General features: G+C 55.7%; 92 protein-coding genes, 3 pseudogenes and 1 other annotated feature. Of the genes and pseudogenes, 35 read left to right on the top strand and 60 right to left on the bottom strand.

Annotation, left to right across the window (positions count from 1 at the left end; genetic code table 11):
• Window positions 1-132 precede the first annotated feature (132 nt).
• Window positions 133-1,497, top strand: coding sequence for an efflux transporter outer membrane subunit (locus ACMWKA_RS19520; RefSeq protein WP_038418274.1), 1,365 nt, complete (start codon window positions 133-135; stop codon window positions 1,495-1,497).
• Between the two features lie 101 nt (window positions 1,498-1,598).
• Here the strand turns inward: ACMWKA_RS19520 and ACMWKA_RS19515 are convergent, their stop codons facing one another.
• Complete coding sequence (locus ACMWKA_RS19515; RefSeq protein WP_414760522.1) at window positions 1,599-2,549, bottom strand: LacI family DNA-binding transcriptional regulator; 951 nt, start codon at window positions 2,547-2,549, stop codon at window positions 1,599-1,601.
• A 293-nt stretch (window positions 2,550-2,842) separates the two neighbouring features.
• Here ACMWKA_RS19515 and ACMWKA_RS19510 point away from each other — a divergent pair, with 293 nt between their 5' ends.
• From ACMWKA_RS19510 to ACMWKA_RS19485, 6 genes are all read left to right on the top strand, one after another.
• Window positions 2,843-3,157, top strand: a complete 315-nt coding sequence (locus ACMWKA_RS19510; RefSeq protein ID WP_013094822.1) for a PTS sugar transporter subunit IIB — start codon at window positions 2,843-2,845, stop codon at window positions 3,155-3,157.
• Window positions 3,158-3,168: 11 nt separating this feature from the next.
• Window positions 3,169-4,494, top strand: coding sequence for a PTS cellobiose transporter subunit IIC (locus ACMWKA_RS19505; protein WP_013094821.1), 1,326 nt, complete (start codon window positions 3,169-3,171; stop codon window positions 4,492-4,494).
• 17 nt (window positions 4,495-4,511) lie between these two features.
• Entirely contained in the window at window positions 4,512-5,885 is a 1,374-nt protein-coding gene (locus ACMWKA_RS19500; protein ID WP_013094820.1) for a glycoside hydrolase family 1 protein, read from the top strand.
• Window positions 5,886-5,896: 11 nt separating this feature from the next.
• On the top strand, window positions 5,897-6,199 hold the full coding sequence (locus ACMWKA_RS19495; RefSeq protein WP_008500136.1) for a PTS lactose/cellobiose transporter subunit IIA: 303 nt from the start codon (window positions 5,897-5,899) through the stop codon (window positions 6,197-6,199).
• A 134-nt stretch (window positions 6,200-6,333) separates the two neighbouring features.
• A complete protein-coding gene (locus tag ACMWKA_RS19490; RefSeq protein WP_013094819.1) occupies window positions 6,334-7,713 on the top strand; it encodes a carbohydrate porin in 1,380 nt (459 codons plus the stop codon).
• A gap of 134 nt (window positions 7,714-7,847) precedes the next feature.
• Window positions 7,848-8,753, top strand: coding sequence for an EamA family transporter (locus tag ACMWKA_RS19485; protein WP_023620617.1), 906 nt, complete (start codon window positions 7,848-7,850; stop codon window positions 8,751-8,753).
• A gap of 48 nt (window positions 8,754-8,801) precedes the next feature.
• Here ACMWKA_RS19485 and nepI read toward each other — a convergent pair whose 3' ends face one another.
• The 3 genes from nepI to ACMWKA_RS19470 all read right to left on the bottom strand — a co-directional run bounded on the left by nepI (window position 8,802) and on the right by ACMWKA_RS19470 (window position 11,133).
• Entirely contained in the window at window positions 8,802-9,992 is a 1,191-nt protein-coding gene (gene nepI, locus ACMWKA_RS19480) for a purine ribonucleoside efflux pump NepI (RefSeq protein WP_023620618.1), read from the bottom strand.
• Window positions 9,993-10,056: 64 nt separating this feature from the next.
• A complete protein-coding gene (locus ACMWKA_RS19475) occupies window positions 10,057-10,584 on the bottom strand; it encodes an SRPBCC domain-containing protein (RefSeq protein WP_414760521.1) in 528 nt (175 codons plus the stop codon).
• A gap of 96 nt (window positions 10,585-10,680) precedes the next feature.
• Window positions 10,681-11,133 (bottom strand): DUF1198 domain-containing protein, encoded by a 453-nt coding sequence (locus ACMWKA_RS19470; RefSeq protein ID WP_014830062.1) that lies wholly within the window; start codon window positions 11,131-11,133, stop codon window positions 10,681-10,683.
• A 99-nt stretch (window positions 11,134-11,232) separates the two neighbouring features.
• Here ACMWKA_RS19470 and ACMWKA_RS19465 point away from each other — a divergent pair, with 99 nt between their 5' ends.
• Window positions 11,233-12,135 (top strand): LysR family transcriptional regulator, encoded by a 903-nt coding sequence (locus ACMWKA_RS19465; RefSeq protein ID WP_047352071.1) that lies wholly within the window; start codon window positions 11,233-11,235, stop codon window positions 12,133-12,135.
• Here ACMWKA_RS19465 and ACMWKA_RS19460 read toward each other — a convergent pair.
• The 10 genes from ACMWKA_RS19460 to ACMWKA_RS19415 form a co-directional block, all read right to left on the bottom strand.
• Window positions 12,123-13,127 (bottom strand): alpha/beta fold hydrolase, encoded by a 1,005-nt coding sequence (locus ACMWKA_RS19460; RefSeq protein WP_038418263.1) that lies wholly within the window; start codon window positions 13,125-13,127, stop codon window positions 12,123-12,125. The genes ACMWKA_RS19465 and ACMWKA_RS19460 overlap by 13 nt on opposite strands.
• A gap of 160 nt (window positions 13,128-13,287) precedes the next feature.
• Window positions 13,288-14,679: a hexose-6-phosphate:phosphate antiporter gene (gene uhpT, locus ACMWKA_RS19455; RefSeq protein WP_129328259.1), complete on the bottom strand. Its 1,392-nt coding sequence runs from the start codon at window positions 14,677-14,679 to the stop codon at window positions 13,288-13,290.
• Between the two features lie 140 nt (window positions 14,680-14,819).
• Window positions 14,820-16,139 (bottom strand): MFS transporter, encoded by a 1,320-nt coding sequence (locus ACMWKA_RS19450; RefSeq protein WP_013094811.1) that lies wholly within the window; start codon window positions 16,137-16,139, stop codon window positions 14,820-14,822.
• A complete protein-coding gene (gene uhpB / locus ACMWKA_RS19445) occupies window positions 16,132-17,637 on the bottom strand; it encodes a signal transduction histidine-protein kinase/phosphatase UhpB (protein ID WP_045901856.1) in 1,506 nt (501 codons plus the stop codon). The genes ACMWKA_RS19450 and uhpB overlap by 8 nt, the downstream gene beginning before the upstream one ends.
• Window positions 17,634-18,227 (bottom strand): transcriptional regulator UhpA, encoded by a 594-nt coding sequence (gene uhpA, locus ACMWKA_RS19440; RefSeq protein WP_414760520.1) that lies wholly within the window; start codon window positions 18,225-18,227, stop codon window positions 17,634-17,636. The genes uhpB and uhpA overlap by 4 nt, the downstream gene beginning before the upstream one ends.
• A gap of 82 nt (window positions 18,228-18,309) precedes the next feature.
• Window positions 18,310-18,597, bottom strand: a complete 288-nt coding sequence (gene ilvN, locus ACMWKA_RS19435; protein WP_001171659.1) for an acetolactate synthase small subunit — start codon at window positions 18,595-18,597, stop codon at window positions 18,310-18,312.
• A gap of 3 nt (window positions 18,598-18,600) precedes the next feature.
• On the bottom strand, window positions 18,601-20,289 hold the full coding sequence (gene ilvB, locus ACMWKA_RS19430; protein ID WP_023620622.1) for an acetolactate synthase large subunit: 1,689 nt from the start codon (window positions 20,287-20,289) through the stop codon (window positions 18,601-18,603).
• A 163-nt stretch (window positions 20,290-20,452) separates the two neighbouring features.
• On the bottom strand, window positions 20,453-20,551 hold the full coding sequence (gene ivbL, locus ACMWKA_RS19425) for an ilvB operon leader peptide IvbL (protein WP_071830013.1): 99 nt from the start codon (window positions 20,549-20,551) through the stop codon (window positions 20,453-20,455).
• 146 nt (window positions 20,552-20,697) lie between these two features.
• The gene (locus tag ACMWKA_RS19420; RefSeq protein WP_028027984.1) at window positions 20,698-21,114 is read right to left on the bottom strand and encodes a helix-turn-helix domain-containing protein; all 417 of its coding nucleotides are present in this window, start codon (window positions 21,112-21,114) and stop codon (window positions 20,698-20,700) included.
• Window positions 21,114-21,428: a type II toxin-antitoxin system HigB family toxin gene (locus tag ACMWKA_RS19415; protein ID WP_020684666.1), complete on the bottom strand. Its 315-nt coding sequence runs from the start codon at window positions 21,426-21,428 to the stop codon at window positions 21,114-21,116. The genes ACMWKA_RS19420 and ACMWKA_RS19415 overlap by 1 nt, the downstream gene beginning before the upstream one ends.
• Window positions 21,429-21,916: 488 nt before the next feature.
• On the opposite strand from ACMWKA_RS19415, the gene tisB reads away from it, so the two are divergent.
• The 4 genes from tisB to emrD all read left to right on the top strand — a co-directional run bounded on the left by tisB (window position 21,917) and on the right by emrD (window position 24,773).
• Window positions 21,917-22,006, top strand: a complete 90-nt coding sequence (gene tisB / locus ACMWKA_RS19410) for a type I toxin-antitoxin system toxin TisB (RefSeq protein ID WP_020684667.1) — start codon at window positions 21,917-21,919, stop codon at window positions 22,004-22,006.
• 64 nt (window positions 22,007-22,070) lie between these two features.
• Window positions 22,071-22,517, top strand: a complete 447-nt coding sequence (locus ACMWKA_RS19405) for a GNAT family N-acetyltransferase (protein ID WP_013094803.1) — start codon at window positions 22,071-22,073, stop codon at window positions 22,515-22,517.
• 62 nt (window positions 22,518-22,579) lie between these two features.
• Complete coding sequence (locus ACMWKA_RS19400; RefSeq protein WP_029881854.1) at window positions 22,580-23,413, top strand: EamA family transporter; 834 nt, start codon at window positions 22,580-22,582, stop codon at window positions 23,411-23,413.
• A gap of 175 nt (window positions 23,414-23,588) precedes the next feature.
• Window positions 23,589-24,773, top strand: a complete 1,185-nt coding sequence (gene emrD, locus ACMWKA_RS19395; protein ID WP_248725578.1) for a multidrug efflux MFS transporter EmrD — start codon at window positions 23,589-23,591, stop codon at window positions 24,771-24,773.
• On the opposite strand, the gene ACMWKA_RS19390 is transcribed toward emrD, so the two are convergent.
• Both ACMWKA_RS19390 and dsdC read right to left on the bottom strand, forming a co-directional pair.
• Entirely contained in the window at window positions 24,676-25,764 is a 1,089-nt protein-coding gene (locus ACMWKA_RS19390; RefSeq protein ID WP_032618344.1) for a glycoside hydrolase family 5 protein, read from the bottom strand. The two genes, emrD and ACMWKA_RS19390, sit on opposite strands and share 98 nt — an antisense overlap.
• Before the next feature lie 84 nt (window positions 25,765-25,848).
• Window positions 25,849-26,775: a DNA-binding transcriptional regulator DsdC gene (gene dsdC / locus ACMWKA_RS19385; protein ID WP_248725617.1), complete on the bottom strand. Its 927-nt coding sequence runs from the start codon at window positions 26,773-26,775 to the stop codon at window positions 25,849-25,851.
• 294 nt (window positions 26,776-27,069) lie between these two features.
• Between dsdC and ACMWKA_RS19380 the strand changes: the two are divergent.
• Both ACMWKA_RS19380 and dsdA read left to right on the top strand, forming a co-directional pair.
• Window positions 27,070-27,297, top strand: a pseudogene (locus ACMWKA_RS19380) (DsdX permease); the annotation flags it as partial.
• A 17-nt stretch (window positions 27,298-27,314) separates the two neighbouring features.
• Entirely contained in the window at window positions 27,315-28,601 is a 1,287-nt protein-coding gene (gene dsdA / locus ACMWKA_RS19375; RefSeq protein WP_038418249.1) for a D-serine ammonia-lyase, read from the top strand.
• A 32-nt stretch (window positions 28,602-28,633) separates the two neighbouring features.
• Here the strand turns inward: dsdA and ACMWKA_RS19370 are convergent, their stop codons facing one another.
• The 4 genes from ACMWKA_RS19370 to ACMWKA_RS19355 all read right to left on the bottom strand — a co-directional run bounded on the left by ACMWKA_RS19370 (window position 28,634) and on the right by ACMWKA_RS19355 (window position 32,352).
• Window positions 28,634-28,981 carry a DUF202 domain-containing protein gene (locus ACMWKA_RS19370; protein WP_248725577.1) on the bottom strand — a complete coding sequence of 116 codons (348 nt, stop codon included), beginning with the start codon at window positions 28,979-28,981 and terminating at the stop codon, window positions 28,634-28,636.
• Window positions 28,971-29,318, bottom strand: coding sequence for a YidH family protein (locus ACMWKA_RS19365; RefSeq protein WP_013094795.1), 348 nt, complete (start codon window positions 29,316-29,318; stop codon window positions 28,971-28,973). The genes ACMWKA_RS19370 and ACMWKA_RS19365 overlap by 11 nt, the downstream gene beginning before the upstream one ends.
• Before the next feature lie 92 nt (window positions 29,319-29,410).
• Window positions 29,411-30,733, bottom strand: coding sequence for a 6-phospho-alpha-glucosidase (locus tag ACMWKA_RS19360; protein ID WP_013094794.1), 1,323 nt, complete (start codon window positions 30,731-30,733; stop codon window positions 29,411-29,413).
• Entirely contained in the window at window positions 30,730-32,352 is a 1,623-nt protein-coding gene (locus ACMWKA_RS19355; RefSeq protein ID WP_013094793.1) for an alpha-glucoside-specific PTS transporter subunit IIBC, read from the bottom strand. The genes ACMWKA_RS19360 and ACMWKA_RS19355 overlap by 4 nt, the downstream gene beginning before the upstream one ends.
• A gap of 222 nt (window positions 32,353-32,574) precedes the next feature.
• Here ACMWKA_RS19355 and ACMWKA_RS19350 point away from each other — a divergent pair, with 222 nt between their 5' ends.
• The gene (locus ACMWKA_RS19350) at window positions 32,575-33,321 is read left to right on the top strand and encodes a GntR family transcriptional regulator (RefSeq protein WP_013094792.1); all 747 of its coding nucleotides are present in this window, start codon (window positions 32,575-32,577) and stop codon (window positions 33,319-33,321) included.
• Here the strand turns inward: ACMWKA_RS19350 and ACMWKA_RS19345 are convergent.
• The 3 genes from ACMWKA_RS19345 to ibpA form a co-directional block, all read right to left on the bottom strand.
• Window positions 33,289-34,950: a putative transporter gene (locus ACMWKA_RS19345; protein ID WP_013094791.1), complete on the bottom strand. Its 1,662-nt coding sequence runs from the start codon at window positions 34,948-34,950 to the stop codon at window positions 33,289-33,291. The two genes, ACMWKA_RS19350 and ACMWKA_RS19345, sit on opposite strands and share 33 nt — an antisense overlap.
• 165 nt (window positions 34,951-35,115) lie before the next feature.
• Window positions 35,116-35,544, bottom strand: coding sequence for a small heat shock chaperone IbpB (ibpB, locus tag ACMWKA_RS19340; protein WP_058678970.1), 429 nt, complete (start codon window positions 35,542-35,544; stop codon window positions 35,116-35,118).
• A 136-nt stretch (window positions 35,545-35,680) separates the two neighbouring features.
• Window positions 35,681-36,091, bottom strand: a complete 411-nt coding sequence (gene ibpA / locus ACMWKA_RS19335; protein ID WP_006177605.1) for a small heat shock chaperone IbpA — start codon at window positions 36,089-36,091, stop codon at window positions 35,681-35,683.
• Window positions 36,085-36,157: a sequence feature (ROSE (Repression Of Heat Shock gene Expression) occurs in the 5'-region of heat shock genes and acts as an RNA thermometer to modulate expression.), on the bottom strand. Its footprint overlaps the gene before it by 7 nt.
• A 249-nt stretch (window positions 36,158-36,406) precedes the next feature.
• Between ibpA and ACMWKA_RS19330 the strand changes: the two genes are divergently transcribed.
• Window positions 36,407-36,739 carry a YceK/YidQ family lipoprotein gene (locus ACMWKA_RS19330; RefSeq protein ID WP_020685435.1) on the top strand — a complete coding sequence of 111 codons (333 nt, stop codon included), beginning with the start codon at window positions 36,407-36,409 and terminating at the stop codon, window positions 36,737-36,739.
• Here ACMWKA_RS19330 and ACMWKA_RS19325 read toward each other — a convergent pair.
• The 8 genes from ACMWKA_RS19325 to ACMWKA_RS19290 form a co-directional block, all read right to left on the bottom strand.
• Entirely contained in the window at window positions 36,736-37,965 is a 1,230-nt protein-coding gene (locus tag ACMWKA_RS19325; RefSeq protein ID WP_262815530.1) for a DUF3748 domain-containing protein, read from the bottom strand. The genes ACMWKA_RS19330 and ACMWKA_RS19325 overlap by 4 nt on opposite strands.
• A 50-nt stretch (window positions 37,966-38,015) precedes the next feature.
• Window positions 38,016-39,353, bottom strand: coding sequence for an MFS transporter (locus ACMWKA_RS19320; RefSeq protein ID WP_161496901.1), 1,338 nt, complete (start codon window positions 39,351-39,353; stop codon window positions 38,016-38,018).
• A gap of 116 nt (window positions 39,354-39,469) precedes the next feature.
• Window positions 39,470-40,618 (bottom strand): galactonate dehydratase, encoded by a 1,149-nt coding sequence (dgoD, locus tag ACMWKA_RS19315; protein ID WP_414760519.1) that lies wholly within the window; start codon window positions 40,616-40,618, stop codon window positions 39,470-39,472.
• Window positions 40,615-41,232, bottom strand: coding sequence for a 2-dehydro-3-deoxy-6-phosphogalactonate aldolase (locus tag ACMWKA_RS19310; protein ID WP_058682147.1), 618 nt, complete (start codon window positions 41,230-41,232; stop codon window positions 40,615-40,617). The genes dgoD and ACMWKA_RS19310 overlap by 4 nt, the downstream gene beginning before the upstream one ends.
• Window positions 41,216-42,094 carry a 2-dehydro-3-deoxygalactonokinase gene (locus tag ACMWKA_RS19305; protein WP_368267713.1) on the bottom strand — a complete coding sequence of 293 codons (879 nt, stop codon included), beginning with the start codon at window positions 42,092-42,094 and terminating at the stop codon, window positions 41,216-41,218. Before ACMWKA_RS19305 ends, ACMWKA_RS19310 begins: the two co-directional genes overlap by 17 nt.
• Entirely contained in the window at window positions 42,091-42,780 is a 690-nt protein-coding gene (dgoR, locus tag ACMWKA_RS19300; RefSeq protein WP_003861109.1) for a D-galactonate utilization transcriptional regulator DgoR, read from the bottom strand. The genes ACMWKA_RS19305 and dgoR overlap by 4 nt, the downstream gene beginning before the upstream one ends.
• A gap of 226 nt (window positions 42,781-43,006) precedes the next feature.
• On the bottom strand, window positions 43,007-43,819 hold the full coding sequence (gene yidA, locus ACMWKA_RS19295; protein ID WP_020685441.1) for a sugar-phosphatase: 813 nt from the start codon (window positions 43,817-43,819) through the stop codon (window positions 43,007-43,009).
• Between the two features lie 114 nt (window positions 43,820-43,933).
• Window positions 43,934-44,959, bottom strand: coding sequence for a zinc-dependent alcohol dehydrogenase family protein (locus ACMWKA_RS19290; protein WP_013094782.1), 1,026 nt, complete (start codon window positions 44,957-44,959; stop codon window positions 43,934-43,936).
• A gap of 110 nt (window positions 44,960-45,069) precedes the next feature.
• Here ACMWKA_RS19290 and ACMWKA_RS19285 point away from each other — a divergent pair, with 110 nt between their 5' ends.
• Window positions 45,070-46,005 (top strand): LysR family transcriptional regulator, encoded by a 936-nt coding sequence (locus ACMWKA_RS19285; RefSeq protein WP_040021119.1) that lies wholly within the window; start codon window positions 45,070-45,072, stop codon window positions 46,003-46,005.
• A 33-nt stretch (window positions 46,006-46,038) separates the two neighbouring features.
• Here the strand turns inward: ACMWKA_RS19285 and gyrB are convergent, their stop codons facing one another.
• The 4 genes from gyrB to dnaA are packed head-to-tail and all read right to left on the bottom strand — an operon-like array spanning window position 46,039 to window position 52,054.
• Window positions 46,039-48,450, bottom strand: coding sequence for a DNA topoisomerase (ATP-hydrolyzing) subunit B (gene gyrB, locus ACMWKA_RS19280; protein WP_013094780.1), 2,412 nt, complete (start codon window positions 48,448-48,450; stop codon window positions 46,039-46,041).
• 28 nt (window positions 48,451-48,478) lie between these two features.
• Window positions 48,479-49,552, bottom strand: a complete 1,074-nt coding sequence (gene recF, locus ACMWKA_RS19275) for a DNA replication/repair protein RecF (protein WP_013094779.1) — start codon at window positions 49,550-49,552, stop codon at window positions 48,479-48,481.
• Window positions 49,552-50,652 carry a DNA polymerase III subunit beta gene (gene dnaN, locus ACMWKA_RS19270; RefSeq protein ID WP_008500170.1) on the bottom strand — a complete coding sequence of 367 codons (1,101 nt, stop codon included), beginning with the start codon at window positions 50,650-50,652 and terminating at the stop codon, window positions 49,552-49,554. Before dnaN ends, recF begins: the two co-directional genes overlap by 1 nt.
• Before the next feature lie 4 nt (window positions 50,653-50,656).
• Complete coding sequence (gene dnaA, locus ACMWKA_RS19265) at window positions 50,657-52,054, bottom strand: chromosomal replication initiator protein DnaA (RefSeq protein ID WP_014830027.1); 1,398 nt, start codon at window positions 52,052-52,054, stop codon at window positions 50,657-50,659.
• Window positions 52,055-52,691: 637 nt separating this feature from the next.
• Here dnaA and rpmH point away from each other — a divergent pair.
• The 9 genes and pseudogenes from rpmH to ACMWKA_RS19220 all read left to right on the top strand — a co-directional run bounded on the left by rpmH (window position 52,692) and on the right by ACMWKA_RS19220 (window position 58,415).
• A complete protein-coding gene (gene rpmH / locus ACMWKA_RS19260) occupies window positions 52,692-52,832 on the top strand; it encodes a 50S ribosomal protein L34 (protein ID WP_000831330.1) in 141 nt (46 codons plus the stop codon).
• Window positions 52,833-52,848: 16 nt separating this feature from the next.
• A complete protein-coding gene (gene rnpA, locus ACMWKA_RS19255; protein WP_028028049.1) occupies window positions 52,849-53,208 on the top strand; it encodes a ribonuclease P protein component in 360 nt (119 codons plus the stop codon).
• On the top strand, window positions 53,172-53,429 hold the full coding sequence (yidD, locus tag ACMWKA_RS19250; RefSeq protein WP_001307474.1) for a membrane protein insertion efficiency factor YidD: 258 nt from the start codon (window positions 53,172-53,174) through the stop codon (window positions 53,427-53,429). Before rnpA ends, yidD begins: the two co-directional genes overlap by 37 nt.
• Before the next feature lie 2 nt (window positions 53,430-53,431).
• Complete coding sequence (yidC, locus tag ACMWKA_RS19245) at window positions 53,432-55,072, top strand: membrane protein insertase YidC (RefSeq protein ID WP_020685445.1); 1,641 nt, start codon at window positions 53,432-53,434, stop codon at window positions 55,070-55,072.
• 72 nt (window positions 55,073-55,144) lie between these two features.
• A complete protein-coding gene (gene mnmE / locus ACMWKA_RS19240) occupies window positions 55,145-56,509 on the top strand; it encodes a tRNA uridine-5-carboxymethylaminomethyl(34) synthesis GTPase MnmE (protein WP_020685446.1) in 1,365 nt (454 codons plus the stop codon).
• Between the two features lie 98 nt (window positions 56,510-56,607).
• Window positions 56,608-56,775, top strand: a pseudogene (locus ACMWKA_RS19235) (multidrug transporter subunit MdtL); the annotation flags it as partial.
• A gap of 60 nt (window positions 56,776-56,835) precedes the next feature.
• Window positions 56,836-56,916 (top strand): annotated as a pseudogene (locus ACMWKA_RS19230) (hypothetical protein); the annotation flags it as partial.
• A gap of 149 nt (window positions 56,917-57,065) precedes the next feature.
• Entirely contained in the window at window positions 57,066-57,812 is a 747-nt protein-coding gene (locus tag ACMWKA_RS19225; RefSeq protein WP_013099416.1) for a 4'-phosphopantetheinyl transferase family protein, read from the top strand.
• A gap of 36 nt (window positions 57,813-57,848) precedes the next feature.
• Window positions 57,849-58,415: an NADPH-dependent FMN reductase gene (locus ACMWKA_RS19220; RefSeq protein ID WP_013099415.1), complete on the top strand. Its 567-nt coding sequence runs from the start codon at window positions 57,849-57,851 to the stop codon at window positions 58,413-58,415.
• A gap of 61 nt (window positions 58,416-58,476) precedes the next feature.
• On the opposite strand, the gene adeP is transcribed toward ACMWKA_RS19220, so the two are convergent.
• Window positions 58,477-59,814, bottom strand: coding sequence for an adenine permease AdeP (adeP, locus tag ACMWKA_RS19215; protein ID WP_023621401.1), 1,338 nt, complete (start codon window positions 59,812-59,814; stop codon window positions 58,477-58,479).
• A 165-nt stretch (window positions 59,815-59,979) separates the two neighbouring features.
• On the opposite strand from adeP, the gene yieH reads away from it, so the two are divergent.
• The gene (yieH, locus tag ACMWKA_RS19210; RefSeq protein WP_414760518.1) at window positions 59,980-60,645 is read left to right on the top strand and encodes a 6-phosphogluconate phosphatase; all 666 of its coding nucleotides are present in this window, start codon (window positions 59,980-59,982) and stop codon (window positions 60,643-60,645) included.
• Window positions 60,646-60,695: 50 nt separating this feature from the next.
• Here yieH and phoU read toward each other — a convergent pair whose 3' ends face one another.
• From phoU to asnC, 20 genes are all read right to left on the bottom strand, one after another.
• Window positions 60,696-61,421 carry a phosphate signaling complex protein PhoU gene (phoU, locus tag ACMWKA_RS19205; protein WP_008500182.1) on the bottom strand — a complete coding sequence of 242 codons (726 nt, stop codon included), beginning with the start codon at window positions 61,419-61,421 and terminating at the stop codon, window positions 60,696-60,698.
• Between the two features lie 14 nt (window positions 61,422-61,435).
• Window positions 61,436-62,209 carry a phosphate ABC transporter ATP-binding protein PstB gene (pstB, locus tag ACMWKA_RS19200; RefSeq protein WP_008500183.1) on the bottom strand — a complete coding sequence of 258 codons (774 nt, stop codon included), beginning with the start codon at window positions 62,207-62,209 and terminating at the stop codon, window positions 61,436-61,438.
• A gap of 47 nt (window positions 62,210-62,256) precedes the next feature.
• The gene (gene pstA / locus ACMWKA_RS19195) at window positions 62,257-63,147 is read right to left on the bottom strand and encodes a phosphate ABC transporter permease PstA (protein WP_020690249.1); all 891 of its coding nucleotides are present in this window, start codon (window positions 63,145-63,147) and stop codon (window positions 62,257-62,259) included.
• Entirely contained in the window at window positions 63,147-64,106 is a 960-nt protein-coding gene (pstC, locus tag ACMWKA_RS19190) for a phosphate ABC transporter permease PstC (protein WP_013099411.1), read from the bottom strand. The genes pstA and pstC overlap by 1 nt, the downstream gene beginning before the upstream one ends.
• A 127-nt stretch (window positions 64,107-64,233) precedes the next feature.
• The gene (gene pstS / locus ACMWKA_RS19185; RefSeq protein ID WP_013099410.1) at window positions 64,234-65,274 is read right to left on the bottom strand and encodes a phosphate ABC transporter substrate-binding protein PstS; all 1,041 of its coding nucleotides are present in this window, start codon (window positions 65,272-65,274) and stop codon (window positions 64,234-64,236) included.
• Window positions 65,275-65,596: 322 nt separating this feature from the next.
• Window positions 65,597-67,426, bottom strand: a complete 1,830-nt coding sequence (gene glmS, locus ACMWKA_RS19180; protein ID WP_020690250.1) for a glutamine--fructose-6-phosphate transaminase (isomerizing) — start codon at window positions 67,424-67,426, stop codon at window positions 65,597-65,599.
• Window positions 67,427-67,663: 237 nt separating this feature from the next.
• On the bottom strand, window positions 67,664-69,034 hold the full coding sequence (gene glmU / locus ACMWKA_RS19175) for a bifunctional UDP-N-acetylglucosamine diphosphorylase/glucosamine-1-phosphate N-acetyltransferase GlmU (protein WP_045293067.1): 1,371 nt from the start codon (window positions 69,032-69,034) through the stop codon (window positions 67,664-67,666).
• Window positions 69,035-69,171: 137 nt separating this feature from the next.
• A complete protein-coding gene (locus tag ACMWKA_RS19170) occupies window positions 69,172-69,591 on the bottom strand; it encodes a F0F1 ATP synthase subunit epsilon (RefSeq protein WP_006177560.1) in 420 nt (139 codons plus the stop codon).
• Window positions 69,592-69,611: 20 nt separating this feature from the next.
• Complete coding sequence (atpD, locus tag ACMWKA_RS19165; protein WP_003862362.1) at window positions 69,612-70,994, bottom strand: F0F1 ATP synthase subunit beta; 1,383 nt, start codon at window positions 70,992-70,994, stop codon at window positions 69,612-69,614.
• A gap of 31 nt (window positions 70,995-71,025) precedes the next feature.
• Window positions 71,026-71,889 (bottom strand): F0F1 ATP synthase subunit gamma, encoded by an 864-nt coding sequence (gene atpG, locus ACMWKA_RS19160; protein WP_003862364.1) that lies wholly within the window; start codon window positions 71,887-71,889, stop codon window positions 71,026-71,028.
• A gap of 51 nt (window positions 71,890-71,940) precedes the next feature.
• Window positions 71,941-73,482, bottom strand: coding sequence for a F0F1 ATP synthase subunit alpha (gene atpA / locus ACMWKA_RS19155; protein WP_003862367.1), 1,542 nt, complete (start codon window positions 73,480-73,482; stop codon window positions 71,941-71,943).
• Between the two features lie 12 nt (window positions 73,483-73,494).
• Window positions 73,495-74,028: a F0F1 ATP synthase subunit delta gene (atpH, locus tag ACMWKA_RS19150; RefSeq protein WP_013099407.1), complete on the bottom strand. Its 534-nt coding sequence runs from the start codon at window positions 74,026-74,028 to the stop codon at window positions 73,495-73,497.
• Between the two features lie 14 nt (window positions 74,029-74,042).
• On the bottom strand, window positions 74,043-74,513 hold the full coding sequence (gene atpF / locus ACMWKA_RS19145; protein WP_013099406.1) for a F0F1 ATP synthase subunit B: 471 nt from the start codon (window positions 74,511-74,513) through the stop codon (window positions 74,043-74,045).
• A 48-nt stretch (window positions 74,514-74,561) separates the two neighbouring features.
• Window positions 74,562-74,801, bottom strand: a complete 240-nt coding sequence (gene atpE / locus ACMWKA_RS19140; RefSeq protein WP_000429386.1) for a F0F1 ATP synthase subunit C — start codon at window positions 74,799-74,801, stop codon at window positions 74,562-74,564.
• A 49-nt stretch (window positions 74,802-74,850) separates the two neighbouring features.
• On the bottom strand, window positions 74,851-75,666 hold the full coding sequence (gene atpB, locus ACMWKA_RS19135) for a F0F1 ATP synthase subunit A (RefSeq protein ID WP_013099405.1): 816 nt from the start codon (window positions 75,664-75,666) through the stop codon (window positions 74,851-74,853).
• 8 nt (window positions 75,667-75,674) lie between these two features.
• Entirely contained in the window at window positions 75,675-76,055 is a 381-nt protein-coding gene (gene atpI / locus ACMWKA_RS19130) for a F0F1 ATP synthase subunit I (protein WP_414760517.1), read from the bottom strand.
• A 616-nt stretch (window positions 76,056-76,671) separates the two neighbouring features.
• On the bottom strand, window positions 76,672-77,295 hold the full coding sequence (rsmG, locus tag ACMWKA_RS19125; protein WP_013099403.1) for a 16S rRNA (guanine(527)-N(7))-methyltransferase RsmG: 624 nt from the start codon (window positions 77,293-77,295) through the stop codon (window positions 76,672-76,674).
• A 107-nt stretch (window positions 77,296-77,402) separates the two neighbouring features.
• Window positions 77,403-79,292, bottom strand: a complete 1,890-nt coding sequence (gene mnmG / locus ACMWKA_RS19120) for a tRNA uridine-5-carboxymethylaminomethyl(34) synthesis enzyme MnmG (protein ID WP_008500196.1) — start codon at window positions 79,290-79,292, stop codon at window positions 77,403-77,405.
• Window positions 79,293-79,666: 374 nt separating this feature from the next.
• Window positions 79,667-80,116 (bottom strand): FMN-binding protein MioC, encoded by a 450-nt coding sequence (mioC, locus tag ACMWKA_RS19115; RefSeq protein ID WP_013099402.1) that lies wholly within the window; start codon window positions 80,114-80,116, stop codon window positions 79,667-79,669.
• 90 nt (window positions 80,117-80,206) lie between these two features.
• Window positions 80,207-80,665: a transcriptional regulator AsnC gene (asnC, locus tag ACMWKA_RS19110; protein WP_008500198.1), complete on the bottom strand. Its 459-nt coding sequence runs from the start codon at window positions 80,663-80,665 to the stop codon at window positions 80,207-80,209.
• Window positions 80,666-80,816: 151 nt separating this feature from the next.
• Here asnC and asnA point away from each other — a divergent pair, with 151 nt between their 5' ends.
• Window positions 80,817-81,809 (top strand): aspartate--ammonia ligase, encoded by a 993-nt coding sequence (gene asnA / locus ACMWKA_RS19105; RefSeq protein ID WP_129253029.1) that lies wholly within the window; start codon window positions 80,817-80,819, stop codon window positions 81,807-81,809.
• Here asnA and viaA read toward each other — a convergent pair whose 3' ends face one another.
• Together viaA and ravA are read right to left on the bottom strand one after the other, a co-directional pair.
• Window positions 81,810-83,261: an ATPase RavA stimulator ViaA gene (gene viaA, locus ACMWKA_RS19100; RefSeq protein ID WP_013099400.1), complete on the bottom strand. Its 1,452-nt coding sequence runs from the start codon at window positions 83,259-83,261 to the stop codon at window positions 81,810-81,812.
• Window positions 83,255-84,751, bottom strand: coding sequence for an ATPase RavA (gene ravA / locus ACMWKA_RS19095; RefSeq protein WP_414760516.1), 1,497 nt, complete (start codon window positions 84,749-84,751; stop codon window positions 83,255-83,257). Before ravA ends, viaA begins: the two co-directional genes overlap by 7 nt.
• A 223-nt stretch (window positions 84,752-84,974) precedes the next feature.
• Between ravA and kup the strand changes: the two genes are divergently transcribed.
• From kup to rbsR, 7 genes are all read left to right on the top strand, one after another.
• Window positions 84,975-86,843: a low affinity potassium transporter Kup gene (kup, locus tag ACMWKA_RS19090; RefSeq protein WP_013099398.1), complete on the top strand. Its 1,869-nt coding sequence runs from the start codon at window positions 84,975-84,977 to the stop codon at window positions 86,841-86,843.
• Between the two features lie 194 nt (window positions 86,844-87,037).
• On the top strand, window positions 87,038-87,457 hold the full coding sequence (rbsD, locus tag ACMWKA_RS19085) for a D-ribose pyranase (protein WP_058679268.1): 420 nt from the start codon (window positions 87,038-87,040) through the stop codon (window positions 87,455-87,457).
• 7 nt (window positions 87,458-87,464) lie between these two features.
• The gene (gene rbsA / locus ACMWKA_RS19080; protein WP_248032076.1) at window positions 87,465-88,970 is read left to right on the top strand and encodes a ribose ABC transporter ATP-binding protein RbsA; all 1,506 of its coding nucleotides are present in this window, start codon (window positions 87,465-87,467) and stop codon (window positions 88,968-88,970) included.
• 4 nt (window positions 88,971-88,974) lie between these two features.
• Entirely contained in the window at window positions 88,975-89,940 is a 966-nt protein-coding gene (gene rbsC / locus ACMWKA_RS19075) for a ribose ABC transporter permease (RefSeq protein ID WP_029883505.1), read from the top strand.
• Window positions 89,941-89,967: 27 nt separating this feature from the next.
• Window positions 89,968-90,858, top strand: coding sequence for a ribose ABC transporter substrate-binding protein RbsB (rbsB, locus tag ACMWKA_RS19070; RefSeq protein ID WP_013099394.1), 891 nt, complete (start codon window positions 89,968-89,970; stop codon window positions 90,856-90,858).
• A 107-nt stretch (window positions 90,859-90,965) separates the two neighbouring features.
• The gene (gene rbsK, locus ACMWKA_RS19065) at window positions 90,966-91,895 is read left to right on the top strand and encodes a ribokinase (RefSeq protein ID WP_038982504.1); all 930 of its coding nucleotides are present in this window, start codon (window positions 90,966-90,968) and stop codon (window positions 91,893-91,895) included.
• A 3-nt stretch (window positions 91,896-91,898) separates the two neighbouring features.
• Window positions 91,899-92,891 carry a ribose operon transcriptional repressor RbsR gene (gene rbsR, locus ACMWKA_RS19060; protein WP_013099392.1) on the top strand — a complete coding sequence of 331 codons (993 nt, stop codon included), beginning with the start codon at window positions 91,899-91,901 and terminating at the stop codon, window positions 92,889-92,891.
• Here the strand turns inward: rbsR and mdtD are convergent.
• Together mdtD and ACMWKA_RS19050 are read right to left on the bottom strand one after the other, a co-directional pair.
• Window positions 92,857-94,290, bottom strand: coding sequence for a multidrug transporter subunit MdtD (gene mdtD / locus ACMWKA_RS19055; RefSeq protein ID WP_020690262.1), 1,434 nt, complete (start codon window positions 94,288-94,290; stop codon window positions 92,857-92,859). The genes rbsR and mdtD overlap by 35 nt on opposite strands.
• Window positions 94,287-94,994, bottom strand: coding sequence for a FadR/GntR family transcriptional regulator (locus tag ACMWKA_RS19050; protein ID WP_013099390.1), 708 nt, complete (start codon window positions 94,992-94,994; stop codon window positions 94,287-94,289). Before ACMWKA_RS19050 ends, mdtD begins: the two co-directional genes overlap by 4 nt.
• Window positions 94,995-95,302 lie beyond the last annotated feature (308 nt).

Raw genomic sequence — 95,302 nt, 5'->3', positions numbered from 1 at the left:
GCACTGGGGTATCGTTCGCCACGGGAATATCTGCGGCGACGAACCAGTCATGGGTTAAGTGATAAAAAGTGTATGGAAATATAGGGGCCAATCCAGTCTGTTCTCCGGTAAACACAGCAACCGGAGGTCATAATGTTTCGTTTATCTGTTTTCGTGTTAGCGCTGATGAGCGCGGGCTGCGTCTCTTTAGATCCCACGTATCAGCGCCCGGCTGCGCCCGTCCCGGCGACGTTGCCGGGTGCGCACGGCGAAGCCACCGCCGTGGTGAGCCAGTGGCAACAGGTGATGAACGATGCGCGCCTGAAAGGCGTAGTGACGATGGCGCTCAACAGCAACCGCGACCTGCAAAAAGCGATTGCCGATATTGACGCCGCGCGCGCCCAGTACGGCGAAACGCGATCGTCCCTGTTCCCGACGGTGGACGCGGAGCTGAGCCACACCCGCAGCCGCACGCTGGCAAGCGGTGTCGCGACCAGCGATGAGGCCAACGGCACGGTCTCCAGCTTCGAGCTGGATCTGTTTGGCCGCAACCAGAGCCTGTCGCGTGCAGCACGTGAAACCTGGCTTGCCAGTGAATTTACCGCGCAGAACACGCGCCTGACGATGGTCAGCGAACTGACCACCGCCTGGGTGACCCTGGCGGCCGATAACAGCAACCTGGCGCTGGCAAAATCGACGATGGAGAGCGCCGCCAGCTCGCTCAGGATAGTGAAGCGTCAGCAGCAGGTCGGCGTGGCGGCGGCTACGGACGTCAGCGAGGCGATGGCGGTTTACCAGCAGGCGCGAGCCAGCGTGGCGAGCTATCAAACGCAGGTAATGCAGGACAAAAACGCCCTTAATCTGCTGGCGGGTGACACAGTGCCGGACACTCTGCTGCCGGGTACGCTGGAGAGCCTGAGCGATAACGCCATTACGCTGATCCCGGCGGGTGTCAGTTCCAGCGCGCTGCTGCGTCGCCCGGATATTAAGGAGGCGGAGCACAACCTGCTGAGCGCCAACGCCAATATCGGTGCCGCGCGCGCCAACTTCTTCCCGACCATTTCACTGACCGCCAGTGCGGGCGTCGGCAGCGATTCGCTTTCGTCCCTGTTCAGCCACGGGATGAAGGTGTGGTCATTCGCACCGTCCATCACCCTGCCGCTGTTCAGCGGCGGCAACAATCTGGCCCAGCTGCGCTACGCGGAAGCGGAGAAGAAGGGATTGATCGCCACCTACGAGAAAACCATCCAGAGCGCGTTTAAAGACGTGGCCGATGCGCTGGCACGCCGTGAAACGCTCAGCGAGCAGCTTGATGCCCAGCGTGAATACGTTGCGGCCGAGCAAAAAACGCTGGATGTGGCGACCCGCAGCTATCAGGCAGGTGCCGGGGATTATCTGACGGTACTGACCGCGCAGCGGTCGCTGTGGTCGGCGCAGGAATCACTGATATCGCTGCAGCAAACCGACCTGGAAAACCGCATCACGCTGTGGCAGTCGCTGGGGGGTGGGATTGAATAAAGCAGATATGCGGCAAGTGGATTGTATGGAGGATTATTGAGGGCTGGAAACGTGCTTCTCGCCGGGTGGCGACTGCGCCTTACCCGGCCTGCACAACATTTTTAACGCTTACGCACATCCGGAATGATCAAATCCCCGCGCAGCACGTACGACCCGAGCATCTGTGTTTTTTCCGTCAACCAGCTCACGATGCGCGCCGCCATGGCATCCATGGAATACTCAATGGCCGGGATCACCGGAATGCCTGGCAGATGCAGCGCTCCGGCAAGGCTGAAGACCATGATGTCCTCCGGCACCGATTTATTAAACGCCTGCAACTGCGGGATCACCCGCTGCGCTTCCTGCTCGTCCGCAACCAGTAATGCGTTGAAATTCAGCGTGCTGGCGTTATTCAGCAGCTCCTGCAGCGCCACGGACGAGGAGGTCGCGTCCATAAACACGAGGTTGCGGTTGAAGGGCAGGAAATTTTTTTCCAGCGCATGTTTGTAGCCCAGCAGCACCTGATCGGCAAAGCCGCTACCGTGCGGATGGATCAGGGCAATCTGGCGGCGTCCCTGGCTGGTAAGGTAGTTACAGGCGGTTTCGGCGGCGAAGGCGTGATCGAACTGGATGCTGTTGGGATTTTCTGAGCCCATACAGTCAACCAGGATGACGTTATCCATGTCGATATCCAGTGGAAAACGCGCGCCAATCACCAGAATGTCATCGCAAAGCCCACAGGAGAGCTCTTCCAGGGCGTGCAGCACGTCCGCTTTGCTATGGGCGAAGCGCAGCAGCAGGTGTTTTTGATGCTGGCTGAGCTGTTTTTCCAGCGCGTACAGATAACCGGTCGTCTGGTTAATATTCTCCTGCGCGCAAATCACCCCGATACACCCCGTCGACTGGCTCAGCAGCGACTGCGCAATCACATTGGGCCGGTAGTTCAGTTCATCTACCGCTTTCAGAACGGCCTGACGGCTGGCTTCCTTTACGCCACGCGACCCACTCAACACTCGCGATACCGTGGCTTTCGACACCCCGGCAAGACGTGATACATCATTGATTGTCGACATCTTTTTCCCCTGACAGGCTTACCTCGCGCCTGCAAATTCCATTACCGCTACGGCTCACATTATAGCCAGTAAGGAGTATATCCGTTTCCGTTTTCCATGGAAACCGATTTTCCGTTTCCACTCAAAATGATGTCAAAACAGCCAAATTCTGTGACGCACATCGGGTTAATTAGCCTCATATATAAGGGATCTTGATGGTTGTCACACTTCTGTCTTTTATAAATGGAAACCGGTTTCCATCTGATATCCAATCATTACCGCAATATCTATTTACATTTTGAGGATGGTTGTCGATGTTCAAGATTATGCTCTGCTGCTCTGCCGGGATGTCCACCAGCCTGCTGGTCAGCAAAATGGTCGATGTGGCGAAAGAACGCGGTTTGGCGGTAAAAATTGATGCGTACGGCGTTTCCGAATTTGATACGCAGTTTCCGCAATATCAGGTGGTGCTTCTCGGACCGCAAGTGAAATACATGTTACAGACACTCTCAGACAAGGCGGCCACAAAAGGCATTCCGGTCCAGCCCATCGATATGATGGACTACGGCATGCAGCGTGGCGATAAAGTACTGGACTATGCTCTGTCGCTCATCGAAGCGGCACACTAAAAGGTGTTCACATGAGTTCGTTATATCAATCCATGGTCGCGGTGATTGAGCAGTCAATTACCCCGCTGGCCGCGAAGCTCGGCCAGCAAAAGTATGTGATTGCCATCCGCGACGGCTTTACTGCCGCGCTGCCGTTTATGATCATCGGCTCGTTTATGCTGGTGTTCATCTTCCCGCCGTTCTCGGCGGATACCACCAACAGCTTTGCCCGCGGCTGGCTGGACTTCTCCCAGACTTATCGCGAACAGCTGATGCTGCCGTTTAACCTCAGCATGGGCGTGATGACCTTCTTCATCTCGGTGGGGATCGGGGCGAGCCTGGGGCGTCAGTTTAATCTCGACCCGGTGATGTCCGGCCTGCTGGCCTTTATGGCCTTCCTGCTGGTCGCCGCGCCGTATGCGGACGGTAAGATCTCCACCCAGTATCTGTCTGGTCAGGGGATTTTCACTGCGCTGATCACCGCCATCTACGCCACCCGCGTCTATGCGTGGCTGAAGCAGAACAACGTGACCATTCGTCTGCCGAAGGAAGTCCCGACCGGCGTGGCGCGTTCGTTTGAGATCCTGATCCCGGTGATGGTGGTGATTGGCACCCTGCATCCGCTGAACCTGTTTATCGAGGCGCAGACCGGCATGATCATCCCGCAGGCGATTATGCACCTGCTGGAACCTCTGGTCTCTGCGTCTGACTCGCTGCCTGCCATTCTGCTCTCCGTGCTGCTGTGCCAGATCTTCTGGTTCGCCGGTATCCACGGCTCGCTGATTGTCACCGGCATCATGAACCCGTTCTGGATGGCGAACCTGTCGGCAAACCAGGCGGCTCTGGCGGCCGGTGCGGCGCTGCCGCACGTCTACCTGCAGGGCTTCTGGGATCACTACCTGCTGATTGGCGGCGTAGGCTCCACGCTGCCGCTGGCCTTCCTGCTGCTGCGTAGCCGGGTAACGCACTTACGCACCATCGGCAAAATGGGCGTTGTGCCAAGCTTCTTTAACATCAACGAACCGATCCTGTTCGGCGCCCCCATTATCATGAACCCGATGCTGTTTATCCCGTTCGTGTGTGTTCCGCTGGTGAATGCGTGCCTGGCGTACGCGGCAACCAAACTGGGCTGGCTGGCACAGGTGGTATCGTTAACGCCGTGGACCACGCCCGCACCAATTGGCGCCTCATGGGCCGCCAACTGGGCGCTGAGCCCGGTGGTGATGTGTCTCATCTGTATGGTGATGTCAGCGCTGATGTACCTGCCGTTCCTGCGTGCTTACGAGCGTACGTTGATGAAAAACGAAGAGCAGAAAGCTCAGGCAACCGTCGGTACCGCTGAGACCGCAAGCAATTAAGTCAAAGAGGAAGCGTCATGAAATATACATTTCCCGATAATTTCTGGTGGGGCAGCGCAAGCTCTGCTCTCCAGACCGAAGGGACACGAGAGGGTGAAACCACATGGGATTACTGGTTTGCCCGCGAGCCGAACCGTTTTCACAACGGCGTGGGGCCGCAGCATACCTCCACGTTTTATCAGCACTGGAAAACGGACATTCAGCTGTTAAAGCAGCTGAACCACAACAGCTTTCGCACTTCTATAAGCTGGGCGCGTCTGATCCCCGACGGTATCGGTGAAGTGAATCCAAAGGCGGTCGAATTTTATAACCAGGTCATTGATGAGCTGATCGAGCAGGGCATTACGCCGTTTATCACCCTGTTCCATTTCGACATGCCGATGGCGATGCAGGAGATTGGCGGCTGGGAAAACCGGGAGGTGGTGGACGCTTACGCCCGCTATGCGCAGATTTGCTTCGACCTGTTTGGCGACCGCGTGCTGCACTGGTTTACCTTCAACGAGCCGATTGTCCCGGTTGAAGGCGGTTATCTGTACGATTTCCACTACCCCAACGTGGTGGATTTCCGTCGGGCGGCCACCGTGGCGTATCACACCGTGCTGGCCCACGCGAAGGCTGTCCAGGCCTACCGCGCCGGACATTACGCAGGTGAGATCGGCATCGTGCTCAACCTGACGCCGTCCTACCCGCGCTCGCAAAACCCGGCGGACGTGAAGGCGGCGCACATTGCGGATCTGATGTTTAACCGCAGCTTCCTGGACCCGGTTCTGCGCGGCGAATACCCGGCCGATCTGGTGGCGCTGCTGAAATCTTACGACCAGCTGCCCGCCTGTAAACCGGAGGACAGTTTCCTGATCGCGGAAGGGAAAATCGACCTGCTCGGCATTAACTATTACCAGCCGCGTCGCGTGAAGTGTCGCGACAGCGCGGTGAACCCGCAGGCGCCGTTTATGCCGGAGTGGTTCTTTGATAACTACGAGATGCCGGGCCGCAAGATGAACCCGTACCGTGGCTGGGAAATTTACGAGCCGGGTATTTACGATATTCTGGTTAATCTGCGCGACAATTACGGCAACCCACGCTGTTTTATTTCTGAAAACGGAATGGGTGTCGAAAATGAGCAGCGTTTTATTGAAAATGGCCAAATCAACGATCAATACCGTATCGATTTTATTTCCGGACATTTAGCCTGGCTGCATAAAGGTATTAGCGAAGGGTGTCACTGTCTTGGTTACCATATGTGGACGTTTATTGATAACTGGTCGTGGTGTAATGCGTATAAAAACCGCTATGGCTTTATTCAGCTCGATTTAACTACGCAACAGCGCACCATTAAAAAGAGCGGAGAGTGGTTTGCTGCCACCTCTTTACACAATAGTTTCGAGAAATAGAGAGAAAGACGATGATTGCCTTAGAAGAAGCCGTGATGGAAATCATCGTCAATGCGGGTCAGTCGCGCAGCCTGTGCTTTGAAGCACTGCACGCTGCGCGGCAGGGCAACATTGACGAAGCCAAAAGCCTGCTGCGCGAAGCCGATGGCTACGCGCGCCAGGCGCACAAGATGCAGACCAAACTCATTGAGCAGGATGCGGGTGAAGCCCGTCAGCCGATGACGTTAATTATGGTGCACGCGCAGGATCATTTAATGAATTCATTACTGGCGCGTGAATTATCCGAAGAAATTATTCATTTATATCAGAGATAATCTATGGCGAAATAACGAGTAATACCTCTGTACCTTAAATAGAAATCCACTTGTTCTGATGATAGCGACATACTCTGTCAGATCGGAGCGGGATGGTTATTGTCTGAATAAAATTAAACTATATTGAGATAACCATGACTACCCTAAAAAAACTTCCATTAACCATGGCGGTTATCGCCGCGCTTTGCCCAATTTCTGTACTCGCACAGGAATTTACCCAGGAACAAATCGACGCCATTGTGGCAAAAGCGGTGGATAAAGCCCTCGCGGAGCGTCAGGCCAAAATGGATGCCGCGGTCGCGAAAAAAGCCGACGTGGTGACGGAGCCGCAAAGCGCGGCGCAATCCCCGGATATGGCTATTCCGTTCGGCATTAAATTTACCGGTTATGCCCGTTACGGCGCGCACTTCCAGGCCGCTGACCAGAAATACGTGGCGGTGGACGGTTCCTATAACGGGGCATCAGCCATCGGTCGTCTGGGTAACGAAGGCAACGGCGGTGAATTCCAGCTCTCCAAGGCCTTCAAGGGTGACAACGGCGCCATCTGGGACATCAACGTGATGATCGACCACTGGGGCGATGAAGTTAACCTGAAAAAAGCCTACGCGGGGGTGACCAACATTATGGCCTCCAACCCGAACGCCTACTTCTGGGCCGGTCGTGACTTCCACCAGCGTCCGCAGCAGGGCATCAACGATTACTTCTGGATGAACCACGACGGCCAGGGCGCCGGGGTGAAGAACTTCGACATCGGCGGCGTGCAGTTTGACGTGGCCGCCGTGGCGGCGGTGGAATCCTGTAGCCCGGAAGTCATGGAAGATGAAGCCAACCCGTCACGCATCACCTGTACCGGCGGGTCCGGCACGGGCGACAAAGGTAACTACGCGGCCACCTCTAAAATCCACGGCATGAAAGTCGGTCCGCTGGATCTGGAGCTTTACGCCAACTACGGCTTTGATTCAAAAGCGGTGGAGAGCGATGAGCGTCTGAATGCCTGGCAGGGCGGCGTGGTGCTGAGCCACACCAACGACAGCGGCGTGAACAAGGTGATTGCCCGTTACTCTGATAACGCGGACAACAGCGTGTTCAATAAAACCGAGGATCTGACCACGGTCTATGCCAGCTTCGAAGGGCTGTACAAATTCACCCAGGCCACGCAGGTGGAGTACATCCTCGCCTTCCACGACTACGACAACAGCCGTGATAAGACCGATAACCGTAAGAACTACAACGCCATTGTACGTCCGATGCACTGGTGGAACGACGTCCACTCCACCTGGCTGGAAGCAGGCTGGCAGCATGTGGATTACGACAACGGCGGCGACAACAAGGGCTGGAAGCTGACCCTGTCGCAGAACATGTCTATCGCCATGGGGCCGGAGTTCCGTCCGATGCTGCGCTTCTACGTCACCGGCGGCAAAGTGGATAACGAACGTACCGCCCGCGTGAACAATACCAAAGACGAAACGCTGGACGACTTCAACGTCGGCGCGATGTGGGAGGCGTGGTTCTAGTAGAGCATCGTTTGTTTCGCCCGGCGGCGCTGCGCTTGCACGGGCCTACAAGGTTTTGTAGGCCGGGTAAGCGTAGCGCCACCCGGCAAGATCCCATGTTATGCTACAAAAAAACCAACATCGCAGGGGAGAACATGGGTTCCACACGTAAAGGGATGCTGAACGTCCTGATTGCCGCCGTTTTATGGGGCAGCTCAGGGGTTTGCGCACAGTACATCATGGAGAAAAGCCAGATCTCGTCACCGTATCTGACCATGGTTCGCCTGCTGTTTACCGGCCTGATCCTGCTGACGCTTTCCTTCGTTCACGGCGACAAAATTTTCTCGGTCATCAAACATCGCAAAGACGCCCTCAGCCTGCTGTTTTTCTCCCTGGCTGGCGCGCTCACGGTGCAGCTCACCTTCCTGGTGACAATCGAGAAATCCAACGCAGCTACGGCCACCGTGCTGCAGTTTCTGTCACCGACGATTATCGTGGCGTGGTTTGCGCTGGCGCGGAAAAAGCGGCCGGGTCTGTTTGTGCTTTCCGCGATCCTGACCTCACTGGTGGGGACATTTTTGCTGGTCACCCACGGCGACCCCACTTCACTCTCCATCTCGCCTGCGGCTTTGTTCTTTGGTATTGCCTCGGCCTTTGCCGCGGCGTTTTACACGACGTATCCGTCAACCCTGATCGCCCGTTACGGCACCTTGCCGATTGTCGGCTGGAGTATGTTGATCGCCGGCTTAACGCTGACGCCGTTCTACGCCGGACGCGGCACCGCGTTTGTCATTGACGGCAGCCTGCTGCTGGCGTTTTTCTACCTGGTGGTGATCGGCACAGCGCTGACGTTCAGCCTGTACCTGAAAGGCGCGCAGATGATCGGCGGGCCGAAGGCGAGCATTCTGAGCTGCGCCGAGCCGCTGAGCAGCGCGTTACTGTCGGTGATTTTACTTGGCGTGGCGTTTACCCTGCCGGACTGGCTGGGCACGCTGCTGATCGTGTCGTCGGTGGTGTTGATTTCGATGGATTCGAGAAAACGGGTGAAAGCCCCGGCATAGCCTGTTGCCCTCACCCCAGCCCTCTCCCACGGGAGAGGGAGAAAAGCATTACTTCGTCTTCACTTTCCCTGCCACCAGCAGCGCGGTCAGCAGCATCAGCGTGCCGGAGATGACCAGCGGCGACGTCAGCCCCAGGTGGTCGAGCGCCACGCCGCCCACCGCCGCGCCGCAGGTGTTCGCCAGCTGGATCACCGCCACCTGAATCGACCCGGCTTTTTCAGCCTGATCGGCAAGCGAGCGGGTGATCCACGTCGACCAGCCCACCGGCACCAGCGCAAAGGCAAAGCCCCAGATAATCGCAATCGCCGAGGCAACCCATTTGTCGCTGCCCCACAGGATCAGCACGACGGCACTGACAGCCAGTACCAGCGGGGCGCCAGCAAGTGCCACTTTCAGGGAGCGCTTCAGGAACTGAGACGACAGCGAGGTGCCGACAAAGCTGGCGATACCGAAGCTGAGCAGCACCAGCGTCAAACCATCCACGTCAAAGCCCGCCATGGTCATAAAGACCGGGCGGATATAGGTAAAGAAGGCAAACTGCCCGGCAAAGGCCATGAAGATGGCGGTCATCCCCGCCAGCACGCCGGGGCGCTTAAGCAGACTGAACATGTTCTGTTTGTGGTGCGCCGCTTCTCCCGGCAGGGACGGCAGCGCTTTCCACACCCACAGAATGCAGAGAAAACCCATCACCGCTGCGGCGTTAAAGACGTTACGCCAGCCGATGATTCCCCCAAGGAAACTCCCCAGCGGCGCGGCAATCACCAGCGCGATGGAGACCGCGCCAAAGATAACGGAGAGGGCTTTCGGCACGGTGCGTGCCGGCACCAGACGCATGGTGAGCGAGGCGGACATTGCCCAGAAACCGCCCAACCCCAGACCCAGACAGGCGCGGCCGAGCAGCAGCAGAGTGAAGCTCTCCGCGAAAGAGACCAGCAGGCAGGAGAGCGTCAGGAGCACGCTGAAGAGAATGACCACTTTGCGACGATCAATCGCGCCAATAACCTGCGTGATAAACAGGCTGGCAAACATCGCCACAAACGCGGTCACGGTAACGGACTGCCCTGCCACGCCTTCGGAAATGCCGAGATCCTGCGCCATCGGCGTCAGCAGGCTGACCGGTAAAAACTCCACGGTAATAAGACAGGCGACACAGAACGCCACGGAAAAAACCGCCGACCAGTTGGGGCGAGAAACCTCTTTGGTCTGCGGTCTGGTCGTGGGCTGGATATGTTCTGTCATGGTGTCACCTGAGATAAAAACGTGCGGGAAAGTCGCGCAGTTTATCATCAAAAGTGTGACGAATTTAACGTTTCGACAACTTTTCTTGCATCGACGCCTTCGCCAGCCCGACGATCCACTCCTGATGCCCGTTGATCATCGGGTTCGGTAGGGTACGTGCTAATTCCTGTGCCGGAACGCCTTTCTGCGACTCCTGAGTCAAAATACGGACGCGGTTACCCGGTAAGTCTTCAAACAGCCAGGCGTGGTAGGCATCCAGACGCGCGCTCTCCTCCCCTTCCACCCAGCCGTGCCAGGCGATACGCGCCGCCTCGCCATCGACCGGCGGAACATACTCCGTCACCTGCGCCTCAACCGGAAAGCCAAAGGTCGTGAAGCGGAAGCGGGCGTTGGCGCTCAGTTCCGGACCGCTGCCGTCGTGAAAACGAATATCTTCGGCGTTGCTGTAGTAGTTCGGCCACAGGGTAGTGTCGTTGAGCTGCGCCCAAATCTCTTTTGCGCTCAGCCCGGCGACAATGATTTCGTTGGACGCAAAGTTATCGGTGGTGCCTGGCAGGTAATCGTCTGGCCAGATAATGGCGGATTGTTTCATGGTTCACCTCATCGTTAGTGGATGAGGTGATGGTGCGCCCGTGAGTGGTATAAATCTAATGATGATGCCTTATACTCATCATCACGGTTCGTGATATCAGTGCAGGTAAAACACTCCCTCTTCCGGCAGAAAAAGCTGGTTGTAACGCAGCTGGAAAGCGTTCAGCTCCTGCGGATCCGGCTCCATCTCGCGCATAAAGCCGAGGGCGAGGCGGATTTGCGCATCGGTGATCGGCGCGGCCAGACGGGCTTTACGAAGCATGCGGTGCCAGGTGTGGAGATTCTCTTCGCTACCGTCGACGATACAGACCTGCCAGATGAGCAGCACCTGGGCAGCGTTTTGCAGATGCGCCTCGTCCGGGCGTTCAAGATAGCGGATAAACTCATTGCCGGGCGTTTTACCGAACTGGTCGATCATCGACTCGACCGGCATCGGGGTGATACCCAGCCGTTCGCTCAAGCGTTTGATGGCGCGGCGGGAATCCGAGGTCAGGACACGAAACCCAACCACAAACACCACGGCAAGCGTTGCCAGCATTATCCAGACCATGCGTTCTCCTTTGAATAGCCGCTCATCATAGCGGGAAACGCAGGGTATCGACAGCGGGCACGGCCATAATAGTGAACTGAAAAAAGGTAGAACATCGTCATGAAAACGGATCTGCGCACGCTGGATCTTAACCTGCTGAAAACGCTCGACGCCCTGCTGGATGAACGCAACGTCACCCGCGCGGCGACGCGTCTGGCCCTGACCCAGCCGGCGGTCAGCGGCATGCTGAACCGCCTGCGGGATTACTTCGACGACCCGCTGTTTATCCGTGCGCCCCACGGTATCGTACCCACGACGCGTGCGGAAGAACTGGCCGCGCCGGTGAAGCGCATCCTGGCAGATATCCACCTCCTGCTGCAGCCGGTGGCGTTTGATCCACGACAGGCCACCCTCACCTTCACGCTTGCTGCCACCGATTACGCGCTCCGCGCGATCGCGGTGCCGTTTATCGCGGCACTGAAGGTGCGGGCACCGGCAGTACGCGTGCGGGTTATACCTGTCGATTCCGAGCGCATGATGAACCAGCTTGAACGCGGGAACGTTGACGTGGCGCTGATCACGCCCCACACCACGCCAGACGACCTGCACAGCCGGGCGCTTTATGATGAACGGTACGTTTGCATGATGCGTGCCGACCACCCGGACGCGGGCAAACCGCTCTCTCTGGCGCGCTTTTGCGCCCTTGAGCACGTGCTGGTCTCTTATGAGGGTGACAGTTTTCGCGGCGTGACGGATGGCGCGCTGGAAAAAATGGGCCGGACGCGGCACGTGGGGTTATCGGTGAGCAACTTCCTGGTACTGCCGGATGTACTGGCGATAAGCGATATGATCGCCGTGGTACCGTCACGGATAGCGGAAAACCAGACAGGAATGTTTGTCTGCGACACACCGGTTCCGGTGCCGGGTTTCACCAAGTGCATGGCCTGGCACGCCAGAACACACCGTAATCCCGCGCAGATGTGGCTGCGCGGGTTGTTGCTGGAAACCTGTCAGCGCGCCTGAAGCCCTTTCAGCAGTGCCTCGTGGAAGCGTGCAGGATCCTGCATCTGCGGCGCGTGCCCCATGTCGTTGAACTCGACCAGCGTCGCGTGCGGGATGCGTTTCGCCGTCTCCTTCCCCAGCACCGCATAGTTGCCGAGCGTTTTGCGGATCTCAGGCGGGGCGAGATCTTTCCCGATGGCGGTGTTGTCCTTCGTGCCGATCATCAATAATACCGGCATCTTTAGTTCACTAAATTCGTAGATCACCGGCTGGGTGTAAATCATGTCGTAGAGCAGCGCCGAGTTCCAGGCCACACGTTCTTTTCCCGGCCCGTTGTTCAGTCCGGCGAGCATGGTGACCCAACGCTCATACTCCGGCTTCCACTCTCCGGCGTAGTAGGTATTTTTCTCGTACTGACGAATGCCGTCGGCGCTGACCTTCAGCTCGCGCTGATACCACTGGTCGACCGTAATATGCGGCACGCCGCGCGCTTTCCAGTCTTCCAGACCAATTGGGTTGACCATCACCAGCTGCTCCACCTGCTGCGGCCACATCAGCGCGTAGCGGGTCGCCAGCATGCCGCCAGTCGAGTGGCCGATAACCGTCACGCGATCGACGCCGAGCGTTTTCAGCAAGGCGTGGGTGTTATCCGCCAGCTGCTGAAAGGTGTACTGATAATGCTCCGGTTTGGTGGATTTACAAAAGCCAATCTGGTCGGGAGCGATCACCCGATAACCGCTGGCTGAGAGCGCACGGATAGTGCCGTCCCAGGTACCGGCGCAGAAGTTTTTGCCGTGCATCAGCACCACGGTGCGGCCATTGGGTTTTTCCGGCTTCACGTCCAGATAAGCCATATCCAGAGACTGTTCCTGGGAGGTAAACGTAAAGTGTTTTACCGGCCAACCGTAGTCGAAACCTTCCAGCTTCTCGCCGTAGGTGGGCGCATCCGTAGCCATTGCGGGGGTTGCCAGCGCCATCAACAGCGCCAGGCAGGATAATCGTCGGGTCAACATGCAAGCTCTCCCATAGCAAAAGGAATAAGGCTGCGCGAAAGGCGGCAGCAAAAAAACTGTAGAGCAAGGAGAGGGGCGATTGTGTAAAGCGGGGTAAAAACTGGAATTTAAAACAAAAAAGCCCGGCATCACACACCGGGCAAAGAAGTCACCTGCACACTCAGGCTGCTTTTAATTTCTGCACACGATTTTCAAGGCGAATTTTACGTTCTTCGAGCACCGCAACCATCGCCATCAGGACGATACAGCCGATGGCGGCGGCATCCAGCGCCGCAAAGGTGCCTGCCCAGCCGGTGAGGCCGAAAATCGGCGTGCCGTCGGCAATCATCCCCAGACCCAGCTTGGCGAAGCTGTCGCCGATCAGGTAAGCGAAGGTGCCTTTAATCCCATCGGCGGCGCCGATCGCTTTTTTCGGTACAAAACCTACCGCCGCTACGCCGATCAACAGCTGCGGACCAAACACCAGGAAGCCGAGCGCAAACAGAGACGCCAGGTAAACGTACTGGTTGCTGGCGTGCTGGTAGACGCCCAGGGTAGCGATAATCAGCGCCAGCGCGACGCAGGCCACCAGCGCACGACGACCGTTGGCGAGGTCAGAGAGCCAGCCCCACAGCAGCGTACCGACCAGCGCACCCACTTCAAACAGGGTGAAGCCCTGAATCGCGACTTCTTTAGAGAGCTTCAGCTCCTGGAAGGCATACACGGTCGACCACTGGTCAATACCGATGCGCACCACGTACAGGAATATGTTGGAGAAGCAGAGCAGCCAGATCACTTTGTTTTTCAGCACGTACTCAACAAAGATCTGCCATTTTGTCATCTCGTTCTCTTCGGTCTCTTTGTCCTCTTCGCTGATCGCCTCGCCGAACAGCTCTTCGGCTTTGCCGAGGCCATAAGATTCCGGAGAGTCGCTGCCGAAACGCAGACCGATAAAGCCGACAATCAGGGCGATAATCGACGGGAAGATAAACATGCCGATGACGTGACCGTCAAACAGGTAGTTAGCACCGAACAGCGCCACGCCTGCTGCACCCGCCCCGCCGAGGTTGTGGGAGATGTTCCACATACCAAGGTATGAACCACGCTTACGGCGCGGGGTCCATTTGGTGATGGTGGAGTAGCTGCACGACCCACCGGTACTCTGGAAGAAACCGCTCAGGGCGTAGAAGGCGATCATCAGGAACAGGCTGACGGAGCCCGCGCCCATGCTGGCGCTGAAGCCGAGCATACAGATGGCGGAGAGGATCAGCATAAACGGCAGGAATTGCTTGGTGTTTTTGCCGTCTGCATAGTACGAGACAACGGTTTTGCCCACGCCGTAGGTGATGGAGAAGCCCAGGCCAATCATCCCCAGCTGCGTCATGCTCAGCCCGTAGGTGGAGATCATGTCGTTCTGCGCGATGTTAAAGTTTTTGCGGATCAGGTACATGGTCAGGTAGCCGATAAAGACCACCAGATAGGACTGCATGAACGGTTTGAACCACATTTTGCGCCGCACGTCGAGCGGCAGATCCAGGGTCGGCTTGCGCACCTGATTAAGGAAGGCCAGCATGGTTTGCTCCTGAGCTGATTTTTACCTGCGAATGGCAGGCATTGTAAAAATCAGCCAGGAGAGATGCCTGAGACAGCGTCCAGGTAAAACCGGGAAAATTTCTTAGTTTTGCGCCACTCGGGGTGAAAAGGTGAGGCGCATCACATCACACTGGCTTCACGCGGCGCCTGCGCATGCAAAAACGGCAGCAGCAGCAGGGCCGATATCCCCGCCGCGATGGCGATCACGGCAAAGAAACCGCTCCAGTGCCAGATGTCGATCACCCGCGCCAGCGGCCAGCCGGAGAGGGACGCGCCCAGGTAGGCGAACAACCCGACGAAGCCCGTCGCCGCACCGGCCGCCTCTTTATGCGAGCATTCTGCCGCCGCCATGCCGATCAGCATCTGCGGGCCAAACACGAAGAAGCCGATGGTAAAGAAGCACGCCGCCTGCATCACGTAGCTGGCGAATGGCATCAACCACAGCGAACCGACGGAGAGTAAAATTCCTGCCGCAAAGATGAGGTTCATTGGGCCACGGTTGCCGTTGAAGAGCTTATCCGAGCCCCAGCCTGCCACCAGCGCGCCGATAAACCCGCCCAGCTCGAACATCGTCACCGCCGAGTTGGCGGTCACCAGGTCCACCCCCAGCGTCTCGGACATGTACAGGTTACCCCAGTCGTTGATGGCCGCGCGCACCACGTAGACCAGCACGTAGCAAAGCGACAGCAGCCAGATATACGGGTTTAACAGCACGTATTTGGTGAGGATCTCTTTGCGCGTCAGCCCCGCCCCCTCAAGCTGTTGCGCCACTTCCATTTCATCGTGCCGCCAGTCGCCCACCGCGGGCAGCCCCACGGTTTGTGGCCTGTCGCGCAGCCGCCAGCAGAGGAACAACCCGGCCAGGATTGCCAGACCACCGGCAATCATCATCCCCGCGCGCCAGCCGTAGTGCAGCGCCGCTGCGCCCACCACCATTGGGATCAGCGCTCCACCGACGTTATGCGCGGTGTTCCAGATGGCCCACCAGCCGCCGCGCTCGTTGCGCGAATACCACGCCGTGAGCAGGCGGGCGCAGACCGGCGCGCCCCAGCCCTGGAAAAAGGCGTTCAACGCCCACAGCAGGGCAAAGGCCCAGAGCGAGGTGGAGAAGCCAAACAGAATGTTCACCACGCCGGTGGCGATTAGTCCAAAACCCATAAAATAGCGGGCGTTGGAGCGGTCGCTGACGATGCCGGAGAAGAACTTCGACAGGCCGTAGGTGATGTAGAACAGCGTCGCCAGCAGGCCGATATCGGTGCGCGTCATCACGCCGCTGGCTAGGATTTCCGGCGCGGCGGCGTTGAAACTTTTGCGGGTAAAGTAGAACAACGCGTAGCCGAGCCAGATAGTGATCAGGATATGACGACGCCAGTAGCGGTAGCGGGCGTCGATCTCCGCTTTGTTGCCTATCGGCGCGGCGTTTGCGGGGGTTTTAAACATGATGGCTCCTTAGCGGCAGGCTGACGCTGACGCGCGTCCCGTGGGTGCAGGAGATATTCAGTGTGCCGCCCAGCGCCTTCACGCGCTCGCGCATGCCCGCCAGGCCAAACCCCTGCTGCCCCGAGCCCGGCGGCAGGCCGCAGCCGTCGTCCTCAATCACCAGCCTGAGGCTTTCATCCTGCTGCCAGCCCTGCAGCGTCACCGCGCTGGCGTTGGCGTGTTTGACGATATTGTTCAGCCCTTCCTGACAGACGCGGAACAGCGTGACGCGCTGGCCTTCACTCAGCAATGATTCATCAATGCGCCAGTCGAGATGGCTGACAATTCCGCGGCTTTCCAGCTCCATCTCGCGCATCAGGGAGCGCACCGCCTGTTCCAGAGAGAGATCGTCCAGCTGGCGCGGACGGAGCCTGCCCAGCAGGCGACGCACCGAATCGTACACGCCAAGAGAGAGCTGTTCGATATGCGCCCCGCCCTGCTTCACTCCGGCGTTTTCCGCCGCCAGACGCTGGACGATACCCGCCTGGGTGCGAATGGCGGTAATGGTCTGGCCGATGTCGTCATGCAGTTCGCGCGCTACCTCCTGGCGCACGCTCTCTTCGGTCTCCAGCAAGCGTTCTGCCAGGCGGCGATTGCGCGACAGTTCGGTTTGCAGGGACTGGTTCAGCTCACGCAGGCGCTGAATACCTGCCCCGAGCAGCAGCCCGGTCAAGCTCTGCGCCAGCAGAGAGAGCAGTAAATCGACCGGGTGATCGTGCCAGGTCTGGCTGGCAATCAGCGCGATGGCGTTCATCAGTGTGGCGATCAACGCCCCCTGCCAGCCGTAATGCCAGGCGAGAGCAATGATCGGCAGCGCCAGACAAAACGGGGTAAAACGGGAAAGCTCAGCAGGCAGGCCAAGCTGCAGCCACAGGCTCACCACAAACAGCAGCAGATACCAGATGAGATGCCGGGCGCGCCAGTTAACCGGCTGGGAGACCAGCGATGGCCCGAGCGGCTGCCAGACAGTGCTGGTGAGATAGTGCCAGAAAACCAGACAGGTGGGTGCCAGCGTCAGGCCGCCGGTCAGGGTCAGCAGCAGGGCGTTAAGCATCTCCTTTTCGCCTACCCACGGCAGGGATTGCAGCAGCGCGGCAGCAATCAGCGCCGCCCCCTGGCGCAGCAGCGTGCGCCAGTCGCGCTGGTGACGATAGCGGGAAATCAACGCAACCGGGAGGAGCGTGAGCAGGCTTCCGGTCATCAATAAGGGCAGATGCGCGAGGGCGACCTCCTGCGACAACCAGATCAGCATCAGCCACTCTGCGCCCAACAAAACCGGCCAGTAGCCGCGCGGGCATTGCAACATCAGCCCCAGACGCAGGCCAAAGGGAAACAGCAGCACCGCCAGCTCCGGGCGTTCCACCAGATGCAGGCTGATGCTCCACAGGCAGAACCAGGCGGCAGAGAAGATAAAAAAGCTGGCAACAACGGCGATCAGCCGCGAAATCAGCGGGTTCATTGCCAGCTATCGAACATACGGCGCGCCAGCTCGACATCGTTGCTGACGCCGAGTTTTTCCATCAGGTTGGCGCGGTGAACGTGCACGGTTTTGGGCGACAAACCCAGTTCGGCGGCAATCTCTTTCACCGCCATCCCCTGCGCGAGTTTTTCTGCCACCTGACGCTCACGCCGGGTAAGCGGATCCTGACGTCCGGCCGCCAGCTTGAGGGCGATATCCGGCGTCAGGTAGCAGCCGCCCGTCGAGACGGTGCGCACAGCGGCGATCAGCTCGTCCGGGCTACAGCGTTTAGAGAGAAATCCGCGCGCCCCCGCGTTGAGCGCCTGCTCCACCAGCGCCGGGCTGTCATGAACCGTGAGCATGATAATCGCCATCCCTTTCGGTAACTGACTTAGCAGCTCCAGCCCGGAGAGATCCGGCATTGAGATGTCACAGATACAGACCTGTACGCCACGCCCCGGCAGGCCTGCCAGCGCCTCGCGCCCCGAGCCGAACTCTGCCACCACCTGAAAATCCGGTTCGAGGTTTAAAAGCTGGGCAAAGCCGGAGCGAACGATAAGGTGGTCGTCGATGAGAGCGATGGTGGTCATGTCTGTTCCTGCGGTCTGAAAACGCCGGATGGCGCTGCGCTTATCCGGCCTACAAGAGCGAAAGACGTTTACCTTAAGCGATCTATTCGAAGAACACCGCAATTTTGTTAAACATGGTGGGATCGGACTGGTTGCGCGCCACTCTGGTGACGTCTTCCAGCTTGTCGATCTGGGCCATCATCTGCTCCAGACGCTGATCGTCATTGACCAGTAGCCAGATGCGGCTGTGCTCGCTGCCCTGAATCGGCAGACAGAGAATGCCTTCGACGTTAAACGCGCGACGGGCAAACAGCCCGCAGACGTGGGTCATGACGCCAGGGTGGTTGCGGACGGTGAGTTCCAGAATGACGTTTTCATGTTGTTTCTGCATGGCTTATTCCCCCACCATCTCAGTATTTGCCGCACCCGGCGGCACCATCGGATACACTTTTTGTTCAGGGTCGATACGGACGTGGATCAGCGCCGGGCCCGGACGAGAGATCGCCGCCTGCAGCGCTGCGTGGACGTCCTCTTCTGCGTTCAGATCACAGGTATGCAGGCCAAAACCGGCGGCAATTTGCATAAAGTTAATCATCCCCGGATAGGTTGCCGCAAACACCCCCTGCTTGTAGAACAGGCTCTGCTGCTGGTGTACCAGCCCCAGCGCCTCGTTGTTCATCAGGATGATTTTAACGTCTAACTGATTTTCGGCCGCGGTGGCCATCTCCTGAATGTTCATCATCAGGCTGCCGTCACCGGAGAAACAGATCACCTTGCGGTCCGGGTTCGCCAGCGCCGCACCCACTGCCGCAGGCAGACCAAAGCCCATGGTTCCCAGGCCGCCGGAGGTCAGCCACTGACGCGGACGGTTCAGCGGATAGGCCTGGGCGGTCCACATCTGGTGCTGCCCAACGTCGGTGGTAATAATCGCGCTGTCGTCCACGCAGGCGGCCACGGCGTTAATCAGCCCGTAGTGGCTCAGCGGGTCGCCTTCGGTTGGGATCGCGCCCGGGAACTCGCGTTGCAGATCCGCCACCATCTGACGCCAGTCGGCGCGGTCAGTTGCGTCCGTTTGCGGGATCAGCTGTGCCAGCACGTCGGCCACGTCTCCCTGAATCGCCACGTGCGGTTGTTTGATTTTACCCAGCTCGGCGCGGTCGATATCCACGTGAATGATTTTTGCGTTCGGGCAGAACTGCTCAGTTTTACCAATCGCCCGGTCATCAAAACGCGCGCCCATCACAATCAGCAAATCCGCCTCTTGCAGGATGTAGTTGGTGCTGCGTGCGCCGTGCATGCCCAGCATTCCTAATGACAGCGGGTGTGCTTTAGGCAGCATGCCGAGCGCCATCAGGGTCATGGTGGTAGGCAGGTTGGCTTTTTCAGCGAACTGACGGATTTCATCTGCGGCATTGATTGCCCCGCCGCCCAGATAGAGCACCGGACGTTTAGCGGCGTTGATCATGGCCGCGGCATCGCGCACGCTCTCTGCGCTGAATTCTGGCGCAGGTGCCCGCTCGCCCGGCTCCGGCAGGACGTCGATCTCAATTTCTGCGGTCTGGACATCCTTAGGAATATCTATCCACACCGGGCCAGGACGACCGGACTGCGCAATGCGGAACGCATCGCTGATAACCTGAGGAAGCTCGGTAATATCGCGAACTAAATAGTTATGTTTGGTGATGGGGATAGAGATGCCGTAGGTATCCACTTCCTGAAACGCATCGGTACCGATCATTGAGGACGGCACCTGGCCGGTAATGCAAATCAGCGGAATGGAGTCGAGACGCGCGTCGGCGATGGCGGTTACCAGGTTGGTCGCCCCCGGACCGCTACAGGCCATACAGACTGCCGGTTTACCCTGCGTACGTGCCATGCCCTGAGCGATAAAACCCGCGCCCTGCTCGTGACGCGCCAGCACGTGGCGGATCTGCGTGCTTTGGCTTAACGCGTCATACAGCGGCAGCACCGTACCGCCCGGAATACCCGCAACCGTGGTAATGCCCTGTCGTTCCAGTAAATGAACAATCAGCTGCGCGCCTGTAAAACGCGTCTTGGTGGATGTTGTGCCCGAACTTGCCATGCTCCAGTCCTTTTCTTCTGAGCCAGCTTTACGCGTCGTATTTCAGGTTGCAGATGCGTTGGCTGCAACCCGAACTACTTAGCGTATCCGGGAGGGGTCCTAAACGAAAAACCCCGCCCGGTTTGCGCCGGCGGGGTTTTGGATTCGTGTGTTGATCCAGTCCCTACGGCGCATTGCCGACGACCACCACCACACGCACGACGACCACTGCGGCTGGTTGCGCAGTTTTTAGTAGGGTCGCGGTGTTCATGGATGCAGTCATGGGGGACCTGTGTTTGGAATCATTGATTGAATTTATACAAACACAGGTTTTCGGGCGTGACAATGGAAATATTTTCATCTGCGCAAAAATGCGTCAGGGATCACGTTTCGTTTGTTGGGTGATGAAAGCAAAAAAGCCGTTTTGCCTTATTCAATAAATAGTGCTGGTGAAACACCAAATCTGGACGCCAGCTTTTTAATGTGGTTCAGAGTAAGCTGTCGCTGACCATTCAGAACCCTTGAAACCATTGATTTACTACCAATTTCATCCTGAAAATCAGATGTTGTCAGTTTATACTGATCCATCAAGGTTCTTAAAACCGCGATACCGACAGGCACGAGTTCCATCTCCTTGCGTAACGCGACGATCTCTGGCCGATTGGCTTCGTAACGGCTGATTCTGGCGCACACGATATCCAGCAATGGGCTATTAGGTTCGTTAATAAGCAGATACTCAACCAACTCCAGTGCATCGTTATAATCTTTCTCGCTCGGCTGCTCTCCCAATAGAGGAACGGCCTCAACAAGGGCATGCGTAGCTTTCATTGCATCAGCGACGATCATCATTTCTTCCCCTTAGTGCGATGTTTTTCCGTAAAACGGTCATATTCCTTATGAGTAAAAACATGGCGCACATAAAACTTTTGGCTTTCAAAGAATATGAGAGCCACTACCCTAAGATTGTTGTTCGCAATATCAATAACATAATGCTTATCCAGATACTTGAAGTTATCCAGCGTCGGAAATAGTTTTTTTAACGCAGCAGGTGTTGGGCAATGACTCTTCTCAAGAGTGCGTCCCAAAACGAGGAGTTCTTCCCTGTGCTGCGGAAACTGGATAACCGCATCCAAAATTGCCTTCATCGAGATTAAATGCATACTGCATGCCTGCCGCGTCCGTTGCCATTATGGCAACAATAGCAGTCATTGCCAATAAGTCAACAAGCATCCCGTTCGGTACAGAAAGCAGAAAACAAAAAACCCCGCCGGAGCGAGGTTTTTTCAGGGTTTTGCGGTTGGTTGCCGCAGAACACACTGTGTTACGTCAACGCACGAAGTATATGCGATCGAAGACGAACGCGCAATTCCGGCACGGATTTTGACGTTTTTGAGTATGGAATGGGTTTCGAATTTTGTCCACAAAATACTGTTCATGCATACAGTATTTATCTATACTGAGGATGTTCGCAGTGAGCGAGGGGGCCGCAGTTCTACCGGCGCAACGAAGTCCTGGCTGAAACGGGTGGTGCCGTCAGTGCCTTAACCCTCTGAAGTGAGCACACTGTGTTACGTCAATCGAGGTGCTGGCAACAGGCGGCGGAAAGGTACGCCAGCATCGTGCTCCTTTTTACCAAAAGGAGACGCGTATGAGCGTAGTGGATATGGTGATACTTATCCTCAAACTCATTGTTGCTGTTCTGCAACTGCTTGATGCTGTCCTGAAATACCTTCGGTGATTCAGGTTCAAGTCGCACCTGAGAGGGGCGGGCAACCGCCCCTCTTTAATAACGAGGGAATGCTATGTCGCGTCTGTTAATTGAACCCATCACGCCGGAAGAGCCCGGGTATATCGCGCTGAAAGCCGAAAGCATCGCGGCGAATTTCAATATGCTGCGCAGGCTGGAAGAGAACTGGCAGCGTGGTGAAAACCGCTTTAACGCGCCGGGTGAAAAGCTGCTGGGTGCCTTTTTAAACGGCAAGCTGGTGGGCGTCTGCGGCCTTAACCGCGATCCGTTCAGCCAGCAGCCGCGTGCCGGACGTATTCGCCATCTTTATGTCAGCGAGAAGTGCCGCGGTCTGGGCATTGGTAAACAGCTGTTAACGGTGGTAATGGCCGATGCCAGCATCTGGTTTGATTTCCTCAATACCCATGCACCCGATACGGCCTGCGGCTTCTACCGTCGGGCAGGCTTCAGGCTGGTGTCAGACGAGCCACGGGTCACCCATCGTCTCTTTTGCGCGGTGTAGCTGGCTGGCGACATCAGGTCGTGAATGTTACAGTTGAGTGACAATTCACCGCCAAAGACGCCATGACCCTCTCCGTTTTCTGTATTTTGCTGTTCGCCGCACTGCTGCATGCCAGCTGGAACGCCATCGTCAAAGCCGGAACGGATAAGCTTTACTCGGCGATCAGCGTTAGCGGCTCCGCCACGCTCATTGCACTGGTTTTATTGCCATTTTCTCCTCAACCCTCCGTAGCCAGCTGGCCATTTTTAGTGGTCTCTTGCGCGCTGCAGGTGGTGTACACGGTACTGGTGGCGAAGACGTATCAGGTCTCAGACATGAGCCAGACCTATCCGCTGATGCGCGGAACAGCCCCACTGCTGGTGGCGCTGATCAGCGTGCTGGTGCTCGGGGATAGCCTCTCCTGGCTCGCCTGGGCGGGCATCGGAGTAATCTGCCTGTCGATCCTCGCGATGGCGATAAATGGCCGATTGCAGTCCCGCAAGGGGATCTGGCTGGCACTGCTGAACGCCTGCTTTATCGCCGGCTATACGCTGGTGGACGGAACGGGCGTACGTTTATCGGATACCGCGCTGGGCTATACGCTGTGGACCTTCTTTATGAACGGCTTCTGCCTGCTGTGCTGGGCAATGGTGGCGCGACGCCGCGAAGCTTCCAGCTACCTGCGTTTGCACTGGAAAAAGGGGTTGCTCGGCGGGGTGGGAACCATGGGCTCGTATGGCCTGGCCTTATGGGCGATGACGCAGGCTCCGCTGGCGGTTGTCGCTGCGCTGCGTGAAACCTCCATACTCTTCGGTGCGCTGATCGCATTTGTGCTTTTAAAAGAAAAGGTTGCCGGTCTGCGTATCGCTGCCGCGTTGGGTATTGCAGCCGGTGCGATCCTGCTGCGTCTGGCGTAATTCACTGGCAACATTAGTTGCCGTTCTTGTTTACAAAACCTGCCTTAATCCTCTTCTTCATTCATCATGACAATGCTTAATTTTTCATCTCTTTGTGGTAGATTCCTCGCGCATTTATGGGAATGCGTAGTCACTTATTCTTCATTTTTCTCTTTTGGCAAAAGTATTCAGCGACATGAAAAAACAAAGGAACGTTAACTTATTGTTGATGCTGGTGTTACTGGTGGCCGTCGGTCAGATGGCGCAAACCATCTACATTCCGGCGATTGCCGACATGGCAAAGGAACTTAACGTCCGCGAGGGCGCGGTACAAAGCGTGATGGCCGCCTACCTGCTGACCTATGGCGTTTCGCAGCTGTTCTACGGGCCATTATCCGACCGCATTGGCCGCCGTCCGGTCATTCTGACCGGCATGTGCATTTTCATGGTCGCGACGGTGATTGCTATTACCACCCATAGCCTGACCGTACTGATTGCCGCCAGCGCGCTGCAGGGGGTAGGCACGGGCGTCGGTGGGGTGATGGCGCGTACCTTACCGCGCGATATGTATCAGGGCACGCAACTCCGCCATGCCAACAGCCTGTTGAATATGGGTATTCTGGTCAGCCCGCTGCTGGCACCGCTGATTGGCGGCCTGCTGGACACAATGTGGTCCTGGCGCGCCTGCTATGCCTTCCTGCTGGTGCTGTGCGTGATTGTCACCTTCAGTATGGCGCGCTGGATGCCGGAAACCCGTCCCCAGGACGCACCGCGCACGAAGCTTCTCGCCAGTTACAAAACGCTGTTCGGCAACGGGGCTTTTACCTGTTACCTGCTGATGCTGATCGGCGGTCTGGCGGGCATTGCGGTGTTCGAAGCCTGCTCCGGCGTGCTGCTGGGAGCGGGGCTTGGCCTGAGCAGCATGGTGGTAAGTATTCTGTTTATCCTGCCGATCCCGGCGGCGTTCTTTGGGGCCTGGTTCGCCGGACGTCAGAACAAACGCTTCTCAACGCTGATGTGGCAGTCTGTTATCAGCTGCCTGCTGGCTGGCCTGATGATGTGGATCCCGGGTCTGTTTGGCGTAATAACCGTCTGGACGCTGCTGATCCCGGCGGCGCTGTTCTTCTTCGGCGCGGGGATGCTGTTCCCGCTTGCCACCAGCGGCGCCATGGAGCCGTTCCCGTTCCTCGCAGGTACGGCGGGTGCACTGGTGGGCGGTTTGCAAAACATCGGTTCCGGCGCGCTGGCCTGGCTCTCCGCCATGATGCCGCAAACCGGGCAGGCTAGTTTGGGTTTACTGATGACGCTGATGGGGCTACTGATTTTGCTGTGCTGGCTGCCGCTGGCGTCGCGTGTTCCCCACCACGAGCAGCCTGTTTAACCGCATGATGGCCCGGCTTCTCGCCGGGCTTTTCACACGCCGGGGCAATCATCGCCTCCAGCAGCGGCTCTGGCGCTGGCCGCCAGGCCCCCTCCTCTCCGTCATAAAACTGGAAATCGGCGTTAATCGCGTAGGGTATTTTCGCCTTTTGCAGCTCACAGGCCATAAACGTGGCAAAGGCCATTTGCGACGCGGTGGGTGTAAAGCGGTTTGACTCCCCCACGCCCCAGCCCCCGACCCAGCTGACGTGTCCGGTTTTTTGTTGCCAGCGCAGCGCCGTCGCGATGCGATTGTGAATCGCCGCTTTCTCCGCCGCCGTACCGGAGGTCCACGGGTATTTGCCGTTATTTTTCAGCGGCCCCCACGGAAAGATATGCCACTCCGCCAGCAGGAAGTTTTGGCTGTGCGCAGGCAGCTTGAGGCTGGGGAGATCTTCGGGGGCCGCACGCAGGCGGGGAGCGATGAAGATCATCCGGTCCGCATCAATGCTGTGGATGACCTTAATGGTTTTCTCATACACCCGGTTGAGCGAGGCTGCGTTGTGGTTGAGCTTGTCAGCAGGCTCATAAATCAGGTCAAAGCCCAGCAGCGGCGAACGTTTGCCGAAATAGTGCGCCACGGCAATCCACCAGTCGGTAACCTCTTTTTCGTTATCGGCTTTCGGATCGTTTTTATAGCTGTCCGCCTGATACGCGATAATCGGGATCACGCCGTACTGCTCGCAGGCTTCCACCAGCTTACGCAGATGGATCAGCCGTGCTTCGGTCGGCTCATCGGCCACGCGAATACGCACATGGCTGATGCCTTTCGCGCGAAAGTCGCGTACCACCAGCGGGTCGAATTCCCGTATCCCGCGCTCGGTGCGCGCCCAGTCCACGTCCATACCCACACCCAGCTTTTGTGCATAAAGCGCAGCCGTCAGCGGCGGCTCGGCGGCTATCGCCCAGCCGGAAGAGAGAAGTAACGCGGTCGCAATAAGAGGCTTTAACACGGCTTACCCTGGATAAATCAAAAGCATTACCTGTATTTAGCACGCTTTTTTGTATTTGGTGTAGCGCCAAAGCGTAATAATTCTTCAGCCTGCCAGTTCTCTTAGCCAGCCAATAAAGGCGTCAATTTTCGGCCACTGACGGCCGGTAAGCGTTGAGATGTAATAGTGCTGATGGCATTTGAGGGTCTTGTTGCCAAACGGGGCGATAAGCTCGCCCCGCTCAAGGCGCTTTTGCACCAGCCGCTTTCTCCCCATCGCCACGCCCACATGATTCATGGCTGCCACTATCGCTAAATCGGAACGATCGAAGCCAATACCCGATGATGACGGCATATTCATCGCAAAATGCTGCGCCCAGCTGAGCCACTCATCCGTACCGGAATCATTACTCCAGGCCTGACGGTCGTGCAGTAACGTGCAGTGGCTGAGGTTATCGGGGTTTTTCAACAGCGCATGCTCGCGGGCATATGCGGGCGAGCAGACGGGCAAAATCTCCTCGTCCATCAAGAAGTGATGAGAAAGGTAGTTTGGTGGCGTATCGTCGAAATAGATGGCCAGATCGACGCCGGTTCGCTGCATATTGACGTACTCATTACCGGTGAGAATGGTGAGAGATATCGACGGATAGCGGCGGGTAAAATCCCCCAGCATGGGGACGAGCCAGCACTGGGCGATTGACGGCCGGGAATACACCGTCAGCGTACCGGACAGCGCCTGGTTTTTAATATCCAGGATCTCCTGATTCAGGGTGTCGAGGGATGATTTTAGGGTCCAGTAAACGCGCTTTCCCTCCTGCGTCAGCTCAACTTTACGGTGCGAGCGGACAAACAGCTGAATGCCCAGCTCCTCTTCCAGCAGGTTAATGCGGTGGCTCACCGCGCTGGGGCTGAGCGACAGTTCCGCCGCCGCCAGCGCGAAGGATTCATGCCGGGCAGCCACTTCAAAAGTGTACATTTTTGACAGTTGCCAGCCATTTAGCAGCCGGCTTCTGACTTCATTCGCATCGGTCATCACAATTCTCACACGTTATTTCTGCGCCCAGCATACCGCCCAGGCATGAATTTATGTGAACCAACAGCGAAATAAGTGCGCTTTTTTGAGTTCAGTCACTCAGTTGATCCAATCTGGCTCACCTGAACGGCAATTTTTATCGTTTGTCAGCTCACGCCGTTTTTTCGTCCAATACCCACAGATGACATAAGGGTGAGGTGAGATATGGGATCGCCGGTCTGGGTTGTGGTAACGCTGCTTGTCAGCATTGTGTTGATTGTTTTAACCATCGTAAAACTGAAGTTTCACCCGTTTCTCGCGCCGATGCTACCGCTCTACCCGAATATAAGCCCGGAGATCATCACCATTGCCATCGGTTCCGGCGCTATTGGCTGCACGATCGTGTCCGATTCGCTCTTCTGGCTGGTCAAGCAATACTGCGGCGCGACCCTGAATGAGACCTTCAAATACTATACGACGGCGACGTTTATCGCCTCGGTGCTTGCACTTGGCGGCACATTCCTACTTTCTTTCATTATCTGAGCGCGACGAGACGTATTATGGAAAACGCAACTATCACTGCTTTAACCGCACAGTTTCCTCTGGTTGAGGATCTGATGGCTCTGAAAGAGACAACGTGGCTTAACCCGCGAACCACTTCGCTTGCAGAAGGGCTGCCCTATGTCGGGCTGACCAAAGCCGACGTGGACGACGCGCATGCGCGCCTCAACCGCTTCGCGCCGTATCTGGCGAAAGCCTTCCCGGAAACCGCGGCAACGGGCGGGATTATCGAATCTGAGCTGGTTGCTATTCCGGCCATGAAAAAACGGCTGGAGAGAGAATCTGGCAAGGCTCTTCCCGGAACGCTGCTGCTGAAAAAAGACAGTCATCTGCCCATCTCCGGCTCGATTAAAGCGCGTGGCGGCATCTACGAGGTGCTGACCCACGCGGAAAAACTGGCGCTGGAAGCGGGATTGCTGAGCACTGATGATGACTACAGCATCCTGCTGGAACCGCGCTTTAAAGACTTCTTTAGCCAGTACAGCATTGCGGTGGGTTCAACCGGCAACCTGGGGATGTCCATCGGCATCATGAGCGCACGCATCGGCTTTAAGGTGACGGTACATATGTCCGCCGACGCCCGCGAGTGGAAGAAAGCCAAACTGCGCAGCCATGGCGTTACCGTCGTGGAATATGAGCAGGATTATGGCGTGGCGGTGGAACAAGGGCGAAAAGCGGCGGAAAACGACCCGAACTGCTTCTTTATCGACGATGAAAACTCTCGCACCCTGTTCCTGGGCTATGCCGTTGCCGGCGAGCGCCTGAAGGCGCAGTTTGCCGAACAGGGCCGTGTGGTGGATGCAGAGCACCCGCTGTATGTCTATCTGCCGTGCGGCGTTGGCGGGGGGCCTGGCGGTGTGGCGTTTGGTCTGAAGCTGGCGTTTGGCGACAACGTTCACTGCTTCTTTGCCGAGCCCACGCACTCCCCGTGCATGCTGCTGGGGGTTTATACCGGCCTGCACGATGAGATTGCCGTGCAGGATCTGGGTATCGACAACGTGACGGCAGCGGACGGGCTGGCGGTCGGACGCGCGTCGGGCTTCGTCGGCCGCGCGATGGAACGTCTGCTCGACGGGTTCTATACCCTTTCCGATCAAAGCATGTACGACATGCTCGGCTGGCTGGCGCAGGAGGAAGGGATTCGTCTGGAGCCATCGGCGCTGGCGGGCATGGCCGGGCCGCTGCGTGTTCAGGCTGATGCCAACGTCACCCATCTGGTGTGGGCGACCGGCGGCGGCATGGTGCCGGAAGACGAGATGGCGAAGTATCTGGCGAAAGGGAAGTAATTATGCCGGGTGGCGGCTGCGCCTTACCCGGCCTACAGGTGCACAATTTGTTGAATGTGAGTTACCGCAAACAGCAGTGATAGCGACAGCACGGCCAGGGCGATGAGGAACTTATCCCGCACCGCCTTCGGCTGCACAAAATCGTCCTGCGCCACGTCCATCACGTTACGGCTGCGGGTATAGCGCCATAAAATGATGGCCACCAGCGCCAGCACAATCAGTGAGATCCAGAAGGGTAGCCCCGTGCGGTGCCAGTTGTGCTTAATCGCCAGGGCAATCAGCGCGCCATACCCCAGCAGCGTGCGCAGCCACGCCAGCGACGTCCGCTCCGGCTGCAGGCCGGGGTCCGCTTCGCGCCGCGCTTTGCGACTATCCGCCATACACCACCAGCACCATCACCACGCCCGCCACTGTCAGCAAAATCGCACTGATGATCAGTAACCCACGCGTATAGGGCAGATCCTGCTTCAGGCGCATCGCCTTTTCGTTACGCAGCCAGCGCAGATAGCCGTAAATCGCCAGTACGCCCGCAAACAGGCACAGCAGCAGCGCCAGCACTTCACGAATCAACGGCGTGGCGAAATCGGGCGCGAGCTGATCAAGACCGACGCCGGCGGCCAGAAAGCCCAGCGCGGTACGGATCCACGCCAGATATGTACGTTCATTGGCCAGCGAGAAGCGGTAGTCCGGGGCTTCACCGAGGCGGGAAATTTTCATGAAGGCTCCTTGTCATGCTGCAGGCAGGCTTCAGCATAGCGTAAATCGGCCAGGACAAGGAGACCGGCATCAGGCGATGCCGGTCAGGAGAGTTAATGCAGCTCTGGCCAGTAATCCTTATTGGCCTCGATCAGGTCATCCAGAATCGCTTTCGCGACCGACGCGCTCGGTACGGTTTTTGACAGGGTGATTGCCTGCCAGAGTTTCTGGTACGAGCGTTGCTCCCAGGCATCCACCACCAGTTTTTCCACCGCCACCTGCTGGCTCATCAGCCCTTTCTGGAAGTGCGGGATATCGCCCACGGTGAGAGGCTCCGGCCCGTTATGGCCCACCAGACACGGAATTTCCACCATCGCGTCGGCATCGAAGTTATGAATGGCCCCGTTGTTTGGCACAATCAGCAGCATCCGCTCCTGGGTATTAAAGGCAATCGCCGTCGCCAGATCGACGATGTACGAGGCATGTTCGTCGATCTCCAGCTCCCCGGCAGAGGATTTTCCGGCTTCTATAATCGCCCGGCACGAACTGAATACATGCTTCTCACGGTGATCCATAACTTCATTGGCGCGGGTCCGCTCCGGGTTGGCGTGCGCGACCACGTAGTCCGGGAACAGGTAATACTTCAGATAGGTGTTTGGCATGGTATCTGGATCGAGCGCCTGCACGTCTTTGGCTTTGGCGAAGGTATCGTTCCAGCTCGCTTCGGTATGCGCATCTTCCGAAGGCGGAACATAGCCGTGTTTCGCCACGTATTCGCGCAGTTTCGGCATCAGATCGTTACCGTTCAGATCTTCAATCGATGTCCACCAGCCGAAGTGGTTCAGGCCGTAGTAACGCACGCGCATCTGTTTGCGGTCTTTCAGGCCCACAATCTGCGCCATGCGCCCTTCGATACCGATTGGCATATCGCAGATGTTGAGAATTTTGGCATGCGGACGCAGGCGGCGCGTCGCTTCCGCCACAATCGCCGCCGGGTTGGAGTAGTTCAGCATCCACGCGTTCGGGGAGTACTGCTCCATATAATCCACCAGTTCCAGCACGCCGCCGATGGAGCGCATGCCGTAAGAGATCCCACCCGGGCCGCAGGTTTCCTGACCCAGCACACCGTGACGCAGCGGAATTTTCTCGTCTTTTTCACGCATCGGGTATTTGCCCACGCGGATGTGCGCCATCACGAAATCCACATCGGTAAACGCCGCTTTTGGATCGGTGGTGTAACTAAACTCAATCTCCGGTGCCTGTTCCTTAAGGATAATTTTGCACGCCTCGGCGATGGTTTCCTGACGTGCACCATCGTTGTCATAAAACTTCAGGGCACGCAGCGGGAAACGGTCACGGTTGGCTAACAGCATCAGGACGATACCAGGCGTAAAGGTGCTGCCGCCGCCTGCAATGACAACTGAGAATTTTTTCATGATATAGCCTCTGTCAGGGTGGTTTGTTCATTCGTTAAAGGGGTTTTCATCAGCGATTCCAGCTGGTCGCGCACCTGCGGAACGTGCAGGCCAACGATCACCTGTATGCCGTTGCCGCGTCGCACTACGCCGTGTGCGCCGAGGGCTTTGAACACCTCATCGCTTTGGGTTTGCGCCATGTCGACCAGCGCGATACGCAAGCGGGTGGCGCAGTTGTTGATGCTTTCGATGTTGGCCGCGCCGCCCAGCGCCTGCAGGAATCCGGCGGCTTGGCCGACCTGCTGGCTGGCGGCAGCCGGGGCGGTGGTTTGTCCGCGCGCCGCCTTATAGTCCGCCTTGCTGTAGAGTTTGATTTCACTCTCTTCACGACCCGGGGTTTTGAGGTTCAGACGCTCAATCAGCGTTTTGAAGACCACGAAGTAAAGGCCGGTAAAGCAGACGCCGATGCCGATCTGGGTGAATACCGTTGAAGCGTGGTTATGGAACATGGGGATCCAGTTTTGCGGCAGGAACTGGTCCAGCAGGCCACCGCCCATGTTGCCCACCACGCCAAAGGTGTACATCACCGTCGCCATGGTGGCCGCCAGCACGGCGTGAATGGCAAACAGCAGCGGCGAGATAAACAGGAAAGTAAACTCCAGCGGTTCGGTAATCCCCACCAGCACGGCGGTAAGCGTGGCCGGGATCAGCAGGCCCGCGACCTTGACGCGGTTTTCTGGTGAGGCGGTGTACCAGATCGCCAGCGCAATCCCGACCGATCCAAACACCTTAGCGTTACCGTGCAGCGCGAAACCACCTTCCGGGAACAGGGTTTTCAGCGGCAGCGTGCTCTGGCTGAACGCCTGAAGATGCTGCGCCCAGTAGACCTGGATCCCGCCCTCAACGGCGGCCGGGCCAAAGATAAACGGACCGTAGACGAAGTGGTGCAGCCCGGTTGGGATCAGAATGCGTTCCAGGAAGGTATACACCCAGACACCGAGCGCACCGGCGGAGCGTAAGAACGCCTGCAGGGACTCAATGCCCATCTGCACTTTCGGCCAGCCCAGCAGTGTCAGCCAGGCGCAGGGGATCATGACGAAAAACGCGATAATCACCACAAACGAGGTGCCCTGGAAAATGCCCAGGAAAACCGGCAGTGGTTTCTCGAAAAAGCGGTTATGGATCGCAGTGACAATACCGGAAATCGCAATCGCCCCAATAATGCTGGTATCAAGGGTTTTGATCCCGGCAATCATCGCCAGGCCGCTTCCCGCCGTCGGTTCGGCGGAAAAGTCGACGCCAAAGAAGTGGCCCCAGGTCATCCCCATCGCGTTGATGAAGTAGTTCCAGGTCAGGAAGCTGATCAGCACCGCCAGACAGGCGCGGCCCTGCGCCTGTTTCGCCAGACCAATCGGTAAGCCAACGGCAAAAATCAGCGGCATATTGCGGAACACCGCCCAGCCGCCCTCTTCAATGATGTGCACGATCTGCGCGAACAGATTATCAGGAGCCGTTAAGGCTTCGCCCACGAAAAGCGGATTGCGAAGCATGATGGCGATTCCCACCACGATCCCGGCAAAGGGAAACAGCAACACCGGGGTAAACATGGCACCACCAAAACGTTGTATTTGACTGAGCATCTTTAAATCCTCACGTAACAACCTGTAGGGGAGAGAGGCCTTTATGGTTTTGTGCTGGCCTGAGGTGAGCATAAGAAGTTACTGATGCGCGAACATGGCGTGCCGCTGCGATTCGTGATCGCATTCATGGTTTTATTTTGACCAATCAGGTCTACTTTCCGCTGTAAATATGGACATGTCAGGATGCAATCCACGCCCTGATACGGTCAGAGAGGTCTACTGGTGATCTACAAATCCATTGCCGATCGATTACGGCTACGGCTGAATTCATCGGACTACAACATCGGCAGCCCCATTCCGGGTGAGAAAGCGCTGGCGCAGGAGTTTGGCGTGGCGCGCATGACCATTCGCAAGGCGCTGGATCTGCTGGTGAGTTGGGGGCTGGTTGAGCGGCGGCACGGCAGCGGGACGTTTGTAGCACGCAAAGATGTGCATCATGAAACCACCAACCTCACCGGGCTGGTGGAGGTACTGCGTCAGCAGGGCAAAGAGGTACAGAGCAAGGTGTTGCAGTTTGAAGTGATGCCCGCCCCGCCCGCCATCGCCAGCCAGCTGCGGATCCAGGTGGATGAGCGGATCTACTTTTCCCGCCGGGTGCGCTACGTGGACGGAAAACCGCTGATGCTGGAGGACAGCTTTATGCCCGTGAAGCTGTTTCGCAACCTCTCGCTGGCGCATCTGGAAGGGTCAAAGTTTGATTACATCGAGAAGGAGTGTGGAATTACAATCAGCGGCAATTACGAGAGCCTGACGCCGGTACTGGCCGATAAACAACTCGCTGGTTACATGAACCTGCCGGAGCAAACGCCGCTGCTGCGTATTACCTCTCTCTCCTACAGCGACAGCGGCGAGTTCCTTAACTATTCCGTGATGTTCCGAAATACCAGTGATTACCAGGTGGACTACCATCTGCGGCGCATCCACCCGGACGACCTGCTAACTCATCCCCCAGAACAGCACCGCCAGTAGCTGCGGGGTGATGATGCGCAGGAACATGACCAGCGGATAGACCGTAGCGTACGACAGCGCCGCCGCGCCGCTGGTGGCGTGCAGGCTATTGGCAAAGGCCAGCGCCGGTGGATCCGTCATTGACCCCGCCAGCATGCCGCACAGCGTCAGATAGTTCATTTTAGCGAACATTCGCGCCAGTATGCCGACCGTCAGCAGCGGGATCGCGGTGATGAAGATGCCGTAGCCGACCCAACTCATCCCTTCCCCCCTGACCAGGGTATCGACAAAATCGCCACCGGATTTTAGCCCGACGACCGCCAGAAACAGCACAATGCCCAGCTCGCGCAGCGCCAGGTTGGCGCTCGGCGGCATAAACCAGTAGAGCTTACCGACACAGCCGATTCGCCCAAGGATCAGCGCCATAATCAGCGGCCCGCCCGCCAGACCCAGCTTGAGGGCCACCGGGAACCCCGGTATATACAGCGGAATGGAGCCAAGCAGCACGCCCAGCCCGATTCCGATGAACACCGGCAGCATCTGCACCTGCTGCAGCTTTTGCTGGGCGTTACCGACCATATCCGCCACGGCGTCAATGGACGACGGACGCCCGACCAGGTTAAGAATATCGCCGAACTGCAGGCTGGCTTCCGGGCTGGCGACCAGTTCAACACCGGCGCGATTGAGACGAGAGATAACCACGTCGTAACGTTCTTTTACCTGCAAATCGCGTATTTTCTTGCCCAGAACGTGCTCGTTAGTTACCACCACACGCTCCACGCGCATGTCGGTGCCGCGGGTAGAGAGCGAGGTATCCACTTCCTGACCAATCACCAGCCGCGCGTTGTTTAAATCCCCGGGCTGCCCGACAAGATGCAGCAGATCGCCTTGCCGGATAATGGTGCCAGGCGCGGGCACCATCAGCATCTCGTCACGTTTAAGGCGCGAGCAGATGATATTGGCGCTGTTCAGGATCGGCACGTCCTGAATCGCCATGTTGTTCAGATTGGGGTTATCGACGCGGATGTTGATGGTTTTGATCGGCATATGGCCGTTGGTGAGCGTGGTTTCGTGGTCCTTCGCCTCTTTGTCGACGTTAATGCGAAAGAGCACCCGAACCAGCCACATGGAGAGCAGAATGCCGCAAATCCCGAACGGATAAGCCATCGCATAGCTCATCCCCATCTGGTCGACAATGCCGGGTTCGATACCTAAATCGCGCAGAATTTGCTGGCCCGCCCCCAACGCGGGCGTGTTAGTCACGGCCCCGGAGAAAATGCCCAGCACCACGGGCAGCGGAATTGCGAAGAGTTTATGCAGGATAGCGGTGACCAGCCCGCCCATTACGACGATGCCGAGGGCAAACAGATTGAGGCGTAATCCGGAAACCCGCAGGGAAGCAAAAAAGCCCGGCCCGACCTGAATGCCGATGGTATAGACGAAGAGGATCAGGCCGAACTCCTGCGTAAAGTGGAGCATATCGGCGCTGAGAACCAGCCCGAGTTTGTCAGCAAAGTGCCCGACAAAAATGCCGCCAAACAGCACCCCACCGATCCCAAACCCGACGCCACGGATTTTGATGTTGCCAATCCATAATCCAACAACAGCGACCAGGGCCAACACGCTGACGGTTAACGCGATATCACTCATGATCCACTTCCTTGCATAACCTTAGTTATGTTAAGGATTCTCTCAGAGGTGAAGGGCGTTGTATGGGTGATGGCGCACAAAAAAGCCCTGCCGGGGCAGGGCTTTAACTTTTCACCCTCTCCCTGTGGGAGAGGGCCGGGGGTGAGGGCACCAGCCCGCACAGCATTAACTATTCAGCGCCGGCCGCTCGCTAATGGCGATACGCTGTGGCGCGATGGCTTCCGGCACGTTACGGACCAGGTCAATATGCAGCAACCCGTTGGTAAAGGTCGCGCCGGAGACTTCCATATGATCTGCCAGGGTAAAGCTCAGGGTAAACGGCTGAGTCACCAACCCCTGATGCAGCCATTTGGTCTCGGTTTCTTGTTTTTCCGGCGACCCTTTCACGGTCAGACGCGTGCCTTCGAGCTGGATATCCAGATCGTCCTGGCGGAACCCGGCCAGCGCCAGCGTGATGCGATAGTGGTTATCGTCGCTTTTTTCGATGTTGTACGGCGGAAACGTCTGGTGCTCAGTGGTGCTTTGCAGGGCGCTAGCCAGTTTGTCAAAACCAATCCACTGACGCAGCAGGGGGGATAAATCGTAGTTACGCATACTAAATCTCCTTCTGAGAAGCGAGTTCGGCACAGTTTATTTTTGTGCACAGTTGTTCCTGCAAATCCTTGTGGATTCGCATATGCTCCCGGTTCGGCAAGCAATTCTGAGTGGGCCGCTGACGCGACCCGCGGCATTAATTAATTTCGATACGGCGCGGTTTTTTCTCTTCCGGAATCACACGTTCCAGCTCGATAAACAGCAGACCGTTGACCAGGTTCGCGCCTTTAACATGAATGTTCTCCGCTAACTGGAACTTGCGTTCAAAGTTGCGCTCGGCAATGCCCTGGTAAAGGTAGGTACGTTCTTTCTGCTCAGCCGTATGTGAACCTTTCACCACCAGCAGGTTGTCCTGCGCGGTGATCTCCAGTTCGCTCTCTGCAAAACCGGCGACAGCAATGGCAATGCGGTAGTGGTTTTCATCAACCAGCTCAACATTGTATGGAGGGTAGCCGTTGCTCTGGCTTTGGTTATTTTCTAAATGATTAAACAGGCGGTCAAAACCAATTGCAGAACGGTATAGCGGGGAAAGATCGAAGTTACGCATAAATAAAAGCTCCTGAAATCAGCGAGAAATTTTAGCCTTCCACCATGGACAGGCCATTGCGCCCCCCGAACACCCATCAGGCGTGCTCGTTATCGGGTTACATTCTTAAAATGGGTCTGGAACCGGTGTTTTCAACCGCGACGTTCGCACTTTTTTTTGCACTTTTGTGCTTCTCGCTTAGACTGGGACAACAGCACAAAGGGTTAAATTGCGATGGCTGCCACAGTGCGGGGTTATTGGGCTATTCATTTTCAACAAGGCTCGCTATAACCCAGAGTTGCAGATCTATGCAGTGCCATTAACGATGACTGAGTGATGATGAAAAATGTTCTGATTAAGCTGACGATGTTCAGCGGGGTGGTTTTACTTTGCGGGTGTTCGAGCGTGATGTCTCACACCGGCGGTAAAGAAGGAACATATCCGGGGACGCGCGCCAGCGCGGCGATGATCTCCGATGATGACACGAACTGGGGCACCAAATCCCTGGTGATCCTCGATATGCCGTTCACGGCAGTGGCCGATACGCTTTTGCTGCCCTGGGATATGTTCCGCACGGACAGCTCCGTACGCTCGCGCGTTGAGAAAAGCGAGCAGCAAAATCTGGCAACCAACGCCGTTATCCCGCCCGCCGAGATGCCGCGACGCTAATCCTGTGCGGTTTCCGTTAGCCACAGCTGGCGGAAACCCTCTTTCTCCTCCATCCATGCAATAGCGCGCCCGTTCGGGGAAAAGACGACCGCATCGGCAGACGGCGGATTGCCGTGATCGGACGTCAAAAACGTGACCTCTCCGGTCTGCGCGTCGCAGCAGGCGATACGATTTTCCAGCACAAATCCCAGACTGTCGCCCGAAGGATGCCAGTTGAATGCCGACTGGATACCGCTTTCGGTATGCGTTAACTGACGCGGCTCGCCCCCCTCCGGTGAGATCAGCCACAGCTGGACAATGCCGTTATCATCACGCATCAGAAAAGCAATCTGCGTACCCTGCGGGTTGCTGCGCACCCAGTGGCGCGGCACGTTCACCAGCCCCGGATACGCCTTTTGATGGGTAAAGGTCAGACGGCGCTGCAGCACGCCAGCAGGCGGTGCTGGCATCGTCTCTGGCGTGCCCTGCAATGGCGCATCGCCTGCCTGTTTCCAGCCCTGCTCGTCTTTGGGCAGATCGACAATAAACAGTTCAGGCACTTTTTCGCCTTTCACAGACAGGGTATCGCCAATAAACGCCAGCCTGCCGTTGCCCACCCAGCCCTCTTCATAGGCGCGGTTGATCTCATCGCTGCCCGGCTGTGGGTTCGGCGTCGTGCGGCTTACCAGCACGCTCCAGAAGGTGCCCGGATATTCATGAGGATGGTTGCCCTGCGGGATGACCGGGCCAAACGGTGCGGCGACGCCAACGTTACGTAAATCAAGCTTTGGATCGCGCTCATGCAACACATGGTCGTTATAGGTGAAGCTGACGAACTGCCCGTTCGGGCTAAAGACGTGTACATGGCTGCCGCCACGGAGTGCGCCTGCGGTATAGGGCGCGGTGATATCCATGGCATCGAGGTTGCTCGCCTGGCCGTTATGGACAATCACGCCCTGGCGATGGTGAAAATCGTATTGCCAGTCTGCATCCGGGTTTTTCGGGCCGTGGATAAAGACGTATTTGTCTTGTGCAGGATGAACGGTCACCACCCCGACATGCGCGCCGTGCGTGGCACGATAAATCACCTCAACCTCGCCCGTACTGACGTTTACCCGCTCTATGGTTTCGCCGGTGAACGATGCCCCGGACGGGCGCACATCGTAGACCAGCCACTGGCTGTCCGGTGTCCAGGTATTGGTATTGGTGAGCTGGTGGTTGCGGGAAGCAAAGGTGATTTGTTTCATGGGATACCCTGATGCGCAGTTATCGCATCAGGGTAAAACATCCGAAGGGATTAGCCTACTCGTTTCACGTCGCCGACCAGCAGGATGTAGGAGAGCGCGCCAATCAACGCCACGGCGGAGATGTAGACCAGGGCCGGGCCAAAGCCGTAGTCCTGCGCCAGGTAGCCGATGACCAGCGGCACAGTGATCCCGCCGAGTCCACCGACGAAGTTAAACACACCACCGGTCAGGCCAATCAGACGCATCGGCGCCAGAGACGACACCAGCGACCAGGTGATAGAGGCAAAACCGTTGCCGAAGAACGCGAGCGCCATCAGGGTCATAATCCACACCGGATCGTTGGTGTAGTTGGCGCCCATGATACAGGTTGAGATCAGCAGCCCGCAGATAATCGGCGTTTTACGCGCAACACCTAATGAGACGCCTTTTTTGACCAGCTTATCAGCCAGCCAGCCCGAGAGCAGCACGCCAAAGAATGCGGCAAGGAACGGCACGGTGGTCATAAAGCCCGCCTTCAGCGCGGTAATCCCCTTTTCCTGGGTGAGGTAATTCGGGAACCAGGTCAGGAAGAACCACAGCGTCGACGTAACCGCAAACTGACCGAGATAAACCCCCACCAGCTTACGATGGAAGACCAGCTTCCAGTCCGCGCGGGTCAGCGGCTGACGCGCCTCCTTTTTCACTGGCGCATCGCCGTCTACCAGGCCGCCACCGTCGCGGATGTAGTCCAGCTCCGCTTTGGTGATATTTTTTGTCAGACGCGGCGGTTGATAGACCTTGAACCAGATCAGGGACCAGATAATGCCGATCCCACCGGTGACGATAAACACCCAGTGCCAGCTTAGCAGCTCCTGGATCCAGATTAACAGCGGGGTCAGGAACGCCAGGCCGACAAACTGCCCGGAGGTGTAAAAGCCCACCGCAGAGGCACGTTCATGCTCCGGAAACCAGCTGGTGACCATACGGTTGTTGGTGGGGAACGCAGGTGCCTCGAAAACGCCGGTGATAGCACGCAGGCCAATCAGCGACATCAGCCCGGTCGCGAAGCCCTGGAACAGGGTCGCCACGGACCAGCCTAAAATGGCGATGAAATAGGTCAAACGCGACCCCACGCGGTCGAGGAACCAGCCGCCCGGGATCTGGCAGAGCGTATAGAGCCAGGCGAACGCCGAGAAGACGTAGCCCATTTCCGCCTTGGTGATCCCAAACTCTTCCTGAATATGGGCCGAGGCCACAGCAAGGTTGGCGCGGTCAACATAGCAAATGACCACGGTAATAAAGATCATGATTAGCGTCAGGTAGCGGCGACGCCCGGTCTTTGTAGCAGTAACTGGAATATCCATCGCAATCTGTCTCCAGATTTTGGGCATAGCGAAGCCGCTCACCATGCCCTGTAATTTACAGAGGGTTATATTTTTGTATGTACGTTTTTATTGCCCGGTGGCGCTTCGCTTACCGGGCCTACGAGAGAGTAGGCCGGATAAGCGTAGCGCCATCCGGCGATTTACCACTCGGCTACGGAGCCATCTTCATGACGCCACAGCGGGTTACGCCAGTCCGGCGCATTTTTACTGAGCTCAATGACTTTGGCTTCGTCAATGTCTACGCCAAGGCCCGGCTTCATTAATGGTTTGAAGAAACCGCCTTCCATGCTGAAGTCTTCTTTGTTTTTCACAAAGTCGAGCAATTCCGCGCCCTTGTTATAGTGAATACCCATGCTCTGTTCCTGGAACACGGCATTGCGGGAGACAAAATCCATGTGCAGGCAGGCCGCCAGCGCAACGGGCCCCAGCGGACAGTGCGGTGCCAGCGCCACATCGTAGGCTTCTGCCATCCCGGCAATTTTGTAGCATTCGGTGATACCGCCCGCATGGGAGAGATCCGGTTGCAGGATCGCAATACCGCCTGCCTCCAGCACGCGTTTGAACTCGAAGCGCGAGAACATACGCTCACCCGCGGCGATAGGAATATGGGTCTGTTCAGCCAGTTTTGGATAGTACTCCGCCTGCTCGGCCAGGACGGGCTCTTCAATAAACAGCGGACGATAGGGCTCCAGCTCTTTAATCAGCACTTTGGCCATTGGCGCACTGACGCGTCCGTGGAAGTCCAGACCAAACTCAATCTCGTTACCGAAAGCTTCACGGATTTGCGCCACGGTATTCACCGCCCGGTCCACCGCGCGCGAGTTGTCAATCACGCCCATCTCTTCACAGCCGTTGAGCTTAAAAGTATCGAAGCCGATATTGCGCAGCTGCGTAATGCCGTCGATCACTTCCGCAGGACGGTCGCCACCCACCCAGCTGTAGGCTTTGATTTTGTCGCGTACCAGGCCGCCCATCAGCTGCCAGACCGGGGCATTCAGCACTTTGCCTTTGATATCCCACAGCGCCTGGTCAATACCGGCGATGGCGCTCATCAGGATTGGACCGCCGCGATAAAAGCCCGCCCGGTACATCACCTGCCACAGGTCGTTAATGCGTGCCGGATCCTGACCAATCAGGTATTCCCCCAGCTCATGCACCGCGGCCTCCACGGTGCGCGCGCGCCCTTCTATCACCGGTTCACCCCAGCCAACCACGCCTTCATCGGTTTCAATTTTCAGGAACATCCAGCGCGGGGGTAAACGGTACGTGGTGAGTTTGGTTATTTTCATTGCACTGCCTCTCGATACGCTTTCACAAATGCTGCCGCCTGCTGCGCGGTACGCTCAACGGACTGTCCGGCGCGATAGAGATCGCTGCCCAGCCCCGCGCCCACACAACCGGCGTTAATCCACTGCGCCAGGTTTTCTGGCGTCACGCCGCCCACGGCAAAGACCGGCACGCTGGCGGGCAAGACCGCTTTCAGTGCTTTGATATAGTCAGGACCAAAGGCCGAAGAGGGGAAAATTTTGAGCGACTGCGCACCCGCCTCGAGGGCGGTAAAGGCTTCGGTTGCCGTCGCGCATCCTGGACACACGGTCATCCCATAGCTCACCGCGCGGCGGATCACCTCGGGGTTGATGTTGGGGGTGACGATGAGCTTGCAGCCCATCTTTGCCAGCCTCTCCACCTGCTCCGGCTGCAAGACGGTTCCAGCACCAATCAGCGCTTTATCACCAAAGGCCTCTACCACTGTCGGAATGCTTTTTTCCCATTCGGGGGAGTTGAGCGGGATTTCCACCGCGTCGAATCCGGCGTCGATCACGGCACCGACGTGCGCCAGCGCCTCGTCGGGGGTAATGCCGCGCAAGATTGCGATAAGGGGAAGACTAGTTTGCCACTGCATGAGCGATGCTCCTTATTCCTGCCTGAAATGCCGTGTCACCGGATACCGTAGATACTTCACGGCCAATCGCGCGAAACGCCTGCTCGTAGCGCGACGTCAGCGCTGCACCAGCGACAATCGTGACAGCCTGCTCGCGCCCGACGAACTCGCGCATGCTGGCGACTTCTGCGCCAATCAGCAGGCCAGAAAGAAACTCGCTGACCTGCTCGCGCGGGAGATTTCCCAGCACGTGCGAGGCGCGAACCTCAAAAAGTTGCGGCAAAACATCAGGAGAAGCGATCCCACGAGCAAGGCCAGCAGCAAACGCCTCCGGCGACGGAACCTGCTCCGGTAAACCGGCCCCCAACAGCGAATGATTAAGCAACAAATGGTGCAATTCGCCGGTCATTACGGTGCGAAAATCGTGGATATGCTCTGCATCTGCCTGGACCCACTTGCAGTGCGTGCCGGGCATGACGTAGACAGAAGAAGGAGAAAGCGTGCGCGCACCGAGCAGCTGTGTCTCTTCACCGCGCATCACGTTTTGGTTATCGTCGCGCGAGACGCACAAACCGGGAACAATCCAGATATTGTCGCCAACGGACGTTAACTGCTCGCCAATGGCGGAGAAAAGGGCAGGAACAGGCAGATAAGGCGCGATTTTCCAGCCCACGTTGCTGCCCACCATCCCCGCCATCACCACGGGCGTGGCGCTGTCGCGCCAGTTTTGTGTCACCTCTGCTAACACCGCCTCGGGGGATTTTCCGTTCAGACGCGTCACGCCTGCTTCTGATTGCCTGCTCTCCAGGCACTGCTCGCCCTGGTACAGCCAGGCGCGCAGATTGGTCGATCCCCAGTCAATTGCGATGTAGCGTGATGTCATGTGATTTCCTTCAGCCTTCGTGTTGAGCTGGCAATCATGGTGAGCGCCGCCTGCTCTGCCGCATCGCCGTCCTGATGCCGTATCGCATCGAACAGCGCTTTATGTTCCTGGAGCGTTTTTGGCATATTGGCCTCATCACCCATCCAGGTACGTTCAAATACTGCTCGCTGTAGCGAGCTGATCGCCACGCTAAGCTGCTGTAACACCGGGTTATGCACCGACTGCAGTACCGCCTCGTGGTAGCGAATATCCGCCTCGTTAAATGCCTCACGATTCTGGTTATTGGCGATCATGTCGTTCAGCGCCGACTCAATCTGCGCCAGGTCACCTGAGGTGGCGCGCTCTGCCGCCCAGCGGGCGATAGCCGGTTCTACCAGGTTTCGTACCTCGCTCATGGCGCCAATCAGCCGCGGGTCGTAATCGTTTTCCAGTACCCACTGCAGAACATCGGTATCGAGGTAGTTCCACTGGTTACGCGGGGCAACAAACGCGCCGCGATAGCGTTTCATTTCAATCAGCCGCTTTGCCATCAGCGAGCGGAACACTTCCCGGATGATGTTGCGGGAGGTTTCAAACTCCTCACACAGTTCTGCCTCTGCCGGCAGCGGCGAGCCGGGAACATATTTGCCACCCACAATCTGTGTACCCAGCGTGATGACAATGCGATCGGTTTTATTGAGAGTCATGGAGAGTCCTTGTGCTCTGTAAGTCCATCACTACTTTACCGCGACCGCTGAATTTCGCCTCACTTTTGCAGTACAAACGTGAGGCCTTTCGCCTTTGCTGTGGTGACAATGTAGTACAATCAGTTAATGTTGTACTACAATCAAGATCACAAAAAGAACAATTCAATAAACTCAGGGCCAAAAAAAGCCCCGGTTGATAACCGAGGCTGATGATTAAGGGCGACTGCTAAGACAGGACAAATTTCTCAATCGCGTAAGCCACGCCGTCTTCCAGGTTAGATTTGGTGACGAAGTTCGCCACTTCTTTCACTGACGGGATGGCGTTTTCCATCGCCACGCCCATACCCGCGTATTCAATCATTGCGATGTCGTTTTCCTGATCGCCCAGGGCCATGATCTCTTCAGGCTTAATGCCCAGCGCGTCGGCAAGCGACTTCACGCCGGTGCCCTTATTGACGCGTTTATCGAGGATTTCGAGGAAGTACGGTGCGCTTTTCAGCACGGTGTATTTCTCTTTGACCTCCGCCGGGATGCGCGCAATGGCTTTATCGAGGATCTCAGGCTCATCGATCATCATCACTTTCAGGAACTGAGTGTTCGGATCCATTTTTTCTGCTTCACAGAACACCAGCGGAATGGTGGCGACATACGATTCGTGCACGGTGTAATAGCTGATGTCGCGGTTAGCGGTGTAGAGCGTTGTACGATCGAGCGCGTGGAAGTGAGACCCGACTTCACGGGACAGTTTTTCCAGGAACAGATAGTCATCATAATTCAGCGCGGTTTGCGCAACCGTGCTGCCATCCGCCGCTTTCTGCACCAGCGCGCCGTTATAGGTGATGCAGTAATCGCCCGGCTGATTCATGTGTAGCTCTTTGAGGTAGCTGTGCACGCCCGCATACGGACGCCCGGTGGTCAGTACCACATTCACGCCCTTTGCGCGCGCCGCGGCGATTGCGTTTTTAACGGCTGGAGAGATAGTGTGGTCTGGCAGCAGCAGCGTGCCGTCCATATCGATTGCAATGAGTTTGATAGCCATGAGGTCCCCGGGATAAATGAGTGCTACCTCATGCTAACGCGATTAAGCACACAAAAATAGAGCTACATTGCGCAACAGAAAACCCCTTTTTCCGCAATCCCGGGGAACGTTGACTCACTCGCGGGTGAGGACGATTTTACCAAACGCGCCGCGATCGAGGTGTTCCAGCGCCTGCTCCAGCTGGTCAAAACGGTAGCGCTGCTCAATGACCGGTTTCAGCCCTGTCACCTCCACGGCGCGGACAAACTCTTCCAGCGCACGGCGATGCCCGACACCAATCCCCTGAATAACCGGGGATTTCAGCAACAACTCACCCGCTGATAGCGTAATCTCGCTCCCGGCCAGCACGCCAATCACCGAGATGCGTCCATGAACGGCGACGGCACGCAGGGAGTGCTGCAGGTTTTCTCCCCCCACGGTTTCAATTATGTGGTCAATGCCGCGATCCTGAGTCAGCGTTAAAAGCGCTTCAGCCCAGTCGCCTTTCAGCCGGTTGATACCCCGATCGGCTCCCAGTTTTTTAGCCCGCGCCAGCTTTTCATCACTCCCCGAAGTCACGTAAACCTCTGCACCGAGTGCTTTTGCAATTTGCAATGCGAAAATCGCCACCCCGCCGGTGCCTTGTACCAGCACCGATTGTCCGGCTCGCAAGTTCCCGCGCTCCACCAGCGCAAACCAGGCGGTTAGCCCTGCACAAGGTAATGTGCTGGCCTCAACGTCATCCAGGGTTTCCGGAGCGGCCACCAGCCCGTTTTCATTCACGATCACGTACTCAGCCAGCATCCCCGGGAAGTACCCTCCGCTCGTTTTATAGGGCAAATGACGGGCATCCGCCTGCGGCCTGCCGTCGATCCACTCCGGGAAGAACGTCGAGATGACGCGAGCGCCGGGTTGAAAACGCGTCACGCCTTCACCGATGCTGTCCACCACGCCGGCCATGTCAGACGCCGGTGTGAACGGGAAGGAAAGCGGGATCGGCATCATGCCTTCAATAACCATTTTATCGCGATAGTTGAGCGCAACGGCATTCACCCGCACGCGCACTTCGCCTGGACCTGGCTTCGGAACAGGTTCCTGGGTGAGTTTAAGATTCTCCCGTCCGAGAGCGTTCATTGACCAGCGTTGCATTGTCTCTGCCATCGTTTTTCTCCTGCCGTTAAATAAGCTTCAGTATCGACAGTCTACCGTTGACTCCTTGTTGCCAGTGGCGATAACTTTTCCCACTATTGACGCCATAATGTAAACAATCCATGACCAGTACGCTGAAGGATATTCCCGTTTTCGTGGCCGCCGTGGAGGCGGGCAGTTTTGCGCAGGCCGCGATCCGCCTGCATTTGTCGCGCTCCGCGGTGGGGAAAAGCATCGCTCGCCTGGAAGAGCGGCTGGGGGTCCGACTGTTTCACCGCACCACCCGCAGCCAAAGCCTGACCGATAACGGGGCGCTTTTTTACGAGCGCTGCCTGCGCGCGCTGGACGAGATTAGGGGCGCGGAATCGCTGCTGGAAACGGGGAAGCAGCAGATCAGCGGCCGCCTGCGTGTGGCCATGCCGGTGCTGTTTGGTCGCCAGTGCGTCGCGCCACTGCTGATAGAACTGGCGCAGGAACATCCCGGTCTTGAACTGGAAATGTCATTCAGCGACCGCGTGGTGGATCTCGTAGAGGAAGGGTTTGATATGGCGGTGCGCAACGGCACGCTGCAGGACAGTAGCGTTCTGGTCGCCAGAAGGCTGGGAGAACACCGCATGGTGCTCTGTGCTGCGCCAGAATATCTGCAAAAAAGCGGTCAGCCAGACACCGTTGCTGATTTACCCCACCATACTGCCATTAACTATCTGCGGGCAGGCAGAGTGTTACCCTGGCAGCTGATGGATAACGAAGGGAGATCGCACACCTTTACTCCCCGCTCATCCCTCAATATGGATGATTTACAGGCGATTTGCGACGCAGCGCTGGCAGGATACGGCATTGCATGGTTGCCCTGCTGGATGGCCCGCAGAGAAATACAGCAGGGGAAACTCATCCCGCTTTTAAAGCAGGCGCCGGACGTACGCTTCGACGTTCATGCAGTCTGGCAACAGACGCCGCATCTGCCACTCAGAGTCAGAATTGCCATCGATACGCTTGCCAGCCGTTTACCGTCAGTGCTGTCGCTGGATATGCCTGAGCCAAAAAAAAAGCCGCGCTAAATGCGCGGCCTGAGTCGTGCTGTATAACAACGATTAAATATCGATATTCGCCGCTTTCAGCGCATTCTCTTCGATGAAGGCACGACGAGGTTCAACCGCATCGCCCATCAGGGTCGTGAACAACTGGTCGGCAGCAATCGCGTCTTTAACGGTAACGCGCAGCATGCGACGGCTTTCCGGATCCATGGTGGTTTCCCACAGCTGATCCGGGTTCATTTCGCCCAGACCTTTATAACGCTGGATTGAGAGGCCGCGACGGGACTCTTTCACCAGCCATTCCAGCGCCTGTTCGAAGCTGGCCACCGGCTGGCGACGTTCGCCACGTTCGATGAACGCATCGTCTTCAATCAGACCACGCAGCTTCTCGCCAAGAGTGCAGATACGACGGTATTCCGGGCCGGTCACAAACTCGTGCTCCAGCGGGTAATCGGTATCGACGCCGTGGGTACGCACGCGAATAATCGGCTCAAACTGCTGCGCCGCGTTCTGCTGAACGTCGAACTTCCACTGGCTACCGTGCTGCTCTTTCTCGTTCAGCTCGCTCACCAGCGCGTTCACCCAGCGGGTCACCGCCTGCTCGTTGCTCAGATCGGCTTCAGTCAGGGTTGGCTGATAGATCAGCTCCTTCAGCAGCGCTTTTGGATAGCGACGCTCCATACGACCAATCATTTTCTGCGTGGCGTTGAACTCAGACACCAGACGCTCCAGCGGCTCACCTGCCAGTGCCGGAGCGCTGGAGTTCGCATGCAGGGTCGCACCATCAAGTGCGATCGCGATTTGGTACTGATCCATCGCGTCGTCATCTTTGATGTACTGTTCCTGTTTGCCTTTCTTCACTTTGTACAGCGGCGGCTGTGCAATGTAGACGTGGCCGCGTTCAACGATTTCCGGCATCTGACGGTAGAAGAAGGTCAACAGCAGCGTACGGATGTGCGAGCCGTCGACGTCCGCATCGGTCATGATGATGATGCTGTGATAGCGCAGCTTGTCCGGGTTGTATTCGTCACGACCAATGCCGCAGCCCAGCGCGGTGATCAGCGTCGCCACTTCCTGAGAAGAGAGCATTTTGTCGAAACGCGCTTTCTCAACGTTGAGGATTTTACCTTTCAACGGCAGGATGGCCTGGTTCTTACGGTTACGGCCCTGCTTCGCAGAACCGCCCGCGGAGTCCCCTTCCACAAGGTACAGTTCGGACAGCGCCGGGTCGCGTTCCTGGCAGTCAGCCAGTTTGCCCGGCAGACCCGCTAAGTCCAGCGCGCCTTTACGGCGGGTCATTTCACGGGCTTTACGCGCCGCTTCACGGGCACGCGCTGCATCGATAATTTTACCGACAACAATTTTCGCGTCGTTCGGGTTTTCCTGCAGGTAGTCGCTCAGCAGTTCGTTCATCTGCTGTTCAACCGCCGATTTCACCTCAGAGGAGACCAGCTTGTCTTTGGTCTGTGAGGAGAACTTCGGATCCGGCACTTTCACGGAGACAACAGCAATCAGGCCTTCACGGGCGTCATCACCGGTGGCGCTGACTTTCGCTTTTTTACTGTAGCCTTCTTTGTCCATGTAGGCGTTCAGGGTACGGGTCATCGCCGCACGGAAGCCCGCAAGGTGCGTACCACCGTCACGCTGTGGAATGTTGTTGGTGAAGCAGTAGATGTTTTCCTGGAAACCGTCGTTCCACTGCAGAGCCACTTCCACGCCGATACCGTCCTTTTCAGTAGAGAAATAGAAGATATTTGGGTGAATTGGCGTTTTGTTCTTGTTCAGGTATTCAACGAACGCTTTGATACCACCTTCATAGTGGAAGTGGTCTTCTTTGTTGTCGCGTTTGTCACGCAGACGAATTGAGACGCCGGAGTTCAGGAACGACAGTTCACGCAGGCGTTTTGCCAGGATGTCGTACTCGAATTCGGTGACGTTGGTGAAGGTTTCGAGGCTCGGCCAGAAACGCACCATGGTACCGGTTTTTTCGGTATCGCCGGTCACGGCCAGCGGCGCTTCAGGCACGCCGTGCTGATAGATCTGGCGGTGAATTTTGCCTTCGCGCTGGATAACCAGTTCCAGTTTCTGCGACAGGGCGTTTACCACGGAAACACCTACGCCGTGCAGGCCGCCGGAGACTTTATAGGAGTTATCGTCAAATTTACCGCCTGCGTGCAGAACGGTCATGATCACTTCTGCAGCAGACACGCCCTCTTCCGGATGGATACCGGTCGGGATACCACGGCCGTCATCCTGTACGGAAACAGAGTTATCGGCGTGGATGGTGACGATAATGTCTTTACAGTGACCCGCGAGCGCTTCGTCGATAGCGTTATCTACCACCTCGAATACCATGTGGTGCAGACCGGTGCCGTCATCCGTATCGCCGATATACATACCCGGGCGCTTACGCACCGCATCCAGCCCTTTCAGGACTTTGATACTGGAGGAGTCATAAGAATTCGACATCAACGTTTCTCGCTCATTTCAACTTGGGTTAATCCGTTATTTTACCCTTTTCCACGGTAAACATCTTCGAATTTTCGTCCGACATGTCCATAACGTGTTCAGCGCTAATGGCGCTGACGAAAACCTGCGACTGCGTGGCTTTCAGGCGGCTGGCAAGCAGCCCGCGCCGCGCGTCGTCAAGTTCCGAGGCAAAATCATCTATCAGGTACAGGCAGCGTCGCCCGCTTTCGCGGGTGAGGAACTCCCCCTGCGCCAGGCGCAGCGCGCACATCAGGAGCTTGAGCTGCCCGCGCGACAGGGTGTCTTCTACCGGCGCACCGTCAGCACGAATGCGGAAATCCGCCTTGTGCGGGCCGTGCGCGGTGTAGGTCAACATACGGTCGCGCTCGAAGTTTCTCTCTAGCACCTCGGCATAATCCGTCTCTTTTTCCCAGCCACGCTGGAAGGAGAAGGTGAGAGAAAATTCAGGTAAAAACTGTTTGCAGGTGTCGGCCATATCTTCGGCGATGCCTGCGCTGTATTCGGCACGCCAGCGGCTGATTTGTTCCGCAAGAGGAATTAATTCCATGTCCCACGGGCGCAGCTGGGCGTAGCGCGTGACCTGGCGCAATGCGGCGTTACGCTGCTTAAGCAGACGCTTCAGGTTGCTCCAGGCGTTAAAGAAACCGGCTTCGTTGTGAAAGCATCCCCAGTCGAGGAACGCTCTTCTGTATTTGGGGCCGCCGTTGAGTAAAGTAAACCCCTCCGGCGTGATCAGCTGCATCGGCATCAGCAGCGCCAGCTCCGCCACTTTGTGGCCGTCGGTACCGTCGATGCGCACCTTGCTGTCGCCCTGCTTGTCTTTGGTCAGGCCAATGGCGGTTTCCCGCTCCTCACCCTGCAAACGCCCGTGCAGGACAAAGGATTCCTGTTCGTGGCGAATCACGCGACCAATCTGCAAACTGCGAAACGCCCGGCCATGGCCGAGCGTATAGATGGCTTCAAGCACGCTGGTTTTGCCGCTGCCGTTCGCGCCAACCAGGAAGTTAAAGCCAGGGGATAAAGCGAGATCCGCGCTTTCGATATTGCGAAAGTCGCGGATCAACAGACGGGTGAGCGACATTACAGTCTCATTGGCATAACAACATACGCAGCCGACTGTGATGCGGCATCTTCAATCTGTACGCTCGAAACGGAGTCAGTCAGCAGAATGCGAACGTTCTCGCATTTCAGTGCATTCAGCACGTCCAGCACGTAGCTGACGTTAAACCCGATTTCCATCTCAGCCCCGGCGTAGGTGACGTCCAGAATCTCTTCTGCCTCTTCCTGCTCCGGGTTGTTGGCGGTGATTTTGATCTGGTTTTCACTTACGTACAGGCGTACACCGCGGAATTTCTCGTTCGAGAGAATGGCCGCACGGGCAAATGCCTGCTTGAGGCTATCGCAACCCGCTTCCAGCGTTTTGTCCGGGTTCTTCGGCAATACGCGGCGATAATCCGGGAAACGACCGTCAACCAGCTTGGATGTGAAGACGAAATCGCCCACGTGAGCGCGGATGTTGTTGCTGCCGATCTGCACGCGCAGCGGCGTGTCGCCACCGTCGAGCATACGCATCAGCTCAATTACACCTTTACGCGGCACGATCACCGAATGGTTTGGTAGTGAGTCGCCAATTGGCATGGAACAGACCGCCAGACGGTGGCCGTCGGTGGCCACAGTACGCAGCTCTTCCCCTTCGGTTTCGAACAGCATGCCGTTTAAATAGTAACGAACGTCCTGGTGCGCCATAGAGAACTGCGTGGCTTCAATCAGTCGCTTCATCGTCGCCTGCGGCAGGGTGAATTCGACTTCACTTTGCCAGTCGTCCAGGTTCGGGAAGTCCGCAGCAGGCAGCGTGGAGAGGGAGAAACGGCTGCGGCCAGAGCGCACCAGCATGCGGTCGCCTTCCAGCTGCACCGCGATCTCTGCGCCTTCCGGCAGCCCGCGGCAGATATCAAAGAATTTACGTGCCGGAACCGTGGTCGCGCCTGCGTCATGCGGCTGAGTCAGCGTAACGCGCGCGATCATTTCCATTTCCAGGTCTGTGCCGGTCAGCGACAGCGTACCGTCCGCGACCTGAAGCAGCAGGTTTCCGAGAATAGGCAGCGTTGGGCGGCCACCTAATGGGCCACTCACCTGTTGCAGCGGTTTTAATAAATGTTCACGTTCAACGGTAAATTTCATAGCGTCACGATGATAATGTTCTGATTAAATTGGAAAAATCTTCTTTTATGTCGTGGCTTTCTTCGCGTAACTGCTCAATCTTGCGACAAGCGTGCAGCACGGTCGTATGGTCACGGCCACCAAACGCATCGCCGATCTCCGGCAGACTGTGGTTGGTTAACTCCTTTGCCAGCGCCATCGCCATCTGACGCGGGCGCGCCACCGAGCGGGAACGACGTTTAGACAGTAAATCTGCCACTTTGATTTTGTAGTACTCGGCCACCGTCTTCTGAATGTTGTCGATAGTGACCAGTTTTTCCTGCAGTGCCAGCAGATCGCGCAGCGCTTCACGCACAAAATCGATAGTGATCGCGCGGCCGGTAAAGTTGGCATTGGCGATGACGCGGTTCAGCGCCCCTTCCAGCTCACGAACGTTGGAACGCAGACGCTTGGCAATAAAGAACGCCACTTCACCCGGCAGGCGAATGTCGTTCTCATCGGCTTTTTTCATCAGGATCGCGACGCGGGTTTCCAGTTCCGGCGGCTCGATCGCCACGGTCAGGCCCCAGCCGAAGCGGGATTTCAGACGATCTTCCACACCGTTGATCTCTTTTGGATAACGATCCGAGGTCAAAATGATCTGCTGGTTACCTTCCAGCAGCGCATTGAAGGTGTGGAAAAACTCCTCCTGCGATCGTTCTTTATTCGCAAAGAACTGTATGTCATCGATCAGCAGCGCATCAACAGAACGATAATAGCGTTTAAACTCTTCGATCGCATTGTTTTGCAGGGCCTTTACCATGTCCTGAACGAAGCGCTCGGAGTGCATATACACCACTTTCGCATTTGGCTTGCGCGCCATAATGCCGTTACCCACCGCGTGCAGAAGGTGCGTTTTACCCAGACCCGTGCCGCCATAGAGGAACAGCGGGTTATAGGCTCCACCGGGGTTGTCTGCCACCTGGCGAGCCGCCGCGCGTGCCAGCTGGTTCGATTTACCTTCCACGAAGTTATCGAAGGTGTGTTTGACGTTAACGTTAGAGCGGTAGGTCGGTTCTGCCGGGGCAGGCACATTATCCCAACCCGGACGTGCAGCAGGAGCAACGCGAGGAGCCGGAGCGGGTGCCGCCTGAGCAGGCGCTGCCACGTTTACGGTTTCGCGCACCGTCTGGGTGACCGGCTTTGTGCCCACTTCAAAGCGCAGCTGCGGGGCATCTGACCCGCAGAAATCATTCAGCAGTCCGTTGATGTTATTAAGGTACTTGTCCCTTACCCAATCGAGCACAAAACGGTTTGGCGCATACAAAGCCAGCGTGTTATCGCTCAGTTCCGCCTGCAACGGGCGGATCCACATACTGAATTCTGTGGCTGGTAACTCATCCTGCAATCGGGCAAGACACTGCTGCCAAAGCGAAAGTGACACGGCGGACTCCACTCGAACAATAAAAGAAAACTATTGAATATTCATGATTGTTGGCGCACATCGACATGACCCAATGAGGGGGATGTGCGAACCGCTATCTGCGGTTATACACGCCATCGTTGAAACAACCTGAACGATATTGTGTTTATGCCCGGCCAGGATCGCTGGATCCCGATCGGGACCGCGGATCATAGCCTAAACTGAGCCAGAGATCTTCTGTTTCTCACAGATTCTTCCCGATTTATCCACAGGAAGATCCGAAACCGGGTAAGTGTAAACGATCCTGGCGGGAGTGCCCCACGATTTAGCCCGCATATTGGAAAATTTAATGAGAACAGACAATTTTTTGCTTAAATGATCTAACGAAGATCCAGGACGATCCTTGCGCTTTGTTGATGAGACCGTATAATCCTCGACCCGGCGCGTGATGCTCTTCTTCCTGCGTCGTCCGTTGCTCATTTTCCACGCGAAATCGTGCGGAAATACGCGGGAAATAAGGAAAGAGAATTGACTCCGGAGTGTACAATTATTACAATCCGGCCTCTTTAATCACCCACGCTGAGGCGTTAGTCGTTCGAATCTCGTTCGGGTATACGCAAAAGTCAGTGAATTTATTCAAGTTTAGGTAGAAATCGCCATGAAACGCACTTTTCAACCGTCTGTACTGAAGCGCAACCGTTCTCACGGCTTCCGTGCTCGTATGGCTACTAAAAATGGTCGTCAGGTTCTGGCACGTCGTCGTGCTAAAGGCCGCGCTCGTCTGACCGTTTCCAAGTAATAAAGCTAACCCCTGAGTGGTTAAGCTAGCATTTCCCAGGGAGTTACGTTTGTTAACTCCCGCTCATTTCACTTTCGTCTTCCAGCAGCCACTACGGGCTGGCACGCCGCAAATCACCATCCTCGGCCGCCAAAATTCGCTGGGGCATCCCCGCATCGGTCTTACTGTCGCCAAGAAAAACGTTAAGCGTGCGCATGAACGCAACCGGATTAAACGTCTGACGCGTGAAAGCTTCCGTTTACGTCAGCACGAACTGCCTTCTATGGATTTCGTGGTGGTGGCGAAAAAAGGGGTTGCCGACCTCGATAACCGTGCTCTCTCGGAAGCGTTGGAAAAATTATGGCGCCGCCACTGTCGCCTGGCTCGCGGGTCCTGATAGCCCTCATTCGGGTCTATCAACGCCTGATTAGTCCGCTACTCGGGCCACACTGCCGTTTCACGCCAACATGCTCAAGCTACGGAATTGAGGCATTGCGCAGGTTTGGAGTGATAAAAGGCAGTTGGTTGACGGTGAAACGCGTATTAAAATGCCACCCTTTACACCCAGGTGGAGACGACCCCGTCCCCCCAGGACCCTTTGATACCAGAGAACACTAACGATGGATTCGCAACGCAATCTTCTTATCATCGCTTTGTTGTTCGTGTCTTTCATGATCTGGCAGGCATGGGAGCAGGATAAAAATCCTCAACCCCAGCAGCAGACCACGCAGACAACGAGCAGCCAGGGGAGTGCCGCCGACCAGGGCGTACCGGCCAGTGGCCAGGGGAAACAGATTACGGTTAAGACCGATGTGCTTGAGCTGACTATCAACACCCGTGGTGGTGATGTTGAGCAGGCGCTGCTGTTGACCTACCCGAAAGAGCTGAAGTCTACCGAGCCGTTCCAGTTACTGGAAACCACGCCAGAGTTTATCTACCAGGCGCAGAGCGGCCTGACCGGTCGTGATGGCCCGGATAACCCGGCTAACGGTGCGCGTCCACTGTACAACGTCGAAAACGACACCTTTGTACTGGCTGATGGCCAGAACGAACTCGTTATTCCGATGACCTACACCGACGCGGCAGGCAACACCTTCACTAAAACCTTCACCCTGAAACGCGGTGAATATGCAGTGAACGTGGGCTACAGCGTACAGAATGCCGGTGCGAAACCGCTTGAAGTATCGACCTTTGGTCAGCTGAAGCAGTCCATCAATCTGCCGTCTCACCGTGACACCGGAAGCAGTAACTTTGCGCTGCATACCTTCCGTGGCGCGGCATACTCCACGCCTGACGCGAAGTATGAGAAATACAAATTCGACACCATTGCCGATAACGAAAACCTGAACGTCAGCTCCAAAGGCGGTTGGGTGGCAATGTTGCAGCAGTATTTCGCAACGGCATGGATCCCAAATAACGACGGTACCAATAACTTCTACACCGCGAATCTGGGCAACGGTATTGCGGCTATCGGCTACAAATCTCAGCCGGTTCTGGTTCAGCCGGGTCAAACCGGTAAGCTGGCAAGCACCCTGTGGGTCGGCCCGGAAATCCAGGACAAAATGGCTGCTGTTGCACCGCACCTGGATCTGACCGTTGACTACGGCTGGTTGTGGTTCATCTCTCAGCCGCTGTTCAAGCTGCTGAAGTTCATCCACAGCTTCCTGGGTAACTGGGGCTTCTCCATCATCGTTATCACCTTCATCGTACGTGGCATCATGTACCCGCTGACCAAAGCGCAGTACACCTCCATGGCGAAGATGCGTATGCTACAGCCGAAGATTCAGGCAATGCGCGAGCGTCTGGGCGATGACAAACAGCGTCAGAGCCAGGAGATGATGGCTCTGTATAAAGCAGAGAAAGTGAACCCGCTGGGTGGCTGCTTCCCGCTGCTGATTCAGATGCCAATCTTCCTTGCGCTGTACTACATGCTGATGGGTTCCGTTGAGCTGCGCCATGCGCCGTTCGCGCTGTGGATCCATGACCTGTCCGCACAGGACCCGTACTACATCCTGCCGATCCTGATGGGCGTGACGATGTTCTTCATCCAGAAGATGTCTCCGACCACCGTGACCGACCCGATGCAGCAGAAGATCATGACCTTTATGCCGGTCATCTTCACCGTGTTCTTCCTGTGGTTCCCGTCAGGTCTGGTGCTGTACTATATCGTCAGCAACCTGGTGACCATCATCCAGCAGCAGCTGATTTACCGTGGTCTGGAAAAACGTGGCCTGCATAGCCGCGAAAAGAAAAAGTCCTGATTCGGTAAGTTAACGCTAAAATAAGGGCGGTCGATTGACCGCCTTTTTTATTTGTATTGAACGAGAGCAACCATGAGCCATAACGACACTATCGTCGCCCAGGCAACCCCACCGGGACGCGGTGGTGTAGGCATTTTGCGTATCTCCGGTCTGAAGGCGCGCGAGGTCGCTGAAGCGGTGCTGGGTAAACTGCCAAAGCCGCGCTACGCTGATTATCTGCCGTTTAAAGACAGCGACGGTACCCCACTGGACCAGGGCATTGCGCTGTGGTTCCCCGGCCCAAACTCATTTACTGGTGAAGACGTGCTGGAGCTGCAGGGTCACGGTGGCCCGGTCATCCTCGACCTGCTGTTAAAACGTATTCTGACTCTGCCGGGCCTGCGCATTGCGAAGCCGGGCGAGTTCTCCGAACGTGCCTTCCTCAACGACAAGCTCGACCTGGCGCAGGCCGAGGCGATTGCAGACCTGATCGACGCCAGCTCTGAACAGGCGGCCCGCTCCGCCCTGAACTCGTTGCAGGGCGCGTTTTCCGCACGTGTAAATCACCTTGTGGAAGCACTTACTCACCTCAGGATCTACGTCGAAGCAGCGATTGACTTCCCGGATGAAGAAATTGACTTTCTCTCTGACGGTAAAATTGAAGCCCAGCTCAATGATGTGATGGCCGATCTCGATGCCGTTCGCGCCGAAGCGCGCCAGGGGAGCCTGCTGCGTGAAGGGATGAAGGTGGTCATCGCGGGTCGTCCAAACGCCGGGAAATCGAGCCTGCTGAACGCCCTCGCGGGCCGTGAGGCGGCGATCGTGACCGACATCGCCGGGACCACCCGCGACGTGCTGCGTGAGCATATTCACATCGATGGCATGCCGTTGCATATCATCGACACCGCCGGGCTGCGCGATGCCAGCGACGAGGTGGAGCGTATTGGTATCGAGCGCGCCTGGCAGGAGATTGAGCAGGCCGACCGCGTGCTGTTTATGGTGGATGGCACCACGACCGACGCCGTCGACCCGGCGGAGATCTGGCCGGACTTTATCGCCCGTCTGCCGGCTAAACTGCCGATCACCGTGGTGCGTAACAAAGCGGACGTGACCGGCGAAACGCTGGGCATCAGCGATGTGAATGGTCACTCACTGATTCGCCTCTCGGCACGCACTGGCGAGGGCGTTGACGACCTGCGTAACCATCTCAAGCAGAGCATGGGCTTTGACACCAGCATGGAAGGCGGCTTCCTGGCGCGGCGTCGCCACCTGCAGGCGCTGGAAGAGGCGGCACGTCACCTCGAGCAGGGCAAAGCGCAGCTGATTGGCGCATGGGCGGGGGAATTGCTGGCGGAAGAGTTGCGCCTGGCGCAGCAGAATCTGAGTGAGATCACCGGGGAGTTTACGTCGGACGATCTGCTTGGGAGGATCTTCTCGAGCTTCTGTATTGGTAAGTGACCCCCGTTACTGAAGGGTGATTTCCCCCAGGAAATCACCCTTGTCCAGTCGATTGCCGTACTCAAAGAGAGCCATCCGGCCGAAAAGCTTCTGAAGCGTTTTTTATTAGCCGATTATTGATCACCACCCTGAGCGTGGCGGCGATCCCCACCTATGTAACCGTTTCCCTGGTGCTGCTGATGGAAACCATGGGTTTTAATCGCGAGCAGTATTCCACGATGGTCAGTATGGCGGTCTCGTTCTTGACGCCGTTTGCGCTCAATATGCTGATCGGGATTCTGATTGGCTGTAGCATGCTCTGCATCCTTTTACTTATGGTCCTCCAGCCCTTCACGCAGATCTGGCATAAACGGAACAGCCATAATCCGAAAATCCTCTGGCTACGCGAGACCATCAAGGCGTTATAGGGTGTCAGCGATCCAATTTTCGCCTAAGAAAATGTAAAGTTCGGTCCTCAGCCTTTTCTTACTATCATTTACTGATTAAAACAGGAGTTGAGTTAAGCGATAATGATGTAACCGTTTAACCGACTACGACCATTATCAAGGAGCGAAAAATGGCTACGCACTTTGCAAGAGGGATACTGACAGAAGGTCGTCTCGTATCGGCCAGAATTTCTTCAGCATGTCACAGTGAAGCGCTCAAACTTCCTGAGCACCGTCGGTCGCGTTTTTTGGCGTCCCGGGCGCTTCTTGCTGAACTGCTGTTTATGCTGTACGGCACCAGTGAGCTGCCGGACATCATCATCCAACCTGAAGGTCGTCCGGTCTTTGCCGACCCGGAGCTGCCGCGTTTCTCCATTGCCTATACGGGCAATATTATTGGCGTGGCACTCACCACCGAAGGCGATTGCGGGCTGGATATGGAGCTTCAGCGCGCGACACGCGGTTTTCACGGCGCCAGCCCGCATGATGATTACCCGCTCTCCAGCAATGAACAGCTATGGGTGCGCAACCAGAACGATCCCACTGAAGCCCGGGCTCAGCTTATCACCTTGCGTCAGAGCATTCGTAAGCTCTGTGGTTGCGCGTCAGACGATGCCAGTCAGCTGCAACTCCTGCCGGGCTCCGGACGCCTGCGCTCCACGCAAGCCGCGCTGGTAGAAGCGCTCAGCGATGTTGAGGATGTACTGATCTGGTCTGTAGCAGTCACACCTGCCATTGAACGGCTGAAAATCTGGGAATTTGACAGTAAACAGGGATGGAGTAGCCTTCCGGATGTGCCCGAACGTGCCAACGAGCCCGCCGCGCGCCTGATGAGATTAACCAGTTTACCGGCAGAAAAAGCATATACCCTTAGCTGATCCGTTCAGGGTCATCATGATGAAACAGGAGTAATCATGTCTGAAACGTTGAAAGTCGTAACATTACTGGGAAGCCTGCGCAAAGGTTCATTTAACGGGATGGTTGCCCGTACGCTGCCACAGTTGGCTCCGGCGGGTATGGAGATTAGCGCCCTGCCGTCCATTGGTGACATTCCCCTTTACGATGCGGACGTGCAGCAGGAAGAAGGCTTTCCGCAGAGCGTCGAAGCGCTGGCCGAGCAGATTCGCCAGGCTGACGGGGTGGTGATTGTGACGCCAGAGTATAACTACTCGGTTCCGGGTGGTCTGAAAAACGCAATTGACTGGCTATCCCGCCTGCCGGAGCAGCCGCTTTCCGGTAAGCCGGTGCTGATTCAGACCAGTTCAATGGGTGCCATTGGCGGTGCGCGCTGCCAGTATCACCTGCGTCAGATCCTGGTATTCCTGGATGCAATGGTCATGAACAAGCCGGAATTTATGGGTGGAGTGATTCAGAATAAGGTCGACCCGCAGACGGGTGAAGTGGTGGATCAGAGCACGCGTGACCATCTCTCTGGCCAACTGACGGCGTTTGGGGATTATATCAAGAGGGTGAAGGCTTAAGTGAGGTGCGGGCTGATGCCCTCACCCCAGCCCTCTCCCACGGGAGAGGGTGCAAACATGTTTATTTGGCGTCGATAAACACAATCTTCAGCACAAACAGCAGCGCCACAATGATGACGCACGGGCTGAGGTCGCGGAAACGACCGGTGCCAATCTTCATCACGCAGTAAGAGATAAAGCCCAGCGCGATACCTTCAGTAATAGAGAAGCTGAACGGCATCATTACCGCGGTAATAAACGCCGGTACCGCTTCGGTTAAATCATCCCACTTCACGCGCGACAGGCTGGAGGTCATCAGTACCCCCACATAAATCAGCGCACCGGCAGCCGCATACGGTGGAACCATGCCAGCCAGTGGAGAAAGGAAGATCACCAGCAGGAACAGAATACCCACCACTACCGCGGTCAGACCGGTACGGCCCCCTACGGAGACACCGGAAGAGGACTCAATGTAAGCGGTAACAGAAGAGGTCCCGATAAAAGCACCGCTGACAGAGGAGATGCTGTCCACAAACAGCGCCTGCTTCATGCGCGGGAATTTACCTTTCTCATCCGCCAGGCCCGCTTTGTCGGTCACGCCAATCAGCGTGCCGGACGAGTCAAACAGGTTCACCAGCATAAAGGAGAAAATCACCCCCGCCAGGCCCAGATTCAGGGAACCCGCCAGATCAACATGACCAATAACGGTAGAGACGCTCGGTGGTGCGGAGACAATGCCGTTATAGTGAACGTCACCCAGCATCCAGCCCAGCAGGGTGGTCACTACGATGGACACCAGCACCGCCGCATGAATATTGCGGGAAGCGAGGATCGCGATGATAAAGAAGCCCAGCACGCCCAGCAGCACGTTATGGGAGGTCAGGTGACCGATGCTGACCAGCGTCTCCGGGTTAGCGACGATAACACCGGCATTTTTCAGCCCCATCATACCGATGAACAGACCGATACCGCTGGTGATACCCACGCGCAGGCTGACAGGAATGTTAGCAATCATCCAGTAACGCACGCGGAAAATAGTCAGCAGCAGCAGACCAACCGCGCCCCAGAAGATAGCGCCCATGCCGACTTGCCACGGCAGCCCCATCGCCTGAACCACCACGAATGCAAAGAATGCGTTAAGCCCCATCGCCGGAGCCAGTGCGACCGGCAGGTTAGCAAACACGCCCATCAGAATGCTGCCAAGTGCAGCGATCAGGCAGGTAGTCACGAAGACGGCGCTGGTATCCATGCCAGCAACGCCCAGAATTTGTGGGTTAACAAAAACGATATAGACCATCGTCAGGAAGGTGGTAAAACCGGCGATCACTTCGGTGCGTGCCGTTGTGCCGTGCTCGCGCAGTTTAAACACGCGCTCAAGCAGACCCTGACCCGATGTCTGGGTTGTGTGTTGTTGACTCATCATCAATTTCCGAACAAGGAGGGAAAATTCGTCGCTATCCTATACCAAAATGCGACAATAGTGGCGGTTACGAGATACTTTTTTCATTGATTTTGCTTATACGGCAACGATTGCGTCTCGTTGAACTGCAGTACGTAAACGTTAAACTTGTAAAAAGGGAAAGGCATGTCCGGAATTGAAGCGGTATTTTTCGACTGCGACGGTACGCTGGTCGACAGTGAGGTCATTTGTTCCCGCGCGTATGTCGCCATATTCCAGGAATTTGGTATTACGCTCGATCTCGACGAGGTGTTCAAACGCTTTAAGGGCGTGAAGCTGTACGAGATCATCGACATCATTAACGCCGAACACGGTGTGGATCTGGCAAAAACGGATCTGGAACCGGTGTACCGCGCCGAGGTCGCACGCCTGTTCGATTCTGAGCTGGAGGTCATTGCTGGCGCAAACGCGCTGCTGGATGCCATGACGGTACCAATCTGCGTGGTGTCTAACGGACCGGTCAGCAAAATGCAGCACTCGCTGGGTAAGCTTGAGATGCTGCACCACTTCCCGGAAAAATTGTTCAGCGGCTACGATATTCAACGCTGGAAGCCAGATCCTGCGCTGATGTTCCATGCGGCAAACGCAATGAACGTCAACGTAGAGAACTGTATTCTGGTGGATGACTCGTCCGCGGGCGCGCAGTCGGGCATTGATGCAGGAATGGAAGTGTTTTATTTCTGTGCCGACCCGCACAACAAGCCGATCGATCATCCAAAAGTGACGACCTTTACCGATCTGGCGCAGTTGCCGGAATTGTGGAAGGCGCGCGGGTGGAATATTACACGATAGGTTTTTGTAGGCCCGGTAAGCGCAGCGCCACCGGGCATTTTAACCACCGATTACTCTTTCGGATCTTTACCCGCCAGCAGCTTGTCCAGTTCGTCGCCGCCCACGTGACGGAAGTCCTGACCTTTCACGAAGTAGAAAATGTATTCGCAAATGTTCTGGCAGCGGTCGCCGATACGCTCGATAGAGCGCGCGCAGAACAGGGCGGTCAGTACGCTTGGGATCGTACGTGAATCTTCCATCATGTAGGTCATCAGCTGGCGCACGATGCCTTCATACTCCTGGTCGACTTTCTTGTCTTCACGGTAGATACGTACCGCTTCATCCAGATCCATACGCGCAAAGGCATCCAGCACGTCGTGCAGCATCTGCACCGTGTGGCGGCCCAGCGACTCCAGGCTCACCAGCAGCGGCTGATGCTGCTGAGAGAATTTCTCCAGCGCGGTGCGGCAGATTTTATCCGCAACGTCACCGATACGTTCCAGCTCGGCGATGGTTTTGATGATGGCCATCACCAGACGCAGATCGCTCGCCGTCGGCTGACGCTTGGCGATGATGCGCACACACGCTTCGTCAATCGCCACTTCCATCATGTTGACGTTTTTATCGCCTTCGATAACGCGCTTCGCCAGTTCGCTGTCCTGGTTATGCATCGCCGTAATCGCATCAGAAAGCTGTTGCTCGACCATGCCACCCATGGTCATGACCTGAGTGCGAATACTTTCCAGCTCTGCATTGAACTGGCCGGAAATGTGTTTATTAAGATTGAGATTGTCCATAGCGCGCTCCTGAATCAACCGTAACGACCGGTGATATAGTCTTCTGTTTGCTTTTTAGCGGGCTTGGTGAACAGATCGTCCGTGTTACTGAACTCAATCAACTCGCCCAGGTACATAAATGCCGTGTGGTCGGAGCAACGCGCAGCCTGCTGCATGTTGTGGGTCACGATAACCACGGTGTAATCCTGCTTCAGCTCGGTGATCAGCTCTTCGATACGACCGGTTGAGATCGGGTCCAGCGCTGAACATGGCTCATCCAGCAGCAACACTTCCGGGCGGATCGCGATTCCACGCGCAATGCACAGACGCTGCTGCTGCCCGCCGGAGAGAGAGTAACCGCTCTGGTGCAACTTATCTTTGGTTTCGTTCCATAATGCGGCCTTGGTCAACGCCCACTGCACGCGCTCGTCCATATCGGCACGGGAGAGCTTTTCAAACAGGCGTACACCAAACGCGATGTTGTCGTATATCGACATCGGGAACGGCGTCGGTTTCTGGAAAACCATGCCCACTTTCGCGCGCAGCAGGGCGATATCCTGAGCCTGGGTCAGAATGTTTTCACCGTCCAGGATGATTTCGCCTTCGGCACGCTGCTCTGGATAGAGCGAGTACATTTTGTTAAAGGTGCGCAGCAGCGTGGATTTACCACAGCCGGACGGACCGATGAATGCCGTTACCTGGTTCTTCGCGATATCCAGGTTGATATTCTTCAGGGCATGGAATTTGCCGTAGTAGAAGTTCAAATCACGAACCTGAATCTTACCCGGGGCAGTATCAACCATACTCATTGACTCATTTCCTCATTCGGCGCCGCGAGCTGCCGCGCCGTAAAAATTTAACCGTGTTTCTTCTTCGCGAAAATGACGCGCGCCAGAATGTTCAGCAACAGTACGCAAAGGGTGATGATCAGCACCCCGGCCCAGGCCAGCTGCTGCCATTCCGCGAATGGGCTCATCGCAAATTTAAAGATCGTCACCGGCAGGTTGGCGATCGGCTGCATCATGTCCGTGCTCCAGAACTGGTTGGAGAGGGCGGTAAACAGCAGCGGTGCCGTTTCACCCGCGATACGGGCAATGGCCAGCAGAATACCGGTCATGATCCCGGAGACAGAGGCTTTAAGCGTAATCGCGGAGATCATTTTCCACTTTGGTGTACCCAGCGCATACGCCGCTTCACGCAGACTGTCCGGCACCAGTTTGAGCATGTTCTCGGTGGTACGAATGACGATAGGCACCTGCAGCAGCGCCAGCGCAATCACACCCGCCCAGCCGGAGAAGTGTTCCATTTGTGCCACAACAATGGTGTAAACAAACAGACCCACCACAATAGACGGCGCAGAGAGCAGAATGTCGTTAATGAAACGAATCACTTCTGCGAGCCAGGATTTACGGCCATATTCCGCCAGATAGATACCCGCCATGATGCCAAGCGGCGTACCGAATACCGTCGCCCACAGGATCAGCAATCCGCTGCCTGCCAGGGCGTTCGCCAGTCCACCACCCGCCGTGTTCGGCGGCGGCGTCATTTCGGTGAACAGCGCCAGAGACATGCCGTCGATACCGCGAACCACGGTAGAGAAGAGGATCCAGATCAGCCAGAACAGACCGAATGCCATCGTTGCCATCGAGAGCGTCAGCGCGATACGGTTTTTGAAACGACGCTTCGCCTGCATTTTGCGGCGGGATTCCGCAAGCTGAGCAGTGCTTTGCATTTCGAGAGTTGCCATTAGCGTGCCCCCTCATTTTTCGCGAGACGCAGGATCATCAGCTTGGAGATCGCCAGTACGATGAAGGTAATCACGAACAGGATCAGACCCAGCTCCATCAGCGCCGCCACGTGCAGCCCGGATTCCGCTTCGGCGAATTCGTTCGCCAGTGCGGAGGTAATACTGTTACCCGGCATATAGAGCGAGGCACTGTCGAGCTGGTAGGTGTTACCGATGATAAAGGTCACCGCCATGGTCTCACCCAACGCACGCCCTAAGCCCAGCATCACGCCCCCGATCACCCCATTTTTGGTGAACGGAAGAACGATACGCCAGATCACTTCCCAGGTGGTGCAGCCAATGCCGTAAGCCGACTCTTTCATCATCACCGGGGTTTGTTCGAACACATCACGCATAACTGCCGCAATGTACGGAATAATCATGATGGCGAGGATCACACCAGCCGCCAGAATACCGATACCGAATGCCGGGCCGGAGAACAGCGCCCCCACAAACGGAATAGCGGAAAGAACATTACCCACCGGCTCCTGGAAATACGTGGCAAACAGTGGCGCAAAGATAAACAGACCCCACATGCCGTACACGATACTTGGAATGGCCGCCAGCAGTTCAATGGCGATACCCAGCGGACGTCGCAGCCAGCCCGGAGCCAGTTCCGTCAGGAACAGGGCGATACCAAAGCTTACCGGAACTGCAATCAGCAGGGCGATAAAAGAGGTAACCAGCGTGCCGTAAATCGGCACCAGCGCACCGTAGATATCATTCGGCGCGTCCCACTCTTTGGTCCACAGGAAGGAGAAACCGAATTTCTGAATGCTCGGCCAGGAGGAGAAAATCAGAGACACGATAATGCCGCCCAGCAGCAATAGCACAATCAGCGCAGCCAGTTTCACCAGCGCGCTGAAAATCATGTCACCTTTTTTACCCGGAGGGTTAAATGCAGGCTTGGTTGCAGCCATAAATTACTCTTCTGTTTGAGACGTTTTACGAATATGCCCGGTGGCGCTGACGCTTACCGGGCCTACAGCGTTAACCGTAGGGCGGGTAAGCGTAGCGCCACCCGCCATCTTCGTTAAATATATCCTGTTAGTACAGCGCTTTACCGCTGCTGTCTTTCACGTTGGTTTTCCATGCAGCACGAATCTGCTCAACCACGCTGTCTGGCAGGCTGGCATAATCCAGGTCATTAGCCTGTTTGCCGCCGTTTTTGTATGCCCAGTCGAAGAACTTCAGCACTTCTGCACCCTGCTCAGGTTTCTTCTGCTCTTTGTGAACCAGAATGAAGGTGGTAGAGGTGATTGGCCACGCGTCTTCACCTTTCTGATTAGTCAGGTCCTGAGCGAAGGATTTGCTCCAGTCAGCGCCTTTTGCAGCGTTGGCAAAGTTCTCTTCAGTCGGGCTGACAGGTTTGCCATCAGCAGAAACCAGTTTGGTGTAGGACAGGTTGTTCTGCTTGGCGTACGCATATTCTACGTAACCGATAGAACCTGGCAGACGCTGTACGAACGCGGCGATACCGTCGTTCCCTTTACCGCCCAGACCGGTTGGCCAGTTAACGGTAGAGCCGGAACCGACTTTAGATTTCCACTCTTCGTTCACCTTCGCCAGGTAGCTGGTGAAGACGAAAGAGGTACCAGAACCATCCGCGCGGCGAACCACGGCGATGTTCTGAGAAGGCAGCTTCAGGCCAGGGTTGAGCTTAGCGATGGCTTCGTCATCCCATTTTTTGATTTTGCCCAGGTAGATATCACCCAGGGTTTTGCCGTCCAGCACCAGCTCACCCGACTTCACGCCCGGCAGGTTGATCGCCAGAACTACACCACCGATTACGGTCGGGAACTGGAACAGGCCTTCCTGAGCCAGTTTGTCATCAGACAGCGGAGCGTCGGATGCGCCGAAATCAACGGTGTTTGCGGTAATTTGTTTCACGCCACCGGAGGAGCCGATACCCTGATAGTTAACCTTGTTACCGGTTTCTTTCTGGTAGGTATCCGCCCATTTGGCATACACCGGCGCAGGGAAGGTTGCACCAGCGCCAGTCAGGCTTGCTTCTGCGAATACAGAGAAAGCGCTCAGAGATAAGGTCGCGGCGACAACAGTTGCGACAGTGGTACGCATAACTTTCATAATGTCTCCTGCAAGGATTTCGTAAATCATTGTTTAAGTGGCTACGATGAGCAAAATAGGACAAACAGGTGACAGATAAATGTACGAATTATGACAGTTTTATGACAATGGAAATTTAGCTTAAAAACCAGCGAAAGATTCCTGATTTATCATCATGTTAGCCACAATCATGACAACAACTTTTCAGAAATATTTTCTTTATGTGACACTGAAAAAAGTAGCTGAAGATGACAGATTGTCATAAATAAAAACGCGAATGCGTTGATTAAAAACAAACCAGGCAGGGTAAAAAAGCTCCACCCGAAGGTGGAGCCTGGAGGGATTATTCTACGGTGACCGATTTCGCCAGGTTACGCGGCTGGTCAACGTCGGTGCCTTTGATCAGCGCAACGTGGTAAGCCAGCAACTGCAGCGGCACGGTGTAGAAGATAGGGGCAATAACCTCTTCTACGTGCGGCATCTCGATGATGTGCATGTTGTCGCTGCTGGCAAAACCGGCGTCCTTATCAGCGAAGACGTACAGCACACCACCGCGGGCGCGAACTTCTTCAATGTTGGACTTCAGTTTTTCCAGCAGTTCGTTGTTAGGTGCCACAACGATAACTGGCATATCCGCGTCAATCAGCGCCAGCGGGCCGTGTTTCAGCTCGCCTGCCGCGTAGGCTTCAGCGTGGATGTAGGAGATCTCTTTCAGCTTCAGCGCGCCTTCCAGCGCAATGGGGTACTGGTCGCCACGGCCGAGGAACAGGGCGTGGTGCTTGTCAGAGAAATCTTCAGCCAGGGCTTCAATGCGCTTGTCCTGAGACAGCATCTGCTCAATACGGCTTGGCAGTGCCTGCAGACCATGAACGATGTCATGCTCAACAGAAGCATCCAGCCCTTTCAGACGCGCCAGTTTCGCCACCAGCATCAGCAGAACCGTCAGCTGCGTGGTAAACGCTTTGGTGGAGGCCACGCCGATTTCAGTGCCCGCTTTGGTCATCAGCGCCAGATCGGATTCACGCACGAGCGATGAGCCCGGCACGTTACAGATAGCCAGCGATCCCAGGTAACCCAGCTCTTTAGAGAGACGCAGCGCCGCCAGGGTATCTGCCGTTTCGCCAGACTGAGAAAGGGTGATCATCAGGCTGTTACGACGCACGGCGGATTTGCGGTAGCGGAATTCAGAGGCGATTTCCACATCGCACGGCACGCCAGCCAGCGACTCAAACCAGTAGCGAGAGACCATCCCGGAGTTGTAGGAGGTACCGCAGGCCACAATCTGAATGTGCTCAACCTTGCTGAGCAGCTCGTTTGCGTTGGCACCCAGTTCGCTCAGGTCCACTTCACCGTGGCTGATACGACCGGTCAGGGTGTTTTTGATGGCGTTTGGCTGCTCGTAAATCTCTTTCTGCATGTAGTGACGGTAAGCGCCTTTGTCGCCCGCGTCGTACTGCAGATTGGATTCAATTTCAGGGCGTTTCACCTGCTCGCCTTTGGTATCAAATACCGTCACGCTGCGGCGAGTCACTTCTGCGATATCACCCTCTTCCAGGAAGATAAAGCGGCGGGTGACCGGCAGGAGCGCCAGTTGGTCAGAAGCGATAAAGTTTTCGCCCATGCCCATACCGATAACCATTGGACTACCGGAACGCGCCGCCAGAAGGGTGGACGGATCGCGGGAGTCCATGATCACCGTACCGTACGCACCGCGCAGCTGTGGGATCGCGCGCAGCACCGCGTCACGTAACGTGCCGCCCTGTGCCAGCTCCCAGTGCACCAGGTGCGCAATCACTTCGGTATCGGTTTCAGAAACGAAGGTATAGCCGCGCGCTTTCAGTTCTTCGCGCAGCGGTTCGTGGTTTTCGATAATGCCGTTATGCACGACCACGATGTGTTCAGACACATGCGGGTGCGCGTTGCCTTCAGACGGTTCGCCGTGTGTCGCCCAGCGGGTATGCGCAATACCGGTACCACCGTGCAGCGGGTGTTCTTCCGCGGCCTGGGCCAGCATCTGCACTTTACCGAGGCGACGCAGACGGGTCATATGACCTTCTGCATCCACCACTGCCAGACCGGCAGAGTCGTAGCCACGGTATTCCAGACGACGTAAACCTTCGAGAAGGATTTCAGCAATATCACGCTGCGCAACTGCGCCAACAATTCCACACATAGTTAGATTTCCTGATTATGGCGTTATGCCATGCGTTGTCGCTGACCTGTATTTGCCCTTTCCGGGCGCCCCGAGCCTTGTAGAGAGTGGGGTTATTGTTATGGGTACTGCTTGTGGGGGGAGGATTATATTATCCCCTCACCCCGGCCCTCTCCCCAAAGGGGCGAGGGAGAAAAACACCGCACCGAACGATCCCCTCTCCCTTTGGGGAGAGGGTTAGGGTGAGGGGTAAATCCGTTACTTCTTCTTCACAGGGCGTTTCCAGCCCTGCTTGTGCACCTGCGGCACACGGCTTAATACCAGTTCGTTATCGGCGATATCGCGCGTAACGGTTGTCCCGGCGGCAATCGTTACACCGTTACCCACGGTAACAGGCGCCACCAGCTGAGTGTCGGAGCCGACAAACACATCATCACCGATGATGGTTTTAAACTTATTCGCGCCGTCATAGTTGCAGGTAATCGTTCCTGCGCCAATATTCACGTTGTCGCCAATTTCCGCATCGCCCAGATAGGTCAAATGACCGGCTTTAGAGCCTTTACCCAGACGCGCTTTTTTCATCTCAACGAAGTTTCCAACATGTGAGCCTTCCAGCAGCTCAGCCCCCGGGCGCAGACGCGCGAACGGCCCAATAGTGCACGCTGCGTCAAGACGGGCATCTTCCACCACGCTGTATGGGCTAATTTCGCAATCATCACCGATGATGCTGTTTTTGATCACACAGCCCGCACCAATTTTGACGCGGTTACCCAGCGTGACGTTACCTTCCAGGATAACGTTAGTATCAATTTCAACGTCGCGCCCGTGCGTTAACGTTCCACGCAGATCGAAACGCGCCGGATCGCGCAACATCACGCCGGCCAGCAGCAGTTTTTCGGCCTGTTCGGACTGATAAACACGCTCCAGACGGGAAAGCTGAAGGCGGTTATTCACCCCTTCGGTTTCGCTGATACGCGCCGGGTGAACCGCCGCAATCTCACGCCCTTCCTGGTACGCCATCGCAATGATGTCGGTGATGTAGTATTCACCCTGCGCGTTGTTGTTGTTGAGCTTAGACAGCCAGCGCTTCATGTCCGCGCCGTTAGCCATCAGGATACCGGTGTTGATCTCCTGAATCTGGCGCTGTGCTTCGCTGGCGTCTTTATGTTCAACGATACCCGTGACGTTGCCGTTTTCACGGGTGATGCGGCCGTAGCCGGTCGGATCGTCCAGCACGACGGTTAATAAACCGATACCGCCCTGCGGTTTGGCTTCACGCAGGCGAGTCAATGTGTCGATGGAGATCAGCGGAACATCGCCGTAGAGCATCAGAATGTCTTCGTCATCGGCAAAGAACGGTGCTGCCTGCTGCATTGCGTGGCCGGTTCCCAGCTGTTCAGCCTGAAGCACCCAGTTGAGCTTGTCATCGCTCAGCGTTTTTTTAAGCAGATCGCCGCCGTGGCCATAGACCAGGTGAACCTGGCGAGCGCCCAATTCATTTGCTGCATCAATAACATGCTGCACCATTGGCTTTCCTGCCAGTGTATGAAGCACTTTAGGCAGATCGGAATACATGCGGGTACCTTTGCCTGCGGCAAGGATCACCACGCTCATCGCACTGTTTGACATACGCATCCTGACGGTAGTTTGAGTGAGAAGTAAAAACGTTTGGTGCTTAAAATTCTACATCTTTTTCGTCATGAATTAAGGACGAAAAAAAAGCCAGCCTGGTATCCAGACTGGCTTTTGTGCTTTTCAAGCCGGTGTTACATCGCTTTTTTGGTCAACTCGATAACGCGCAGTTTGGCGATCGCTTTGGCCAGCTCCGCAGACGCCTGAGCGTAATCCACGTCACCATGAGAGCTGCTAATGTGCTCTTCAGCCTTACGCTTCGATTCCAGGGCTCGCGCTTCGTCGAGATCCTGGCCACGAATAGCGGTATCGGCCAGAACGGTCACACTGCCAGGCTGCACTTCAAGAATGCCGCCGGACAGATAGATAAACTCTTCGTGACCGAACTGTTTAACGATGCGGATCATACCAGGCTTAATGGCGGTGAGCAGCGGTGCGTGACCCGGGAAGATACCCAGTTCACCTTCACTACCCGTTACCTGGATTTTCTCGACCAGACCAGAGAACATTTGTTGCTCTGCGCTGACGACGTCCAGGTGGTAAGTCATTGCCATATCACCCTCCGATTAAGGCGTTAAAGTTTTTTGGCTTTTTCCACAGCTTCTTCGATGGAACCAACCATGTAGAACGCCTGCTCTGGCAGGTGATCGTATTCGCCTTCCATGATGCCTTTAAAGCCACGGATGGTGTCTTTCAGGGAAACGTATTTACCTGGAGAACCGGTGAATACTTCCGCAACGAAGAACGGCTGGGACAGGAAGCGCTGGATCTTACGCGCACGTGCTACCACCAGTTTGTCTTCTTCAGACAGTTCATCCATACCCAGGATGGCGATGATGTCTTTCAGTTCCTGGTAACGCTGCAGCAGGGACTGTACGCCACGCGCGGTGTCGTAGTGTTCCTGACCAACAACCAGTGGATCCAGCTGACGGCTGGTGGAGTCCAGCGGGTCAACGGCCGGGTAGATACCCAGAGACGCGATCTGACGGCTCAGTACCACGGTTGCATCTAAGTGCGCAAAGGTGGTTGCTGGTGATGGGTCAGTCAAGTCATCCGCAGGTACGTATACCGCCTGAACGGAGGTGATAGAACCGGTTTTGGTAGAGGTGATACGTTCCTGAAGAACACCCATCTCTTCCGCCAGCGTAGGCTGATAACCTACCGCTGAAGGCATACGACCCAGCAGTGCAGATACTTCCGTACCGGCCAGGGTGTAACGGTAGATGTTATCAACGAACAGCAGAACGTCACGGCCTTCGTCACGGAACTTCTCTGCCATCGTCAGACCAGTCAGCGCAACGCGCAGACGGTTTCCTGGTGGCTCGTTCATCTGGCCGTAAACCAGGGATACTTTGTCCAGAACGTTGGAGTCGGTCATTTCGTGGTAGAAGTCGTTACCCTCACGAGTACGTTCACCTACGCCCGCAAATACGGAGTAACCGGAGTGCTCGATCGCGATGTTACGGATCAGCTCCATCATGTTTACGGTTTTACCTACACCCGCACCACCGAACAGACCAACTTTACCGCCCTTCGCAAACGGACACATCAGGTCGATAACTTTGATACCGGTTTCCAGCAGTTCCTGAGAGCTGGACAGCTCTTCGTAGGAAGGTGCCGCGCGGTGGATAGCCCAACGCTCTTCTTCACCGATGTCGCCTTTCATGTCGATTGGCTGACCCAATACGTTCATGATACGACCCAGTGTTGCTTTACCTACCGGGACTTCGATCGGGTGCTCAAGGTCTTTAACTTCCAGACCACGACGCAGACCGTCGGAAGAACCCATCGCGATGGTACGCACGATACCGCCGCCGAGCTGCTGCTGAACTTCCAGCACCAGGCTCTCGTTACCATTCTGTACCTCAAGCGCGTCGTACACGCGTGGTACGGCGTCCTGAGGGAACTCGACGTCCACCACGGCGCCGATTACCTGGACAATCTTTCCAGTAGCCATCTTGAATCCTCTACGTAATTCGTAAACCTGGTTAAACCGCGGCGGCCCCCGAGACGATCTCGGTGAGTTCCTGAGTAATGCTGGCCTGACGAGCTTTGTTGTAAACCAACTGCAGCTCTTTAATCAGGCTGCCGCCATTATCGGTCGCGGCTTTCATCGCCACCATTCGTGCGGCCTGCTCGCTGGCCAGGTTTTCTACAACGCCCTGATAAACCTGAGATTCAACGTAACGACGCAGCAGGGTATCCAGCAGCGGTTTCGGATCGGGTTCATACAGGTAATCCCAGGCTTTCTGTTTCAGCTCGTCATCTTCTGAAGCCGGTAAAGGCAGCATCTGAGTGAGCGTTGGCACCTGAGACATGGTGTTAATAAATTTGTTGCTGACAACGTACAGTCTGTCCAGACGGCCTTCATCATAGGCCTGCAACATCACTTTAACCGGGCCGATCAGTTCGGACAGGGACGGGTTATCACCCATACCGGTCACCTGAGCGACAATGTTGCCACCAACGGAGTTAAAGAAAGAGACGCCTTTAGAGCCGATCAATGCGAGGTCGCACTGAACGCCTTTATCGGACCAGCCTTTCATATCCGCCAGCAGTTTTTTGAACAGGTTAATGTTCAAGCCGCCACACAGACCACGGTCGGTCGACACCACCAGGTAGCCCACGCGCTTAACGTCGCGTTCTTCCAGGTAAGGGTGCTTATATTCCAGATTACCGTTTGCAAGGTGACCAATCACTTTGCGCATGGTTTCTGCATAAGGACGGCTGGCCGCCATGCGATCCTGCGATTTACGCATTTTGGAAGCGGCGACCATCTCCATCGCTTTAGTGATCTTTTGCGTGTTCTGGACGCTTGCGATCTTACTACGTATCTCTTTTGCGCCGGCCATGAGCTTCTCCTCAATGCCAGGCGGCTTGTGCTGAGACCAGCCGCCGGACGATTACCAGGATTGGGTTGCTTTGAAGGAATCGAGGATAGCTTTCAGCTTGCCTTCGATTTCGTCGTTATAGCCACCGGTCTGGTTGATCTCTTGCATCAGCGGAGCGTGATCACGGTCGACGTAAGCCAGCAGAGCGGCTTCGAAGCTACCGATTTTCGCCAGTTCCACATCTTCGAGGTAACCGCGTTCAGCCGCGAACAGTACCAGGCCCTGCTGAGCAACAGACATTGGTGCGTACTGTTTCTGCTTCAGCAGCTCGGTTACTTTCTGACCGTGGCTCAGCTGTTTACGGGTTGCTTCGTCCAGATCGGATGCGAACTGAGAGAACGCAGCCAGTTCACGATACTGTGCCAGCGCGGTACGGATACCACCGGACAGTTTCTTGATGATCTTGGTCTGAGCAGCACCACCTACACGGGATACGGAGATACCCGGGTTAACCGCCGGACGAATACCGGAGTTAAACAGGTTGGTTTCCAGGAAGATCTGACCATCGGTAATGGAGATTACGTTGGTCGGAACGAACGCAGAAACGTCACCCGCCTGGGTTTCAATGATCGGCAGCGCGGTCAGAGAGCCCGTTTTACCCTTCACTTCACCTTTGGTGAAGTTCTCGACGTATTCCGCGTTAACGCGGGAAGCACGCTCCAGCAGACGAGAGTGGAGGTAGAATACGTCGCCAGGGAACGCTTCACGTCCTGGTGGACGACGGAGCAGCAGGGAAACCTGACGATAAGCAACAGCCTGTTTAGACAGGTCATCGTATACGATCAGTGCATCTTCACCGCGGTCACGGAAGTATTCACCCATTGCACAACCGGCGTATGGCGCCAGGTATTGCAGTGCAGCAGATTCAGAAGCGGTAGCCACAACAACGATGGTGTTAGACAGCGCGCCGTGCTCTTCCAGTTTACGAACCACGTTAGAAATGGTGGACGCTTTCTGGCCGATAGCCACGTACACACATTTGATGCCGGAGTCACGCTGGTTGATGATGGCATCGATAGCCATCGCGGTTTTACCGGTCTGACGGTCACCGATGATCAGTTCACGCTGACCACGACCGATTGGGATCATGGCATCAACGGACTTATAACCCGTCTGAACAGGCTGATCTACGGACTGACGGTCGATAACGCCCGGTGCGATAACTTCGATTGGAGAGAAGCCATCGTGCTCAACCGGACCTTTACCGTCGATTGGTGCACCCAGGGTGTTAACAACACGACCCAGCAGGCCACGGCCAACCGGAACTTCCAGAATACGGCCAGTACACTTAACCTTCATGCCTTCGGCGAGGTCAGCGTATGGACCCATCACAACTGCACCTACGGAGTCGCGCTCCAGGTTCAGTGCGATAGCGTAACGGTTACCCGGCAGGGAAATCATCTCACCCTGCATACAATCGGCCAGGCCGTGGATGCGGATAACACCGTCACTTACAGAAACAATAGTACCTTCGTTATGAGCTTCGCTCACAACATTGAACTGAGCAATGCGCTGCTTGATCAGTTCGCTGATTTCGGTGGAATTCAGTTGCATGCTCCAGTCCCCTTAAGACTGCAAGACGTCTGCAAGGCGCTCAAGACGGCCGCGTACGCTGCCATCAATGACCATATCACCCGAGCGGATGATTACGCCTGCCATTACAGACTTATCGATTTTGCAATTCAGCTTAACTTTGCGTGACAGACGTTTTTCCATCGCGGCGGTAATTTTCGCAAGCTGTTCATGACTCAGTTCAGTCGCAGAAGTTACTTCAACTTCAGCAGTAGCTTCACTAAGGGCACGTAAGTGCTCAAACTGCTCGAGAACATCCGGGAGCACACGGAGACGACCATTTTCTGCCATTACCTTAATCAGGTTCTGGCCGTTAGCATCCAGTTGCTCTCCGCACACGGCGATGAACGACGCGGCGAGGGTTTCAGGTGCTAATGCACCAGAAAGCAACTCGGCCATTTGTTCGTTTTTCGTCACCTCAGCGGCAAACGCCAGCATATTCTGCCAGCGATCGACATTTTGGTGTTCGACAGCAAAGTCAAAAGCTGCTTTGGCGTAGGGGCGAGCTACCGTAACAAATTCAGACATCAGCCCCTCCCTCCTTACAGTTCAGCGACAAGTTTGTCCACGATGTCGCTGTTAGCAGCTTCATCCACGGAACGTTCGATGATCTTCTCGGCGCCAGCAACAGCCAGAATCGCAACCTGCTTACGCAGTTCTTCACGAGCACGTTTACGCTCAGCTTCAATTTCAGCCTGAGCCTGTGTCACGATCTTAGTACGTTCCTGTTCTGCTTCAGCTTTGGCTTCGTCCAGGATCTGAGAACGGCGTTTGTTAGCCTGTTCGATGATTACCTGAGCTTCCGCTTTCGCTTTTTTCAGCTGGTCTGTCGCGTTGGCCTGTGCAAGGTCCAAATCTTTCTTTGCACGTTCTGCAGAAGCCAGACCGTCAGCAATTTCTTTCTGACGTTTTTCGATGGCAGCCATTAAAGGCGGCCATACATACTTCATGCAGAACCAGACAAAGATAATAAACGCGATGGCCTGGCCGAGGATTGTTGCGTTCATGTTCACAGCACAATACCTCTTAAATTTCTGTGGCTTGGGGTTTTAAAACAACTACTACGCGACAGCAAACATCACGTACAGACCCAGACCTACAGCGATCATTGGGATAGCATCCACCAGACCCATAACGATAAAGAACTGAGTACGCAGCAGAGGAATCAGATCAGGTTGACGCGCAGCGCCTTCCAGGAATTTGCCCCCGAGGATGCCGATACCGATCGCAGCACCGATAGCCGCCAGACCCATCATCACAGCGGCAGCCATGTACAGCAGATCCATATTCAGGTTTTCCATGACAGTCTCCAGTTTGTTTCAATTAAAACGTAGTAGTGTTGGTAAAAAATCAGTGCTCTTCAGACGCCATCGACAGATAGACGATCGTCAGAACCATGAAGATAAAGGCTTGCAGCGTAATGATCAGGATGTGGAAAATGGCCCACGGCACATTCAGAACCCACTGTGACCACCACGGCAGAAGACCCGCGATCAGAATGAAAATCAGCTCACCCGCATACATGTTGCCGAACAGTCGCAGACCCAGTGAAACAGGTTTGGACAGCAGGCTAACGCCTTCCAGGATCAGGTTGACCGGAATAAACGCCCAGTGGTTGAACGGCTGCAAGGTAAGCTCTTTCACAAAGCCGCTTACGCCTTTCATTTTGATGCTGTAGAAAAGAATCAGGATAAACACGCCCAGCGCCATCGACAGGGTGATGTTCACGTCAGCAGACGGAACCACGCGCAGAGCAGGCAGACCGAAGACATGCTCGCCAATCCACGGCAGGAAATCGATAGGCAGAAGGTCCATCAGGTTCATCAGGAAGACCCACACGAACACGGTCAGTGCCAGTGGCGCAATCAGCTTGCTCTTACCATGGTACATGTCTTTCACGCTGCCATGGACGAAGCCGATGATCATCTCAACGAACGTCTGGAATTTCCCTGGAACACCGCTGGTCGCCTTTTTAGCAACACCGCGGAACATGGCCAGGAACAGAAGACCCAAAACCACCGAGAAGAACATGGAGTCGATGTTGATCGTCCAGAAGGTGGCCGGGGGGTTATGCGGATCCACCAGCGAGAATGTACGCAGGTCCAGCTGAAGGTTATTCAGATGGTGACCTATGTAATCCTGCGGCGTCATATTTTCTGAAGCCATGATGCCTTTTACCCTTTGTTATTGATTACAGCTGGAGCCAGAACTTGTACCACCAGCACCAAAACCCACGTAGCTATCAGCGGCATGAATACCACTTTCAAAACCGCCAGCGCCATCACCAGTAGAGCAAAGGTCAGCAACACCTTACACACTTCGCCGAGGGCGAAGGACCAGGCCACGCGGCCTTTGGCAGGTGTATGCGCCTGATGACGCCAGGCAAAAATCATAAACAACACGTTTGGCAGCACAACCGCCAAACCCCCGCACACGGCGGAGATGCCCCAGAAGGGGTATTTGAGGCTAAACAGCAGTCCACTTGCTATCACAGCCAGAAACTGAATGAACAGAAGCTTACGAGCAACGTTTCTACTCAAGAGCGACACAGACATCACGTTTTTACTCCTGCTCCCTTCGAGGTATGCCGCGTGTCGTATAAAACGTCCTTTAAGGCTCAGAGTCAAGCATCAAAAAGCGGTCAAATTATACGGTGCGCACCCGTGATTTCAAACATTAAGTAGCGAAAAGGTGAATAAATGTTTAAATATTTTTCCCCGCCGCTATTTTTCAACTTTTGATGAAAGCCCCGACCTTCGAGCAAAACTGCAAACAGCGCGAAAACGTTGACTACAAAGCGTGCACGAGATCACAAAATACACATTTGCGATAAGGTTGTATTTATCAAACTCGTAAATCGCTTAATTTCATCTTTCTGAAATTAAAGATAAAATGTCGCAACTATTTTCAAAACAGCCCCGTATACAATAAAAACCTTTTATTGACATTCTTAATAAATATTTAACATTGCATTCTGGTTGCTGCTTTCCACTTTTAGCAGGCTGATATTTTCGTGGTTGATTATCTTCAGGGTGAACAATGGTGAGGAAGTTAACCATTAGAAAACCCTTAGTAAAAACACGGTTAAATTCTCTCCGGCAAAATCCGTTGTGTTGTGCTGTTTTTTAACACTGACAGAACAGCACAAATTCCACATTTTTTATTAATTTTTTAAAAATTGTTTGGCTTAATTATCACCAGATGACGTTCGCCTTCGAGCTGAGGAATCTGTAATTTCTCAATGGACTCGACGGCAAAACCGTCCGGAAGCTGTTCAATTTCATCGCCGGGCAACTGCCCTTTCAGCGCATAAAAACGGCCATTCTCTGCCGGTAAGTGCTTACACCAGCTCACCATGTCATTAAGCGAAGCAAACGCACGGCTGATAACCCCGTCGAACGGTGGCTCTGCCGGGAACTCCTCTACCCTGCTCTGCACAGGCGTGATGTTCTCAAGCTTCAGCTCATGCTGTACCTGGCGCAAAAAACGCACGCGCTTGCCAAGGCTATCCAGCAGCGTGAAATGGCTTTCCGGGCGGACAATTGACAGGGGAATACCCGGCAGGCCAGGACCCGTGCCCACATCGATAAAGCGCTCACCGTTCAGGTACGGCGCAACCACAATGCTATCGAGAATATGGCGAATCAGCATCTCGTTGGGGTCGCGTACGGAGGTGAGGTTGTACGCTTTATTCCATTTGTTCAGCATATCGACATAGGCCACCAGCTGATTTTTCTGGTGATCGGTGAGCGAAATACCTGCCTGATCCAGCAGACGAGAGAGTTTATTGAGCACGGTGAATACCTGTTGAGAGACTAAAGTGGCGGGTGGCGCTTCGCTAACCCGCCCTACGGAGTTCTGTAGGCCCGGTAAGCGCAGCGCCACCGGGCGAATTACACATATTACGCGCTGCGGCGCAGCATGCCCTGCTTTTTCAGCCACACCAGCAGAATCGAAATCGCTGCTGGGGTAACGCCCGAGATGCGGGAGGCCTGGCCGATCGACACCGGTTTGTGATCGTTCAGTTTGGCGATCACCTCGTTGGACAGCCCCGTCACCTGACGATAGTCCAGCATTTCCGGCAGCAGCGTGTTTTCGTTACGCTGCTGCTTTTCGATCTCATCCTGCTGACGCGCGATGTAACCTTCGTATTTAACCTGGATCTCAACCTGCTCTGCCGCTTCAGCGTCTTCAAGACCCGGGGCAAAGGCGGTGAGTTTCACCAGATTCTCATAGGTCACTTCCGGGCGACGCAGCAGATCTTCACCGCTGGCTTCGCGCGAGAGCGGCGCAGTTAAGTGAGCGTTCACTTCCGCAGCGGTTTCAGCCTGCGGATTAACCCAGGTCGTTTTCAGGCGCTGACGTTCCTGCTCAATGCGCTCCAGTTTCTCGTTGAAGCGTGCCCAGCGTTCGTCATCCACCAGACCCAGCTCACGGCCCATTTCGGTCAGACGCAGGTCAGCGTTATCTTCGCGCAGCATCAGGCGATATTCCGCGCGAGAGGTAAACATACGGTACGGTTCTTTGGTGCCCAGCGTGCAGAGATCGTCGACCAGCACGCCCAGATAAGCCTGAGAACGCGCCGGAGCCCAGCCCTCTTTCTCGGCAGAGAAACGGGCGGCGTTCAGACCGGCCAGCAGGCCCTGTGCAGCAGCTTCTTCGTAACCGGTGGTGCCGTTAATCTGACCTGCGAAGAACAGACCGTGGATGAATTTGCTCTCCAGGGTTGGCTTCAGGTCACGCGGATCGAAGAAATCGTACTCAATAGCGTAGCCAGGGCGAACGATTTTCGCATTCTCCATCCCCTGCATTGAGCGAACAATTTGCATCTGCACATCGAACGGCAGGCTGGTGGAGATGCCGTTCGGATAGATTTCGTTCGAGGTCAGCCCTTCTGGCTCCAGGAAGATCTGGTGCTGGTTACGATCGGCAAAGCGCATGACTTTGTCTTCGATCGATGGGCAATAGCGTGGGCCGATCCCTTCGATCACGCCGGCGTACATCGGGCTGCGATCGAGGTTATTGCGGATCACGTCATGGGTTTTTTCGTTGGTATGCGTGATATAGCACGGTACCTGCTGCGGATGCTGCGCTGCATTGCCCATGAACGAGAAGACCGGCATTGGGTTATCACCGTGCTGTTGTGCCAGCACGCTGAAATCAATGGTGCGCGCATCAATACGCGGTGGAGTACCGGTTTTCAGACGGCTGACACGCAGCGGCAGTTCACGCAGACGGCGTGACAGTGGGATAGATGGCGGATCGCCAGCACGTCCGCCGCTGTAATTATCCAGACCGATATGGATCTTACCGTCCAGGAATGTCCCGACGGTCAGAACAACCGCTTTGGCGCGGAATTTGAGCCCCATCTGGGTAACCGCGCCAACGACACGATCGTTCTCCACGATAAGATCTTCCACTGCCTGCTGGAAGATCATCAGGTTCGGCTGGTTCTCCAGGGCGGTACGCACCGCCTGACGATAAAGCACGCGGTCTGCCTGAGCGCGGGTCGCTCGCACAGCGGGGCCTTTACTGGCGTTTAGTATCCTAAACTGAATGCCTGCGTGATCGATCGCTTTCGCCATCAGGCCGCCAAGTGCATCCACTTCTTTTACCAGGTGTCCTTTCCCAATGCCGCCAATCGCCGGATTACAGGACATTTGTCCCAGCGTGTCGATATTGTGTGTCAAAAGCAGGGTCTGCTGACCCATTCGCGCTGCGGCCATTGCGGCCTCAGTGCCTGCGTGACCCCCGCCAATGATGATGACGTCAAAAGGATCCTGATAAAACATGGTGGTCTGCCTCGCGTAAAGCGGTATGAAAATGGATTGAAGCCCGGGCCGTGGATTCTACTCAACTTTAGTCTTTCGAGAAAGCATTGGGATCCTGGGCTATTAAAAAGAAGATCTTTTTATTTAGAGATCTGTTCTATTGTGATCTCTTATTAGGATCGCGGACCTTTGTGGATAAGTCCGATCTCATAAAGAAGATCATGGGGTTAGAAAGGATCGTTTGCTGTGAATGAACGGTGATCCTGGCCCGTATAAGCTGGGATCAGAACGCGACTTTATACACAGGGCAAAAACGACTTCAACGTTGTTCTTTGGATAACTACTGCTTAATACGAGCTTTTAACCAGAGTTATCCACATCTGTTCGCGCGATCTTTAATCGTTTTTGAGTAAATTTTTCCATTCACCCAGCCAGATCTCAGCCGGATCCTCCGGAATATCATGATCGAGGATGTTGATCTTCAGCGTTTCACCCACCTGTTTTGCTCCGCAGGCGGTGACAGCGGCTTCGACTTTTTCTATAGCACCGCAGAAGGTGTCATATTCACGGCTGCCAATACCCACTGCGCCAAAACGCACGTTTGACAGGTCTGGCTGCTGTTCCTGCAGTTCGTCATATAAAGGTTGCAGGTTATCCGGTAGATCGCCTGCGCCATGCGTGGAGGTGATCACCAGCCAGACCCCATCAGTCGGGAGATCTTCAAGCAAAGGCCCGTGCAGCGTTTGTGTGGAAAATCCCGCATCCTCCAGCTTCTCAGCCAGATGTTCCGCTACATATTCCGCGCCGCCAAGGGTGCTGCCACTGATAAGGGTAATGTCCGCCATTGATCGCTCGCTCAGATAAAGAGGGGGCCATTGTACGCTGTGAACGGGCTGGGATCTACCTGTGGAAAATGTGGGTATGGATTTGCCCGATCAGGGGCGAATGGTACGCATGATCGGGTTTTGCAGGGAGATCAACGTCTCGGTGGACTGAATTTCATCGATTGTTTGGATCTTGTTGATAAGTACCTGCTGCAGGGCGTCGATGGAACGGCACATCACCTTGATAAAGATGCTGTAGTGGCCGGTGGTGTAGTACGCCTCTGTGACTTCATCGAGCGCGTTCAGCTTCGCCAGCGCGGAAGGATAATCTTTTGCGCTTTTAAGAATAATGCCAATAAAGCAGCAGACGTCATAACCCAGCTGTTTTGGGCTGACATCAATACGTGCCCCGGTAATGATCCCCGCCTGTTTCATCTTCTCTACACGAACATGAATCGTCCCCGGGCTGACGCCAAACTGCTTCGCCAGTTCGGCATAGGCGGTACGGGCATTGGCCATTAACGCCTCCAGGATGCCGCGGTCCAGATTATCGATCTGATAATTTTCCATAGCTTTTTCTTATGAAGATTAATGAATCACTCTATTCTAGCGTTAAATTTTAACGAATCAAAAGTGAAGGTGGCTTTTTGTTGTTTGATTATTGAATTGAATGCCTTTTCTGTTGCTTAATCAATACCAACAGGACGCAGGAGTATAAATAATGAAAACCGCTTATATCGCAAAACAACGCCAGATCAGTTTCGTTAAATCCCATTTTTCCCGCCAGCTGGAAGAGAAGCTGGGTCTGATTGAAGTTCAGGCACCGATTCTCAGCCGCGTGGGTGATGGGACGCAGGATAACTTGTCCGGATGCGAAAAAGCGGTGCAGGTGAAAGTGAAAACACTGCCAGACGCCCAGTTCGAAGTGGTTCATTCCCTCGCGAAGTGGAAGCGTCAAACCCTGGGACAGCACGACTTCAGCGCGGGCGAAGGACTCTACACGCACATGAAAGCCCTCCGCCCCGATGAAGACCGCCTGTCTGCCATTCACTCCGTTTACGTTGACCAGTGGGACTGGGAGCGCGTAATGGGTGATGGCGAGCGCCATGTCGGCACGCTGAAATCCACCGTTGAGGCGATCTACGCCGGGATCAAAGCGACCGAAGCGGCCGTAAGCAAAGAGTTTGGTCTGGCACCGTTCCTGCCGGAATCGATCCACTTTGTTCACAGCCAGGAGTTGCTTAGTCGTTTCCCGGATCTGGATGCTAAAGGTCGTGAACGTGCGATCGCCAAAGAACTGGGTGCCGTCTTCCTGATGGGGATCGGCGGTAAGCTGTCGGATGGTAAACGTCATGATGTTCGTGCACCGGATTATGATGACTGGAGCACCATGAGCGAGGGCGAGTTTGCTGGTCTGAACGGCGATATTCTGGTCTGGAACCCGGTGCTGGAAGATGCGTTTGAACTCTCCTCAATGGGGATCCGCGTGGATGCTGATGCGCTGAAACGCCAGCTGGCGGTGACCGGTGATGTAGATCGTCTCACGCTGGAATGGCACCAGGCGCTGCTGCGCGGTGAGATGCCGCAGACCATTGGCGGCGGTATCGGCCAGTCCCGTCTGACCATGCTGCTGCTGCAGTTGTCGCATATTGGTCAGGTGCAGTGTGGTGTCTGGCCGCAGCAGGTACGCGAAAGCGTCAGCTCGCTTCTGTAATTAACGCTGCCAGCGTCTGAGCAGGCGGCTACGCAACCCGGTATCAAAGCGCCAGATATGATCGAAGATGCGCATGATGCCGGGTTTTCCATGGGCGGACATCGCCACTGCGTGGAAACGGTGCTGATGCACCCGCTGTAACTCTTTCACTTTATTCACCACGTCATCCGGCAGCCGCTGGGCAATAAAATCGGAAATCACCACCGCGTCAGCGTCGTACCAGTCGCCGCCCTGCATACGTTCCACAATGCTGCGAAAACAGCTGGCCAGATCGGTACCGCCGCGAAAACGCTGGCTTAAAAAGCGGATCGCCTGCTCAATGCCCTGCTGATGGGTCAGCTCATAGCTGACCACTTCGCTGGAAAAGAGCATGATAAAGCAGCGACGCCGGTCAGCGAGCGCCACGCGCATCAGCGCCAGGCAGAACGCTTTGGCACACTGTTCGTTGAAACCGCCCATCGATCCGGATGTATCCACACAAACAATAAATGGGCCGCGCGGTTGCTCATCAAAATCCTGATGGACCACCGGACGTTGGCTGATTTTTTCGCGCCAGGCTTCGCCATGCAGGCGATAGGTCAGAAGCTGTTTTTCCACCAGCCGACGATAAAACTCATATTCCAGCTCGGTCATCCCGAGCGTGCTCAGCTCCGTAGGCAGCAGGCGTAAAATGTCATCGCTTTGCTGGAGCCCATCCACCTGTTCCGGCACGGTGGCCGGTTCCCGCACCAGGGTGCGGAAGGTTTCCATCGGGGCATCCTTCTTTGGGACCGATTTAGCCTCCCTTGAGCGACCCAGCTGTTCCGCAAGCTTCATCAGCTCGGGCTGCTGCGCCAGGAAATCACCATACCGGACAATCAGCTGATAATCCCCACGCCTGATTTGGCCTGCACTCATATCCCAGAGACGTCCGGCGGCGTTTTCATTTTCTACCAGTACCTGCTCCAGCTGACCGCTTAAGGTCATGCGTTCCTGAACTTCGCTGAGCAATTGTTCACGCTCTTCATCCAGCAGCTGCTGGTTCAGCGTCGTGGCCTGAACCACAAGGCTGAGGCGCCAGCGCTGTAAAAAGAGTGTGTGTAAGGCGGGGGTGAAGGTGGCGTTATCGGTGACCAGCGCCCGGGCCTGGCTGGCAAATGGGGAGTGTACTTTATCGAGTAACGTCAGGGTTTGCGGGATCTGAACAATAAACTGCGACGTGGAAAGCCGCTGGCACTGCTGATAGCAGGCCACCTCTTCGGTTAACTCCTGTGGCACTTCGGTCTCTTTAAACCGCTGTCGCAGGTTGTCCCGCCAGCGCGGGAGATCGTCCGTCATCGCTTTTTTTAGCTTCGGGAATTTTTCAAAAAAAGCCGCCAGCTGAGGAGACGCCAGAAGAGTAATAATCACCTCTTCGATCAACCCATCTTCGCTGACGGCCAGCATGACGTTAAGCGTATCCAGCGTTAGCATTGACGAGCCTGTTTGATCTGCGCGCTCACATCCTGCAGGCTGGCTTCAATGCGACCTAACCAGTCGCTGTGAATAAAGAGGCACTTTTGCTGTTCGCTGAAGCGCGTATGCTGCTGATGCCATTCGGTATCCAGCGCCTCCAGCTGCTGCGTGATCTCTTCCGGTACGCTGTCAGAGGCGCTTCCCGGGAGGGCAAGGCGTGACCCCTGCAGGCTTACGTCGCGGATCACCAGGTGCTGACTGCTGTCCACTTCCATATTCAGCGGCTGTGCAAAGCCTATACCGTTAAGCTTACCGCGGATCTCTCCGCCCTTATCAAGCCACTGGGCCAGCGCGTCACGCTCAAGCGTAATGTGCACCACCTGCATGTCATGGAGTTTAAGCGGCTGCTGGAGAAGCAGCGTCAGCGTTGGGCTGGTCAGCTCAGCGGGCAGTTCGTAGTGCGGTTTACGGGCGAACATGCCGCCAAGACGGTTCACCTTCAGTGCTGTTTTATCACTTTGCTGCTGCTGTAGCTGAATGCGCCGTTGGGCTATCGCCCCAAGCTGGTTGAGCATTGATTGCTGGCCCCAGGCGTGTCCGGTCATCAATATTTCAAGCTGCTGCTGCATCAGATTCATCCCTTCGGCATCGTGCCAGAGGCAGTCTTTCAGCAGGATAAGATCGATAGGGGCAACCGCGTCGCGCCCGCTGAACAGGGCGCTGGCCTGCAGCAGACGGATTGCTTTTTTCCAGCGACGGTCGGAAACATAAGGTGCAGAAGGAAGGAGATCAAGCTGCTGACGGAGCTGGTAGATCAACTCAAAGACCGCGTCCGGCAGTGTGATTTTGCCGATATCCACCTGCCACTGCTGATACTCCTCGTCCGTGACCTGCAGTGAAGCGGCTACCGGGTTTTCATTTTCATCCTGCTGGCTGGTCAGCATGGAGCGGAAGTTCGATTTATCCTGCACTTTGTCCAGCCACAGGCGGATCAGCATGCGGTCATACAGCGCTTCAAGGCTGCTGTCGGCTTCGGGAAGTTCGTTCGAGGCGGCCACCAGCAGGCGCATCGGGATTTTTTCTTCGCTGGCGCCGTTACGGAACCGGCGTTCGTTAATCGCCGTGAGCAGTGTATTCAGAATGGCCGGTCCCGCTTTCCAGATCTCATCGAGAAATACAATCTCTGCTTCCGGCAGATACCCCTCGGTAAGGCGTTGATAACGCCCCTCATCTTTCAGCGCCTGGATGGACAGCGGGCCGAAAACCTCTTCAGGGGTGGAAAAGCGGGTCATCAGGTATTCGAAGGCGCGTGCATTTTGAAAGGCAAATTTCAGCCTACGGGCAATCAGGCTTTTGGCAATGCCCGGCGGGCCAAGCAGAAATACGCTTTCACCGCTCAACGCCGCCAGTAAACAGAGGCGGATGGCGTGACTGCGTTCGAAAAGACCTTTCTCCAGTGCGCCGCTGAGACGGGAAATTCTTTCTGCTAATAAATGTGAGTGAGCCATAATAGTTTTTGCATCCTTTCGCCGTCGTGGCGGCTAATTGAAGCGAGTATAGACGTTTCAGTCAGGGCTGGTAATAGGCTGAAGTGCGGCGCAATTTTCTTTGCGCTACATTAATGCGGTTGCATTTAGGGGTTCGATTTTGCAACGAATCGTGCATACTGTGCGCTTTTTGTGGACCAAGGGAACAGGAACACATTTGTTATTTAAACGAAAAGACTAGTCTATGAGCACTGATAATAAGCAATCATTACCCGCAATTACGCTTGCGGCGATCGGGGTTGTCTACGGTGATATCGGCACCAGCCCGCTTTATACGCTTCGTGAATGTCTGTCCGGCCAGTTTGGCTTTGGTGTTGAACGCGATGCCGTATTTGGCTTCCTGTCCCTCATCTTCTGGCTGCTGATCCTGGTGGTTTCTGTTAAATACCTCTCCTTTGTGATGCGTGCAGATAACGCTGGTGAGGGGGGGATCCTGACCCTGATGTCCCTTGCGGGGCGCAACACCTCGGCCAGAATGACATCGGTACTGGTTATTATTGGCCTGATTGGTGGCAGCTTCTTCTATGGGGAAGTGGTCATCACGCCTGCTATCTCGGTGCTTTCGGCGATTGAGGGGCTTGAGATTATCGCACCGCAGCTTGATACGTGGGTGGTTCCGCTGGCGATAATCGTTCTGACGTTGCTGTTTATTATCCAGAAGCACGGTACCGGGCTGGTGGGGAAACTGTTCGCACCGATTATGCTAGCCTGGTTCCTGATTCTGGCGGCGCTCGGTTTGCGCGGAGTTATTGGCAACCCGGAGGTTCTGCAGGCGCTGAACCCATACTGGGCTATCCATTTCTTCCTTGAATACAAAGTCGTTTCCTTCGTGGCGCTCGGCGCTGTTGTGCTCTCTATTACCGGTGTCGAAGCGCTGTATGCAGATATGGGGCACTTCGGCAAACTGCCGATTCGCGTGGCGTGGTTTTTAGTTGTCCTGCCATCGCTTGTATTGAACTACTTCGGGCAGGGGGCGCTGCTGCTGAAAAACCCGGAAGCGATTAAAAACCCCTTCTTCCTGCTGGCCCCGGATTGGGCGCTGGTGCCGATGCTTATTCTGGCCACGCTGGCCACCGTTATCGCTTCTCAGGCGGTCATTTCCGGCGTGTTCTCTCTGACGCGCCAGGCCGTGCGTCTGGGGTATCTCTCTCCCATGCGTATCATCCATACCTCAGAGATGGAATCGGGCCAGATCTACATCCCGTTTGTTAACTGGCTGCTCTATTTTGCTGTGGTGATCGTGATCGTCAGCTTTGAGCACTCCAGCAACCTGGCCGCAGCGTACGGTATTGCGGTAACAGGCACCATGGTGCTGACATCGCTTCTTTCCACCACGGTGGCGTACCGAAACTGGCACTGGAACAAGTTCCTCGTGGCGATGATTCTGGTGGGCTTCCTGTGCATCGACGTACCGCTGTTCTCGGCAAACCTCGATAAGATTGTCTCCGGCGGCTGGCTGCCGCTGACGCTTGGTCTGTTGATGTTCATTGTGATGACCACGTGGAAAAGCGAGCGTTTTCGTCTGCTGCGTCGTATGCATGAACACGGAAACTCCCTGGAGGCGATGATTGCCTCGCTGGAGAAATCCCCACCGGTTCGCGTACCGGGCACGGCGGTGTATATGTCTCGTGCATTGAACGTTATTCCGTTCGCATTGATGCATAACCTCAAGCACAACAAGGTGCTGCATGAGCGGGTTATCCTGCTGACCCTGCGCACCGAAGATGCACCGTATGTTCACAATGTGCGCCGTGTTCAAATTGAGCAACTGTCGCCAACCTTCTGGCGCGTGGTGGCGAGCTACGGCTGGCGTGAGACGCCGAACGTGGAAGAGGTCTTCCACCGCTGCGGTCTGGAAGGCTTAAGCTGCCGCATGATGGAAACATCGTTCTTTATGTCGCATGAGTCGCTGATTATCGGTAAACGTCCGTGGTATTTGCGCCTGCGCGGCAAGCTGTATCTTATTCTGCAGCGAAACGCCCTTCGTGCGCCGGACCAGTTTGAGATCCCGCCTAACCGCGTGATCGAGCTGGGAACCCAGGTCGAGATTTAAGCTTCTTAAAATGCCGGGTGGCGCTTCGCTTACCCGGCCTATTCATACTCAATATTCCCGCCAAAATTTACGTCTCATTTCACTTAGCGAAACGTTTCGACACCGATCACAATTCTGTTACGTCATGGTGGTTTTCTGAACACTCTTAAGACTAAACTGATTTCAGCGAAACGTTTCGCTAGTGGAGCAAGAAAATGAAGAAAGGCACGGTTCTCAACTCAGAAATCTCGTCGGTTATTTCCCGTCTTGGGCATACCGATACGCTGGTGGTTTGCGATGCAGGCTTACCGGTTCCGCGCAGCACAACCCGTATTGATATGGCGTTAACGCAGGGCGTGCCCTCGTTTATGCAGGTACTGGATGTAGTGACCGCGGAGATGCAGGTTGAGGCGGCCATTCTCGCAGCGGAAATCAAACAACATAATCCGCAACTCCACGAAACGTTGCTCAATCACATTGAGCAACTGCAACAACACCAGGGAAACACCATAGAAATTCGTTACACAACGCACGAACAGTTCAAACAACAAACCGCAGACAGTCAGGCGGTGATTCGCAGCGGGGAGTGTTCCCCGTATGCGAATATCATTCTCTGTGCTGGCGTCACCTTCTGAGGCCATCATGGACGCATTACTGCAACTTAAAGGGATCGATAAATCGTTCCCGGGCGTAAAAGCCCTTTCTGGCGCGGCGCTGAACGTTTATGCCGGACGCGTAATGGCGCTGGTGGGCGAGAATGGCGCCGGCAAATCCACCATGATGAAAGTGCTGACCGGTATCTATCAACGCGATGCCGGTTCACTTTTGTGGCTGGGTAAAGAGACCACCTTCAGCGGTCCAAAAGCCTCGCAGGAAGCGGGGATCGGCATTATTCACCAGGAACTGAACCTGATCCCGCAGCTCACTATTGCGGAGAACATCTTCCTTGGCCGCGAATTTGTTAACCGGTTTGGCAAAATTGACTGGAAAACGATGTATGCCGAAGCGGATAAGCTGCTGGCGAAGCTGAACCTGCGCTTCAATAGCGACCGTCTGGTGGGCGAACTCTCCATTGGCGACCAGCAGATGGTGGAGATCGCGAAAGTGCTGAGCTTTGAGTCGAAGGTCATCATTATGGATGAACCGACGGACGCCCTGACCGATACCGAAACCGAATCCCTGTTCCGCGTCATCCGCGAGCTGAAATCGCAGGGACGTGGAATTGTCTATATCTCTCACCGTATGAAAGAGATTTTCGAGATCTGCGATGACGTTACCGTCTTCCGCGACGGGCAGTTTATTGCCGAGCGTGAAGTGGCATCGCTGACGGAAGATACGCTTATCGAAATGATGGTGGGACGCAAGCTCGAAGATCAATACCCGCACCTCGACAAAGCACCGGGTGAGATCCGCCTGAAGGTGGATAATCTCTGTGGCCCGGGCGTGGATAATGTCTCCTTTACCCTGCGCAAAGGGGAAATTCTTGGCGTGGCAGGGCTAATGGGCGCCGGCCGTACCGAGCTGATGAAAGTGCTGTACGGTGCGCTGCCGCGATCCAGCGGTTATGTCACTCTCGACGGGCATGAAGTGGTGACGCGCTCTCCGCAGGATGGCCTGGCGAATGGTATTGTTTATATCTCCGAAGACCGTAAGCGCGACGGCTTAGTGCTGGGCATGTCGGTGAAAGAGAACATGTCTCTTACCGCCCTGTGCTATTTCAGCCGCAGCGGCGGCAGCCTGAAACATAAAGATGAACAGCAGGCAGTCAGCGATTTTATCCGCCTCTTTAATGTGAAAACCCCCTCGATGGAACAGGCGATTGGCCTGCTGTCCGGCGGTAATCAACAGAAAGTGGCGATTGCACGCGGGCTGATGACGCGCCCGAAAGTGTTGATCCTTGATGAACCTACCCGCGGCGTGGACGTAGGGGCCAAAAAAGAGATCTATCAGCTGATTAACCAGTTCAAGGCCGACGGTCTGAGCATCATTCTGGTCTCTTCCGAGATGCCAGAGGTATTAGGCATGAGCGATCGCATTATCGTCATGCATGAAGGGCATCTCGGCGGTGAATTCACTCGCGAGCAGGCCACCCAGGAAGTTCTGATGGCTGCCGCTGTGGGCAAGCTTAATCGCGTGAATCAGGAGTAAGAAGATGACTACCCAGGCTGTTTCTGGTCGCCGTTATTTCACAAAGGCATGGCTGATGGAACAAAAATCGCTGATTGCCCTGCTGGTGCTGATCGCGATTGTGTCGACCATGAGCCCCAATTTCTTCACCGTTAATAACCTGTTCAACATTCTTCAGCAGACCTCCGTGAACGCCATTATGGCGGTCGGGATGACGCTGGTGATCCTGACATCGGGTATCGATCTGTCCGTCGGTTCCCTGCTGGCGCTCACCGGTGCGGTTGCTGCTTCAATCGTCGGGATTGAGGTCAACGCGCTGGTGGCCGTTGCCGCTGCGCTGGCGCTGGGTGCGGCAATTGGTGCTGTCACCGGGGTTATTGTGGCGAAAGGTCGTGTTCAGGCGTTTATTGCGACGCTGGTCATGATGCTGCTGCTGCGCGGTGTCACCATGGTGTATACCAACGGCAGCCCGGTTAACACCGGCTTTACGGACAACGCCGATCTGTTTGGCTGGTTCGGTATCGGTCGCCCGCTGGGTATCCCGACGCCGGTCTGGATCATGGCCATCGTCTTCCTGGCGGCGTGGTACATGCTGCACCACACGCGTCTGGGCCGCTATATTTATGCACTGGGTGGTAACGAAGCGGCAACGCGTCTGTCCGGTATCAGCGTCAACAAAGTTAAAATTATCGTTTACTCACTGTGCGGTTTGCTGGCCTCTCTGGCGGGCATCATCGAAGTGGCGCGCCTCTCTTCCGCGCAGCCAACGGCGGGTACGGGGTATGAGCTGGATGCCATTGCGGCAGTGGTTCTGGGCGGTACGAGTCTTGCGGGCGGTAAAGGTCGCATTGTTGGGACATTGATCGGCGCACTGATTCTCGGTTTCCTGAATAATGGTTTGAATTTGTTAGGTGTTTCCTCCTATTACCAGATGATCGTTAAAGCAGTGGTGATTTTGCTGGCGGTCCTGGTAGACAACAAAAAACAGTAACTGACGACACTACAGGACATCTTAGATATGAACATGAAAAAACTGGCTACCCTGGTTTCTGCTGTCGCGCTGAGCGCAACCGTAAGTGCTAACGCTATGGCGAAAGACACCATCGCGCTGGTTATCTCCACGCTGAACAACCCGTTCTTCGTCTCCCTGAAGGATGGCGCACAGAAAGAAGCCGACAAACTGGGCTACAACCTGGTGGTGCTGGATTCACAGAACAACCCGGCGAAAGAGCTGGCTAACGTGCAGGACTTAACCGTTCGCGGCACTAAAATTCTGCTGATCAACCCAACCGATTCTGACGCGGTGGGTAACGCCGTGAAGATGGCAAACCAGGCGAAGATCCCGGTGATCACCCTGGACCGTCAGGCAACGAAAGGCGACGTTGTGAGCCACATTGCGTCTGATAACGTGCTGGGCGGTAAAATCGCGGGTGACTACATCGCGAAGAAAGCAGGTGAAGGCGCGAAAGTTATCGAACTGCAGGGTATTGCCGGTACGTCCGCAGCCCGCGAACGTGGCGAAGGTTTCCAGCAGGCGGTTGCGGCTCACAAATTTAACGTCCTGGCCAGCCAGCCTGCTGACTTCGACCGTACTAAAGGTCTGAACGTCATGCAGAACCTGCTGACCGCGCACCCAGACGTGCAGGCGGTGTTCGCACAGAACGACGAAATGGCGCTCGGCGCACTGCGTGCCCTGCAGACTGCAGGTAAATCTGATGTGATGGTTGTCGGATTTGACGGCACACCAGATGGTGAAAAAGCGGTAAATGATGGCAAACTGGCGGCGACCATCGCTCAGCTGCCTGAGCAGATCGGCGCGACTGGCGTGCAGACTGCTGACAAAGTGCTGAAGGGCGAAAAAGTTCAGGCTAAATATCCTGTTGACCTGAAACTGGTCATCAAGCAGTAAAAAGGCGATTCAGGCAGTCGCTGGCTGCCTGAGGGACACCAATAAAGAAAAGTGTGGCATACGCCACCGGGTAACACCGGTGGCGCTCTCAGATGGACAGCTCAACCATGAAAACCGCAGGCAACCTCGTCGTCCTTGGCAGTATCAATGCCGATCACATTCTTAACCTTGAATCCTTCCCGACGCCGGGCGAAACCGTCACCGGCAACCATTATCAGGTGGCATTTGGCGGTAAAGGTGCCAACCAGGCGGTTGCAGCAGGACGCAGTGGGGCAAATATCGCGTTTATCGCCTGCACGGGTGATGACGATACCGGTGAGCGCGTGCGTAAACAGCTCGCCAGCGATAACATCGATGTTGCGCCAGTCAGCGTTGTTGCAGGGGAATCGACCGGCGTGGCGCTGATTTTCGTCAACGCGGAAGGTGAGAATGTCATCGGTATTCATGCTGGCGCGAATGCCCGTCTTACGACGGACCGCGTTGAAGCACAGCGCGAGCTTATCGCTAATGCCGACGCGTTACTGATGCAGCTGGAATCGCCCGTAGAAAGCGTACTGGCGGCCGCTGACATTGCGCATCAAAATCATACCACTGTCGTACTTAATCCTGCGCCTGCCCGTGTATTATCAGACGAACTGCTGGCGCGGGTGGACATCATTACACCGAACGAAACCGAAGCAGAAAAACTGACGGGCATTCGTGTTGAAAATGATGATGACGCAGCACGTGCCGCGAAAGCGCTGCACGATAAAGGCATCGGCACCGTTATCATTACCCTAGGTAGCCGCGGCGTGTGGGCAAGCGTAAACGGCGAAGGCCGTCGCGTGCCGGGCTTTAAGGTCAAGGCGATTGACACTATCGCGGCAGGCGATACGTTTAACGGAGCATTGGTGACAGCGCTGCTGGAAGGAAAGGGAATGGATGATGCTATCCGCTTTGCGCATGCTGCTGCGGCTATCGCCGTCACGCGCAAAGGTGCCCAGCCCTCCGTTCCGTGGCGTAAAGAGATCGACGAATTCTTAAGTCAGCAGGGGTAACGCTTGGCCACAATGAAAGATGTCGCCCGCCTGGCGGGCGTTTCTACGTCGACAGTCTCCCACGTCATTAATAACGATCGCTTCGTCAGCGAGGCGATTCGGGAGAAAGTCGAAGCCGCAGTGAAAGATCTCAACTATGCGCCGTCTGCGCTGGCCCGCAGCCTGAAGCTCAACCAGACGCGCACCATTGGCATGCTGATCACCGCCAGTACGAATCCCTTTTATTCTGAACTTGTCCGCGGGGTGGAACGCAGCTGCTTCGAACGCGGCTACAGTCTGGTGCTGTGCAATACCGAAGGGGATGAGCAGCGCATGAACCGTAATCTGGAGACGCTGATGCAAAAACGCGTCGACGGGTTACTGCTGCTGTGTACCGAAACGCATCAACCCTCGAAAGAGATTATTCAGCGTTATCCGTCTATCCCCACGGTGATGATGGACTGGGCGCCGTTCGACGGGACCAGCGATCTGATTCAGGATAACTCCCTGCTGGGCGGAGATATGGCAACCCAGTATCTGATCGACAAAGGCCATACCCGCATCGCCTGCATTACTGGCCCGCTGGATAAAACCCCGGCGCGTCTGCGTCTGGAGGGGTACCTTTCCGCGATGGCTCGGGCGGGACTCGCGGTTCCGGAGGGTTACCGTATCACCGGCGATTTTGAATTTCAGGGCGGTTTCGAGGCGATGCAGACATTGCTGGCGCAGACACCGCGCCCGCAGGCCGTCTTTATTGGCAACGATGCCATGGCATTTGGGGCGTATAAGGCGTTGTACCAGGCGGGATTGCGTATTCCTGACGATATGGCGGTGATTGGCTACGATGATATCGAACTGGCCAGCTACATGACCCCGCCGCTGACCACGATCCATCAGCCAAAAGATGAACTGGGTGAGCTGGCCATTGATGTATTAATCCACCGAATGGCGCAGCCCACGCTGCAGCAGCAACGTCTGCAGCTTACTCCTGTTCTGATGGAACGGGGTTCGGTTTAGCTTTTGTTTTGTGGCGTTCTTTAATCAGGTTTCGACCATCTTTCGGTTTTAACAGCATAAAGACCAGCGCTGAAACGACGGTAAGTACGCCCATCGTGATAAAGGTATAGTGGAACTGCTCGACGGTGTTCGCGCTGTCAAAACCTTCATAGAACCGCAGTACCGCGGCACTGACAGCCACCCCAAGGCTGATTGATAACTGTTGAGTCACCGCCAGCACGCTGTTGCCACTACTGGCGTTGTCGTCAGTCAGATCCGCGAGAGTAATCGTGTTCATCGACGTGAACTGCGTTGACATTGCCATACCCAGCACAAACAGCGGCAGGATCAGCATCCAGACGGGAAGCGAGGCAGATTGTAGCGAGAACTGCGCAATCATCAGCCCGATAAAGACCGTTACGCCAACCAGTGTCTTCCGATAGCCAAACCAGCGCAGCACCTGCGTGACGGTTGATTTGGCCAGAATTGAGCCCATTGCCGTGGGCGCCATCATGCAGCCGGCTATCAGGGCCGGATAGCCGAAACCGACCTGCAGCATCAGAGGCATCAAAAACGGTACGCAGCCCGTCCCCAGGCGCGAAGCAATATTCCCCGCGATACCTACCGAGAAAGTGCGCGTATTAAAGAGAGACAGCGAGATCAGCGGTGTCGGGTGACGGCGTGCATGACGTATATAAAGAAGGAACAGCAAAATACCGCCAAGAATGACAGCCAGCGCAAGCCATGTTGCCACTATCTTCTCACCAAACAGCTCCATCCCGCTGGAGAACAATACCAGGCTCAGACCAAACAGGAAAAAACCACCCATATCGAAACTGCGTCTTGGCGTGGTGAAGTTCGGCATATATTTGCGGGCATACAGCAGCCCTGCTACGCCAATTGGAATGTTAATCAGGAAGATCCAGTGCCAGCTGGCCCAGGTGACAAACACACCGCCCAGCACCGGGCCAAGTATAGGACCGACCAGGCCGGGCATGGTGACGAAGTTGAGCACGGGAAGCAATTCACTGCGCGGATAGGCGCGCAAAAGTGCCAAGCGCGCCACGGGCATCATCATCGCGCCGCCAATTCCCTGCAGAACGCGGAAGATAACCAGTTCGGTCAGAGAGGATGATAATGCACAGGCCAGCGAACCGAGCGTAAAGAGCGTTACGGCCAACATAAATACGCGACGGGTGCCGAAGCGATCGGCCAGCCAGCCGCTCACCGGGATCAACATTGCAACCGTCAGGGTGTAACTGATGATGGCGGACTGCATCGCCAGCGGCGATCGGTTAAGGCTTTGCGCAATGGCGGGAAGTGCGGTGTTGAGGATGGTGGCATCCAGTGCCTGCATAAAGAACGCCATGGCTGCAATCCACGGCAGCCCGGCCATGCTGCGTGCTTTTTTCTTTGTCATTTATTCACCTGCTGGTGGGTTGGCGCGGCCAGTAACGCCTGGCACGCGCTCAGGGCTCGTTGCCCGTCGCTCTCCTGAATGGCATCGACAATGGCCTGATGCAGATCCAGCTTCACCACTTCGTCCTGAGTAATAGAGGTAAAGTAGGTGTGGTACACCGAATGGAATAAAGAAGCAAAAGAGGTAAGGAACGGATTGGCGCTCATCATATAGATATGTTCATGCCAGGCCATATCGACCTCAACCCAGCGCTCGCGGTTGAAGTGCTTTTTCAGGAATACCATCTCTTCCATTAAGGTGTTGAGCTGGGCTTTTTGTTCGGCTGTCCCGAGCGTGGCGGCAAGCAGGCAGGCCTGCGGCTCAAGACTGCTGCGCATCACCAGAAAGTGATCGACGACCTGATTGAAGTTGTCTTCTGTCATCCACCAGGAGAGAAGTTCCTGATCGAGGAAGTTCCAGTTGCTTTGTGGCATCACCCGCGTGCCAATGCGCGGACGCGGTAGCACCATGCCTTTTGCTGTTAAGGTTTTCACTGCTTCGCGAACGGCGGTACGACTCACGCCAAACTGCTCGCCCAGCTCCATTTCACCCGGCAGGATGCTACCCGGGGCATATTTACCCGCTAAAATCAGCTGAGCCAGCTTTTCTGCCAGCACATAAGACAGGTTTTTTTGGGCTGCCAGCTGTTGTGCGCTCAATGGCATTGCTTTTATTCCTTAATGATTCTTGTCGATAAGTATGCCACCGTGAATGTGATTGTGGTTGCAGATACATCAAATAGAACACTTTGTAGCTTGATTTCATCGCTATTGGTGAAAAAAAACACGGACGGAAACTTTTTTTAAATTTCCTCTTGTCACTTCAGAATAACTCCCTATAATGCGCCTCCACTGACACGGAACAACGGCATACGCGCCGCCGGGTCAGCAGAGAAAAGCAAATTAAACGCTTGACTCTGAAGCGGGAAAGCGTAATATGCACACCCCGCGCCGCAGCGAAAACGAAGCGGCAC

This window comes from Enterobacter sp. 03-F-07-AD-ECC (genome assembly GCF_047530935.1).
Classification (GTDB): domain Bacteria; phylum Pseudomonadota; class Gammaproteobacteria; order Enterobacterales; family Enterobacteriaceae; genus Enterobacter; species Enterobacter cloacae.
This window is presented reverse-complemented; position numbering and strand designations above follow the sequence as displayed.

Bases quoted from the DNA above. Each gene is read 5' to 3' on its own strand.
- ACMWKA_RS19520 (WP_038418274.1), top strand. From the start codon at position 133: ATGTTTCGTTTATCTGTTTTCGTGTTAGCGCTGATGAGCGCGGGCTGC.
- ACMWKA_RS19515 (WP_414760522.1), bottom strand. From the start codon at position 2,549: ATGTCGACAATCAATGATGTATCACGTCTTGCCGGGGTGTCGAAAGCC.
- ACMWKA_RS19510 (WP_013094822.1), top strand. From the start codon at position 2,843: ATGTTCAAGATTATGCTCTGCTGCTCTGCCGGGATGTCCACCAGCCTG.
- ACMWKA_RS19505 (WP_013094821.1), top strand. From the start codon at position 3,169: ATGAGTTCGTTATATCAATCCATGGTCGCGGTGATTGAGCAGTCAATT.
- ACMWKA_RS19500 (WP_013094820.1), top strand. From the start codon at position 4,512: ATGAAATATACATTTCCCGATAATTTCTGGTGGGGCAGCGCAAGCTCT.
- ACMWKA_RS19495 (WP_008500136.1), top strand. From the start codon at position 5,897: ATGATTGCCTTAGAAGAAGCCGTGATGGAAATCATCGTCAATGCGGGT.
- ACMWKA_RS19490 (WP_013094819.1), top strand. From the start codon at position 6,334: ATGACTACCCTAAAAAAACTTCCATTAACCATGGCGGTTATCGCCGCG.
- ACMWKA_RS19485 (WP_023620617.1), top strand. From the start codon at position 7,848: ATGGGTTCCACACGTAAAGGGATGCTGAACGTCCTGATTGCCGCCGTT.
- nepI (WP_023620618.1), bottom strand. From the start codon at position 9,992: ATGACAGAACATATCCAGCCCACGACCAGACCGCAGACCAAAGAGGTT.
- ACMWKA_RS19475 (WP_414760521.1), bottom strand. From the start codon at position 10,584: ATGAAACAATCCGCCATTATCTGGCCAGACGATTACCTGCCAGGCACC.
- ACMWKA_RS19470 (WP_014830062.1), bottom strand. From the start codon at position 11,133: ATGGTCTGGATAATGCTGGCAACGCTTGCCGTGGTGTTTGTGGTTGGG.
- ACMWKA_RS19465 (WP_047352071.1), top strand. From the start codon at position 11,233: ATGAAAACGGATCTGCGCACGCTGGATCTTAACCTGCTGAAAACGCTC.
- ACMWKA_RS19460 (WP_038418263.1), bottom strand. From the start codon at position 13,127: ATGTTGACCCGACGATTATCCTGCCTGGCGCTGTTGATGGCGCTGGCA.
- uhpT (WP_129328259.1), bottom strand. From the start codon at position 14,679: ATGCTGGCCTTCCTTAATCAGGTGCGCAAGCCGACCCTGGATCTGCCG.
- ACMWKA_RS19450 (WP_013094811.1), bottom strand. From the start codon at position 16,139: ATGTTTAAAACCCCCGCAAACGCCGCGCCGATAGGCAACAAAGCGGAG.
- uhpB (WP_045901856.1), bottom strand. From the start codon at position 17,637: ATGAACCCGCTGATTTCGCGGCTGATCGCCGTTGTTGCCAGCTTTTTT.
- uhpA (WP_414760520.1), bottom strand. From the start codon at position 18,227: ATGACCACCATCGCTCTCATCGACGACCACCTTATCGTTCGCTCCGGC.
- ilvN (WP_001171659.1), bottom strand. From the start codon at position 18,597: ATGCAGAAACAACATGAAAACGTCATTCTGGAACTCACCGTCCGCAAC.
- ilvB (WP_023620622.1), bottom strand. From the start codon at position 20,289: ATGGCAAGTTCGGGCACAACATCCACCAAGACGCGTTTTACAGGCGCG.
- ivbL (WP_071830013.1), bottom strand. From the start codon at position 20,551: ATGACTGCATCCATGAACACCGCGACCCTACTAAAAACTGCGCAACCA.
- ACMWKA_RS19420 (WP_028027984.1), bottom strand. From the start codon at position 21,114: ATGATCGTCGCTGATGCAATGAAAGCTACGCATGCCCTTGTTGAGGCC.
- ACMWKA_RS19415 (WP_020684666.1), bottom strand. From the start codon at position 21,428: ATGCATTTAATCTCGATGAAGGCAATTTTGGATGCGGTTATCCAGTTT.
- tisB (WP_020684667.1), top strand. From the start codon at position 21,917: ATGAGCGTAGTGGATATGGTGATACTTATCCTCAAACTCATTGTTGCT.
- ACMWKA_RS19405 (WP_013094803.1), top strand. From the start codon at position 22,071: ATGTCGCGTCTGTTAATTGAACCCATCACGCCGGAAGAGCCCGGGTAT.
- ACMWKA_RS19400 (WP_029881854.1), top strand. From the start codon at position 22,580: ATGACCCTCTCCGTTTTCTGTATTTTGCTGTTCGCCGCACTGCTGCAT.
- emrD (WP_248725578.1), top strand. From the start codon at position 23,589: ATGAAAAAACAAAGGAACGTTAACTTATTGTTGATGCTGGTGTTACTG.
- dsdC (WP_248725617.1), bottom strand. From the start codon at position 26,775: ATGACCGATGCGAATGAAGTCAGAAGCCGGCTGCTAAATGGCTGGCAA.
- dsdA (WP_038418249.1), top strand. From the start codon at position 27,315: ATGGAAAACGCAACTATCACTGCTTTAACCGCACAGTTTCCTCTGGTT.
- ACMWKA_RS19370 (WP_248725577.1), bottom strand. From the start codon at position 28,981: ATGGCGGATAGTCGCAAAGCGCGGCGCGAAGCGGACCCCGGCCTGCAG.
- ACMWKA_RS19365 (WP_013094795.1), bottom strand. From the start codon at position 29,318: ATGAAAATTTCCCGCCTCGGTGAAGCCCCGGACTACCGCTTCTCGCTG.
- ACMWKA_RS19360 (WP_013094794.1), bottom strand. From the start codon at position 30,733: ATGAAAAAATTCTCAGTTGTCATTGCAGGCGGCGGCAGCACCTTTACG.
- ACMWKA_RS19355 (WP_013094793.1), bottom strand. From the start codon at position 32,352: ATGCTCAGTCAAATACAACGTTTTGGTGGTGCCATGTTTACCCCGGTG.
- ACMWKA_RS19345 (WP_013094791.1), bottom strand. From the start codon at position 34,950: ATGAGTGATATCGCGTTAACCGTCAGCGTGTTGGCCCTGGTCGCTGTT.
- ibpB (WP_058678970.1), bottom strand. From the start codon at position 35,544: ATGCGTAACTACGATTTATCCCCCCTGCTGCGTCAGTGGATTGGTTTT.
- ibpA (WP_006177605.1), bottom strand. From the start codon at position 36,091: ATGCGTAACTTCGATCTTTCCCCGCTATACCGTTCTGCAATTGGTTTT.
- ACMWKA_RS19330 (WP_020685435.1), top strand. From the start codon at position 36,407: ATGATGAAAAATGTTCTGATTAAGCTGACGATGTTCAGCGGGGTGGTT.
- ACMWKA_RS19325 (WP_262815530.1), bottom strand. From the start codon at position 37,965: ATGAAACAAATCACCTTTGCTTCCCGCAACCACCAGCTCACCAATACC.
- ACMWKA_RS19320 (WP_161496901.1), bottom strand. From the start codon at position 39,353: ATGGTGAGCGGCTTCGCTATGCCCAAAATCTGGAGACAGATTGCGATG.
- dgoD (WP_414760519.1), bottom strand. From the start codon at position 40,618: ATGAAAATAACCAAACTCACCACGTACCGTTTACCCCCGCGCTGGATG.
- ACMWKA_RS19310 (WP_058682147.1), bottom strand. From the start codon at position 41,232: ATGCAGTGGCAAACTAGTCTTCCCCTTATCGCAATCTTGCGCGGCATT.
- ACMWKA_RS19305 (WP_368267713.1), bottom strand. From the start codon at position 42,094: ATGACATCACGCTACATCGCAATTGACTGGGGATCGACCAATCTGCGC.
- dgoR (WP_003861109.1), bottom strand. From the start codon at position 42,780: ATGACTCTCAATAAAACCGATCGCATTGTCATCACGCTGGGTACACAG.
- yidA (WP_020685441.1), bottom strand. From the start codon at position 43,819: ATGGCTATCAAACTCATTGCAATCGATATGGACGGCACGCTGCTGCTG.
- ACMWKA_RS19290 (WP_013094782.1), bottom strand. From the start codon at position 44,959: ATGGCAGAGACAATGCAACGCTGGTCAATGAACGCTCTCGGACGGGAG.
- ACMWKA_RS19285 (WP_040021119.1), top strand. From the start codon at position 45,070: ATGACCAGTACGCTGAAGGATATTCCCGTTTTCGTGGCCGCCGTGGAG.
- gyrB (WP_013094780.1), bottom strand. From the start codon at position 48,450: ATGTCGAATTCTTATGACTCCTCCAGTATCAAAGTCCTGAAAGGGCTG.
- recF (WP_013094779.1), bottom strand. From the start codon at position 49,552: ATGTCGCTCACCCGTCTGTTGATCCGCGACTTTCGCAATATCGAAAGC.
- dnaN (WP_008500170.1), bottom strand. From the start codon at position 50,652: ATGAAATTTACCGTTGAACGTGAACATTTATTAAAACCGCTGCAACAG.
- rpmH (WP_000831330.1), top strand. From the start codon at position 52,692: ATGAAACGCACTTTTCAACCGTCTGTACTGAAGCGCAACCGTTCTCAC.
- yidD (WP_001307474.1), top strand. From the start codon at position 53,172: ATGGCGCCGCCACTGTCGCCTGGCTCGCGGGTCCTGATAGCCCTCATT.
- yidC (WP_020685445.1), top strand. From the start codon at position 53,432: ATGGATTCGCAACGCAATCTTCTTATCATCGCTTTGTTGTTCGTGTCT.
- mnmE (WP_020685446.1), top strand. From the start codon at position 55,145: ATGAGCCATAACGACACTATCGTCGCCCAGGCAACCCCACCGGGACGC.
- ACMWKA_RS19225 (WP_013099416.1), top strand. From the start codon at position 57,066: ATGGCTACGCACTTTGCAAGAGGGATACTGACAGAAGGTCGTCTCGTA.
- ACMWKA_RS19220 (WP_013099415.1), top strand. From the start codon at position 57,849: ATGTCTGAAACGTTGAAAGTCGTAACATTACTGGGAAGCCTGCGCAAA.
- adeP (WP_023621401.1), bottom strand. From the start codon at position 59,814: ATGAGTCAACAACACACAACCCAGACATCGGGTCAGGGTCTGCTTGAG.
- yieH (WP_414760518.1), top strand. From the start codon at position 59,980: ATGTCCGGAATTGAAGCGGTATTTTTCGACTGCGACGGTACGCTGGTC.
- phoU (WP_008500182.1), bottom strand. From the start codon at position 61,421: ATGGACAATCTCAATCTTAATAAACACATTTCCGGCCAGTTCAATGCA.
- pstB (WP_008500183.1), bottom strand. From the start codon at position 62,209: ATGAGTATGGTTGATACTGCCCCGGGTAAGATTCAGGTTCGTGATTTG.
- pstA (WP_020690249.1), bottom strand. From the start codon at position 63,147: ATGGCAACTCTCGAAATGCAAAGCACTGCTCAGCTTGCGGAATCCCGC.
- pstC (WP_013099411.1), bottom strand. From the start codon at position 64,106: ATGGCTGCAACCAAGCCTGCATTTAACCCTCCGGGTAAAAAAGGTGAC.
- pstS (WP_013099410.1), bottom strand. From the start codon at position 65,274: ATGAAAGTTATGCGTACCACTGTCGCAACTGTTGTCGCCGCGACCTTA.
- glmS (WP_020690250.1), bottom strand. From the start codon at position 67,426: ATGTGTGGAATTGTTGGCGCAGTTGCGCAGCGTGATATTGCTGAAATC.
- glmU (WP_045293067.1), bottom strand. From the start codon at position 69,034: ATGTCAAACAGTGCGATGAGCGTGGTGATCCTTGCCGCAGGCAAAGGT.
- ACMWKA_RS19170 (WP_006177560.1), bottom strand. From the start codon at position 69,591: ATGGCAATGACTTACCACCTGGACGTCGTCAGCGCAGAGCAACAAATG.
- atpD (WP_003862362.1), bottom strand. From the start codon at position 70,994: ATGGCTACTGGAAAGATTGTCCAGGTAATCGGCGCCGTGGTGGACGTC.
- atpG (WP_003862364.1), bottom strand. From the start codon at position 71,889: ATGGCCGGCGCAAAAGAGATACGTAGTAAGATCGCAAGCGTCCAGAAC.
- atpA (WP_003862367.1), bottom strand. From the start codon at position 73,482: ATGCAACTGAATTCCACCGAAATCAGCGAACTGATCAAGCAGCGCATT.
- atpH (WP_013099407.1), bottom strand. From the start codon at position 74,028: ATGTCTGAATTTGTTACGGTAGCTCGCCCCTACGCCAAAGCAGCTTTT.
- atpE (WP_000429386.1), bottom strand. From the start codon at position 74,801: ATGGAAAACCTGAATATGGATCTGCTGTACATGGCTGCCGCTGTGATG.
- atpB (WP_013099405.1), bottom strand. From the start codon at position 75,666: ATGGCTTCAGAAAATATGACGCCGCAGGATTACATAGGTCACCATCTG.
- atpI (WP_414760517.1), bottom strand. From the start codon at position 76,055: ATGTCTGTGTCGCTCTTGAGTAGAAACGTTGCTCGTAAGCTTCTGTTC.
- mnmG (WP_008500196.1), bottom strand. From the start codon at position 79,292: ATGTTTTATCAGGATCCTTTTGACGTCATCATCATTGGCGGGGGTCAC.
- mioC (WP_013099402.1), bottom strand. From the start codon at position 80,116: ATGGCGGACATTACCCTTATCAGTGGCAGCACCCTTGGCGGCGCGGAA.
- asnC (WP_008500198.1), bottom strand. From the start codon at position 80,665: ATGGAAAATTATCAGATCGATAATCTGGACCGCGGCATCCTGGAGGCG.
- asnA (WP_129253029.1), top strand. From the start codon at position 80,817: ATGAAAACCGCTTATATCGCAAAACAACGCCAGATCAGTTTCGTTAAA.
- viaA (WP_013099400.1), bottom strand. From the start codon at position 83,261: ATGCTAACGCTGGATACGCTTAACGTCATGCTGGCCGTCAGCGAAGAT.
- ravA (WP_414760516.1), bottom strand. From the start codon at position 84,751: ATGGCTCACTCACATTTATTAGCAGAAAGAATTTCCCGTCTCAGCGGC.
- kup (WP_013099398.1), top strand. From the start codon at position 84,975: ATGAGCACTGATAATAAGCAATCATTACCCGCAATTACGCTTGCGGCG.
- rbsD (WP_058679268.1), top strand. From the start codon at position 87,038: ATGAAGAAAGGCACGGTTCTCAACTCAGAAATCTCGTCGGTTATTTCC.
- rbsA (WP_248032076.1), top strand. From the start codon at position 87,465: ATGGACGCATTACTGCAACTTAAAGGGATCGATAAATCGTTCCCGGGC.
- rbsC (WP_029883505.1), top strand. From the start codon at position 88,975: ATGACTACCCAGGCTGTTTCTGGTCGCCGTTATTTCACAAAGGCATGG.
- rbsB (WP_013099394.1), top strand. From the start codon at position 89,968: ATGAACATGAAAAAACTGGCTACCCTGGTTTCTGCTGTCGCGCTGAGC.
- rbsK (WP_038982504.1), top strand. From the start codon at position 90,966: ATGAAAACCGCAGGCAACCTCGTCGTCCTTGGCAGTATCAATGCCGAT.
- mdtD (WP_020690262.1), bottom strand. From the start codon at position 94,290: ATGACAAAGAAAAAAGCACGCAGCATGGCCGGGCTGCCGTGGATTGCA.
- ACMWKA_RS19050 (WP_013099390.1), bottom strand. From the start codon at position 94,994: ATGCCATTGAGCGCACAACAGCTGGCAGCCCAAAAAAACCTGTCTTAT.